We start from the raw sequence: 87,561 nt of genomic DNA on the forward strand, positions 1-87,561 counted from the left end.
GTGTTGGCTAAAATGGGTCGGCCGGGATTGGTCAATCTCGGCCGACTATATTTGGCTAAATTATTCCGACGCTAACATCGATATGGTATGTGCTTCATGGCGGCTACCTCCTTTTAGCCGCCGCTTTTAACAGTGATACCGCGTCATTTCATTAGAAGATAAAAAGAAACGGCGGCTTTGGTTTTTCAAAGCTGCTGCGGAAATCAAAGAACGACAAGCAACAGTTCTGATTTTGCTCCAATATGGTTATTGGGGGCACAAATTAAATCAAAAAAGAGCCGATAACAGCAGTATTTCAAACTGCATATTATCGGCTCTGCGTCTGTGCGTCTGGCTCTTTTAATTAAATTATTTTTGTTGTTTTTTGGCTTTATTATATGTATTAGCTAACTGTCCACAAGCTGCTTTAATCTTTCTACCATGAGAAACTCTCATGGTAACTTCAAGTCCTGTTTGCTCTAATTGATGTTTGAACGCAACCATTTCTTGTTTTTGTGGTGCTCTAATTTTTGAATTACTCGTCGGGTTGTATTGCAGCACGTTAATCATAACATTTTTGCCCTTAAACCATTTTGCAAGTTGCCTTATATCTGAGGAACGGTCATTTATACCTGGTAAAAGCAAATACGCAAATACCACTTTTCGATTATGCCTTTGTGAATAGGACAATGCTTGCTTAACAACATCTTCAATAGCGTACATGTGCATATGAGGAATGATGCAGTTTCTCGCAGCCTGTGTTGCTGCATGTAAAGATATTGTCAACTGATTTTTTAGATGTTCTTCGCGCAATTTTTTTAATTGATTAACTGGACCAACTGTTGATACGGTAATGCCGTCGGTTGGAAAGTTAAGTCCATTTCTATCTCGAAGAATATGGATTGCTGCAATCAAGTTGTCGTAATTGAATAAAGGTTCTCCCATTCCCATAAAAACGATACGATTTACTTTTTGACGTATCAATATGACCTGTTGCACAATTTCAGATGGTGTTAGATTACGAACGAAACCATTGCGTCCGGACTCACAAAAAATACAGCCAACAGAACAACCAACTTGCGTACTTACGCAAACAGTCCCACCATCTCGCCGTTTAATAAAAACCGTTTCGATATACCTGTTGTCTTTCAATTCATAAACATACTTTTCAGTATCGCTACTTTTATAGACTTTTTTTGTTGATATTGATAGATTTTTTTGTGAAATGGCTGTTTATACAATTCCGCATATAAGGCTCTTGCTTTATCCTCTCCAATTACTTCCGACATTTCTTTGTAAGTAAATCCGTATGGGTCATTCAATATTTCCGTAAGTGTACTTTTAGGTAAGTGTTTCATTTAATATCCTTCCTTTTTCAGAGTTTTTGATTATGATATCTTATTTTTCAACATCAATGATATGTGTTAATTTACATTTAGGGCAGAAAAGAGGAAAATTTCTTAATACCGTATTATAAAATACTTGAACCCTCGTCTTTCCGTTACAAATTGGACATTTTATCCAATATTTTTCAAGCATAATATTTCTCCTTTTGTGCAAAAAAATACAGGTCAATTCTCAACATGAGCATTGACCTGCATTTATACATATAACACTACAACAAAATTAAGGTTTGGAAAGGGTGCGCTTTGCAAGCTCCCGCATATCCGCGTCCATGTAGGGCAGCGCGGCGTTGACATTCTCAATCAAAGCCCGCTTGCCGCCCTCGTTGTAAATGCTCAAAAGGTTTGTTTCTTCAACAGTCAGTCTAATCATGCTCATACCTCCATATCGTGATTTTTTGTTTTTGCCGCCGCCTTTTTCGGGGCGGTCTTTGCCTTGTCTGCTTTAAGCTGCGCCCGGATAGAGGGGCGGGGCTTCCTTATCTCCCTGTCCCGGTTCTCCCCCTTGTCAATCAGCGCATACGTCCCATGTCTGCCCTCGATTTTGGAAAAGGAAAGGGTCTTGTAGGGCAGCATGGAGAAAAGGCGGTCAGTGTCCTTTGTGGCTGCAAGCCGCATGAACGCCGGGGAAAGCTCTGCCATGAAATGGGTCTTGTTCGGGCTGTTCGGCTCGTAATGCCGCTTCATTTCCCGCACAATGCGCCGCGCTTCCGTTTCAATCAGCCCGTCCCGCAAAGCGGCAATATGCGCCTTGAAATCCCCCGGCGAAAGCTGCTCCCGGCTGCGCCGTTCTTCCTGTAAGAGCGATTGCAGCGCGTCCGGGTCGTTGGGTACGGCTTCAAAGCGTTCAAATTTCCCAAGCTGCGGGTCTGGGGTTCCGTCAAAATATCTCCCGGCTTCCTGTACCCTTTCCCCATGCTCATAAATCAGCTTCACCGTATCGGCGGGCAGCTCCTTTTCCTTGACGCGCTCATAATGTTTAGAGTAGTCCAGTTCGTACAGATTGCCCTTGATTTTCCCGCGCTCCTTTCCCGTCAGCTCGATTGCATAGGCAAGAACGCGGTCGCTTGTCTGCTCCATGTAGAAACGCCATGTGTTGTGGGGCGCGGTGTCTTTGAGGAAAACGTCGCGCTCCCGGAAACAGTGCGTCCCGGACGGGCGGCAGAACCACAAAAGTGTTTTGTCCTCCCTGTGGGGGCTTGCCGCCGCCTTTGCGATAATCTCTTTGTCAATGTCTAAGTCGCTCTGGTAAAAGCCTGTGTTCTGCTTCATAATCGCTTCAAGGGAAGCAAACAAATCCATGTTTTCAAATTTGCTCTGTTCCGGCATGGGTCAGCTCCTTTCCAAGTCCTGTGACTTCTGCTTTGCGTTTTTCTTCTGTGCCTTTTCCTTGTCGGCTCTAAGCTGCGCCCGGATAGAGGGTTTCTTTTCCGGCTTCGCTCCCTTGCCGCGCTCCTTGTCGGCTTTGACAGCGTTAGCCAGGTCAACAAGGGAAATCTGCTCGCCCGCCTTTACCTTTGCTTCCAGTTCGTCAACGGTGGGGGTGTTGTTGATGATACCGTCAATCATGTTCCCGTTCTGCTCTGTGGTCTGCTCGGCGGTTTTCAAGGGATTGTCCCGCTGCGCCTGTTCTGCGGCAACGGCAAACGCCCGCGTCCCATTCCCCATAATCAGATACTTTCCGTCGTCCGACTGGTGGTGAAAGCCATATCCGGCGGCTTCTATCTGCTCCCGGCTCATGGCGGTCACATGGAAAGTCCCCCTCGGTGTCTTGACAGTTTCGCCCGTTTCCAAGTCGTCCGGGGTAAGCTGCTTTTGCTCCTGTAAAAACTCCGGCACTTCCCGAAAACCTACACTGTCAACGAAATGCGCCGCGTCCTGTCCGTCCTGATGAAGCACTACCACGTCGGAAACGGAAAGGCTGTGTCCCTTAAAATCTTTGGGGTGGTCGATATTGAAACAGGTGTAAATATCTTCAAGGGAAGTTTCCGGCGCAAGGGGCGCGGAATAGACAAGCTCATAGTTCGCCCTGTCAACCACATTTCCCGCCGCCTGCAGGCGGTCGTATGGCTCAAAGCGGAAATCCCTTGTTTCGTCCCCGCCCTTTATCTGGTAAATGGAAAAGGTGTCTTTGTCCTGTCCGGCGGTCTGCGCCGTTTCCTGTGCCTTTGCGTAAAGCTGCTTCACGTCGCCCTCGGTCAGCTCGCCGCTTTTGAGCTGCCCCATAAGCTCGCGGCATTTCTCCGGCGTTCCCGTATAAAGCACGTCGCCCATTTTCGCCCGCCCGTTCTCCTGTGTCACATAGGCTTGCAAGAGGTAGCTGTTTTCCCGGCTGTCGCTGTAAGGGTTCCGGCGCACTCTGTAAATCGTTTCCGGGGTAAAGGCTTCTTTCGGGGCTGCGCCCGCTTTTTCCTGTGCGCCGGATTTTCCCGGTGCGGCTGCTTCCGGATCCGGCTTCTCCGGCGCGGCTTCCTGTCCCTCTCTGGTGGGCTGCTCCTGTCCGGCGGTCTGCTCCTTGTCCTGTGCCTTTTGCAGCTCCGCTAAGTTCTCGTCTATGGAATTGATAATCTCGGCGGCTGCGCTGCGTATCGTTTCAAGGGAGCTTTTCAGCTCGGACAGTTCCCGCCCGCTGCTCCACCCGGCGACGTAGCCGAAAGAGTAGTCCGACGTGTCAAGCCCGTAATGTTGGCAGACGGTATAGGCGACGCTTTCCGCTTCGACTTCGCGGGTGCGGCGGTCTACGCGAGGCTGCTGCTCGTCCTTTGGCGCGTTGAGGTCAATATCGTGCAGCTTCGCATGGGCGATTTCGTGAATGGCGGTCTTTAAGGTCTGCAATTCGCTCATGCCCTCGTTGATAGCAATGCGCTTGTCCTCCAAGTGGTAGTAGCCATGAGAGCCGCCCACGATTTCCTCAAAGGCGATAGGAACGGGGGAAGTCTTTTCAAGGGCTGCGAAAAAATCCTTGTAGCGGTCAACGTCGCCCGTCAGCTCGTCCACCGCAATATCCGGCAGCTCCTTTCCCTCGGTCTGGGAAACGTCGAAAACAGACACTACCTTGTAGGCGGGTATGGTGATTTCCTTTTCCTCGGTGACGGGCTTTCCGTCCTTGCCGATAACGGGCTTCTGTGTGTGCGGGTCGATTTTTTGCATTTCCTGTTTGATTTTATAGGGTGACGGGGCAATGATTTTAATTCCCTTTTGCCCTTTCATCACGTTTCGCTCAAAGTTGTTCTTCCAAGCGGAAAATCCCGCCACAAGGGAAGCGTCCGGCTTCTGCATGGCGATAAGGACGGTGTTTCGGAAGCTGTAATTATGGAATTTTGACATGACTTTCAGATATTCCCGGTAACGTTCGCTGTCAAAGAGTTCCGCAATGCCCTGTTCCAGACGGTCGGTAATCTCTTTGAGCTTTTCGGCGGGCTTCTCGCTCGTCAGCACGATAGGGATAACCGGGCGCGGCTCCTGTGGCTGCTCTGCGGTCTGCGCGGTTCTCTGCCCCGGCGCGGCTGCGTCCATTTCTACCTTTTCCGGGTCGGGTCTTTCCGGCTGCGGGGGCTGCGGCGTTACCCGGTATTCCTCCGGCACGTCGCGCCCGTCGTACCATTCTGTAAAGGTGTTGCGGTTGTTGTAGATATAGCCCTTTTCGGTAAACATACCATCGTCGTTAATGGAAGCGTCCCGTCCGTATTCCTCATACATGAAATACTTTTTCGCTTCTTCGGGAAGCTCCGGTTCTTCCAGTTCATCAACCAGATAACGCCCGTATTCTTCTTCATTGTGGACGGACGGGTAAATCCAGTAGCAGTCAAGGTTTTGTGCAAGGTTGATGATGTCCTGTAAGCTGTCGGCATGGTCGCCGTATTCAATGGCTGCAATGAATTTCTCCCGGTCGTCGTCAAACTGCATTTCCAAGAGCTTCCCTAAATAGTTCAGCTCGTCGGGGTGGGAATACTCGCTTAAATGTTCCGTCAAGCCGGGAATAGGGGATTGAAATTCTGTGAAATGCCATTCCTCGTAATGCTTGAAGTCAATCCCGATACGGTCAAAGACTTCTTTCAGATGTTCGGCAGTCGTGGGGAACGTCACCCATTCGCCCGCGGGTCTGCCCTCGGTGTACTTCCCAAGATTGGAAAGATAGCCGCTTAAAATCGGTTCTGCCATTTGTTCGCTCCTTTCTTCGTTCATCATGCGGTGCATAAGCTCGTAATCTTCAATGCTCATGCTCCCGTCAAATACATAGGGGTTAAAATCCTCCTTTTGTTGTTTACAGGCTTTCGCCCGGTTTGAATGAATAGGGGTCGTGCGGCTCCTGTGGCGCAAGTGCGCCGCTTGCCATGTCATGGGCGACAAGGGAAGTGTAGTAGTTGCCGATTGTGGACGGGGCATTGAAAAGGGCTGCTTTCAGATATTGCTTGATGTTGCGGATTTTCGTGGTGTTCTCCCGCATACAGTCAAGCACAAAGCGGATATGCTCGCCGTCCAGTTTCATAAACTTTGACTTCACAAGCTCTGCCGGGTAGTCGTCCCCCGCAATCCGCACCCGCTTTCTGGCGGTGCATACCGTTTCAAGCATGAGGTCTACAATCTCGTCAAGCCTGTCCCCGTCAAATTTCATGTCCTGTTTGAGAATGTCGTAGTCGATATTGTCCTTGATGATTTCCCGGTATATCTCTACTGCGCTCTGTGCTGCCGCTTCCGTTCCTTTCCGTTCCGGCGGCGTAGCCGCTCCCCCGCAAGGTGAGGGGTTAGGGGAAAGGATAGGAATGGAATGGGTACTTGATAAATCTGTATTTGATTTTTCTTTTTTTGGTAAGTCAGTTCTTTGTATATCTTTATTTAATTGCGTTGGATTTTCCAACGTAGGTTTTTCCAATGTTGGTTTTCCCTGTGTTGGATTATCCAATGTTGGATTTTCCAATGTAGGTAAATCCGGCGTAGGCGGCTGCGGCTGCTCGAATATCACATAGTCCGCGCCCCGCAAGCGTCCTTTCTCGTCGCGCTCCCTTGAACGGACGATATACCCGGCGCGTTCAAGCTCCTGTATGGCTTCGCGGATAGCGTCTATCTTCTCCCGGTTGATAAAGGATAAGCCTTTCAAGGTGTAGTCCCAATCGTCGGGGAGTGACAGCATTTGCGACAAAAGCCCCTTTGCCTTTAGGGATAGCTCCTTGTTGCGTAGGTGGTGGTTGCTCATTACGGTGTAGCCCTTGTTTCGTTCCACCCGGAAAACTGCCATAGTAAATCACTCCTTTTGCTGTGGATTTGTTACGCAGTAGAAGCGCGGTTTCGGGGGATAAGGTATAAATCCCTTGCCGCGTCAGATACGCGCCCGGAAAGCCGCTTGTAGCAAGGCTTTTTCTGCCCCTACTGCGTAACAAAGGGCATGAAAAAAGCGGCGTTCCTGTTCTCCCATGTAGGGAGTGGGAAACGCCGCTTTTGCGTCGTATTCAGTTTTTAGTACAATACCCTGCTTGTCCATCGCTCGAAAAACCTTGATTTTCTGGTGTTTTCAAAAGTATCGTTATCTAACGTCAGCTTTAGGTGGCCCAGCGTTTGCCCCGTTTTGCTGGGGATGTCTGTCGTTCAGTGCTCTTACTGGCCAATCCAGTGTTGCGCATAGCTCTTAATGTCTTCGGTAAAACCGTCAAGGTCGTCAAGGGTGATCACGCTGTCGATAAGCAAATTGGCTATCTCGCGGTGCATTGTGCTGCGGCGAATGTCGTTTGCAATTACGCCTGAGGACAGCTTGTCTCTATTGAGGCGCTCTTCTAGTGCCCAAAATCTACTGGACGCTTCGCTGTCGCCGTTCAGCATCTCAACGTACTGGCCGATGAGCTTTTCCATATAACGTTCTTGCCATTGAGGAAGCATTTTCTTAAACAGCTTCCAGTCGCTTTCGGTTACGTCGCGCATATGTTCTCCGCTCGTCAAACGGGCTTTCCATTTGCCTTTCATTCTATTTGGTTTTCGCTCGCAGGTGCGGATGAGAGGCTCTCTTTAGCCTTCGAGATTGGGCTTGAATGGGTCGTATGCCACAAAACGGGCCTATCTACTACGTTTAATTGGATACCCTCAACCATGCCGGGAAAACGAAAAATAAAACCGCAGGTAGAAGGCCTGTCGATTTTCGAAAAAGGCGGTCATGGTTGGCCCCATCGAGTTAAACGTAGTAGATAGGCCCTTTTCGTGGCGGACCATCAAACGAACGCCGACGCTTGTGCTGTAGCCGCTCCGATCATTCGTAAGTTGCGGTGGAATAGTTCCTAAATTCGACTACTCAAGGCTAAAACCGGAACTATATCACCGCAACTTAGGAGGGAGGGGCGGGGGGTACTAGTTGGGTGCTGCCGTCGGGCTGGGATGGTTTAGGCTCGTTCGCGATGCTTCCATCGTTTACGGCACCAACGCATGAGTGCTTTTACGACCGGGATGGTGATGAGAATTACCCAGGCGGGATGGGGTTGCCCCAGACAGAGCCACATGTAGAGGAACCATGCCTCGGCACTGACCGAATAGACGACATCGATCAGCTTAGATAAGTGGCGTTGGTCGATAAAGTCGCCAAGCGCGTAATAGACGGGAATCAAAAAGACGAGGAAGAGTCCCGTAGCCCATGTGCCGTAGGCAATGCCGAGCACCAGGTAGGCGAGGGTGACGAGCGCGGGGAAGGGGAATTTGTTCCATGTACGTCCGACCTTGGTGTGGAAATGCTTGCCATGATGGTCGAGCTTGTCGTGTGCTTCCTTCCAGCTGGAAAACGTCTCGCCGTCGATGGTGACGGTGCCGTCGTCATTGGTATGCACGCTATGTCCATCGTCCTCAAGCGTATCGATATGCAATCCGCCTGGCCCCACATGGACCTCTTCGCCCTTGCGCTCGTTAGCCACATGGATGCCATTCCAGCCAACATGGACCTCTTCGCCTTTGTTGGGATCAATAACGTGGATGCCGCGCGTGAGGGAAATATCGACAAGTGGCTTATCGCTGTAACCAGAGTGCTCAGTAGAAGCCTCAGCCTCTTCAGCCTCATCTGAAGCTTTGGTGCCGGCGTCGCTGTCCTGTGCCTCATCATCAGCTTGCGAGTCGTCAGTGCTATCCACCGTCTCCCCATACAACAGCTCATCCAGCGACACGCCATACAGCGCGGCGAGCGCAATAAGGTTATCGGTATCGGGCGAGGACTCGCTGCGCTCCCATTTACTGACAGCCTGACGACTCACGCCCAGTTGGGCGGCAAGCGCCTCCTGAGAAAGCCCGGCAGCCTTGCGGCGATCAACGAGCCGCTGTGCCATCGCAAGATCCATGGTGGTTCCTTTCGTTTGATGGTCGAATCGAATGAGCCGAGTATGCTGAGAACAACCGGTAGCGACCACCATTTCTAGTTAGAATCTGCTCCAACCCTACCGCAACTACCGGTAGCAACCCCTAACGACCAGCCATTTCAGGACAAATGTCAGTGCAAGTAGCAGCCAAGAGCCCCCACTCAGTAAATTGCGGTGGAATAGCTTCTAGATTTAGCCATTTGCGGGCTAAGCAGGAACTATTTCACCGCAACTGAATTTCAGACCAGGCACCCGCAGCAAGAAGACGAATTGCCTCGGCGAGTATGTAAACGAAGGACCCTCCGACCCCGCCCGACGATTTCGATTGGCGACCTTTGACGGAGTCAAGGGAGGAGCCAAATCGAAATACGTCGGGCGGGGTCGGAGGGTCCGATGGGATGGATTTCGGCCGAGGCTATTCGTCGCCGAAGCTGATGCCCAACGCCTTGGCCTCGCGTACCAGGTCGCTCTGGGGATCGACATACTTGAGCTTGCCGGCGACCTCCTCGAGCGGCATGTGGCACATCTTGCCGTCGCGCAGGGCGATCATGTAGCCAAACTCGCCGCGTAGGCAGCCAAGTGCCGCCTCGACGCCGCACTGGGTCGCAAAGATGCGGTCCTGAGCGTCGGGTTGGCCGCCGCGTTGCGTGTGGCCGGGGATGGCGACGCGGGTCTCGCGACCAGTCTTGGCTTCGATCTCCTTGGCGATGTCGTAGACAATCGAGGGGCTCGTACGCTCGGCGAGCTTCTTCTTGTACTCCTTCTTGGACAGCGCCGCGTCCTCCTTGGAGATAGCGCCCTCGGCGACGGCTACAATCGTAAAGCGGCTGCCGGTCTCCATGCGATGTTCGATGGTCTTGATGACATTTTCCATGTCGTAAGGGATCTCTGGAATCAGGATGACGTCCGCGCCGCCCGCGACGCCGGCGTACAGCGGAATCCAGCCGACCTTGTGGCCCATGATCTCGATAACGAACACGCGGCCGTGGCTCGAAGCGGTGGTGTGAATGTCGTCGATGCACTTGGTGGCGACGTCGATGGCGCTCGTAAAGCCAAACGTCAGCTCGGTGCCCCAGGTGTCGTTATCGATGGTCTTGGGCAGGGCGATAACGTTGAGGCCCTCTTCGCGCAGGCGGTTGGCGGTCTTGGTGGAGCCGTTGCCGCCCAGCATAAACAGGCAGTCGAGCTGCAGCTTATGATAGGTGTGGACCATTGCGGGTACCTTCTCGACGCCATCGGCCTCGGGAATATCCAGACGCTTGAACGGCGTGCGGCTCGTGCCCAGGATGGTGCCGCCGCGGGTGAGGATGCCGCTAAAATCGGCGGGCGACATGACGCGGAACCTGCTGTAGATAAGGCCCTGGTAGCCGTCCTCAAAACCATAGATCTCGATAGGTTCTTCGCTATTGGTCATAAGCGTTTTGACAATGCCGCGCATGGTAGCGTTGAGCGCCTGGCAGTCGCCGCCACTGGTAAGAAGACCGATCCTGAGCATGATGAATCCTTCCGGGCAAGTTATAACATGCGCATAAGTTTACCCCCGCACACTGTTGATACGGGGGTAAAACGTGTTAGCTCAAGCGTATGGAAATGTAAGCAACGTCAGGGAACGTAAGGTCGACGGGCCTGGCTCCTTACAGTGCGAAGGCATCGACGTTGCCCCAGTGACGGCGCAGCGTGATGGCGGCAGCGGGCTCGGTATTGTCAAAGACGACCGACCACTGCGTGTTGCTGGTGATGTCTTCCGGATTGGGCTCTTGCGCCGCAGCGCGTAGGGCCTTCCAAGTGACTGCCTCGTCCTGAGCACCGACATGGGCGTCAAGGACATCGGCGATTGCGACGGCGCGCTCTTTACCATGGCCCAGCTCGCCATTCTTTTGGTTGGGCAGCACTTCGTCGCCATAGCAGGCGTAGAAGTTCGTAACCTGGCGTACAGGAGTCGCTTTGAAAGCACGGTCCGGATCGCGCGGATCCCACTCTACTACGCGCGCGTCACCGGCGGCGTCGTTGATAAAGAAGTGGTAATCGCGTCCTGCCATAGCGTGCATGTCGTAGGCGGAAAGCAGGTCGACAGCTTCTTGCGTGGTGGCGGCACGGTCGAGCACCAGGCGGATGGCGAGCGAGGTATTGATGGCGGGGCGTTGCGTGTCCTGGTCACAGGGCTTGGAATCCAGGGTGAGTACGGCAATGGACACGCCGCATTCGTTAACACCGTCGAGCTGGGCAAACGGGCCCATCAACGCCGCGGCGCGTCCGGTGATGGAGTCAAGCGGAGTGTTGGCGCCCAGGTTATTGAGGGCGGCAAACCCGATGGAAGCATAGCCACCGCGTGGGTGATTGCGCACCAGCAGCGCCGAGGTGTCGTCCTTAAAGTCGTAATTGCGACCGGTGCGCACGCGGCCTTCGGCATCTACGGCGACAAAAGCGCTGCAGGCAAACTGGGGCGCCTGGACATGTGCCGGCACACCGGGCAGCACCTGCGCCACCACGGCATCGATGTAGGCCTGGTCGTCGCGCACGCCAGCGGCGATGATGCGATCAAGATCGTAGTCGTAGGCGATGTCGATTGCGTACAGGTCATAGCCATCCGCGTAGCCGGTCAAGCGTTTGAGCGACGCGGTGGACTTGATTTGCTTGTGATAAACGATACCGGTGGCAGCGGCAAGGCCGACGGCGACTCCCGCGGCACCGCAGGTGATGGCAATGTTACGTGGCTTCATGACGGCTCCTCTCGTCCTGTTAGCGCAATTGTCGCAAAAGGAACGCGGGCATGATGGCTCAAGTTGGTGAGCGGCGCGGAATTAAGCACGGAATGAAGAGTGCGGCGCTGGCGTGGCGGGGTATGCTGGAGGGGACCATCAACCCAGCGAAAGGGGAGAGCATGACGGATCAGGAAACGCCCGAGCGCGCGCACGTGACGGCCGACGATATCGAGGCCGCCAACGACCTTATCGACTTTATCGAGGCATGCCCCAGCATGTTCCATACGGCGGCGACCATTATGGCCGAGCTCGACGAGGCGGGCTTTACCTACCTGCCCGAGAACGCGGCATGGGACATCGAGCCGGGCGGGCGTTATTACACGCAGCGCAACACCTCGAGCGTCGTTGCCTTTAAGGTGGGCGAGGACCTGGCTGCTACGTGGGGCGAGGACGGCGTTGCCGGCGACTATCATTTTCAGCTCACGGCGTCGCACAGCGACTCGCCGACGTTTAAGGTTAAGGCCGTGCCCGAGCTCGACGGCGCGGGCGAGACGCTGCGCCTGAACACCGAGGCCTACGGCGGCATGATCGACTACACCTGGTTCGACCGTCCGCTGGCACTCGCGGGCCGCGTGCTGGTACGCGAGGGCGACCGTATTGAGAGCCGCCTGCTTGCCACCGAGCGCGAGGTCGCTATTATCCCGAGCCTTGCCATCCACATGAACCGCGGCGTTAACGAGGGCTTTGCGCCTAATCGTGCTGTCGACCTGTGCCCGCTCATCAGCGCCGGTGAACTCAAGCAGGGAGATTTTGACGCTCTGATCGCCGACGAACTGGACGTTGAGCCCGAGCAGATCCTGGGTCGCGACCTGTTCCTGGTCAATCGTCAGGATGCGCGCATTTGGGGCTGGGCCGACGAGTTTATCTCGACGCCCAAGCTTGACGACCTGGCCTGCGCCTACACCTCGCTGCAGGCATTTTTGGGTGCTGAGAACGCGCGCGATATCTCGGTCTTCTGCTGCTTTGATAACGAGGAGGTTGGCTCCGAGACCAAGCAGGGAGCCATGTCGACGTTCTTGGCCGATGCGCTGCGCCGCATTAACGGATCGCTGGGCTTCGATGACGAGTCGTACCATCGCGCACTTGCCGCCTCGATGCTCGTGAGCTGCGATAATGCGCATGCCGTGCATCCCAACCACGCCGAGAAGTGCGATGTCCGCAACCAGGTGGTGCTCAACGGCGGCATCGTTATCAAGGAAGCCGCCAACCAGCACTACTGCACCGATGCCTTTAGCCGCGCGGTGTTCCAGGCTATTTGCGATGACGCCGACGTGCCCACGCAGGCCTTCGCCAACAAGAGTGATATGGCCGGCGGCTCCACCCTGGGCAACCTGTCTAACATGCAGGCGAGCATGCACGCCGTAGACGTGGGCCTGCCGCAGCTTGCCATGCACTCGAGCTACGAGACCGGCGGCGTGCGCGACGTGATGTACGCCATCCGCGCCCTCACCGCCTTCTACGAGCGCAACCTAACCATCAACGGCGCCGAAAGCGCGGAGCTCTAAAACCTGTCAAAAGAGGACAGGTTTACTTTGGCAGGTTTTATTTGGGCAAATGCCGCAATGCCAACAGCTGGACAGAATTGTTATGACACCGCAGGTTGAGCAAACGTCAGCGAGCGATGTCCAGAGCGAACAAGTTGGCATGAAAAAGGCAAGGCATAGACCTTCTGGTCATGCCTTGCCTTTTGAATGGCAAATTGTCGCTCTGGGCGGCGCGCAGCGTCGACCGGTCCGCCGTTCGTTAGAACGGCGGAACAAGATTAGTGCTCGATCCAGCAGCGCAGGGTCTCGCCTGCCTGCAGGTGACGCAGATTCTCCGCGGCAATGTCGACCACATTGTTGAGCGTGGCTGCCAGGTGGAACCAGCCGGAGACGTGTGGCGTGATGAGCATGTTGGGCGCATCCCACAGTGGACTTGTCTCAGGCAACGGTTCGGGGTCGGTGACGTCGACCGCGGCGCCGGCGAGATGTCCCGACTCCAGGGCGACAACCAAGTCGTCGGCGACCACAAGGTCGCCGCGGCCGCCGTTGGCAAAGAAAGCGCCCGGTTTCATCGCGGCGAAGAACTCGGCGTTCGCCAGGCCGCGGGTCTCGGGTGTGCTGGGCATAAAGGATGCGACGATGTCAGCCTCGGCCAGGCGCTCGGATAGGGCGTCCATGCCGTCCATGTCCTCAAACACAATGGGGTAGACGAGCGGGTGGCGCTTGATGCCGCGGACGTGCGCACCCATGTTGCGGCAGAGCGTGGCAAAGTGGCCGCCAATGTCGCCCGCGCCCAGCACCAGCACATTGGCGTTTTTGAGCGAGGTGACCGGCCCCAAATCCTCCCAGCGATGCTCGCGCTGCAGGTCCTGGTAGCCGGGCAGGCGCTTCATCATAGACAGCACCATGGCAAACATGTGCTCGCTCACGGCCTGGCCGTAGGCGCCTACCGAACAAGACAGTTTGGCGTCGGCCGGCACGGTGCCGGCGGCCAAGTAATCGTCATAGCCCGCGGTCTGCAGTTGCAGCAGCTGGAGATGCTTGCATGCTGTGAGCATGTCAGGGTCGATGTTGCCCAGGATCACGTCGGCGTTGGCGACCTGCTCACGCGTGACGGCATCGGCGCTCGTGTAGATAAAGTCCTCGCCCGGAGCGCTCGACTCAAGAATTGCGCGATGACGGTCGTTGACAGGCAACAAAACCAGGATGTTCACAAGCAGTCCTCTCCGCTCGACCTGCCAAAAAGGGACAGGTTAATTTTGGCAGGTTTTATCAGGCAAAACGCTCAAATAAAACGCCGGATGCAAGACGGGCGTGCCCGTCGGCATCCGGCGCATCCACAGCTACCAGCTGAGCAGCTCGTAACCGTCCTCGGTCACCACGAGCTGTACCTCGCACTGGGCCGAATCGCTGCCGTCCTTGGTGCGCACGCACCAGCCGTCACCCTTGCTGATCTTGATGTCGGGCGCTCCGGCGTTGACCATGGGCTCGATGGTAAAGACCATGCCCGGTACCATGATGGTGTCTACGTCGGGAGCCTCGGTGGTAAAGCCCACAAACGGGTCCTCGTGGAACTCCTTACCGATGCCGTGTCCGCCGTACTCGCGCACCACGCTAAAGCCGGCGTCCTCGACGGTCCTTTGCACGGCCTCGGCCATAACGGACAGCGGCAGCCATGGCTTGACGGCCGCCAGACCCGCCTCCACACTGGCGCGGGTGACGTCGACCAGGCGTTGACGCTCTGCCGAGACCTCGCCGATGCAGAACATGCGGCTCGAGTCGCTAAAGTAGCCGTCCAAGATCGTGGAGCAGTCGACGTTGATGATGTCGCCCTCGTGCAGCACATCCGCATCGCAGGGGATACCGTGGCAGACGACGTCGTTGATCGAGGTGCACACGCTTTTGGGGTAGCCCTCGTAGTTGAGGTCTGCCGGTGTGCCGCCGTGCTCGACGGTGTAATCGTAGATCATCTGGTCAATCTGGTTGGTAGTCATGCCTGCGGCGATGTGTTCGCCTACGTAATCGAGCACGCCCACGTTGATAGCGGCCGAGCGCTTGATGCCCTCGATATCGGCGGGCGTCTTGTAGAGCGTGCGGGGCAGAACCTCCCAGCCCTCTTCCCACAAGCGCTCGAGGCGCTCGTCGAAGGCGCTATGGCATTTCTTATATTTTTTGCCGCTGCCGCACCAGCAAGCGTCGTTGCGGCCAGGAACGGGTCCTTTGTCATACATGGCTAACTTCCTTTCATCCGCAGCTAGTATAGCCCACCCACGCGTCCATTAAAGTTGCGGTGATATAGTTCCGATTTAAGCGGTTTAACAGCATAAACAGGAACTATATCACCGCAACTGATGGAGTGGGATGGCGGACACTAGCTGCTGCGTGGTTTTGCTAGTAGCTCACCTGGCAGGGAATGCCGAGGGCGCGCACGCGTGCGGCGATCGTGTCGAGCACCTCGGGCGTTGCTTTGGCAAGGCCGTCGACCGGTGTCTCGCGCGCCACCGTGTAGATGGTCGCCTCCTGCGGACGAATGCGCTCGAGTGCCACGAGCCAGGGGGCAACGTACTCCTCGCCGGTGTTATCGATGAGCTTGCCCTGATACTCGCCGGTCAAAAAGATCGTCTGGATAATAACGTGACCGTCAAAGCTCGCGAACGTCTCGATTTGGTGCTCGACATCGTAGGGGCCAACAGGCTGGTCGAGCAGCTGGATAAACGCCGGGTCGACGGTATCGAGCTTAAGAATGTTGTCGTCGACAATCATGAGCGCGTCGTGCACCTGGGGGCGGTCGGCGCGCGTGCCGTTGGAGAGCACGGCGATCTTGGAGTTTGGGGCAAGCTCGTCGCGCAACGCGACGGCGCCGGCGATGGCCTGCGGAAACTCCGGTGCGGCAGTGGGCTCGCCGTTGCCTGCGAAGGTGATCACATCGGGGAGCTCGCCCTCGGCTGCCATCTCGCGCAGCTTTGCCTCGAGCGCGTCGAGTACCACGGCAGCTGTGTTGTACGGCTCATGACAGGGGCGCTCGGCGTTGAGGCCGTTTTCGCAGTAAATGCAGTCGAACGTGCAGATTTTGCCGCTGGCCGGCATCATGTTGACGCCGAGCGAGAGACCAAGGCGACGGCTGCGAACGGGCCCAAAGATGGGGCTGGCATTCAAAAACGTAGACATAGGCATATGCTCCTCAAGACAATTGTGCCTAAGCATAGCATCGGCTCCAAAGCAAGGTGCGGGCTCTTGCTTTACAAGTTTCGTTTTTTCACGTCGCTCATTATGCCGTGCCATGAAAAGCCTCGGGTCGGGTACAGTTAATCTGTTAACAAGGCGTAAGGCAATGCGGGTCCATCCAACCGCACTGACGTGCAACTGGATGAGCATTGATGATGGGGGCACAACATGGATTTTACGGTCGAGAATGCGGGCACCACGATTGCCTGTCGCGAATATGCCGGCCCGGATGTGTCGCCTGATGCTCCTGCCTTGGTGTGCGTGCACGGCGCTTGTGTCGACGGTACATTTTTCGACGGCATCGCTTGTGAGCTCAGCCGTAACTACCGCGTAATTGCCTACGACCGCCGCGGCTGCGGTGGCAGCAGCGATGCGGCAGACGGCAGCTATGATCTTGCCGCTCAGGCCGCCGACCTGCAAGCCGTGATCGAACACGTCGGCGCTCCGGCAAATGTGCTTGCGCACAGCGCCGGTACGTTGGTGGCGCTGGAGCTTCTTCGTACCGAACCCCATCTCGTCGCCCGTGCGATTCTGCATGAGCCGGCTGTGTCGGCCGAAGGCGTCGGCATGGGCGCAGCTCCGGTTTTGCTCGATATGATTGCGGCTGGAAAGGTTTCAAGGGCGCTCCGGCTTTTCTTGGGAGCCCTCGGCGACTTGGACCCCGAGGCTCCTGGGACGACCGAAGCGGAAGTCAAACATGCCCTGCGCAATGGTCGTTGCTTTATGGCCAATGAATACGGAACAAATATGACATATGCTCCCGACTGGGAGCGCGCCCGCGCGTCAAAGGCGGTGTCGGCCGTGTTTTTGGGCGAGCTTTCGGTCGATACGCCCCGCGAGGCTGGCACACGAGCGGCTGCCGAATATCTCGATTGCCCCCTCGTGGCGATCCCGGGCGCGCATAACGGTTTGCGCGATCGCCCCGTTACGGCGGCAAACGCCGTTCGCGATGTCTTGGAGCGTTAGCACGCTCGATGACCTGCGGGGAGAGGGGTCGTTAGCGTTTCGTCATTGTTAACGAATGCGCTCATAACCGCGCGCCCGCGGCTCCATTACCGCCGCTTGCCAGGTCAGAAAAATGTAACGATAATCGCGCGTTTGCCTTCAGCTGCTAGATGTTACCCTTGTACCAATTGATATGCACCGTTGCCGTGCGTAACGATAGAAAGGGCCCCATATGCTCAATAATCACGAGGTCAATCTAACCGACGAGGAGGCTGCCGCCGAGGTCGCCCGCGTCGCGAAGACCTACCCCGTGGTGCGTTTGCTGTCGGCCGATCAGATTAAGAGCGAGCCTAACTGCCTGCTCGCCGGCAATCGGTGCCCTTGTCTGCGTCAGTCGAGTCTTGAGGCCTTGGCAGATTCCGATGAGGTGTCGGAGCAACTGCTCAACGATGGTGTTGAGTACCGCGCCCGCCTACGCCCTCTGAAGGTCGAGGGCGAGCCTCACGTCTTGCTGATGGTGCGTCCGATCGATGAACAAGAGGCTGCAGAAGAGGACCTTGTCTACACCGACGTGCTGACGAGTGTGCGCAATCGCCGATATTACGAGGAAAAGCTCCGTAGCGCCCGCATGAATGCCGGCGTTGCGGTGATCGACCTTGATGATTTTAGGGTCTTCAACGATACGTGTGGCCGCCATGCCGGCGACCTTGCGCTCGGTGCTGTGGCGACAGCCATACGCAGCGGAATTCGTTCGACTGACGAGCTTGTACGCTATGGCTGCGATAAGTTTGTAGTCGTCATGCCCAATATTCCCTCCGATGACTTCACCCGTCGCCTGCATCAGGTGTCCGATGCCGTTCATGCCACGATTGTTCCGGGCCATGAGTACGTGAGCTTGACGGCATGTGTTGGTGGCGTTCGCATTCATGGCGAGACGGTCGATGAGGGAGTTGGCCGCGCTGTCCAGTTATTGAGCCGCGCTAAGGCAAAAGCCGGTACGGTCGTGACCGATGCCGATTCCATCGAAGCCTTCCAAAGCGAAAAGCCTTTGGTGCTTATTGTCGATGACTCCGACATGAACCGAGCCATTCTCAACGAGATGCTCAAGGACGAGTATTGCATCCTCGAGGCCGACAACGGTCGTACGGCGCTCGATATGGTCGACCGCTATGGCGATGAGTTGTCGCTCGTGCTGCTGGATATTGTCATGCCGGGCATAAGCGGCTTTGAGGTGCTGGCCGATCTGTCGCGCCGATCGGGTATCGACAATCTGCCTTTCATCATGATCTCGAGCGAAGATTCCGATGATATGGTTCTGCGCGCGTACGAGCTGGGCGCCTCGGACTATATCAACCGCCCGTTTGACTCCCGTGTCGTGCGCCGGCGTGTAAGCAACACTATCCGCCTATACGCCAAACAGCGCCGCCTGACGAGTTTGCTGTCCCAGCAGTACAACGAGCGCGTCAAGAACAGTCGCATGCTCATCGACATCATGGCCGGCGTCATGGAGCTTCGCAACGGCGAGAGCGGCAGGCACGTTACGAACATCGAGAAGCTGACCGAGCTGCTGCTTGACTGTCTGGTCCAGCGTAGCGACACTATCTCCCTCGACAATGAGGAGCGCTCCACGATTGCCCTGGCTTCGGCGCTGCACGATATTGGCAAGATGGCGATTGACGATGCGATCCTCAACAAACCCGGGCGCCTTACGCCCGAGGAGTTCGAGATTATGAAGACGCATACCACGATCGGCGCCGACATGTTGCTTGAGCTGGGTCGCCATCACGTCGGCAATGCGCTTATGGAATATGCGTACCAGATTGCGCGTTGGCATCACGAGCGCTGGGACGGCAAGGGTTATCCCGATGGCCTTAAGGGCGACGAGATTCCCATTGCCGCGCAGGTGGTCTCGGTGGCCGACGTGTATGATGCGCTGACGAGCGTGCGCGTGTACAAGGACGCTATCCCGCACAAGGAGGCGATCCAGATGATCCTGGACGGTAAGTGCGGCACCTTTAACCCGCTGTTGCTCGACTGCCTGCTCGAGGTGCAAGACCGTATTGCCGAGACGTTGGCACGCCCCGCCGACGTTGTCGCGTTTCCCACGATTTAGTTTGACCAAAGGAGTTTTAATCCATGATTTCCATGCGTGAGGCGTATGAGAAGATCGGCGCCAATTATGATGACGCGTGCGCTCGGCTGATGGGCGAGGAAATGCTTACCCGCTTTGCCCTCAAGTTTTTGGATGACGAGAGCATGGACAAGCTGGAGGCCGCCATGGCGGCGGGAGACGCCGAAGGTGCGTTTATGGCAGCGCACACGCTCAAGGGCGTGAGCCAGAACCTGGGATTCGATAATCTGTACGAGCCGGCGGTCGTGGTGACCGAGGCGCTGCGCGGCGCCGATGCCGTTGACGGCGCTCGCGAGGGGATGCATGCGCTGCAGCAGCAATATGCGGCTACGATGTCGGCCCTGCGCGAGACGGCCGAATAAGAGCTTGCGAGCCTTGGGCTGCGCGCCTGTCGCGTATAGGCAAAAGGGCGCCCCGTCGGACCATGTGGCCGGCGGGGCGCCCTTATCTGTTATGCGGTTCGCGAACTAGCGGGTCTGCTTTACCTTGGCCGCCGCCTCGACAAACGACTTCCACAGGTTAAAGTCGGTCTCGAGCGTCTGCCAGGTGTACTCGGGATGCCATTGCACACCCAGACAGAACGGCTGGCCTTCGACTTCGATGCACTCGGGAACGCCGTCGGTTGCCTTGGCGACCAAGCGCGTGCTCTTACCCAGACGATCGACGCAGCAGTGATGTGCGGAGTTGGTCTGGATCAGCCTGTGCCCGCCAACCGCGCGCTCCAGCAGCGAGCCCGGCACGACCTCGACAGGATGCACAGGGTCGTTGAGCACGTGGGTATGGCGCCACTGCGTGCGGCCCTCGCGCGCGCCCAGGCTCGGCACGTCCATGCACAGGGTGCCGCCGGTGGCGACGTTGAGCAGTTGCGTGCCGCGGCAGGTGGTAAAGAGCGGCTTTTTGGCACGGAGCACCTCGCTGACCAGCTTAAACTCAAAACTATCGCGGATCTCGCAGCAGAGGGTGGGGTCGTAGGGTCGATCATCGCCCCAACGTTTGGGATTGACATCGGGGCCGCCGGGAATGGCGATGCCGTCGGCGATATCGACGTAATGACGGATGACCTCAATGTCCTCGGTGATGGACATCTGCAGCGGCAGACCGCCGGCGGCAAGAATGGCGTCGACAAATACGCTCGCAATCTCCTCGTTGGGGGAGAGCGTCTCGCTCAAATAGGGCTTCGCTTCTTCCCAGCGTGGTGCTACCAGGATGAGCGGGCGGTCGGCGGGATCGACGTCGACGTGCGGAGTATAGGACGATGAGGTGCGGGTTCCGATCATGGGTGCGGCTTTCGAATCCGGGTGGACATGGCACAGGGGTGGCGCGGGACAAACGTTACTGATGAATTTGCCCGCGTGGCAATTGGGCTAGTGGCCCTTAATGGAGTTGAGGAAGTCCTGGGCGCGCTTGGTCTGGGGGTGGTCGAAGAACTCGTCGGGTGTGCCGGTTTCCACGATCTGGCCGTCGGCCATAAACACGACGCGGTCGGCCACGCGGCGGGCGAAGTTCATCTCGTGCGTGATGACGATCATCGTCATGCCCTGCTGGGCCAGACGGACCATGACCTCGAGCACCTCGTTGATCATCTCGGGGTCCAGCGCGCTCGTGGGCTCGTCAAAAAGCATGGCCTTGGGTTGCATGGCAAGCGAACGTGCGATGGCTACACGCTGTTGCTGGCCGCCCGAGAGCTGTGCGGGCACCTTATCGGCCTGCTCGGCAACGCCCACGCGGCCCAGCAGGTCCATGGCGCGCTCACGAGCTTCCTCCTTGGAGACGCCCAGCACATCGACCGGTCCCAGCATGACGTTCTGCAGTACGGTCATATGTGCAAACAGGTTGAACTGCTGAAATACCATGCCCAGCTCGGCACGCATGCGGGCAAGATCCTTGCCTTCCTGTGGCAGGGGCTCGCCCTCGATGAGGATCTCGCCTGAGTCGATGGTTTCCAGGCGATTGATGGTTCGGCACATGGTCGACTTGCCCGAGCCCGAGGGTCCGATCACAACGACGACCTCGCCGCGGTCGACCGACAGATTGATGTCGTTGAGGACGTGCAGATCGCCGTAGTGCTTATCGACGTGCCTGAGCTCGATCAGCGGCTGATTGCCGGTGGAAGAGGTGCTCTGTGCCATGGTGCTCGGCTCCTTATGACTCGAAATGGTAAAGCGTTAGCGGATGATGGTCGCGCCGGTCTTGTGCGAAACATAGACAGCGGCCTTGTTAATCGCGACGTTGATGAGGATGTAGATGACCGCGATCACCAGGTAGACCGATACGAGGGCGTCGTAGTTGGTAATGAGCACGCGGGCATTTTGCATGAGGTCGGGGTAGCTCACCACGTAGGCAACGGTGGTGTCCTTGACTACGACCACAAGCTGCGAAATTAATGACGGAATGATAAACCGAATAGCCTGCGGCAACACGATTTTAAAGGTGATTTTAGCTTTGGAGAGACCGAGTGCCTGGGCGGCCTCGACCTGGCCGCGCGGCACGGCGTTGACGCCGGCACGGAAGATCTCGGCAAGTACGCCAGCTGCAGCGAGCGCGACGGGAAGCGTGAGCATCCAAAACGACGGCAGCGCGATCTTGTACTGGGGCAGCACCAAAAAGAAGAAGTAGATGAACAGCAGGCTCGGTACGCCGCGGAAGAAATCGGTGAGCACGCGGCAGACCAGCTGCAGCGGCTTAATGTCGCTGGTGCGGCCGAGCATAAGGGCTAAGCCCAGCACCAGCGCGATGGCGCCAGCGGTGAGTGCGACTTTAACGGTGCCCTCAAAGCCGGCAAGCAGGAACTTCCAGGTGGTGAGGTGCGTAAAGAAATACCAATAGTGAACCGAAAGCTGGCCGGTCACATAAAAGCGCTGCAACACGAGGACGACAAGCGCGGCGACGGCAACAAGCGAGATGGCGGTGCCGATGCGAATCTTGGCGCGCATCTTGGGGCCGGGAGCCTCGTAGAGCGCATCGCGCATGGTGAGCGCGGAGGTGGAGTGCTTGCTCATCGGAGGATCCTCACCTTCTTATCGATGTAGTTGCCAATGTGGCTCACCACAAAGGCCGTGCCCAGGTAGCCGAGCGCCGAGATAAAGAACGCGGCGACGCCGCCGAGCGAGCGCGTGTTAATGTAGCTCACCACGCCGGTGAGCTCCTGCGGCTTAAGCGGCACCTGGCTGCCGAGCGCGGTGGTGAGCATGACGGCGATAAAGAGGTTGGTCATGGGCAGCACGCTCGAGCGCAGTGCCTGCGGAATCACGATCTTGGCGAGGATGCGATTGAAGCTCATGCCGAGTGAACGTGCGGCTTCCACCTGGCCGACGCCGACGGTGTTGATGCCGCTCATAAAGTTCTCGGAGCCAAAGGCCGAGCCCAAAAGGACCGTGGCGACGATAACGCAGGTGCGGTAGGGCAGGACGACCTTGAGCGGCGGCAGCGCATAGACGACGATGATGAGCAGTGCGATGCCTGGGATGTTACGGAAGACCTGGACATACAGGTCGCCAAAGACGCGCAGCGGCTTGAGCGGCGACACGCGCATCACGGTGACGGCGACGGCCAGCACCATGGCGATGGCAAACGACTCAAGCGTCATGCCCCAGGTTGCTAGCAGCGCGTCGATATAGTTCTGGCCATAGAGCGACCAGAGCTCGGAGAGACTCATGCGGACCTCCCGCCGATAAGGAAAGGGGCTCCCGTGTGTACGGAAGCCCCGACAACTCAGTGAGGAAACAGTTTACCGCAATAAAGCGCACCATGCGTTTCCGTATGGTTTCGTTGCGGTCGTTACCAGGCTCGCTGCCTAGGCGCCGATCTCGGGCAGCTCGGGAACATTGGTGTCGCCCGTACGGTCGCCGATGCAGATCTGCCACAGCTCGGTCCAGGTGCCATCATCCTCGATCTTCTTAAGGAAGTCGTTGACAAAGGCGACGCCGTCGGAATCGAGCGGCAGACCGATGCCATAGGGCTCCTTGCTGCCGAAGGGCTTGCCGGCGATCTTGTATTTACCGGGCTCGCGGACCAGGGCACTCTGCTGCATGTTGTTATCGATGACGTAGGCGTCAACGCGGCTCTGCTGGAGTGCCTGGCGGGCCTCCTCGTCGGTCTTGAACTCCTGTTGGCTGGCCTTGGGGGCGAACTCCTCCAGGATGGCGGGGCCGTTGGAGCCGGACTGGACGGCGACGTTCTTATCGGCCAGGTCGTCGACGCTCTTGATGTCGTCGTTGTCGGCGAGCACCAGGATGGCCTGCTGCGTGTAGTAGTAGGGGCCGGCGAAGGAGACGAGCTTCTTGCGTTCGTCAGTGATGGTGTAGGTGGCAAAGACAGCGTCGACCTGGCCGTTCTGCAGGACGGACTCGCGCGTATCCGAGGTCACCTGGGTGATCTCGACCTTGTTCTCGCCCAGAATGTAGTTGGACAGGAGCTGTGCGATACCGGCATCGAAGCCGCGGGTCTGATCGTCTTTCTCGTTGAGGAGGGAGAAGAGCGTGGAGGTCTGAACGCCACCGATCTTAAAGACGCCGGCGTCCTTGACGGCGGTCGCCCAGGCGCTGGCGGCGATGGCGTCGTCATCGGCCTTGGGGCCGTTGTCGACGAGCTTGTCGAATGCCTTGGCATCGAGCGTGGCGGAAACCTCGGTATCCTCGGAGCTCTTGGAAGAGCCGGCGGCGGAACCCTTGTCGGCCTCGGCGCTGGTGTCGGAGCAGCCGGCAAGACCAAGGCCGGCGACGGTTGCGAAGGTGGCGGCAACGAAGCCGCGGCGGTCGAGAACGACCTGCTGGGAGAGGTTCTTGCTCATGGTAGAACACCTTTCTCAATAAAATCCCTAGCGGTTGAGTAGAGTTATACCCTATCGCGCTCAAATGGGTCAACACGAAATAACTCAGAAACATACTTACCTTATGGGTTATTCTGCCTACCAAAAAGGGACAGGTCTATTTTGGCAGGTTTTATCTGGGCAAACGTCGATTATTACAGCTGAGATAGCGTTTTGAAAACCACCACAAAGGGGACAGGCACCTTTGTGGTGGATCTTGCAGATGTGGCGGCCTGCCTCGCTGTTTTGTCTCAATCTGTAACAGTTAGACGGGAATTCAGGCCCTAGATGTTACAGATCGAGATAATTGAGTTGGGAAAATAAAAACCTCCGCAGGGGTGCTTCCCTTGCGGAGGTTTTCTTACTCGTTGAGTAGCCTTACGGCTTCGGCGGCCATGTTCTCGATCGTCATGCCGTTCTGTGCGAGCAGCTCGTTGGGGTCGTAGCGGTCGGGGAAGCCCTTGGCGATGCCGAAGGTGCGCGTGCGCAACGGCGTGCATGCCAGATAGCATGCCACGCGCTCGCCCCAGCCGCCGTCCAAGATGCCGTCCTCGAGGGTGACGACAACGCGATGCTCGGCGGCAAGACTGTCGAGGAACTCGCGGTCGAGCTCGGTTGCGAAGCGCGGGTTGACGAGCGTGGCCTCGATGCCGTACTCGGCAGTCAGACGGTTTGCCACGCGCTCACCCAGCTCAAAGAAATCGCCAAGCGCGAGCACGGCAACGTCGCGGCCCTGACGCACCACGTTGTAGCGAACGGCGCTGTAGTCGGTGTCTTCGGCGGGCGCAAGGTCGGGGCGGCTTACCAGGCCGATGCCCGGTACGCGGATTGCCACGGGATGCTCGCGGTGGTCGAGCGACCAGCTCAGCATGGACAGATATTCCTCCATGCAGGCCGGCGCCAAGTAGTGCATGTTGGGAAGACCGCCCAGCATGGAAATATCAAAGAACGAAAGATGCGTCTCGGACGTGGTGCCAAAGATTGACGCACCAAACACCAAAATGGTTGCGGGGACGTCGTTGAGGCACAGGTCGTGCCACAGCTCGTCGTAGGCGCGCTGCAAAAACGTACCGTACACACCAAAGACTGGCTTGGCGCCCGAGCGCGCAAGCGCGGTGGCAAAGGTCACGGCGTGCTCCTCGGCAATGCCCACATCGACGAACTGTTTGCCGGCGGCAGCGCGAAGCTCGGGTGTAAAGCCCATGATGTAGGGCGTGGCGGCCGTGATGCCAACGACCTGTGGATCGCGCTCGATGGCGGCGCTGAGCGCCTCGCCCGTAATGTCAGCATAGGTGCGCGGCGCGGGCTCGCTCGGATGGCCCGGGCAAAGCTTGCGCCCAGTCGCCATGTCAAACGGACCCACGTGGTGCCAGCGTTCGGGGTCGCTCTGGGCCGGCTCAAAGCCCTTGCCCTTGGCGGTGGAGACGTGCAGCACGATGGGATGATCGATATTGCGCAGTTCCTGCAGCGCGTCGACCAGGGCCAACACGTCGTTGCCGGCGTCCAAATAACGGTAGTCGAGTCCCATCGCGCGGAAAACGTTGCGCTCACAGGTGCCGTTGCTGGTGCGCAGCTCGGCCAGATTGCGATAGAGGCCACCGTGGTTCTCGGCGATGGACTGGTCGTTATCGTTGACGATGATGATCAGGTTGCTGTCGAGTTCGGCGGCATTGTTGAAGCCCTCAAACGCCAAGCCGCCCGAAAGCGAGCCGTCGCCAATGATGGTGATGACGTTGTAGCTGTCGCCCGCCAGATCGCGGGCGTGTGCCAAGCCGCAGCCCAGGCTCACCGATGTGGAGGTGTGGCCCATGGCGAACAGGTCGTGCTCGGACTCGTCGGGATTGGCAAAGCCAGAAGCCTCGCCAAAACGTTCCGGATCGATATAGGTATACGCGCGCCCGGTCAGCGCCTTGTGGGCGTAGGTCTGGTGCGAAACGTCAAAGACAATCTTGTCGATAGGGGAGTTAAACACGCGATGAAGCGCAACCGTAAGCTCAACGACGCCCAGGTTGGGGGCAACGTGTCCGCCGACAGCGGCGGAGCTTTCGAGGATGGCGTGGCGAATCTCGCCGCAGAGCAGCGGAAGCTCGGCGCGGTCGAGAGCCTTGACGTCCTCGGGCGTTGTCGTTTGCGTAAGCAGCATCGTTGTGGGTTACTCCATGCGAATCGAGCGCCGGCGCTCCCTCGGCCGACACAATTGCACAAGACAGTCTCGCACATTTTGGCGTTTGATATGTGACGGCGGCGCGGTAATTCGACAACTGGTGGGGCAAAACGTTTTGTCCGATGCCATACTGATAGATTCGATGATGATTTTTTCAATACGTGCAGGCTGTGGCTTGCCGCCGTGAGCCGCTGGAGGGAGGCAGCATGTCCGATGCCGTTCGTGCCGAGAAAATCGCGCGCGAAGTAGACCATGCTGCCCGTCAACTGGCACAGGCGGGCCGTCTGGACCTGACGCGCGAGTTTATCCAACATGGCGATGTGACGGTCTATGCGCACGTGACTTCGGTAGCGCGGGCGAGCCTGTCCTTTGCCGAGCGCCTGGGCCGCGTCGGTGTTTCGGTCGACCGCGCCTCGTTGCTGCGCGGAGCCTTGTTACACGATTACTTTCTCTACGATTGGCACGACCCCGACCCGAGCCATCGACTGCACGGATTCCGGCATCCATTTTTTGCTCTGGCGCGTGCCGAGGAAGATTTTGAGCTGACGCCGCGCGAGCGGAATATTATCGTGCGGCATATGTTTCCGCTGGTGCCGGTGCCGCCGACGTGTCGCGAGGCGTGGATTGTGTGCCTGGCGGATAAATGGTGTGCTCTGCGTGAGACGGTCGCCGGCCGCCTGCCGCGCAAGGATGAGACGGACGATAGCGTGAGCAAAGCATCGAGTGAAAAGAGGAGAGGGTAGACGGTGGAAACCGCGATTGATATGGCGTTTGGCGGCGCGACGCTTGCCGCCTGCCCACTCTCGGCACTGGTGCTCTCGTTTGCCTTTTACGGGTTTTGCGGTTGGGTATGGGAGTCGACAGTATGCGCCATGCTCAATCACGGACGATTTGCCAACAGTGGCTTTTTGCTGGGGCCGTGTTGTCCTATCTATGGTGTGGGCGGCATTGCCTGCTGGCTGCTGTTGCGCGGGATTCCGGATGCCTCGAGCCAGTTTGTCGCTGCAGCGCTCGTTTGCAGCGTGATTGAGTACAGCGTAGGCGTGCTGTTGGAAAAAACAACGGGCGCTCGCTTTTGGGACTATTCGCACCTGCCGTTTAACCTGCACGGACGTATCTGCCTGTACTGGGCATGCGCGTTTGGCCTGGGTGCGCTGTGCATTTGCCGTTTAGTGGAGCCGGCATTGCTGGGGCTGCTTGGTCATCTGCCGGTGCTGATTGTGCGGCTGTCCTCCTTTATCGTCGCGGTCGCGATGATGGTCGACGCGGCGTGCTCGTTGGCCAGCTGGCGCCGCCTGTCGGATCAGCTGGAGCGTGTGCGCGCCGACCTTGCCGACCGCATCAACGAGTCGCTTGCTGATGCGTCCGACTCCATGCTCGAACGTATTCCCGATTCGGCGATCGACTCGGTGACACAGACGCATATCCGCAGTCGTGCCGTTAACGCGTGGCTGGCCGAGCTGGGCGACGCGACGCTCGATGCCCTGCGCGAGAAGGCTTCGATGCCGACGTTTATCGCGGACGGTGCTCGCGGCCTGGCGCTCGCTGCCCGTCGCGTGGCCGATGCCGCGCCGAGCATGCCGCGTCCGTCGCTCAGCCGTCGCCTTGCCGGTAAGCGCATGAGCCGTCCGGTGCCGAGCGTGTCACTCAGTCGTCGTGACCTGCGCTTCTTTAACGCCTTCCCGCGTCTGCGCATCAACCACTACGAAGGTGTCATCCGAGCAACTAATCTCCGCGACCGCGCCCACGAGCTGTTTCGGCGCTAGCCGGGACGGGGCGCTCGCGGCTCCCTTGCTCGCGTATTTCCCGTTCGTTTCTCGTCCGTTGCCGCGCCGTTTCCAAGATTGCGGTGCCGTTTCCATTCGACAACGCAGCGTTTAACAACGCCGTACCTGGTCTACACCAGTTGCCCCTCGGTCGCATCATGGGCGCCGACAACGTTCATGCGACCAAGGGGGAGCGAATGTACGATACGGGATCGACAACGTTTATGCTCATCTGTACCATGCTCGTGTTTTTAATGACACCGGGTCTGGCGTTTTTCTATGGCGGCCTGTCCAGGCGCAAAAATGTCATCAACACCATGCTTATGTGCTTTGGCGCCATTGGCCTGGTTGGTGTGCTGTGGATTGTTGCCGGCTGGTCGCTGGCCTACGGCGGCAACGGCTCTAGTCCGTTTATTGGGGGCTTTGACCAACTGCTGTGCCTGCCGGTGCTCAACCAGGTGCTTCAGGCGGCCGAGAGCAATGCTGCGGACGGTGCCGTCTACCCTCAGATCATCAACATCGCCTTCCAGATGGCATTTGCCATGATCACGGCCGCTATCGTCACGGGCAGTCTGGCCGGGCGCGTTAAGTTTGGTGCCATGACGGCATTCCTGGGCATTTGGCTGCTCGTGGTCTACGCGCCGCTCGCCCACATGGTGTGGGGCGGCGAGGGCTCCTTTATCGGTGACATCATCGGCGCGCTCGACTTTGCCGGCGGCGACGTGGTGCACATCTCGTCCGGTCTGACGGGCTTGATTCTCTGCCTGATGCTCGGCCGTCGTCGCGGTTTTGGCATGGTGAGCTATCGCCCGCATAACGTACCGTTTGTAGCGTTGGGCGCCGGCCTGCTTTGGTTTGGCTGGTTTGGCTTTAACGGCGGCAGCGAGTTCAAGGCCGACGCCGTGGCGGCGCTTGCCATCCTCAACACCGTGACGGCCAGCGCGGCGGGCATGGTCTCGTGGCTTGCCGTCGAGCGCGTACACACCGGTCGTCCCACGCTGGTGGGTGCCAGCACCGGTCTGGTCGCGGGCCTTGTGGTTGTCACGCCGGGCGCGGGCTTTGTCGAACCGTGGGCGGCGCTGGTCATGGGCCTGATCGTCTCGCCCGTCTGCTACCTGGCCATCAGCCATCTCAAGACCAAGTTTGGCTACGACGATGCACTCGACGCGTTTGGCTGCCACGGCATCGGCGGCATCTTGGGCGGCGTGCTCACGGGGCTGTTCTGCGTGCCGGAGCTCTCATGGACCGGTAAGGGCGGCCTGTTCTACACGGGCGACGTGTCGCTGCTCATCTCGCAGATTTTGGGCATTGTGGTGACGGTTGCTATTGTGCTGGTGCTCGATTTGGTGATCGCCGCAGTGGTCAAGGCGCTGTTCTACGGCAGCCTGCGTGTGGACGAGGCCGACGAGGCGCTGGGCCTGGATGCGAGTCAGCACGGCGAGAGCGCATATCCCTCCTTCTCGGGACTTGACTAGCGGCTTCCCCAGGCACCGCATCTTGGGTTTCAAACCGTCGCTTGCGTACAAAAGTACGCGGCGTTCCTCTTTCAATCCAATCTGCGGCATCTGGGAAACCCGCGTCTCATGTAAAGGGATACGTTGATTATTGAGAGGAATTCATTATGAAAAAGATCACGGCTATCGTGCGCCAGGAAAAGCTTGAGGTTCTTAAAGATGCGCTGTTTGCTGCTGATGTTCGCGGTATGACTATCAACCAGGTGCAGGGCTGCGGCGCGCAGCATGGCTGGAAGGAATACGTGCGCGGCAACGAGTTGCTTGTCAACACGATCCCTAAGGTGCAGTTCACGCTCATTTGCGCCGATGAGCATGTCGACGGAATTGTCGAGATTATCTGCAATGCTGCTCGCACCGGTGCCGTTGGAGACGGCAAGATCTGGGTCGAGCCGGTCGAGGAAGTTATCCGCATCCGCACCGGCGAACACGGCCCCGCCGCGGTGTAGAACAATCTTTCGCCTGACGGGCGTGCCTCTCTTGGGGTGCGCCCGTTCTCGTCTACAATATCGTGCAGACGAAGGAGAGGCATGCCCATGATCAAGATGTTTGCGAGTGACTTAGACGGAACGCTGCTGAATGCCCTACACGAGGCCGACGGAACCATCCGCCGCGCCATTCGCGAGCTGACCGAAGCCGGGCTGCATGTGGTTCCCGCGACCGGACGCTCGACGCTGCCGATCGGCGAGCATGGCTTCACAGGTCTGGCACTCGACGCCTGCTGCTCCAACGGATCCATCGTGCGCGACAGCCATGGTGAGGTGCTCAAGACCTGGACCATCGACCCGCAGGTTACCGAGGAGCTGCTCAAAGCGTTCCCGGACATTTGCTTCGACTGCTCCACGCCCGACGGCATGTTCTCGAGCGGTTCGTTCGAGATGCACCAGGCGGGCTTTAAAAAGGACAGTCCTATCAAGCGCATCGTGATGCGCGGCATGCGTGCACGTGGCGGGTATCACGAGGAACAGTATTTCGACCAGTCGATCGGTGACATCCTGCGTCATGACGTGTGCAAAATCAACTGCCGCGTGACCTCGCCCGAGCTGGAGCGCGACCTTAAGGCATATTTGGCTGAGCGATCGGACCGCGTGGTCAACGCGCCGTTCGATCCGGTGATGTTCGAGATCACGGACGTGGCGTGCAACAAGGGCGAGAGCGTGGCGTGGCTGGCGGGCTACTACGGTATTGCCGAGGACGAGGTCGCGGTCTACGGCGACGGCGGCAACGACATTGCCATGCTCAAACGCTTCCGCCACAGCTACGCGACCAAAAACGCAAGCGATGCCGCCAAGGCCGCCGCGAGCGCGACCATCGGCAGCTGCATGGTCCACGCCGTCCCCAAACACATGCTCGCCACCATGCACAAGCAAAATTCCCGCACCGTCATCGAATAATGTGACAAAGGGACAGCCCCTTTTTCACGAGAACCCTGCACCTTTGGCATGCGAACATATATTCGTATATATAACTAAGTTTTGATAGAATCGGTATCGTTGACGGCAGCTCCATGTGTCGGGCAGCGCCCTCCATCTGATGGGAGGTGATGCCCATGACCGATTTGATTGATTTCGTGAGACTTCTGACCGCTTTGGTCTCGTTCTTCACGGCACTTGTCGGCCTTTCCGAGGCACTCAAGCAGCGTTCGAAGCGCAACAGAAGGGGTCGCCGCCGCTAAGGCGTTGACCCCCTAATGCAAACAACGGCGCTGCCCAGCTTTCCAGAACTTGGGCTGCCGTCGACACTATTCTACCCACGAATGACATTTTGAACAATCGGCAATGCCGCTTCAAAAGCCAGGCACAACTGGCACAACCTAGGCGGTCGCTGAATGTGACAAAGGGACCGTCCCTTTGTCACAGCCCAAATATTGCCTTTACGTGTTGATGCACACGGTGTGCAATAATACTCGCACTGTGCAATAGCGCACAGGCTGAGTAACAAGGAGGACGCTTGTCCCAGCTCGAGAAATGCGATCGCCGGTCCCTTCGCTCGCAGCGTGCCCTTCGCCAGGCACTTGCTAGCGAGCTTGCCGAAAGCGGCGACCTTTCGCGCATTAATGTCGCGTCGCTCACCGAGCGCGCTGGCCTTACGCGTCGCACGTTCTATTCGCATTACCGCGATATCCCCGACTTTATCAATCAAATCGAGGACGGCTTGCTGGCCGAGATCCGTGAGCGCATTGAGCTCATCACCGCAGCTCAGCTGCCCGACCTCTATCACAACATCGATGATCTTGAGCCGGCACCCGGTTCGGTTGAGCTGCTGCGCTATCTTGCGGCCAATCGCGACCTTATCGGGGCCCTGCTGGGCCCGGGCGGCGACCCCGCCTTTATTAAAAAGATTATCGACACCGCGCGTGAGGCCGTGGTGCCTCGTGCGCAGACGGGCATTTTGGGCCTGGCGCTGGGTACATTCTTTGACTACTACGTTACCTACGTCGTGAGTGCCGAGGTCGGCCTGATTCAGCGCTGGTTTGAGCGTGGGCTCACCGAATCGCCCGAAGCCATGGCGCGCATTATGACGGTTATCGCCTTTGTGCGTCCCGGCGACCTATATGGCCAACCCATCGATATCAACGTGCCGGAATACGGCATGAAGCTATTGAACTTGCAGCTCGAGGACGCGGTCGACACCGCCGCAACCATCGAGTCCAACAACTAAGAGGAGAGACAGATGAGCAAACTCGTCGAGGGCATTAAGGACCGTATGGTCGCTGCCGCGCGTGAGGCCGCGCCCGCCGTGATGGACGCCGCGCAGAAGGCCGCGACCGCGGCTGCCGAGAAAGTTGCTGAGGCAGTTGCCGATGCCAAGAACGCGGCAGGGGGGACGTCCGTCGCTAACGAGCCCGCCACCGCCGCTGAGCCCGTAGCCGCCACTGCCGCCCACGCTCCCGAAGGCGCGGTCTTCAACCCCGAGGCCGCCCACGGCAACCTGCACTTGGGCATCGACGTGGGCTCCACCACCGTTAAGCTCGCCGTGCTCAACGACGATAACCAGATCGTCTACGCCAAGTACCAGCGCCACCACACCGACGTCCGTGCCTGCGCCCGTGATCTGTTCGAGGGCGCTGCGACCGTGCTGCCGACGGCCCAGATGACCTGCGCCATTACCGGCTCGGGTGGCCTGCTGCTGTCCCAGTGGCTCGACCTGGAGTTTGTCCAGGAGGTCATCGCCAGCAAGCGCGCCGTCGAGACCCTCATCCCGGCCACCGATGTCGCTATCGAGTTGGGCGGCGAGGACGCCAAGATCATCTACTTCGACAACGGCATCGAGCAGCGCATGAACGGCACCTGCGCCGGCGGCACGGGCGCCTTCATCGACCAGATGGCCACTCTGCTGCACACCGACGCCAGCGGCCTTAACGAACTCGCGGCCAACGCCACCACCATCTATCCCATCGCCAGCCGCTGCGGCGTTTTTGCCAAGACCGACGTGCAGCCGCTGCTCAACGAAGGCGCCCGTCCCGAGGACGTCGCCGCTTCCATCTTCCAGGCCGTCGTGACCCAGACCATCTCGGGTCTGGCGTGCGGCCGTCCCATCCGCGGTAACGTCGCCTTCTTGGGCGGCCCGCTGCAGTATCTCTCCGAGCTGCGCCATCGCTTCTACCTCACGCTCAACCTGGACGAGGAGCACCGCATTGTGCCCCAAAACGCCCACCTGTTTGTGGCGAGCGGCGCCGCCATGGCGCATGAGTCCAACAAGCTCAGCACGTTCCCGCAGCTCATCGAGGCTATCGATGCCCTGGGTGACACACAGGGTGCCGAGGTCGAGCGCCTGGATCCGCTCTTTGCCACCGACGAGGACTTCGCCGAGTTCAAAACCCGCCACGACACCGAGGTCGTCCCCAAGGGCAAGCTCGACGGCTACACCGGCCGCGTGTTCATCGGCATCGACGCCGGCTCCACCACCATGAAGGCCGCGCTCGTGGGCGAGGACGGCCAGCTGCTGCACACCTGGTACGGCAACAACAACGGTGACATCCTGGGCACGGCCAAGGTCATCATGGCCGATTTCTACAATCACATCCCTGCCGGCTGCACCATCGGCCACGTGACCACCACGGGCTACGGCGAGGCGCTGCTCATCGAGGCCCTCAAGGCCGACTCCGGCGAGATTGAGACCGTCGCGCACCTGCGCGGCGCCAAGGCATTCCTGCCCGGCGTCGAGTTCATTCTGGACATTGGCGGCCAGGACATGAAGTGCCTGCGCGTCAAGGACGGCGTTATTGAGCACATCATGCTCAACGAGGCCTGCTCGTCGGGTTGCGGTAGCTTTATCGAGAGCTTCGCCGTCTCTATGAACATGGACGTGCGCGCGTTCGCCAACGCCGCCATCCATGCCAAGGCCCCGGTCGACCTGGGCAGTCGCTGCACGGTCTTTATGAACTCGCGCGTCAAGCAGGCGCAAAAGGAAGGCGCCACGGTGGGCGACATTGCGGCCGGCCTGTCCTATTCCGTCATCAAGAATGCCCTGTTCAAAGTCATTAAGTTGCGCGATCCCAAGGAGATCGGCAGCCAGGTGATCGTCCAAGGCGGCACCTTTATGTCCGATGCCACGCTGCGCGCGTTTGAGCAGCTCACCGGCGTTCATGCCGTGCGTCCCGACATCGCCGGCTGCATGGGCGCCTACGGCGCGGCCCTGCTCGCTCGCGATCGCGCTGGCGCCGACGGCACCTCGACCATCCTCTCGGCTGAGGACATCGCGCACCTCACCGTGACGCAAAAGCATGTCCGCTGCGGCCGTTGCTCCAACAACTGCCAGCTTACCGTCAACGACTTTGGCGGTGGCAGGCGCTTCATTACCGGCAACCGCTGCGAGAAGGGCGCCGGCCACAAAAAGCAGAAGACCGAGGCCCCCAACCTCTTCAAAAAGAAAAACGAGCTGCTCTTTAACCGCGAGGTCCTGAGCCCCGACGAGGCCCCGCGCGGCACCGTCGGCATCCCGCGCGCGCTCAACATGTACGAGAACTACCCCTTCTGGCACGCGTTCTTTACGCGCCTGGGCTTTAGCGTGCAGCTGTCCGACCAGTCGAGCAAGAAGACCTACCAGGCGGGCATCGAGTCCATGCCGTCCGAGAGCGTGTGCTACCCGGCAAAGATGAGCCACGGCCACGTGATGAACCTTATCGACCGTGACGTCGACTTCATCTGGATGCCGTGCGTGCGTTGGGAGCGCAAGGAGGATCCGACGGCTGGCAACTGCTATAACTGCCCCATCGTCATGAGCTACCCCACGGCGCTGGCGCTCAATATCGACGAGATTCGCGAGCAGAACATCGAGTTCCTGTACCCGTTTGTGCCCTATCACGACAAGACCGAGCTCAAGCGCCGTCTGTACCAGGTGCTCGCCGTCGACCGCGTGGCCGATGCTGAGGCCGGTCGCGGTCGCGTGCGCGGTCCTAAAATCACGCGCTCCGAGGTCGATGCCGCCGTCAACGCTGCCTTTGAGGCCGATGCGCGCTTCCACGAGGACATCCAGACCATGGGCGAGGAGGCTCTTAAGTGGGTCGAGGACCACGGCGGCCACGGCATTGTGCTCGCCGGCCGTCCTTACCACAATGACCCCGAGATCAACCACGCCCTGCCTGAGCTTATCTCGAGCTTTGGCTTTGCGGTCTTTACCGAGGATTCGCTTGCGCATCTGATAAAGCCCGAGCGTCCGATTCGCGTCGTTGACCAGTGGATGTACCACAGCCGCCTGTACGCCGTCGCCCGCTTTGTGACGATGCGCAACGACCTGGACCTAATCCAGCTCAACTCCTTCGGCTGCGGTCTGGATGCTCTGACCACCGATCAGGTGCAGGAGATTCTGGAAGCCAGTGGCAAGATCTACACCGTGCTCAAGATCGACGAGGTGTCCAACCTGGGCGCCGCGCGCATCCGCATCCGCTCGCTCATGGCTGCGCTCAAGGACCAGGAGGCCGAGCGCCTGGCCGATGCCACGGCCGCGGGCGAGGCCTACGAGCAAGGCGATGCCGCGCCGGTGGCGCCCTCCACGGATGCCCCCGCGTTCGCGAGCCGCAAGTACACGTTCGAGGCGCAGCGTGAGAGCGCATCGACCGCGTGGCCCAAGGTGCCCTTTACCGAGCAGATGCGCGAGGAGGGCTATACCATCCTGTGCCCGCAGATGGCGCCGATCCACTTTGACCTGGTCAAAGAGGTGTTCCGTGGTGCTGGCTACAACTTGGAGCTGCTGCCCTCGACTGACCACGATGCCGTCGAGGCTGGCCTGCGCTACGTGAACAACGACATTTGCTATCCGTCGATCCTGGTGACGGGCCAGATTATGGAGGCCATCGAGAGCGGTCGGTACGACCTGTCCAAGACGGCTGTGGTCATCAGCCAGACCGGCGGCGGCTGCCGTGCCACCAACTACATCGCGCTCATCCGCAAGGCCCTGCGCGAGAGCGGCCACCCCGAGATCCCGGTGATCTCGCTTTCGGCCGTGGCGCTCGGCGAGGACAACCCCGGCTTTAAGATTACGCCGGCACTGCTTAAGCAGGCAGTCTACGCGGTGCTCTTTGGCGATGTGATGATGCAGATGCTCTACCGCTGCCGCCCGTACGAGGCAGCGCCCGGTGCCGCCAATGCGCTTTACGAGGAGTACATGGCGCGCGCCCGCAAGCTGGCGCCCAAGTTCAACCGCCACAACTACACCAAGCTGTGCCGCGAGGCCATCCGCGCGTTCGACACCATGCCGCTCGTGGGCGAGGGCACCAAGCCGCGCGTGGGCGTGGTCGGCGAGATCCTGGTCAAGTTCCATCCCACGGCTAACAACCATGTGGTCGACGTGATCGAGCGCGAGGGCTGCGAGGCCGTAGTACCGGGTCTGCTCGACTTCTTCCTGTACTCCATGAGCAACGCCGAGCTGCAGAAGGATGAGCTGGGTAGCTCTGCTACCACGCGCGCTGGTATGCAGGCGCTCATCAAACTCGTGGACTGGATGCGTACGCCGGTGGAGGAGATGCTCGAGAAGTCCCGCCGCTTCGAGGCGCCCGAGCGCATCGGCACCATGGCCGACAAGGCCCGCACGGTGCTTTCGGTGTGCAACAACATGGGCGAGGGCTGGCTGCTCACGGCCGAGATGCTCGACCTGATCGACCACGGCGCACCCAACATCATCTGCACGCAGCCCTTCGCGTGCCTGCCCAACCACGTGGTGGGCAAGGCCGTGATTAAGGAGCTGCGCCGCCAGCATCCCGAGAGCAACATCGTTGCGGTGGACTACGACCCCGGTGCATCCGAGGTCAACCAGCTCAACCGTATTAAGCTCATGATCAGTGTGGCAAAGGAGAATATGCGCGCCGGCAAGGGCTTTAAGCTTGAGAAGGTGGCGCCGCTCGCGATGGACGAGGTCACCGGCCAGATGCGTGCCCATGACGGCTGCGTGAGCTGCGGCTCGGTCGATGAGAGTGCCGTGGCGTCGGTCGCTGAGCGCCTGGGACGCGGTGTGAAGTAGCTAAATTATTCCGACGCTAACAGCGGCTTGCCGAAATAATGTGTGAGGCGCGGTGGCGGCCATCTGGCTGTCGCCGCGCCATCTTTCTCTGGCTTGGTCTGGGGCGGTGCTGACAATGAATGGTGCGGTCAGTGCTCGGCTCAACCCGCTGAGAAGGTGGGGCTGAGCCATTTATTTCGGAAGTGGGGCACAGGCTTGCGGGTGGTGAGTGGGTCACTGATTTGGCAAGAGTCTGTCAGGCCCTCGTTGTTTTCTCTCGGAATACTTCAAAAAACATGGGCTGACCCACGCTTCTGTTCTGGCGGAATACGTTGCTGTTTTGCATGGAATTAGCATGCCCGTCACATTCAGCTGGAAAGGTCTCCTCTTTCAGCGCTTTTTAAACATCGAGAGAGCTGGCGTGCCTCAAGTTGAATGCAGCTTATCGCGTGATGAGTTTGCGCTTGGGTATCGTTTGAATTTGAAACGCAGTAAAAAGGGATTGATATTCTGTCTTGTTCGTCTAGGCAAACGATTTTTGCTGGATAGCCTATCCTGAATTGAGACGCTTGCGAGGCTATGGTCAGAATAATCCCATGCTTATGAATCAGAAAATCGGACAAATTTTGCTGGTCTGCTAAGTTAATATTCTCGTAGGAAGGGGAAAGGCCCAGATGGTTAAATACTGAGTTTATTCTCTTTCGACAATATCGAATGTCACAGGTGTTTGCAATTGGATATCGAGCCACCGCGTTTAGATTTACCGTTGCGCGACTAGCTAATGGGTGACTGCTTTCAACTAAGAGGTTGACTTCGGCATTCAATAAAAAATGTGATTCAAAAAGATTGGTGTCTACTTGTCCAGCGACAATTGCAATGTCGATTTGTCTGTCAAGTAGAAGGGATAAACACGTTCCGCCGTCGTCATATCTGGAAACAGTAAACTTACCGCCCTTATACTTTTTCGAAAGCCTGTTCAGTGTGGGCTGGTTGAACCAGCTTGCGAGTATTGGTGCTAGTCCGACTGCAACGCGTGTCAAACGTGTCTGGGTTATTTTTATCTTTTCACGCGTGATTTGCGCATACGCTTGAATTCCCTCAACTGAAGCTAGTACATCTAATGCTATAGGAAGGATTTCCTCTCCATAGTTTGTTAGATGTAGAATACTGCCTCTTTTTTCGAACAGCTTCAGACCAAGTTCAGATTCCAATGCTCGAATGCCTTTTGAAACAGCTTGCGGCGAAACGCTTAATATAGTTGCTGCATCCGAGTAATTCTGATAATCAAATACCTTTATGAAATACTGCAGCTGAACAACATTCACCAGAATTTCCTTAGGTTGAATTTTTAATCAGTCTAAGTGTAAATTAAATAATGTTAAACAAGGCAAACAAATTGTTTCATCTAGTACAAAAAGTTATCAAACAGCTTTTGACTTTTTGACCAAAGTATAACTAGGCCTAGAACGAGAAAGGAGCCATTGTGGATTGGATACAGCCAACTCAAACACCTAACGATATTGCTTTGCTATCAAGTTGGTGTCCTTGTCAGGGCGCAAAATGTCAAGGGCGCTGTAATCCCTGGGGGATGTGTGCCGTGTACACGGGCGGGAATTGCCGCGCATTTCAACATTGCGGTATACACGTTAGCTAGGAGCTCCGATGGAATATATTCAAAAGCCAGTGAATACTCAGATGCCTGCTTCGTCTCGAGATATTTCTACGTGTGTGTCCTGTGCAGCACATATTTGTTGGAGTTATTCAGGGGGAGGACCGTGTGGCCTGAGGATCTGCATTACCAAATTTTGTGGCTGGAATTACTCCTAATGGCAGGTTGAAATATTGAAATATGCAACGGAGTAGAAATGAAACAGTCTCGCTTTAATGTAATCGATAAAGGGAATCAACCTACGCTGGCATATAACTCGTACTCTGGTGCAATCGTTGCGTTGGATGCAGAATACGAGAAGGGGCTTTTTGAGAATGGAGCTAATTACCCTTCGGAAATTGTCGATAATTTGACGGACGCGGGGTTGTTGGTTCCCGACGGACTTGACGAGATCGAACATTTAAAAGAGATATCGTTGGCCTGTCGCATGCAATCAAAATCACTTTCATTTACGATAGCCCCGACATTGAATTGTAACTTCAGATGTCCGTATTGTTATGAGAACGGCAAGCGTTATGGCTCAATGAGCGACCGATGCGTCGATCAGGTAATAAAGCATATCAATGGCATGGTTATAGACAATCAGGCGGAAAGTTTGCAGATTGCCTGGTATGGCGGCGAGCCTTTATTGGCGATTGAGACTGTGGAGAAGATTACGCGCGGAATCCGAAGCGATGAAATCTTATTTAACGCCAGTATGGTGACCAATGGCTATTTCTTAGATGGGAAAACGGCGGAGTTGCTTGCAAAAAATGGGGTTACGCACGTTCAGGTAACTGTCGATGGTCCGCCTGAGATACACAATCGAAGAAGATGTCTTCCTTCTGGCGGCGATACGTTCAACCGTATTATTGATAACGTAAAAAGGGCTAGTGCGTACTTTGATGTCATCTTAAGAGTCAATGTTGATCCGTCGAACGGTGATCAGATTGATCGTTTGGTTGATTCGCTTGATTGTAAAGGTCTTCGTAATAAAGTAAAACTATATTTAGCGGCAGTGGATGATATAAATGGGATGTGCGCTAACTCTCCATGCTATTCAGAGGATGAATTTGCTTCGATTGAAGCATCCTGTCTGTTTCGCTACAAAATGACAGGGTACATGGATCCATTTCTTCCAGGCTTTAATCCGACCATATGCGGAGCCGTCAATAAATATTCAGAAGTTATTGGACCAGACGGTTCCTTATATAAATGCTGGAATGAAATAGGATATTCCGACAGAAGCTATGGGAGCATCTTTGAAAATGTAACGAGTAGCGCATCCGAAGTTTCCATATGGAATGCTTACGACTTTTGTTCAGATTCAGAATGCCTTAACTGCTCACTTCTTCCTATGTGCATGGGTGGCTGTCCCTTCACCAGGCTGTATGAAAATAAGACAAGCTGTGTATCCGCAAGAAAGAACTGTATAAAAGTAATGAGGGCGGCCTATGATCTCAAGCATAAGAAGTGATGCGGATTCAACGGCGATCTTCGACTATCTGCCATATTTCAGACTTGGGTTTTCTTCCCAATTGCTTCTGGTTATAGCCTTTACGTTGTGCTTAATAATATCTGGAATGATGGCCTCTGTATCCCCGCTGCTCACGAGCGCTCTGGTTGATAATATATCTAAAAAAGCTCCTTATGGTGCTATTATGATTGACAGTGCGTTAATTGGTTTCGCGGCATTAATCGATATTGTTGTCAGCTATTTAAGCACCCTTCTTTCAATGCGGATAACGACCGTGGCTGCATTCTCGATTGCTCGAAAGAAAATCGATGAGCTCGTGCGGATGCCTTTTGAGTTGTTTTTTGAGCAGGAGTCTGCTGAAAAAACTCAACAGATTTGTTCAGATGCCAATACTGTGGCGTCCTTCGGATTGTCGATGCTCCAGACGGTACTCCTTGCGATTGTCCAGCTAGGTATCAGTTTATTTTTTCTCTATGGATGTTCCACAGCGCTCTTTTGGGTTTCCGTGACATTTTGCATCTTGTATGCAATTGCATATGCTTCATTTAAAAAACCGCTTTTTGTTTCAGGTCTGACCTTTAAGGAAGAGCAGTCCCTGTATTTCGGAAAAGTGGAGTCCCTACTTGCGCATCAGAGATTTTTGTATGTTAATGCGCTGTTCGAAAGAGCATTGAAATCCATAGATAGCTATTTTTCGTCTTTGCTGCACGCCGGAGTCGCCTATCAAAGTGTCATTTCGAAATTTCAGGCAACTGATTCCTTTGCTGCGGCTGCGTCCCAGGTGACCATTCTTTTGATTTCGGCTTTTTATGTAATGCATGGAAGCATGAGTGTAGGCCAACTTGTTGCTGTTTCGAGCTACATGGCTTTAATGCTATCTGCCGTGAGGTCAATCTACGGTATAGGTAGCAGCGCACAAGACTGCTTCTCATCGATATCCCGTCTAAATGCCTCTAAAATGCCTTCGGCTGCTGCTGGAGAGGAGCTCTTGGAGATCGATTACATCGAACTGCATAATTTCGGCTTTACATTAAATGGAAAGTGTCTCTACAGCAACTTGAATGTCAAGTTTGAAAAAGGAAAGCTCTATGCTCTTGTAGGGATTAATGGCTCGGGCAAAACGACCCTTGCGTACTTATTGATGGGTTGTTTCAATTCGGATTACGTTGGAACTATTTCCTACAACGGTAAGGCCCAAGAAGAAATCAACTGTGAGCTCCTTAGGCAGAAGCTAGTTTCGTTTGCTGAACAAACTCCGATATCAGTAAAGGATATTCTTTGCGATAGAAACTTTCCTTCTATCGAAAGGAAGAGGTGCGGAGGAATGTCTCCCGGGGAACTGGAACAACTGGAAATTAGACGGGTCTTAGAAAAGAAGGCAGACGTCTATTTATTCGATGAGCCAACAGCATCACTCGATATTGCTCATAAAGAAGCTCTGATAAAAGCTATGAAGGAAATGCGAAAGCACAAGATTGTCATTGCAATTACACACGATATGGACCTAATAGATGCTAGTGATGAGGTGGTAGAGCTTGGGAAAAGCGACTGAAATAATGCGCCTGGGGGCACGTTATCTACTGGGCACGATGGTTGCTAGCGTGCCGTGGGCTATTTGGGTTATTGCAAAAGGATCCCCCGCTTGGCTGTGCTCTACAGGGGCGCTCTTTTGTGCGTTGGTAGTCTATCTTTTTGCAACTCGGGGCGCTGTTTCTTGCGATAAGCCCAAACGGCGTGGGATTCTTTTGGGATGGCAGTTCATTTTCATCGTATTTATTATTATGGCCTTTATGCTCGATATAGGTGGAAAATCAATATCCAGATGGGTATTGGTCTGTTCGGTTTCAGTTTTGCATGAGCTGTTATTTAGGTACGTATTTTTATTTGAATACACAATCGTCGGAATAGTTCGGCCGTTTTGCATAAGGGCATTTATACAGTCGATGCTATGGTCATTGCTTCTCGTGACTCAACAGTGTTTAATCGGGGCACCCACAAATTACATCATTGCAATGATGGGGGGCTATCTTTGTTTGGGCCTTATTTTTGCGCTGCTCGTGCGAAAAACAGGGACAGTGTGTCCGTCTCTTTTAGCCATGATGTCTCTGGATTTTATCAACATCCTAGCTCTTTGAGTTACGGACAAAATCTTCAAAATCTTCAGGTGTTGGCACCATGGCAGATAAAGCCCGCACGGTGCTTTCGGTATGCAATAACATGGGCGAGGGCTGGCTGCTCACGGCCGAGATGCTCGACCTAATCGATCACGGTGCGCCCAACACCATCTGCACGCAGCCCTTCGCCTGCCTGCGATTCGGTTAGCGAGGATGCCGTGGCATCGGTCGCCGAGCGTCTGGGGGCGGCATTAAGAAGAAACATGCCTGCTTTAGGCTGGTATGAGAAAAACGGGTGGCAGCCATACCGGCTGCCACCCGTTTTTACTGGATATATGTTGCGTAATTGGCCTTGCCGGCACCTTTCGCGGACTCGGATTTCGGAAGTGCGGGGAAAAACTCCGAATTTCCGAGCACACGGCTCTTTTGCACCCTTGTGACCTGCGGTTTTGTTGCTAAAAAAGTCGGTCTGGTCGGCGGCGCTCAGTTTTTCACCGCACTTCCGAAAACCGCGGTCTCGCAATATGAAAAACGGCCTTCATAACTCTGGGTTAATGGATAAGTGTGGCCTTTCGCCGTATATCACTGTCCGTTTATGGAACCTATCTCCAACGAGTCGTAGCCAAATGGTTTAATGTTAGAAACACATAGTTGCCGGCGGGCCGCGGGTGACGTTTGCTTTGATATCGGAGGTACCAAGTATGTTTTGCACTCCGTTCAACAAGTATTGGTCTGGCTAACATGGGTCGCCGTGCTACTTCGATAACCCTTGCAGTGGTCTGCCTGGCTGTGCTCCTGGGCGCTACAGGGCTGTTTGCTATAAGCCGAGAAACGTCCTATATGCAGGAATGCGCTTCCGAAGGGTTTGCCATTGATGGTTACTATCGGGATGACAAAACGAGTCGGGAAACCCTGGCTTTTCTTGAGGAGGACAACTGTCGATGGCAGCTGGTCGATCAAGACGGAATCTGCACAGACGGGCAGTTTAAGCGTACGGATGACCCCAACATCCTGATATTAAAGAAGGAAAACGGCGAAGAATTCGGCACGATTCACGTTGCGTATATATCGCGCCGACGCAATCAGGGGCAGATTTACCTAATTAGAAATACTAAGGTGACCCGATTTTATCTGGTGAGCACCGATCCGGCGTTTACAGTGGAATCTGGCGATGTCGATGCGGACGTCTGATTCACGGCAATAAAACAGCGAGCGGGGCGCGAACGTGAACTACGTCCCGCTTTTTGCATGTGCCTGCGTCGCGTCTGAGCCTCGCCGCGACTTGCGCCTGTGCGCGAGAGCCATCCCATGCTCCGCATTACTCCACATCAAACTCCACGCGATCGAGCCCGGGCACATTGAGGTCGATGAGCTTGCGGGCGATACGGCGGTCGTGTGCCCCAAGCGCCTCGCTCGTTGTCACATGGGCGACAATCTCGCGCTCGACGATGCCTTCCTCGTCACCTTCGGTAGCCGAGGTCTCGACGGCGACGGTGTAATCCTTAAAGCCTGGCAGCACCGCTGCAAGCTCGCGCGTGGTTTCGGTCACGCCGTAGCCGTCCTGCACGCCGGCCTGCGCCGAGCCAATGGAACCCGCCGTCATAACGATGCAGGGGATGGCAAAGACTACCGTGCCCACAATGATGCGGCGGCGCACCTTGCGCGATAGCTCGTCGACCTCGGCGTTTTCTTCAGCAGTCACAATACCGTCGCCGTTCAGGTCGCGCTTGAGCGGCACGCGCAAAAGAAGCAGTACGGCTTCGGCGGCCAGTGCGATAAAGACCACGTTGATGCCAAACTCGTAGAGTGCCGAGAGGAACAGCGACCCGCTTGCGATGGCGATGCCATAGCCCGCCGCGCACAGGGGCGGCATGAGCGCGGTCGCCACAGCCACCCCGGCGATGAGCGTGGCGGGTTCCTGGTCGCGCGAGTTGCCCAGGCCACCCGCAAAGCCGCCCGCGAGCGCGACGGCAAGGTCCCACACAGTCGGTGTCGAATTGTCGATGATGGCGGCCGTGGTGGTGCCAAGGGGCGAGAGCTTAAAGTACAACGTGGACGTGACCAGGCAAAAGGCCATCTGCAGAGCCAAGCTCGCGACGGCCTCAAGGGTAATCTCGCGGTCGAGCGTGGCGATGCCGTATGCCATGGCAAGGACCGAACCCATGAGCGGGCAGATGAGCATGGCGCCTACAATGGCGATATCCGAGTCGATATCGAGGCCGATGCTCGCGATCAACATGGCAATGATCAAGATGCATAAGTGTGAGCCAGTCAGGCGCGCCCCGTTTACAAAGCGCTTGCGAATCACGTGATAGGGCGCGCGTCCCTCGCGAATGTTGAATGCCCGCTTTAGAAAGCGGCTTGCGTTCTCCATGGCCTCGCTGTGGGCGGGGCGGATGCCATGGCGCCGATGATGGCGCTCGCGCAGTCGCTTGAGCTGTTGTTTATCGAGTTCCATGTCCACCTCGTTCTGGCACGTGCCGCGTATCCCGCCCGTCGTCTTTACTCTACACCGCGTTGAGCGAGGTGTCAGACAGGGTTTGTTGACCTGGAAGTCAGGCCAATCGGCATGACAAAAAACGCCGTGAGGATCATAAGAGTCAAATAGACAAAAAAGCGCGGGGCCGGATGGTCTCCGACCCCGCGCTCTGCACGGGTGCGTTGTTATTGGGTTTAGCCCAGCAGGCTCAGGCCAACAGAGACAAACGCCAGGATAACGCCGACGATAGACTCGCCGCCCAGCAGGCCGCTGGCGACAACCAGGCCCTGCTCCTGGAAGGCGGCGTCCTTGGCGGCCTTCTCCTCGTCCGAAAGACCGGCCTCGGCGTCGCGGTGAGCGGCCCACTTGTCGTAGACGAGCTTAACGCAGGAGCCCAGGAAAGCCGTGAGCGACATATAGAACGGCAGGTACACGCCCAGGCCGATCATCATGGCCGGAATGCCGAGCCAGTACATGACGATGCCGGCGATAAAGCCGCCAACGAACCACGGCACGCTCGGGATGCCCGAGACCATGGTGGCGACGACGCTTGCCTGCGCGGCAACAAAGCTCTTGTCGGGGCCAAAGGCGTCCGGGCCATAGGCGGTGACGAGCGCGACCATGACGGCTGCGGCGACCAGGGCGCCCACGATGCCGCCGATGGCTTGGCCGATCCACTGCGCACGCGGGTTGGTGCCCAGCACGGCGCCGGCCTTAAAGTCGTTCATGACGTCGCCCGCAAGGCCGCACGCCACGGCTACGATGCCGGCGATAAAGAACAGCTTGACCTGAGCAATCTGTGCGAAGGCAGCCACGATGAGCATAACGATGAGGCCAAAGATCTCCATGGGGTCGATGCCCGTCTGGCCGCAGCTCTGTGCGCTCATGATGGTGGTGACAAAGGTGAACAGCGTCACGATGACGGCCGGAACGGGGCCAAGGTCAAGCACGATGGCGATGATCACGGCGATGGCGGCAGCGCCCAGGCCGATGATGCCGGCGTCGAGCTTAAGGGAGCCCGAGATGAGCGACTGCTCGTCGGTGTCGGTGGAGCTGTCGGCGGCGAGGCCGCGGACGATACCGGCGACCTGCGGCAAGATGTCCTTGAGGACGACGGCGACGCCAAAGCCCATCATGAGGCCCATACCCAGGGACTTGACGATGCCCTGTGCAGTCACAACGTCGAACAGGCCGGCAGCGGTGCCGCCCACGATGATGCCAAAGTTGCCTAACAGGGCGCCGGCAAACCAGAAAGCGACCGGGGCGAAGCCCACGAGGAAACCGACGGAGAGCAGCATGGGCGAGTTGTAGATGCCAAAGGTCACGCCGGGGATGTTGAGCGTGCACAGCATGCTGGGCACCACGCCCAGGGCGTCGCGCAGCACGCTATAGATGCCGGCGATGGCCATGGAACCAAAGAGCTGCTTGCCGGTTTTGCCGCCAGCCTCGGTCGCGCGCAAAGTCTGAGCTGCGGCGTTGCCGGTGGGGAACTCAAGCGCGGCGTCCACGATAAAGTGACGGTGGATGAGCGCGGTGGCCAGCAGGCCCAGGATGGTGCCGGCGAGTGCCACGATAAACATGTCGAGCCAGCTGATCTGGTCGGCATAACCCAGCATCCAGGCGCCCGGGATGGTAAACGCCAGGCCGCCGGCGACCATGGCGCCCGCAGACATGATGGTGTGGGTGACGTTGGCCTCGTTGAGGCTGGCGTTGCCCATGAGCTTCAGGAAGAACAGCGAGATGACGGCAGCGAAAATGATTGGCCAGGGGAGGGCGCCCATCTTGAGGGCCGTGTAGGCCGAGCTTGCCGTGATGATCACGCAGCCAAGGACGCCGATGACGACACCGCGCAGCGTGAGTTGCCCGCGCATCGAGGCGCGGTTCGAGGGATTGCTCATATTGAACTCCTTTGCGTATATCCGCTTCCCCCGGGAGCGCCGCTACGGATGCGGCGCGGGAAGTCGGGTTACCAAAGGCCGTCGCGTGAGCTCGCAAACGACCGCGCATCAGTATAGCCGCAACCTAGTCATTTTGGGATGACTGGTTTAGGTAGGCGATATACTGCTGGGCAGACGAAAGGAGCGCCGACGATGCTTAATGGGTGCGCATATATATTGACGGTCGACGTGGGTAACACGTTCATTCGCTTTGGCCTGTTTGCAGAGGATTCGGCCGCGGCGCAGGAATGCCCGCTTGCGACGTGCGAGATCACGACGCCATCGAGCATTACGGCCGACGAAGCGCGTATGCGTCTCGCTCAAGTCATGGCCGCGCTGGCGGCTGATGCGGGCATGCCCGGCGCGCTCGTGCCCACGGCGGCCGTGCTGAGCTGCGTGGTGCCGGCGCTCGAGCGCCCGTGGAAGGCGGCGCTTTCCCGTACCTGCACGGGGCGCGTGCTCACCGTGGGGCCGGGCCTCAAGACCGGCATGCCCGTGCACTACGACGACCCGGCCGAGATCGGCCCCGACCGCATCGCCGATGCCGTGGCGGCCCGTGCCGTCTACGGCTCTCCGTGCATCGTGATCGACCTGGGCACGACGACCAATATCGAGGTCATCGACGCGTGCGGTACCTTTGTGGGCGGCGTCATCGCGCCGGGTCTGGCGCTCGGCGCCCGCTCGCTCTCGGCCGCTGCGGCGCGTCTGCCGCAGGTCGAGCCTTCGGCGCCCACGCATGTGATCGGCCGCAACACGCGCGAGGCCATGCGCTCGGGCGTGGTCTTGGGCGAGGTAGCCCGCATCGACGGCATGCTCGACATGGTGCTCGCCGAGATGCGCGCGACCAAGGCCGCGGGGGAAGGCAACGTGCCCATCGTCATTACCGGCGACGATGCCGAGGCGCTTGCGGCGCTGGTCGGCCATAGCCTGACGGTCGACGATGCGCTGACGCTGCGGGGTCTCGCCGAGCTCTACCACATCAACCAAAAGCCCCGCCGCGTGTAAAAGTGAGGGCGCCGGTGGGACAAACGCCCCCACCTTTCACCTGCTACAATGGGTCAAACTATTGCGATTACGGAGGTGTCTGCCATGTCGGACGATCTTCATCAAACTTCGTCAGGCAAGCGCCTGGACGTCATTAGCTGGGACGAGTTCTTTATGAGCGTGGCCATCGCCGCGCAGCGCCGCAGCAAGGACCCCAACACGCAGGTGGGTGCGTGCATCGCCAACACCAACCACCGCATCCTTTCGGTGGGCTACAACGGTACACCCTCGGCACTCAACGACGACTTTTTTCCGTGGGGTACGAGCGACGACCCGCTGCAGGACAAGCACAACTACGTGGTCCATGCCGAGGCCAACGCCGTGCTCAACTACCGTGGCTCGCTCAAGGATCTCGAGGGTTCCACGGTCTACGTCACGCTGTTCCCGTGCCATGACTGCGCCAAGATCCTGGCGCAGGTGGGTGTGGGCGAGGTCGTCTACCTGGACAATAAGTATGCCGACACCGATGACGGCCGTATCAGCCGCCGCATTCTCGACTCCTGCGGCATCAGCTACCGCCAGGTCATCGTCGATGTCCAGATTGGTACCGGGGGACAGACTCGGCAGTAATATGCGTTGTCGCTATCTGACGACGAACACAGCCAAAAGAGCCCCGTCCCAAATTGACTACTCGTGAAAGTCGCGTCTGCGCGCATGGACGGCTCGTGAGCGGGTACATGGCTGTAGTAACATAGCTTCTGTCCGCGGGCGTGCCCGCGTTATTGTGAGAAAGGAGCCCCTGTGGCTGTTAACGAAGAGCTGCTTAAGAAGGTTCTTGAAGAGATTCGCCCCAACCTGCAGGCCGACGGCGGCGATATGGAGTATGTGGGCGTCGACGACGAGGGCGTTGTCAAGCTGGAGCTGCAGGGCGCCTGCGCCGGCTGCCCCATGAGCTCGCTAACCCTTTCCATGGGTATCGAGCGCATCCTGAAGGAGCATGTGCCCGGCGTTACCCGCGTTGAGCAGGTCAATGCTTCCGGCGAGGCCGAGGACCTGTACGACGAGTACGCGCCGTTCTAAGATGCGAAAGCTGCGGACGGTACGCTCCGCATAGACGTTACGCCCAGATATGCGGCTGCGAGCGCAAGGCCCGCGGCCGCATTTGTATGTAGGGAGCAGGGGATCGATATGCTCAACGACCTCTACCACATGCTTGACCCCGTCGCGATCTCGGCGGGTCCCATCACCATCTACTGGTACGGCCTGGCCTACGTGGTCGGCGCTCTGCTCACGGCGGTCGTTATGTACCGCACGCAGCGTCGTTGGGGCTTCGACATTACGATTGATGACCTGACGAGCGTCGTGGTCGGCGCGGTCTTTGGTCTCATCATCGGCGCGCGCCTGTTTTATGTCGTCTTTTACGGCGATGGCTACTATTGGACCCATCCGCTCGAAATCTTTGCCACCAACGAGGGAGGCATGAGCTTCCACGGCGGCCTGGTGGGCGGCATCTTGGGCGGCATCATCGTGTGCCGCATGTACAAGCTTGACGCCTGGACCGTCGCCGACCTTGCTGTGATCGGCGCCCCGCTGGCCCTGTGCCTGGGCCGTTGTGCCAATTTCGTCAACGGCGAGCTGTGGGGCAAACCGACTGATCTGCCTTGGGGTGTGGTCTTTGGCGGCACCGCGGGCGATATGCCGCGCCATCCCTCCCAGCTCTACGAGGCGTTTCTTGAGGGCGTCGTGCTCTTCTGTATTTTGCAGGTGCTCAGCCGCAAAAAGCCGCTGCTGCCCCAGGGTACGTTTATGGGCGTGTTCGTGATGGGGTACGGCATCGTCCGCTTTCTCGTTGAGTTTGTGCGCGTGCCCGATGCGCAGCTGGGCTATCTGCTGGGCGGCGTCATCACCATGGGTCAGCTGCTGAGTTTGCCGCTCGTGATCGCCGGTCTGGCGCTCATCATCTTCGCCCGACACCGCAATCGCCCCCAGCGCATCTACCTCGACGCCTAACCACCAAGACCACCGCAAAGGGGACAGGCGCCTTTGTGGTGGTCTTGCCGAGTTTGATAGGTTTCTAGAAAGGCTTTCGGACTGTGAAGGATTCCGACCTCTCCACAACGGCTGCGCGCGACGCTGCCCGCATCGTCTGGTTTAAGCGCTACCCCGCCAAGCAGACGCTCATCGCATTTTTGCTCGCGCTGTTGGCGACCACGGCGTTTTCCATCGATCCCGCCCCGGTGTCGAGCAACGCAGTCTTGGCGATTGACCCCAAAGCCTCGGGCATGCTGTACGTGTGCTACGAGGTGCTCCTCTCGTTTGCCGGCCATACCGACGCGGTCATGCTGCTTGCGCTTGCCTGCCTGCTCACGCTGCCGTTTCGCTACGTATTCTTTGGCCGCGGCGATGCTTGGCGTCCTTCGGTGATCCTTCCGTCGCTGTTCTTTGCCGTCTGCATGGTGTTTGGCCGTAGCTACGACCTCACCGATTCGGCCGAGATCGTGCTTGGCGACAAGGCACGCATCATTTGCGCCTGGATAGGCGGTGCGGGCTGGATGCTCTTGGCGGTCGTTGCCTTCTACCTTGCCTTTGAGTGTCTAGATTGGCTGAGCTCTCGGCGTATTCCGTTTTCCGAAGCGCACTTTGGCCGCGTATGGCGTATGGCTCACGCCGTGCTCTCGGTCCATCCCTTTGCCGGGCCCTTCCTGGTGCTTATGGTCGCCTGGGCGCCCACGCTCATCGCTTCGCTGCCCGGCCTTTTTATGGGAGATACGGGTGCGCAGATTCGCCAGTGGTTCAACTACCCCAACGGCACGAGTGACTACCTGCGTCTGCTCAATCCCAATGTGTTGCTCAACGGACATCACCCCGTGGTACACACGGCTATCATCGGTTCGTGCGTCCAGCTGGGGCTTTCACTGTTCAACAGCGCCAACGTAGGTCTTGCCATCTACACCTGCGCTCAGTTCGTCATTACGGCCGCCTGCATGGCCTATTCCATCTCGTCGCTGCGCAAGCTGGGCGTGAGCCTGCCGGTCCGCGGCGTGATCTTGCTGTTCTTTGTGTTTATGCCCATGTTCTCCAACTACGCGGCCCTGCTTACCAAAGATGTGCTGTTTGCCGACGCGTTTTTGGTGCTGTTGGTGCAGACCGTGAAGCTCGTGGCATGCGGCCTGCCCCGTCGCGATGCCAATGCCGAGCGTGCGGGCGAACAGAGGCCCGTGCTCTTTGCGCGCCACGACTGGCTGCTGCTCGCTCTGGGCGCCATGGGTTCCACGTTTCTGCGCAACGGCGGCCTGGTGTTTCCCCTGGCGGCATGCGTAATCGCGACGGCGTTTTGCGCATGGGACGCACATGTGGCTCGCCGTGCGGCCAAGCTGGCTGGTGCTGCGCCTTCGGGCGCCATCCCGCGTTTCCGCTGGGTGGGAGTTCTTGCGGTGCTTGCACTCTGCCTTGCCTCTAATATGTACTTCACCAAGGTCTTTATGCCGGCGCACGACATCACGCCTGGTTCCAAGCGCGAAATCCTCTCGATTCCGTTCCAGCAGACGGCTCGTTTCGTCCAAAAACACGACGGTCTCAACTCGGGCGTCAACCCCACGGTTAAGGAGGACGGCACCATCGTGGAGGCTCCTTGCGACGGCTTGGTGACCGACGAAGAGCGTGCCGTGATCGACCGTGTGCTCAAGTACGAGAATCTGGGCCGCCGCTACAACCCGGATAAGTCGGACGCCGTCAAAAATTGCTTTAACGAGTACGCCTTGCAGGAGGACATCAAGGCCTATTTTGAGGTGTGGGCCCAGATGTTCAAAAAGGATCCCGAGTGCTATATCTCGGCGCTCATCAATAACTACTACGGCTACTTTTATCCGAGTGCCCGCGATGCATGGGTCTACAGCACGGCGCGCAGTGCCGAGATTATGGCGAAGCCCGATAACCTCAAGTACTTCGACTTCCATCCGGTCGATAGCAAGGTTGTGCGCTGGTGCGACCACCTGATCAACCTGTATCGCGTGGCGGTGCAGCGCATTCCGTTTATCTCGCTCGCCATGAGCTCGGCCACCTATGTGTGGATCATGATCGCCGTGGTGGCCTATCTGCTACGTCGTCATTCGTGGCGCGGGCTGGCCATTTGGGTGCCGCTTTTGGGCGTGCTCGCCGTGTGCCTGATCGGTCCCTGCAACGGCTCGACCTACATGCGCTACCTGTACCCGGTCATCGCCTGCATGCCCTTTGCCATCGGCGCCACCATCACCCGCAGCGACCTCCTCTGGTCCTAAGTTTGGTGCAAAGGGGGCAGGTTACTTTGCACCAAGGGGTTGCATCATCACGTCGCCTTCATTTTGGGGTTTATCTCGCAGGCCAGTAGGTATATCATAACGACGTTTGTTTATATTGCCCGAGCATCTGCGCTGGGCTTTAGGTCGAAACCGATAGGAGACACGTATGTCCGGACACTCTAAGTGGGCCACAACCAAGCATCGTAAGGGCGCGCAGGACGCCAAGCGTTCCGCCCTCTTCTCCAAGCTGAGCCGCAACATCACCGTTGCTGCCCGTCTCGGCGGTGACCCGCTGCCCGAGAACAACGCCAGCCTCGCCGCTGCCGTTGCCAAGGCCAAGGCTCAGTCCATGCCTAAGGACAAGATCAAGTCCGCTATCGACAAGGCTTTTGGTTCGGGTGCTGACGCTGCCGTCTACGAGAACATCGTGTACGAGGGCTACGGTCCCGCCGGTGTCGCCGTCTACGTCGACTGCCTGACCGACAACCGCAACCGTACCGCCGCTGATGTCCGTTCCGCCTTCTCCCACGCTGGTGGCAACCTGGGCACCTCCGGCTCCGTCGCCTTCCAGTTTGAGCGCAAGGGCCAGATCGTCGTCGCCAAGGAGATTCTGGACGAGAACGCCAAGAAGGAGACCATGATCGCCAACGGTGCTGCCGGTGACGAGGATGAGTTCATGATGGCCATCGCCGAGGCCGGTGGCGAGGACTACGAGGACGCCGGCGAGGAGTGGATCGTCTGGACTACTGCCAACGAGGTCATGGCTGTCTCCAAGGCGCTCGAGGAGCAGGGCGTCCAGGTCAAGGGCTCCGAGACCACCATGGTCCCGACCACCCCGACCGAGGTCTCCGGCGCCGACGCCAAGAAGGTTCAGCGCCTCATCGACCGTCTTGAGGAGCTCGACGACGTCCAGGATGTTTACAGCACCATGGACATGACCGACGAGGTCATCGCTGCCCTCGAGGAGGAGTAGTGCCCGCACGGGTTAAGCCGTGCATATCTGGGCATAATGAAGCGAGCATGCAAGCCTCGTGGAATAGATGAGCCGGATCCGCGTGCGTAGAGCACCGGACCCGGCTCTTTTATAATGATGCGAACCGTTTTGCATTTCGAGAGCCGAGATTTGAAGGGAGCGCCGCGTGCGCGTACTCAAACGAGCCCTAGCGATCGTGTACCTTGCCGCTACCATCGTGGCGCTGGGTACGCTTGTCTGCCAGTTTTGGGGGCCGTATACGTATCGCTTTATGTTGCTGATGCGCGACCCCATGCCGCGCATTGTCGTGACGGCATGCGGCGGAGTTGTGGCGATCGGCGTGCTGGTAAGCTTCTTTCGCCTGATGTTTGCTCGTCGCGAGCCGTTCTGCGTGCATCCGGCGGGGGAGCGCAATATCGAGGTCACGCTCGCGGCGCTTTCTTCGTGTGCCAGGGCTGCTGCCGAGCGCGACGACCGCGTGATGATCGAGCATGTCGAGGCCCGCGTCCAAGGTTCCGACGATTCGCACGTCCGTTTTAAGGTCGAGGCTATCGCGCTTGACGATAAGGACGTGGCATCTTTGGCTACCGCGATGCAGCAGCGCATCGAGGAAGCTTGCGACACCATGCTCGGCACGCCGGGTACGACCGCGCGCGTCCGTTTTTTGCCGTCCAAGACTACCGTCCAGACCGTGGAGGTTTCCGGTGAGTGATACCAATCAAGATAAGACCGCTCGTACGCCGCGCCTGACGATTGACCAGAGCGCCACGCCGGCGAGCGAACCTGTTGATTCCAAAGCAGAGGCAACCGAGTTGCAAGACGCGGCAGCCGCGGATTTTGACGAGGCTATGGGTCTCATCAAGGGTACGGGCGCTGCCATCTGGAGCTATGCTGTGCGTCATCCCAACACCACGCTTGGCGCCGTCGCCGGCTTTATCCTCGCCGTGTTGGTGCTCACGTTGGGCCTGTGGGACACGCTCGTCATTGCATTCTTCGTGCTGATCGGCGCCGTGATCGGCCAAATTCGCGACGGCGAGAACGGGATCGTCAACTTCTTCGGCCGTCTGTTTAGCGGCCGCTAATATGTATTCGACTGTCGCATCCGCGGCAGGCATAAGGAGGAACCATGGCTTTTAATACGAAGGTCGATGTGGCCGATACCGAGCTCGAGGCAGACGAGACCGTCACCGCCGAGGCCGAGGACGTAACGCTCGAGGATGAGGCGCTCGTCGAGGCCGAGTCCGCCGATGATGCGGACGAGGATGATGAGGAAACAGACGAGTCCGAGGACTCGCTGACCTATTCCAACGGTGTGATCGAAAAGATCGTTGCTATGGCCACTCGCGAGGTTCCACACGTTCTGGGCATGAAGGGTAACCTCATGCATTTTGTGCAGGAGCAGTTTGGTGCCGAGAATCTGACCAAGGGCGTGACGGTCGAGGTCACCGATGACAATCGCGTGGTCGTCAACATCTCCGTCATCATCGAGTACGGCGCCTATGCGCCCGCGATCTTCGACGATGTCAAGGCACGTGTCACCGAGCGCCTTGCCGCGATGACCGGCCTTGAGGTGGCGGGTGTCAACCTGCGTATCGAGGACGTCATCACCCCCGAGGAGTACGAGCACCGCACCAGCCAGCACGAATAACCTTCCAAAAAGGGACAGGTTTGTTTTGGCAGGTTTTATCTGCGAAAACGTTAAACGGCCGACCGCGCAAGCAAAAGCGTGGCCGGCCGTTATTTGTATGCCCCCCGATGTAGGCATACCGCTCGTCTAACTAGGGGTTGCAATCGTCGCGTTCCGCGTTACCCTAATGGGCGCATTGTTTCCAAATTGTTAACGAGGGGTTGCCGTAATGGCTGACGAGCACGAAACAGAAAGCAAGGCATGGGCGATTGAGGCCGCCGCGGCAGAGGCGGCATCGCGTGCTGCCGAAGAGGTGCATCGTCCTCCCGTAGTGCCGATGGAGCGCGTGGTTGATCGCACCGATATCGAGCGCGGCGAGCGTGCCGGCCAAAAGCGCAGCCAGGAGCCGGGTTTCCCGCGCTTTTTTGCCGAGCTCAATCTGGGCCTGATTCTTACGGCCTTTGCCATCGTTGCGTTTAAAACCCCTAATCACTTTGCTTTTGGCGGCACCTCGGGCGTGTCGGTCATTCTGTCCACGCTGTTCCCGACCCTGCCCGTCGGCGTCTTTATGTGGATTATCAACGCGGTTCTCGTCGTTTTGGGCTTTATCTTTTTGGAGCGCAAGGCGATTCTTTGGAGTGTCTTCGCCTCGTTTGCGCTGTCCGCCTATGTTTCGCTGTTTGAGCTCTTTATTCCGACCGATGTCTCGATGACGGGCGATATGTGGCTCGACCTGTGCTTTGCCGTCATCTTGCCGGCGCTCGGCAGCGCTATTGTCTTTGACATCGGCGCCTCGACGGGTGGCACGGACATTCTTGCCATGATCCTCAAGCGCCGCACCACGCTCGAGATTGGCCGCGCCCTGCTGCTGGTCGATATCGGTATCGTGACCATCGCGGCCTTTTTGTATGGCCCGCGTGTCGGTCTGTATTGCGTGCTCGGCCTGTTTGCCAAGACGCTTGTGGTCGACAAGGCCATCGAGAGCATCCATCTTCGTAAGGTCTGCACGGTCATTTGCTCCGAACCCCTTAAGGTCGAGGAGTTTATCGTCAAGCATCTCAACCGCACAGCGACCATCAGTCGCGGCTACGGTGCCTTCTCGGGCAAGTGCGTGACGGTGATCATGAGCGTGCTGAGCCGTCGCGAGGCCGTGCAGCTGCGCCGCTATGCGCGCGAAGTCGATCCGGGTGCCTTTATCACGATTGTCGACAGCTCCGAGATCGTCGGCAAGGGCTTCCGCGGAACGAACTAGCGCAGACGTATTCAACGAACCGCCTGCTGGCGCCGTGTATCTTGCAAATCGGTCATCTTTGAGTATTTGATCCCACATTGGGTGATAATGATGCCAAAGACATCGTTTGCGATCCAGGTGATTCGCTCTAGATACGAAGGGATGATTTCGATGTTCTGTTCGCAGTGCGGCGCCCCCATGGGCGATAACGACAAGTTCTGCGGCGTGTGCGGTGCCCCTAATACCGAGGTTAAGGCCGCCGGTCCCGCTCCGCAAGCTCAACCTCAGCCGCAGGGTCAGCCGTTTGCCCAGCCGCAGCCGCAGCCGTTCGTTGCGCCCCAGCCGGCTATGAACGCGCCCAAGGGTTGCATGGCTCAGGCCTTCAACGACATGCTCAAGGTTCCCGGCGCCTTGGTTCGCGTATGCCAAATCGCCTTTTTGCCGGCGCTGATCTGCGTCGTGTCGGTGCTTGTGCTGTTTATCCCCGTTATCGGTGGCATTGCGGCGGCCATTGGCTTTTTGCTTGCGTACGTGGCAAGCGTGTGCGGTGCCGGCTTTGCTATCGAGTGGGGTCGTGACCTGTCGCTCAAGGATGATAACGGCATGGAGCGTCCGCTGTTGCGCTCGACCTCGTTTGGATTGGGCATTTTCTCGTCTGTCATTACGAACGTGCTCCGGCTCATAGCCATTATTCCGGTGATCGGTGTGGTGTTCTCGGTGCTTGAGAGCGCTGTGATCGGTGCCGTTGGCTCGTACTATTACTACGGTTCGAGCAGCCTCGAGGGTGCACTCATCGGGTCGATGGGTCTGCTTGTCTTTGCCATGATCGTGTCGGTGGTACTGGGCATCTTCTTTAAGATGTTTGGCGATGCCGCTGTGATGCACTTTGCAGTCGCCGGCCGCGTGGAGAGCGCGTTTTCGCTCGAGAAGGTTTGGAAGTCCTATAAGGCCAACCTGGGCAAGTTGTTCTGCGCATCGATTCTCCCCGAGTTTTTGACGGGCATTGTTTCCAATATCATCACTTGGATTTTCACCGCCATCTTTGGTTTTGTTGCCGCGCTGGGCATTAGCGGCTATGGCTACTACGGCTACTATTCTCGTCCTTCGGGTCTCGAGGCAATCATCACGGGCGGCGGCATCACGCTCATTCTGTTCTTGATGATTGTTGCCTTTGTCACGGTGTTCCTGACTGTGTTTGGCAAGATGCTCAAGTATCGCGCCGTTGGCTATTGGGCGGCACGCCATGCCAGCGAGTGGTCCGACGAGGATACCGACGACGTCCTGACGTTTGTGCTCCCGGGTGAGAAGAAGCCTGCTCCTGCGGGATTCAATCCCACGGCCGCCACTGGTGCTGCACCTGCTCCGGCACCTGCCCCTGCACCTGCCCCTGCACCCGCGCCTGCCCCTGCCCCGGCATCCGCGCCTGCACCTGCTCCGGCACCTGCCCCTGAACCCGTACCGGCGCCCGAGGCGACGCCTGCGGAACCCGATTGGAATGCCGTTGCCACGCCGGCGGATGAGCCGGGCGATAATCCTGCTGCCGAAAACAATCAAACCGAATAGTCGGTCGAGGCGCCCTGGGCAACTGAGTCCGGGGTGCCTTTTTCTACTGCGAAAGCAAGAAAATGCCTGGGAAAACGGTTGCAGCAAAATTTCTCGGAAATTGGCCAATGTTGCGCAACAACGTCGCGGCTATTGTTGAGGACATAGACGTGTTAGGTTTGAAGGCGTGCGACGCCTTAGGAAAAGGAGAAGTTGATGTTCTGTCCCACTTGCGGCTCTCCCATTTCGGATGATGCCAAATTCTGCCCTGTTTGCGGATCCGCCGTTGGTGCCGCTTCTGCCGCTGCGGCCCCGCAGCCCCAGCCCGCTCCGGCCCAGACTATTCAGCCCGCGCCCCAGCCTCAGCAGCAGTACACCGGTCAGCAGCAGTACACCGGTCAATACGCCCAACAGTCCGCATCCGCTCCGATGGACTATGGCCCCGTCAAGGCTGACCGCAGCCTGATCGGCTGGCTGCTGCTCTCTCTTGTGACCTGCGGTATCTATTCGTTCTACTTCCTGTATTGCTTGGCCCGCGACATCAATGTCATGTGCCAGGACGACGGCGATTCCACGCCGGGTCTGGCGGCATTCATCCTGCTGTCGTTTGTGACCTGCGGCTTCTACGCGTACTACTGGTATTACAAGATTGGCAACCGCCTGCAGGCCAACGCTCCTCGCTACGGCCTGGTGTTCCAGGAAAACGGCACCACCGTTCTTCTGTGGCAGATCATCGGCGTGCTGCTGTGCGGTCTTGGCCCCATCTTTGCCATGAACATCATCATCAATAATACCAATGCCATGGCAACGGCTTACAACATCCGTCTTGGCGCTCATGCCTAACAATAAGGGCGGCGTGAACAGCTCCCAGGGACATAAGGGCACGGCGGAGCTCCTTCGCCGCGCCCTTTCTTGCACCGGCGCGCTCTTTGTCGCCTGGCTCGCGCTCTACCTGCTCGACATCGGCTGCATTTTTCGATTGATGACGGGCATTCCTTGTCCGGGATGCGGTATGACGAGGGCGTGGCTGGCGGCGCTGCGCCTCGATTTTGCGGCGGCCTTTGCCTACCATCCGCTGTTTTGGGTGGTACCGATTGCGTTTGTGCTCGCGTTCGTGCGCGAGGAGGTGGCATCGAGCAAGCTAAAGCGTGGTATCGACATTGCGGTCGCCATGTTGTGCGTGCTGGTCGTCGCCGTATGGATCGTGCGCCTTATCAATCCGGCAGACGCGGGCCTGCTCTTTGGTGGTCACGCTCCCGCCGGAGTTCCCACCGATATCATCCACCTCGAACCCCCACGCTGGCTCTGCCATTTGGGGATGGGGTACAAATGGCAGAAATAGCGTTTGACAAATGAGCGGGGGCGGACGAGTCGAAACGTCCGCCCCCGCTTTGACATCGCGATGTGGCTATGACTGCGAGATGCCAGCGAATCGACTACTCGTCGTGCTTTCCCTCGCAGCGAGCGGCAGCCCGCGCATCGTGGATGCCCTTGATTGCGGCATGGCGGGCGGTGCGGGCATCGTGCATGGCGTCGCGAGCCTCGGCGGCCGTTGCCTTGGCAGAGCGCAGTTTGGCGGCCAAGTCGGGGTTGGTTTCGGCAACCGCGGCGATCGTGGGGCCGTCGAGCTCCTCTTGCGTGGGCTCGGCCAAAAAGTCGATGGCATACTGGGCGGCTACCATGGAACCCTTGGACAGTACCGACTCGTCGATCTTGTAAAAGCAGGAATGCTGGGCGTACGTGGCGCCAATCTTGGGGTTACGCGTACCTACAAAGGCGAGCACGCCCGGCACGCGGCGCAGGTACTCCGAAAAATCCTCGCCCGAGAGCGTGCCACGGTAATGGCCTTGACCGGTGGGGCCCAGGCACTTGATTACGGCCTGACGGCAGCGCTCGCTCGAAGCTGAGTCGTTTTCGACCTTGTAGTTGGCGATGGTGTAGTCGGTGAGCTCTGCCTCGGCGCCCAGAGCTGCTGCGGTATGCTCCACGATGCGTCGCATAAGCTCCGGCATTTCCTCGTGGGTCGAATCGCCGTAGGTGCGCACCGTGCCGGCGAGGTAGGCCGTGCCGGCGATAACGTTGCGCGCGGTGCCGCCGTGCAGCTCGCCGACGGTGATGACGGCCGGCTCGTAGGGGCTGATTTCGCGCGAGACGATGGTCTGCAGGGCGTTGACGATCTCGGCGGCAACCATGACAGCGTCGTGGCCGCGCTGGGGCATAGCGCCATGGCACGAGGTACCGCGGACATCGATGCGGAACCAGTCGGTATTGGCCATGCGCGGGCCAGGCTCGCAGCTTACGGTGCCGGCGTCGACCTCGCTCCAGATATGCGCGGCGTAGGCGCCATCGACGCCGTCGAGCACGCCCGTGCCGATCATGAGTTTGGCGCCCTGGCCGTTTTCCTCGCTGGGTTGGAAGACGATGCGGACCTCGCCGTGGATGTCGTCAGTCATATGACGCAGGATCTGCAGCGTGCCGAGCATCATGGCGATATGGCAGTCGTGGCCGCAGGCGTGCATGCAGCCCTCGTTGACGCTGGCGAACTCCTCGCCGGTCTGCTCGGTGACGGGCAGGGCATCGATATCCGCGCGCAGCAGGATGCGGCGGCGCGGCGTGCCGTCTTCGCGATAGGCGTCGGGCGCGGTGCCGCGAAGGGTCGCCACCAAGCCCGTCTTAAGGGGGCGCTCGTAGGGGATATTCATGGCGTCGAGCTGGTTGGCGATGTCAGAAGTCGTACGCTCTTCGACGAGGCTCAGCTCCGGGTGCTTATGGAAGTGCCGGCGCTGCTTAATGATGTAGGGCTCAAACTCGGCGGCGATATCTTGGATGGCCGCGGTGACGTCGTCTGCCGCGCGAACCTCGGTTGCCGCCATAATCTGCTGTGCCTTGGTCTTCGTCATGGTCGATTTGCTCCTTGCTGGGTTGATCGCAAAATCGTACAGGCTCTCTCCAGTATGCCACCTGCCGCTAGAGCTGGTAAAGTTGCCGTTTGCCGCTTGGGGTTTTGTTGCAAGGGCGGGGGAGTACACTCGGGGGTGTTGAATTTCCTGCCAGAGATGGGGATGCCCATGCAACATATCGATCGGATCATCCGCTCCAAGAACGTTTTTACCGCCCAAGACGGCATCGATACCGCCCGCGAGTTGGCGATCGCCATCGCAGGCGACCGTATCGTCGCAGCCGGTGCGCCCGATGACGTGATCGCCGCCGCTCCCGCCGCCACGCTGGTTATCGACTACGGCGAGCAGTTTGTCTGCCCCGGTTTCCATGACGCTCATCTGCACTTCTTCCATACCTCGGTCGGTTCCTCGCCGTACATGCTCATGGACATGGGCACGTCCGAGGCGGCGCTGGTGCAACATGCGCTCGAGTTTTCCCAGGACCTGCCCGACGACGCTTGGGTTGTAACGCAGGGCTGGCGCGACTACCGTTGGGACCCGCCCGAGCATCCTACCAAGGCGTCGCTCGATGCAGCATTCCCCGATCGTCCCTGCGTCATGTACTCGGGCGACGGCCACACGCTGTGGCTCAACAGCCGCGCACTCGATGCACTCGGCGTCACGCGCGACAGCGAGCCACCGGCGGGCGGCAGCTACGACAAGGACGCAAACGGCGAGCTCACGGGCATTGCGCACGAAGCGGCTGCCATGCAGCTGCTGCCGCGCTGCCTTGAGTGGCTGGGCGAAGATCGCATCGCAAGCGCCTACGCCGATCAAATGAGGCGCATGGCCGAGCAGGGTATTACCTCGATCTGCGATATGTCGCTCATGCCCATGCCGGGCTGCGATTTTATCCGCGACGATGTCTACGACAAACTGCAGACGGCCGGCAAGCTGGGCATTCGTGCCCATCTGTTCCCCACGCTGCTGGATGACCAGTCGCGTCTAGAAGAGCTGCAGGTACGTTACGCGAACAACGCACTGCTTTCGGCGCCGGGTTTTAAGCAGTTCTTCGACGGCGTGTCGAGCGAACACACGGCATATCTCACCGAGCCCTATACCAATCCGCGCTTCCCGGGCGACCAGGGCCGTCTGACGGTCCCGGCTGAGCGCATGCGCAAGCTGGTTCTGGCGGCCGCGGAGCGAGGCCACACCGTGCGCATCCACGTCATTGGTGACGGTGCGATTCATGCCGCGCTGGATATCTTCGAGGAGGCCGCCGACCTGTACGGCCTGCCCCAGCGCGGCCATAATACGCTCGAGCACCTGGAGAACCTTCTGCCCGAGGACATCGACCGCCTACGCAAACTCAACGTGGTTGCTTCGAGCCAGCCCTGCCACATTACGCTCGACCCGGGTGGACCGGAGCGCGATCTGGGCTTGGAGCGCAGCCGCATCATGTGGCCGTTTGCGACCTATAAGCAGCGCGGCATTCGCCAAGCCTTCGGTACTGACAGCCCTATCACGCCCGTTACCAGCATGAACGTGCTCTACACGGCTATCACGCGCCAGGACCCCAAAAGCCACTGGCCCGAGGGCGGCTGGTTGCCGAGCGAGCGCATCGATGCAGCAACGGCCCTGCGCAACTACACCCTGGGCAGCGCCTATGCAGCGGGCGACGAGCAAAACCTCGGCAGCTTGGAGCCGGGCAAGTATGCCGACCTGGTAGTCCTGGACCAAAACCCGCTCGCCGTTGACCCCCAAGAGCTCCAAGCCACCAAGGTTCAGGCCACCTACCTGGCAGGTAACTTAATCTACGAGCGCTAGCCTCATACCCCACTTATAAGGGGCACGTTTCAGCAACGTGCCCCTTTCTTATTCGCACCATCTGCATCGCCATTTTGCTGCACCGACTTTTATGAATGCCGGGACCGAATTAGTTAACCTGGCTCCCGTGTGGCTCCGGAGGGGCGGGGCATAAGGTTTATCGCGAGTTCCGCACGAGCCGAAGGCCACTTAATGTGGCCTTCGTGCGAGCAGGACTGCCCGAGCAGGAAACCTTATGCCCCGCCCCTCCGGAGCCACACGGGAGCCACCGCTAAGTTATCCACCGGCATTCAGAAAATCTAAGTGCCAAAAAATAAGATTTTTTGACTCTGTGTTGTATAACCCGTCATTCGTGGGTACCATTCAACGCGTACGCAAACAAAAAGGGTTAACCCGCGCGGCATGACCGCGCGGCCCACAAAGGAGGAAACAAGCATGTCGTCTTTGAAGCCGCTTGCAGATCGCGTCCTGGTCAAGCCCGACGAGGCCGAGCAGAAGACCGCCTCTGGTCTGTACATCGCCAGCAACGCTCAGGAGAAGCCGCAGCGCGGCACCATCGTTGCCGTGGGCGCCGGCAAGGTCAACGACAAGGGTGAGCGCATCCCCATGGACGTCAAGGTTGGCGACGTTGTCATCTACGGTAAGTTCGGTGGCAACGAGGTCAAGGTCGACGGCGAGAAGTATCTGCTGATGCGCGCCGACGACATCTACGCCGTCGTCGAGGCCTAATCTCACCAGGCTCTCTGATTCGTCTTTGAACGCGGTCGCCGCATAGGACTCGGAAGCGGCGACGCGAGTCACATTTCTTTTGGAGGATTACTCACCATGGCAAAGAACATTACGTTCAACACCGATGCCCGCGCTAAGCTCGCCAAGGGCGTCAACACTCTGGCCGACGCCGTTACCGTCACCATGGGTCCCAAGGGCCGCTACGTCGCCCTGCAGCGCACGTTCGGCGCTCCGACTATCACCAACGACGGCGTTTCCGTCGCCAAGGAGATTGAGCTCGAGGACAACATCGAGAACATGGGTGCCCAGCTGGTGAAGGAGGTTGCCACCAAGACCAACGACACCGTGGGTGACGGCACCACCACCGCAACCCTGCTCGCCCAGGCCATCGTCAACGACGGCCTGCGCAACGTCGCCGCTGGCGCCAACCCGCTGGCCATCCGTCGCGGCATCGACAAGGCCGTCAACGCCGCCGTCGCCGAGATGAAGAAGCAGGCCAAGCCGGTCGAGACCAAGGAGCAGATCGCTTCCGTCGGTACCATCTCCGCCGGTGACCCCGAGGTCGGCGAGAAGATCGCCGAGGCCATGGAGGTCGTGGGCAAGGACGGCGTCATCACCGTCGAGGATTCCCAGACGTTCGACATCACCATCGACACCGTCGAGGGCATGCAGTTCGACAAGGGCTATGTCTCCGCTTACTTCGTCACGGACAACGACCGCATGGAGGCCGTGATGAAGGATCCGTACATCCTCATCACCGACCAGAAGATCTCCAGCGTTCAGGACATCATGCCCGTTCTCGAGGCTGTCCAGCGCGCTGGCCGTGGCCTGCTCATCATCGCTGAGGACATCGACGGCGAGGCTCTGCCTACCCTGGTCCTCAACAAGATCCGTGGCGCCCTCAACGTCTGCGCCGTTAAGGCCCCGGGCTACGGCGATCGCCGCAAGCGCATCCTCGAGGACATCGCCGTCCTCACCGGTGGCCAGGCTGCCCTGGACGAGCTGGGCGTGAAGGTCGCTGACATTACCGCCGATATGCTCGGTACCGCTAAGTCCGTCACCATCTCCAAGGACAACACCGTCGTCGTCGGCGGCGCTGGCTCCAAGGAGGCCATCGACGCTCGTATCGCTCAGATCAAGGGTGAGATGGAGAACACCACCTCTGACTTCGACCGTGAGAAGCTCCAGGAGCGCCTGGCCAAGCTCTCCGGTGGCGTTGCCGTCATCAAGGTCGGCGCTGCTACCGAGTCCGAGCTCAAGGAGATCAAGCATCGCGTCGAGGACGCCCTGCAGGCTACCCGCGCTGCTGTCGAGGAGGGCATCGTCGCCGGTGGCGGCGTCGCCTTCATGGACGCTGCTCCTGCGCTCGACGCCGTTGAGCTTGACGACCCCGAGGAGAAGATCGGCGTCGATATCGTCAAGAAGGCTCTGACCGCTCCGGTCGCTACCATCGCCAAGAACGCTGGCTTTGAGGGCGCTGTCGTGGTCGACAAGGTTGCCGAGCTGCCTGCCGGCCAGGGTCTCAACTCTGCCAACGGCGAGTGGGGCGACATGATCGAGATGGGCGTCCTCGACCCCGTCAAGGTCAGCCGCGTCACCCTGCAGAACGCTGCTTCTGTCGCCAGCCTGATCCTCATCACCGAGGCCACCGTCTCCGATGTGCCCAAAAACACTCAGCTTGAGGACGCTATCGCTGCTGCTACCGCTGGTCAGCAGGGCGGCGGTATGTACTAAGGCCGACAAGGTCTAGAACTCCCACCGGGAATCCGGGGGCGGGACGGGGACTTCTCTCCGGAACGTCCTCGGACATGCAAAGAGGCTCCGCATCGCGCTTCGCGCTGCGGAGCCTCTTTGCGTCCTGCGGAATATTCCGGAGAGAAGTCCCCGTCCCGCCCCCGGATTCCCTGCGTTTACGGCCTTGAGGTCGGCGGGCGGAGAAGGATGTGGTCGATAGGGATACGTGTCCCCTTCGCTGTTTCGCGCTTTGCGCGAAAGGCGCGTTACTTTGGGATGGGTGGGGAACGTGGTTGTTTTGGCAACTGATCTCCGCCACAAATTACCCTTGGCATACTTGCGCGAAAGCCTACTGGTGCTACACTTGCAATTGCTGTTTCAGGGCGGGGTGAAATTCCCCACTGGCGGTAAATCGGGCGGTGCCAAAGGGGTACCGTGGCGCAGGTAAAGTGCCTGCGACCGAGCCGATGAGTCCGCGACCCGTGTGTGCGTTGGTTCGCATGCCGGCTGAACTGGTGAGATCCCAGTACCAACGGTTAGAGTCCGGATGAAAGAGGCAGGTGATCTTATGTCTGAACAGTCGCAGCATATCCATTTTGAGAACACGAATAGGTGGAGCACCAAACAGCTCGTTACCATGGCGCTGATGTGCGCCTTGGGCGCCCTGTTTATGTATGTGCAGCTGCCCATCCTTCCTTCGGCGCCGTTTTTGACGTATGACCCGTCGCTGGTGCCGGCGATGGTGTGTGGATTTGCGTATGGCCCTGGTGCCGGCACAGCTGTTGCCGCTATGGCGATCGTTATCCATGCGCTTACCACGGGCGATTGGGTCGGTGCGCTTATGAACTTGGTTGCCACGCTGGGCTATATTCTGCCTGCGGCTATCGTCTATCAGAAGATGCACACCTACAAGGGTGCCGTGATTGGCCTGGTGCTCGGCGTCATTGCCGCTACAGCGCTGTCTATGGTCGCAAACCTTACTATTGGCGTATGGTTCTGGTATGGCTCGGCCGATGTGATTCTGCCGCTCATGCTTCCCGCTGTTTTGCCGTTTAACCTCATCAAGACTGTGCTTAACTCGGTACTCACGCTGGCGGTGTACAAGGCGGTCTCTAATCTCATCACGCCCAAGAAGGACCAGGTCAAAGGCCGCGCATGATTGAGTGTCGGGGCGTTTCCTTTAGCTATGACGGTGCCGTGCCGGCGCTCGACGGCGTCGATCTAAACATCGAGGACGGCGAGTTTTTCTGCATCCTCGGTGGTAATGGGTCGGGCAAGTCGACGTTTGCCAAGCATCTGAATGCACTGTTGCAGCCCGATGCGGGCACGGTGCGTATCAACGGTATGGATGCGTCCGACCTCGAGCTGGTCTATGACATTCGTTCGACCGCGGGCATGGTATTCCAGAATCCCGATGATCAGCTGGTGGCAACGCTTGTCGAAGATGACGTTGCGTTCGGTCCCGAAAACCTTGGCGTGCCATCGGCGCAAATTGCGCAGCGCGTACGCGAGGCGCTGAAGGGCGTGGGCCTGGTGGGCTTTGAGCGCCACGAGACCCATGCGCTTTCGGGTGGTCAAAAGCAACGCGTGGCGCTTGCCGGCGTGCTCGCCATGGAGCCGCGCGTGCTCATTTTGGATGAGGCCTCCTCGATGCTCGATCCGCGCGGACGCAAGGGTCTTATGAAAGCGTGCCGCGCACTTCACGATCGTGGCATGACTATCGTGATGATTACGCACTTTATGGAGGAGGCCGCCGAGGCCGATCGTGTCGCGGTGTTTCGGGCGGGGCACGTTGCCATGCTCGGTACGCCCGAGGAAATCTTGACGCGGGCGGATGAGCTTGCGCAGCTCAACCTGGATATGCCGGCGTCGTGCTGCCTAGGTAGGGCACTTCGTGCGAAGGGCGTGCCCGTTTGCGCGCAGGTGCGTGAGGCGGATATGGTCGCCGAGATTGCGCAGGCTTATGCCGAGCGGAGTGGGGCAGGCACCGCGGGGCAGTCTTCCGCATCCCAGTTGGAAATCGCTGACGGCACTGTTCCGGTAGACAACGAGGGCAACGCGTCGGAGCCCGTCATAGAGCTATCCCATGTTTCGTACAGTTATTCGCTCAGTCCGCGCGAGCGCCGCCGCTGGCATAAGCGCTCGGCCACTGCGGGCAAATCGAGCAAACAGGCTCTCTGGGGAAACGACCCCAGCAGTCCGTGGGCACTGCGCGATGTATCGCTGACGGTGCGTCGCGGCGAGTTCCTGGGCTTGGCAGGTCATACTGGTTCGGGTAAGTCGACGCTGGTCCAGCATCTCAACGGTTTGATTCGCCCCCAGGAGGGATCCGTTCGCGCGCTGGGGCTCGATCTGTCAAACAAGAAAGACGCCGCCGCGGTTAAGGCCAAGGTCGGCGTGGTGTTTCAATATCCTGAGCGTCAGCTGTTTGCCGAAACCGTGGCGCAGGACGTGGCGTTTGGTCCGCACAACCTTGGCTTGCCGCAAGATGAAGTCGACCGTCGTGTCGAGTCATCGCTCTCGCGCGTGGGCCTCGACCTTTCCACGGTCGGCGACAAGAGTCCCTTTGAGCTTTCGGGCGGTCAGCAACGGCGTGTGGCATTCGCCGGCGTGCTCGCCATGGAGCCCGAAGTCCTGGTGCTCGATGAACCCATGGCGGGGCTCGATCCGGCTGCGCGCAGGGATTTCCTAGGGCTCATCGGTCGACTCCATCGCGAGGGCCTGACCGTTGTCATGGTTTCGCACAGCATGGATGACCTGGCCAATTGCTGCGACCGTATCGTCGTAATGAACGAAGGTGCGGTGTTTGCCGAGGGAACCCCCGCGCAGGTGTTTGCGCATGCCGATGAGCTCAAGTCGATCGGCTTGGGCGTTCCCGCCGCCCAGCGTATGGCGCTGGCGCTTACGGAGGCGGGCGTGCCGCTGCGTCGCGGCGGGCTCTATACGGTTGAGTCGCTGGCAGACGAGTTGGTGGACCTGCTAATCGGTCGCTCGGGCGGTTCTTCTAACGTCTCGGACATTGCTAAATCCAAGACGGTCGCGCGAGAGGAGGGCTGCTGATGGAGGCGTTTTCGTTTGGCAGCTACTATCCCGGCGATAGTGCAATCCACCGCCTGGACCCGCGAACCAAGTTGCTCTTGGGCTTTGTGTTTCTGATCACGACGCTCACGGTCAGTGGCTTCCGCGGACTGGCCCCGGTCGCAATTTTCGTTGTGCTGACCTATGCCGTGTCTCGGGTGCCGGTTCGTCGCGTTCTGTCGTCGATGGCGCCGCTGCTGGCAATCGTCGTCGTGGTCGCGGTGCTCAACTTGTTTACCGATCAGAGTGGGCGCATCCTGTGGCAGCTCGGCTTTCTGCAGATAAGCGAGGGCTCACTGCGTTCTGCCGCCTTTATGGCGTGTCGCCTGACGTTGATGATGGCCGGTATGAGCGCCATTACACTCACCACGCCGACGCTCGACCTCACCGCGGGCTTTGAGCGCCTGCTCGCGCCGCTTGCGCGTGTGGGACTTCCTACGCACGAGCTCGGCATGATCATGGGTATCGCGCTACGCTTTATGCCGCAGTTTGCCACTGAGATGAAGCAGACGGCCGATGCACAGGCAAGCCGCGGTGCGCGCGTGACGGGCGGTCCGCTCGGTGGCGTACGCATGCTCGGCAGTGTGGCGATCCCGCTGTTCACCGGCGTGTTCCGCCATGCCGAGACGCTGTCTGCTGCCATGGATGCACGCTGCTATCATGGCGAGCAGGGCCGCACGCGCCTGCATGCGCTTACGTTTGGCCGCGGCGATGCGTTGGCGGCGGTGGTGACGGCGTTGCTGCTCATCTGCGTCATCGTCATCAACCTTCAACTTGTTTAGGCGCGATTCGAGCGCAAGAAAGGGGTCCCTATGACCGACAACGACCGCACGGCTCAGCTTGAGCGCGCCTGTTCGTATCTCAGGCGCATTCCGGCGTGGTATCTGGCCACGACCGATGTGGCCGACGGACATCAGCCCCGCGTGAGACCGTTTTCGTTTGCCATGGTCGATGACGGTAAGTTGTGGTTTTGCACATCGCGCGACAAGGATGTGTGGGCGGAGCTGAGTGCGAATCCCAAGTTTGAGCTCTCGGGCTGGAAGCCGGGGGAATGTTGGATCGTATTGACCGGCGAAGCCGCACTTGAGGACGACGCAGTTGCGAGCGACAAGGTGCGTCAAGCGGGCTTTAAGCACATGGTGGGCATTGGCGAGGAACACGAGAGTGCCAACGACGGCCGCCTTGCTTTCTTTTCGGTCCGCAATATTGCCGCGCGCTTCTGTGATATCGACGGCAGCGAGGAGCGCCTGGAGCTCTAGCTCGCACAAACCAGGTTCCCAAACTAACTAGTACAGGAGGAAACGTGGACGGATTGAATACGGTGTTGGAGTATCTGACGTCGGTGCCGGCATGGTATTTGGCGACGAGCGTTGACGGACAGCCTCATGTGCGTCCGTTTTCGTTTGCGCAGATCCAGGATGGCAAGCTGTGGTTTGTAACAGCGCGCACCAAAGATGTGTGGCAAGAGCTGCTGCAAAACCAGCGCTTTGAGGCCACGAGTTGGTGGCCGGGCCATGGCTGGCTTATCTTGCGCGGGCGTGCCGGCTTGGATGACCGGGCTTTAGACGAAATGCGCGAAGCCGGGTGGAAGCATCTAGAGCACCTGGGCGAGCACTATGAGGGGCCTAACGACCCCACGCTCGTCTTCTTTAGCGTCGAGGATCCCGAGGCTTTTATCTGCAATCACGACGAATGGGTGCCGGTCGAGCTCTAGCCGGCTGGCTCATCCTAACAACTTGGTTTTCGCATGGGCGGGCCCCGTATTGCCCGGTGCCGTTAGGAGCGCCGGTCAATACGGGGCCCGCTCCATTTGTCAATTCCTTCAAGCGAATGTGTCGGGAATGTTTCAATGCATGAATATGCAAGCCATTTACGTATTCATGCATCTTTTGGTGCTAAAGTTTCAACCCACTTCATAACGGCCGCTGCGAAATGCGCATCGGTGCATAAATCGCAGACAAGGAGTCTGATATGTCTTTGAAGGTTGGAATCGTCGGCGCGGCTGGATATGCCGGAGCCGAGCTCATTCGCCTCGTGCTCGGTCATCCCGAGTTTGAACTTGTTGCCATTACGTCCAACGCCGATGCCGGCCAGCCGCTGTCCGCGGTGTATCCGAGCTTTGCTGGCGTGAGCGATCTGGTTTTCACCACGCATGACGCCCCCGAGCTTAAATCCTGCGACGCCGTCTTCTTGGCCGTGCCGCACACGGCTGCCATGGCACAGGTGCCCGCACTGCTTGCATCTGGCGTGTCCTGCTTCGATCTTTCGGCCGATTACCGTCTGAGCGACGCGTCTGTCTTTGAGGCATGGTATGCCGTCGAGCACACGAGCCCCGAGTTGCTCAAGACCCGCGCTTTCGGCCTGCCCGAGCTGTTCTGCCAGGACTTGGAGACCGCCGCATCCGATTATGCCGCCGGAAAGCCCGTGTTGGTCGCCTGCGCCGGCTGCTATCCCACCGCAACGAGCCTTGCAGCCGCTCCTGCCGTGCGTGCGGGCTGGGTGGCCGAGAGCGGTCCCGTGATCGTTGACGCTATCAGCGGCGTGACGGGTGCCGGCAAGTCCTGTAACGCCCGCACCCATTTTTGCAGCGCGGACGAGAACCTGGAAGCCTATGGCGTGGGCAAGCATCGTCATACGCCCGAGATCGAGCAGATACTCGGCCTGGCCGACCGCATCGTCTTCACCCCGCACTTGGCACCGCTCAAGCGCGGCCTGCTTTCCACGGTGACGATGCCGCTCGCGCCGCAGGCTCTCGACGCGCTGGTTCTTGAGGATGTCGTCGACCATTACAAGAAGTTTTACGCCGGTCGCACCTTTGTGCGCGTGCTCGATGCCGGCCAGCAGCCCAAGACGGCTTCGGTCGTCGGTACCAATGCCGCCCAGATTGGCCTTGCGCTCAACAAGCGTGCAGGCGTGCTGGTGGCGACGGGCGCCATCGACAATTTGTGCAAGGGTGCTGCGGGCCAGGCGGTCCAGTGCGCCAACATCGTTTTTGGCTTTGACGAGCGACGAGGCTTGCTCACAGTGGCGTGCCCGGTGTAGCACATTCGATTGTTAGCGATTTGGTAGTCGGGTATCGAGTTGGGCGCCACTTTTAAGCTGGTCTAGTAGTTGCGACCGGTATGGCGTGCCAGCCGATGCCCGCTTTTTTATTTGATATAGGGAGTCGTAGGGACGATGAATACCGACCTGATTGATATTAAGATACGCGCCGTCGAGGGTGGCGTTACGGCGGCAGCTGGCTTTAAGGCCGCAGGCATCCATGCGGGATTCCGGAAGAATCCCGAGCGCTTGGACTATGCGCTCGTCGTGCCCGATAAGCCCTGTCCCGGCGCCGGCGTGTTTACGACCAACCGCTTTTGCGCGGCGCCCGTGCAGGTGAGCCGTGTCAACCTGGGCGGTGCGGACAAGGGCTATGGCATCATCGCCGGCGTTTCAATCAACTCCGGCAACGCGAACGCTGCCACGGGCGAGACCGGCCTAGCCTGCGCGCGCGAGACGTGCAACATCGCCTCGCAGGTTATTGGCTGCGAGCCCCAGCAGATCCTGGTTGCCTCGACGGGTGTGATCGGACAGATTTTGCCGATCGACACGTTTGAGGCAGCCGTCCCGTCCGCCTACGAGGCGCTCTCTGCCCATGGCGGTGCCGATGCGGCCCGTGCCATCATGACGACCGATACGCATTCCAAGGAGTATGCCGTTCGCTATCGCAGCGAGGCTGCGGGCCATGCGGGCAACGCTTATACGGTGGGCGGTATGTGCAAGGGCTCGGGCATGATCATGCCCAACATGGCCACCATGATCGCAGTTATCACCACCGATGCCCCCGTCGAGCCTGCGGCACTTCATGCCCTGCTGCTCTCGACCGTCAAGCAGACCTTTAACAAGGTAACGGTCGATTCCGACACCTCGACCAACGACACCTGCATCATGCTTGCCTCCGGCGCCGCTGCCGCAGATGCCGAGCCTATCGTCGAGGGCTCCGATGCCTTTGACGAGTTGGCATTTGCCGTGCACGAGGTGTGCGAGAGCCTGGCGCGCAATATCGCCGCCGATGGTGAGGGCGCATCCAAGCTTGTTACGGTCAACGTTACCGGAGCCGCCAACGACGAGGAAGCTGATATCGCCGCCCGTGCCGTCGCCAACTCGCCGCTCGTTAAGACCTGCATCGCCGGCCACGACTGCAACTGGGGCCGTGTTGCTATGGCGCTTGGCAAGTGCGGCGTGAAGTTTAATCAGGAAGACGTTTCCATCGACATGATGGGCATGCCTGTCTGTCGCGACGGTCTGACTGTTCCCTTTGACGAGGACGAGGCTCTACGACGTTTCGAGGCGCCCGAGATCGTGATCTCGGCCGACCTGGGCGCAGGCGACGCGGCAACGACTGTGTGGACCTGCGACCTCACGCATGAATACATCTCCATCAACGGCGACTACCGTTCCTAGATTCCAGGCATGCTGCGCATCTTGCCGCGATTGCGGACGGCGGAGTACGGCGCGATAACGATACGAAAGACGAGGCAGATTATGAAATTCGCACGCGATTGTCGTTCGAGCGAATCCAACGAAGCAACCGCGCAGCTGCTGTTCGAAGCGCTGCCGTGGATTAAGAACCTGACCGGCAAGACGGTTGTTATCAAATATGGCGGAGCCGCCATGGTTGATGAGCAGCTGCGCCGCGACGTGATGAGCGACATCGTTTTGCTCAAGATCATCGGTATGCGTCCCGTCATCGTGCACGGCGGCGGCAAGGCTATCAACGAGGCGCTCAGCCACTACGACATCCCCGTCGAGTTTAAGAACGGCCAGCGCGTGACTACGCCTGCCACCATGGACATCGTGCGCGAGGTACTGGGCGGCAAGGTCAATCAGGAGCTGGTCGCGGCGCTCAACCACCACGGCAACCTGGCCGTGGGCGTGTCCGGCAGCGACGCCGGCACCCTTATCGCCGAGCCACTCGACCCAGAGCTCGGCCGCGTAGGCAAGGTCACGCACGTCAACACCGACTATATCGAGCGCCTGCTCGATAGCGAGTACATCCCCGTCATCGCTACCGTCGCGGCGGGGGAGGACGGCGGTTTCTTCAACATCAACGCCGACACCGCCGCCGGTGCCGTTGCCACGGCGCTCCACGCGCATAAGGCGATCTTTTTGACCGATGTCGATGGCCTGTACAAGGACTTTAGCGACAAGGACTCGCTTATCTCCAACCTAACGCTCGACGAGGTTAACGAAATGCTCTACGGCGGCGAGGTCGATAAGGGCATGATTCCCAAGCTGCGTGCGGCCGTCGATGCGCTTACCGGCGGCGTATTTCGTGCCCACATCATTAACGGTACTACGCCGCATTCGCTGCTCCTGGAGCTGCTGACCGATGCCGGCGTCGGCACCGTGATCCATTCCACCGAGACGGCTTACGAGTTCGATACGCATCCGCATCCGCTTTCGACGTTTGCTGCGCGTCTGACCGAGAACCTTGACGAGGTCGAGAAGCTTCAGACGGTCTAGCTGACCCTCAGCCGCCCCATTCCTGCACCCATAGCCCCGCGCCGTCTGGCGCCCAACGAAAGGCATCTCATGTCACTTGCAGCTCAGCAATCGCTTGAATCCCATTACATTATGCATACCTTTGGCCGCTCTCCGGTCGAGTTTGTCGAGGGTCACGGCATGAAGCTCACCGGCGACGATGGCCGTGAGTACCTCGACTTTCTTGCCGGCATCGGCGTGTGCAGCCTAGGTCATGGCGACCCGGCTGTGCTCTCGGCGCTCGAGGCACAGACCAAAAAGCTCATGCATGTCTCCAATTACTTCTACATTGAGCAGCGCGGACAGGTCGCGGCGCTGCTGTCCAAGCTTGCTAACGACGACGTAGATGGTGCGCGCGTGCTTGCCGATGCCATTGCCGCCGGCGATGAGACCACGGCAGCTGCTCTTGGTGCCCCGGCTGCGGATGAGCAGGTTTGGGAGACCTTCTTTGCCAACTCTGGCGCCGAGGCCAACGAGGGCTCGATGAAGCTCGCGCGCCTGTACGCCAAGCGTGCCGGTAATGGCGGCAACACCATCGTGTGCATGCGCGGCGGCTTCCACGGCCGTACGCTCGAGACCATTGCCGCCACCATGCAGGATTGGCTGCAGGACAGCTTCCGCCCGCTGCCGGGTGGCTTTGTGGCCTGCACGCCCAACGATGTGGATGAGCTGCGTGCGATCTTTAAGCAGCTGGGGAGCGAAATTTGTGCCGTGATGCTCGAGCCGATCCAGGGTGAGAGCGGTGTGCATCCCATGACCGAGGAGTTTATGGCTACGGCGCGCGACCTGGCACACGAAGTGGGCGCCGTGCTTATCGCCGACGAGGTCCAGTGCGGCATCTTCCGCTCCGGCAAGCCGTTTGCGTTCCAGACCTATGGCGTGGAGCCCGACATCATGAGCCTTGCCAAGGGCATTGCTGATGGCGTGCCCATGGGTGCCGTCGTGGCGAAGAAGGAGATTGCCGACGTGTTTAAGCCGGGCGACCACGGCTCGACCTTTGGCGGTAGCTGCTTGGCCATCGCGGCGTGTGCCGCGACGCTCTCCGCGCTTGTGCGTGGCGATTATGCCGAGCATGCTGCCAAGGTGGGTGCCTATATGGAGGCAAAGCTCGCCAAGCTGCCGCACGTGACCGAGGTACGTGGTCGCGGCTTGATGCTCGGCTGTGATTTGGATGATGCCGCGGGCGACGCGCATGGTGTTGTTGCCCGCGCGCTGGCCGCCGGTGCCGTGATCAACGCTACGGGTGCGCATACGCTGCGTTTCCTGCCGCCACTCGTCTGCGAGGAAGCCGACGTGGACAGTCTGATCGAGATCCTGTCGGGTGTTTTGGGCTAACGCGGCGCAATAACTCAATTTGGACCGAGTTCCGGACTGCGGACGTGCCCTATGCGGCATGATTCAGCGGTCTGGAGCCCGTTTTGCCTTAGATTTGCTAAGGCAGGGAGACCTGCTGGTCAAAAAACATCAAATATGAGTACTGTTACCGATTTGGTAGCAGCAATTTTGGACTAATAAGGCCAGATGGCAAGTCGAAATGGCGATGAATACACGATTTTGATCTGACTGTTAGTCCTTATAATGGACATATGTTGCGTAACCTAAGCAAACACTATCTGTTTATATGTTGCAAGCAAAGTAGCAGTACTCATTTTTGCCATTATTTGGCCACGGCCTTTGTGACAGACGTGCTGGCGGGTTCGAATCCCATGCGCTGGGCCCAAAAAAGAAAGGCTCCCATTGCTGGGAGCCTATCAAATCAGTGGTGGGCGATGAGGGATGTCCGCGTGCGGCTCCGCCGCCCGCATCCGCTTCGTCGCTTCGCTCCTCGCGTGCTGCGCTGGAAAACGCTTCGCGTTTCCTCAGCTCCGCACCCTTGCGGGTTCGAATCCCATGAAATGGGCCCAAACAAAAACGGTCCCCTTTCGAGGACCGTTTCCAATTCAATGGTGGGCGATGAGGGATTCGAACCCCCAGCCTTGTGCGTGTAAAGCACCTGCGCTAACCGTTGCGCCAATCGCCCGTGCGGAGAGAGTATAGCAAAACAATCGCCTCATTCACCTCATATCCATTAAAGGTAACTCGCGCGTGTCACAGCGGAGCTGATTCAGTTGAGATTGCCTGAACATTCCGCCCCTCTTTACGCCCTCGGGTATACTCAAAAGCTACTGATTCGATTTGATGCCCAGCAACAGCAGAGGGGATAGTATATGTGCGGTTTTGTCGGTTTTGTCGGTGGGACGGATAACCAATCCGAGGTGCTCACCAAGATGATGGACCGCATCGTCCATCGCGGTCCCGACATGGGCGGTCAGTTTATCGACGGCCGCGTTGCCCTCGGCTTCCGCCGCCTGTCGATCCTCGACCTGACCGAGGCCGGCGCCCAACCTATGGCCAACGAGGACGGTAGCGTCGTCATTGTCTTCAACGGTGAGATCTACAACTTCCAAGAACTCCGTTCCGAGCTCGAAGCCAAGGGCTACAAGTTCCATTGCGGCGCCGACACCGAGAGCCTCCTGCACGGCTACGAGGAGTGGGGCGAGGCCGTCCTCGATCGCCTGCGCGGTATGTACGCCTTCGTCATCTGGGACAAAAAGAAGAACAAGCTTTTTGGCGCCCGCGACATCTTTGGCATCAAGCCGCTTTACTACTATCCCATGGCCGATGCGGGCGACGGCGCTCCGGGCGTGCTCTTTGGTTCCGAGATCAAGAGCTTCCTGGACTACCCGCACTTCCACAAGGCGGTCAACAAAAAGGCCCTGCGTCCGTACATGACGCTGCAGTATTCGGCAACCGAGGAGACCTTCTTCGAGGGTGTCTACAAGCTGCCGCCGGCGCACTACTTTACCGCCGATATCCCGACCGGCAAGATGAACATCGAGCGCTACTGGGATTGCGATTACTCTGCCGTCGAGAAGCCATTCGAAGAGTATGTCGATGAGTTGGACGAGGTCGTGCACGAGAGCGTCGAGGCCCATCGCATCGCCGACGTCAAGGTCGCGTCGTTCCTCTCCGGTGGCGTCGACTCCAGCTACATCGCCGCTTGCCTCATGCCCGACAAGACCTTCTCGGTGGGCTTTGACTACAAGAACTTCAACGAGACCAACTACGCCAAGGAGCTTTCCGATAAGCTCGGCGTCGAAAACGTTCGCAAGATGATTACCGCCGACGAGTTCTTCGGTGCGCTCGAGGACATCCAGTATCACATGGACGAGCCGCAGTCCAACCTGTCTTCCGTGCCGCTGTGGTTCTTGGCCGAGATGGCCCGCAAGGACGTCACCGTGGTGCTTTCGGGTGAAGGCGCCGACGAACTCTTTGGCGGCTACGCCTACTACGAGGATACGGTCCCGGTGCGCAAGTACAAAAAGATGGTACCGCTGCCCATCCGTCGCGCGCTCGGTAACCTGGCGCTGCATATGCCGTACTTCAAGGGACATAACTTCCTGGTCAAGGGTGCCGAGATCCCCGAGAAGTCGTTCCTGGGACAGGCTCTGGTATGGCCGGAGCGCGAGGTCGACGGCGTGCTCAAGCCCGAGTACAACACCGGCGACGGCGCCTTCGAGCTCGCTGCACCCATCTACGCACGCGTGAAGGGTCAGCCCGAACTGGTCAAGAAGCAGTACCTGGACATGAACATGTGGCTCCCGGGCGACATTCTGCTCAAGGCCGACAAGATGTGCATGGCACACTCGCTGGAGCTGCGCGTGCCCTTCCTGGACCGCAAAGTCATGGAGTTCGCCGAGCACATTCCCGACCGCTACCGCATCAACGAGAACGGCAACAAACAGGTACTCCGCCACGCTGCCAACAAGTCGCTGCCCGATGAGTGGGCCACCCGTCCCAAGGTGGGCTTCCCGGTGCCGATTGTCTACTGGCTGCGCGAGCAAAAGTGGTACGACTATGTCAAGGAGTACTTCACCGCGCCGTGGGCAAGTGAGTTCTTCAATACCGACGAACTCATGCACCTGCTCGATCTGCACTTTGCGGGCAAGGGCGATTTCCAGCGCAAGATCTATACGCCGCTCGTGTTCCTAGTGTGGTACAAGCGCTTCTTTATCGACGAGGGCCAGCCTTCTGTTCAGGCTGCCTAGTCTCGGCCTACGAATGCCTGCGCGTAACGGCTCCTCCGGGAGCCGTTTTTGCGCGAGCACGTTTCAGTTACTATGAAAACCGTCCCTGCCAAATGGCTGAGAAAGGTGAAAGATGCACCATTCGGATTCCGCGACCGTGACCACGGTCGATACGCTTGCCAAGCTGCTCGATGTGTGCGGCGAGCTGCGCGCATCAGAGCAGGTTGACGAGCGTGCCGTGACCGGTTGCTCGTTTGATTCGCGCGCGGTCTCGGCAGGTGACGTGTTCTTCTGTAAAGGTGCTGCCTTTAAGCCCGCGTTTTTGAGCATGGCGCTCGATGCGGGCGCCGTCGCATTTGTGTGCGAGGAGTCGCTGGTCGAGTCTCTGGAGCCGCTGGCGAAGGAGAGCGGTGCTGCGATGCTGGTTGTTGATAGTGTTCGCACGGCCATGGCCCTGTTGCCGCCGGAGGTCTACGACCGTCCCGACCACGACGTCAAGATCGTGGGCATCACCGGCACCAAGGGAAAGACCACGGCCGCTTTTATGCTCCAGTCGATTATCAAAGCGGCGGGCGAGTCCTGCGGCATGATCGGCTCGGTGAGTACCGACGATGGTATCGAGTGCTACGAGAGCACCAATACTACGCCCGAGGCCCCCGAGGTTTGGCGCCATATCGCCAACTGCCGCACGTCCGGTCGCCAGTCCATGGTCATGGAGGTCTCGAGCCAGGCGCTCAAGTACCAACGCGTCGAGAATCTGCCGTTTGACGTGGCGTGCTTCCTCAACATCGGCCGCGACCACATCTCGCCGATCGAACACCCCACGTTTGAGGATTATTTTGAGAGCAAGCTCAGGATTTTTGACCAGGCAAAGACCGCCGTGGTGAATCTGGGCACCGAAGAGGTCGACCGTGTGCTGGAGGCAGCGTCGACGGCCGAGCGCTTGGTGACCGTTGGCGTCGAGCATCCCGAGGCAAGCCTGTGGGCGAGCGACGTACGCATGGTCGGCTTTAACATCGAGTTTAACCTGCACGGCATGAGCGCCGACGAGTCCGAGGCGGGGGAGAAGATCCTGCTGGGTATCGCGGGAGACTTTAACGTGGAGAACGCGCTGGTCGCTATCGCCGCTGCGCGCGAGATCGGCATCGGTATCGATGCCATCAAGAAGGGCCTCTCCAAACTGCGTGTGCCGGGCCGTATGGAGGTCGTGGAGTCGAAGGACGGTCGCGTGATCTGCGTCGTCGACTATGCGCACAACCAGCTTTCGTTCCGTTCGCTTTTCTCGTCGGTCAAGCGCGCGTTTCCCGCTAGCCCCGTCATTGCGCTGTTTGGCGCTGCCGGCGGCAAGGCGCAGGAGCGCCGCGAGCAGCTTCCGCGCGAGGCCGCACCGTATTCCGACCTGATGATCTTTGCCAACGAGGATCCAGCTCACGAGGACCCGATGAAGGTCTGTCGCGAGCTTGCCGAGCATGTTCCCGACGATACGCCGAACAAGATCATCCTCGACCGCGAAGCCGCTGTGCATGCGGCGTTCAAGGCGGCGCGCGAGGAGTACGTCAACCCCGATGCTCCCACCATTGTCTTGCTGCTGGCAAAGGGTGACGAGGAGCTCATGCACGTGGGCGACGAGTTCGTGCCCATCGAGAGCGACCTTTCGCTGGCCAATCGCCTGATCGATGTTACCCAGTTTGACTAATGAACCATGATGGCGGCGGCGCCCTGAGTGCGCTGTCGCCATAAGCGTGTTCCCTCAATCAAAACATGCCGTCCAAGTCCAAACCCTTCTACGTAAACGGAGTAACCATGTCCCACAACACCCTGCCGACCGTTGCCGAGCTTTCGGGCGAGATGCGCGAGCGCTTGGCCAAGGTCAAGTACGTCTTTACCGACCTGGATGCCACGATGCTCGCGCCCGGCTCGTGCGTGCTGCGCGACAACGACGGCAACCCCTCGACCAAACTCGTCGAGGCTGTCGTGGCGCTCGCTCGCGCTGGTATTCAGGTGGTTCCCACCTCGGGCCGCAACCGTACCATGATCCACGAGGACGCGCGTGTGCTCGGTCTCAACTCCTACATCGGCGAGATGGGCGGCCTGGTCATGTACGACCTCAAAGCCAACGATTGGGAGTATCTGACCGGCGACATGCCCTACGACTCCTCTTGCGGCCTCACGCCGCACCAGGTGATCGAGCAGACCGGCGTGTGCGAGAAGATCCTCGCCCGCTGGCCGCACAAGATCGAGTATCACAACGACATGTCGACCGGCTACAAATACCGTGAGGTCACCGTCGGCATGCGCGGCGATGTGCCCGACGATGAGGTTCAGGCCATCCTGGACGAGGCCGGCTGCGGTCTGATCTGGGCTTGCAACGGTCACCTGACGCATCTGTCCAAGCCGACGACGCTCGAGCTTGATCGCGTCGAGGACGGTCGCGCATTCAACATCAACCCCGCAGGCCTCAACAAAGGCGTCGCCATTGCGCGCTTCTGCGAGCACCTAGGGATCGAGCGCGAGGAGACGTTGGCGCTCGGCGATTCCGAGTCCGACTTCTACATGGCCGATCACGTGGGCACGTTCTGCCTGGTCGAGAATGGCCTGACGAGCGCCGGCGCGCCCGAGTTCCTGGCTGCTTGCGAGAACGCTTTCGTTACGCGCGGCAAAATTGTCGATGGTTGGGCGGCGACGGCAGAGCTGCTGGTCGCGGCGCGTTCGTAGCGCGGCGTCGCCGCACTTGGACATGTCTTTTTGAGAGAGACTGGTGAGGTAATGTCCGATATCGAGAATCCGACAGGTGACACGCGCCCGATTGGCGTGTTCGATTCTGGTTTGGGCGGTCTGACGGTTGCGCGCGCCATCGCGACGGCGCTGCCGCACGAGTCCGTCTACTACTTTGGCGACACCAAGCGCTGCCCCTACGGCACGCGCACCGAGGATGAGGTGCGCTCGTTTGCGTTGCAGGCGGGTCGTTGGCTTTCGAAGCACGACGTCAAGATTATGGTCATCGCCTGCAACACGGCGACCGCTGCGGCCTTGCGTCTGGCCCAGCAGGTGCTCGACGTTCCCGTGATCGGCGTGATCGCGCCGGGTGCCCGTGCAGCAATCAACAGCACGCGTACGCGTCGCGTGGGCGTGCTCGCTACCAACCTCACCATCCGCTCGGGCGCCTACACGCGCGCCATTCAGGATCTAGATGCCGGTGTCGATGTATACGGCTGTCCTGCCTCGAGCTTTGTCGAGGTTGTCGAACACGAGCTCGCCTCGGGTGCACATCTGCAGGAACAGTGGCTTGAGAACGAGGACATCTTCGATACGCCCGCCGTGCGTGCGCTGGTGGGTGCCACGGTTGAGCCGCTGCGCGACCACGGTATCGATACCGTGGTGCTCGGCTGTACGCATTTCCCGCTGTTGGTGGGACCTATCCGCCATGCGCTGGGGCCTGGGGTGCGCGTCGTGAGTTCCGCCGAGGAGACCACGCGCGAGCTGACCGATATTCTCACGCGCCGCGAGCAGCTGGCGGGCGACGCCGCCGAGCCGCAGCATCGTTTTGCCACGACGGCCGATAACATTGCCGAGTTTGCGGTGGCGGGTAGCTTTATCTTTGGTCAGCCGCTCAAGAGCATCGAACATATCGATATCGATGAGCTGAAATAGATGTAAGGCAGCCGCCAAAGCCTTCGCCACATCTTTTGCCGAAAGGAAATTTCTATGGAGTACATGCAGGTCAACCGCGCCAACGGTCGCGCCGCCAACGAGTTGCGCCCCGTTAAGCTCACCCGTGGCGTCATGAAGCACGCCCACGGCTCGTGTTTGGCCGAGTTCGGCGACACGCGCGTGCTGTGCGCCGCCACTATCGAGGAGGGCGTGCCGGGCTGGCGCAAGGGCGCCAAGGCCGGTTGGGTAACGGCGGAGTACGCCATGCTGCCGGCATCGACCGGCAAGCGCTGCAAGCGCGAGCATGCCAACCGCAAGGGCCGCTCCATGGAGATCGAACGCCTCATCGGTCGCAGCCTGCGTACCATCGTCAATATGAAGGCACTTGGCGAGTACACCGTTACCGTCGACTGCGATGTGATCCAGGCCGATGGCGGCACACGCACGGCGAGCATTACCGGCGCCTGGGTGGCGCTGCACGACGCCCTTGCCATGTGGGTCGAGGCGGGTAAGCTCGAGCGCATCCCGCTCACGGGCCAGGTCGCCGCGATTTCCATGGGCGTTGTCGACGGCAACACTCTGCTCGACCTAGATTATTCCGAGGACAGCCATGCCGAGGTCGACATGAACCTCGTCGCCACCGACACCGGCGAGATGATCGAGCTCCAGGGCACCGGCGAGCAGGCGCCCTTTGACCGCAAACGCCTCAACGCCCTGCTCGACCTGGGCGACAAGGGTATCGCCGAGCTCATCGAGCTTCAGCGCCAAGCCATCGCCTAACCTGCCAAAAGGGACAGGTTTATTTTGGTAGGTTTTATCTGCTGAAATGCTGCGTTGAAAGGTCCGATCGCCTGAGAGGGGAGAGGTCAAGTGCCCAAACGCCCCTCACGCGGCTTGCTATAGAGACAAGGAGGCCAGTCATGGCACTTGAGAAGATTGACATCGACACCCTCGACCCGGCGGCGACCATCGTCGTGGCAACGGGCAACGCCCACAAGCTCACCGAGATCGAGGCCATTTTGGGCAAGGTCATGCCCGAGGTGCGCTTTGTGGCGCTCGGCCAGCTGGGTGATTTTGAGGATCCCGAGGAAAACGGCACGACGTTTTTGGAGAACGCCATCATCAAGGCCCAAGCCGCGGTTGAGGAGACGGGCCTTATGGCCATTGCCGACGATTCGGGCTTGGTCGTTGATGCCCTGGACGGCGAGCCGGGCGTGTATAGCGCGCGCTATGCGGGCGTGCATGGCGACGATGCCGCCAACAACGCCAAGCTGCTCGTTAACTTGGAAGGCGTGGCAGACGAGGATCGCACCGCGCGTTTTATGAGTGTCGTCGCGCTCATCGACACGGATGGTCTGGTCACCTATGGTGAGGGCGCCTGCGAGGGCGTTATCGCGCACGAGGGCCGCGGCGATCACGGCTTTGGCTACGACCCGCTGTTCCTGCCGGTCGACACGCCGGGCAAGACCATGGCCGAGCTGACGGCGGACGAGAAGAACGCCATCAGCCATCGATTCCATGCGCTCGAGCACCTATCCGCCAAACTGACGGGCGAGGAGTAGGCCGTGCGTGCGGTGGTGCAGCGCGTACTCAACGCCGGCGTGACGGTCGACGGCGAGTGCGTGGGCCGCATTGGACGCGGCTACCTGGTGCTGCTGGGTGTGGGCCATGGCGATACGCGTGCCGAGGCCGATAAGCTGTGGGGCAAGCTCCGCGGGCTGCGCATCAACGAGGACGAGAACGGCAAGACCAACTTGGCGCTTGCCGATGTCGACGGTGAGGTACTCGTGGTGTCGCAGTTCACGCTGTTCGCTGACTGCCGCCACGGTCGCCGCCCATCGTTTACGGATGCCGGCGCGCCCGATGTTGCCAACGAGCTCTACGAGTACTTCCTGACGCTCGTTCGCCAAGATGTCGAACACGTGGCGCACGGCATTTTTGGCGCCGATATGAAAGTCGACTTGGTCAACGACGGCCCATTCACCATCGTCTTGGACACCGATAACCTTTAGGTTACGCGGTTTTACCAAACCGCGTAACAACTGGTCATGCGAGATTGTCGTCTGGTACGTATTCGAGACCGGGCTTTTTTAGCTACTTGCGTATGGCCACAACAGGGTGCTATAGTATTAGAGTTTTGTCTATCTTAGGGGTATTATCCCCTTTTTGAATTGCACCTTCTGGAGGCCCTGTTCATGGAAGAGATGGAAGTCAATCACGTCGACGACATCCACGAGAAGCTGACCGATATGGTGGGCGATCGCGTCAAGGTTAAGGCCAACATGGGCCGTACCCGCGTCGTCGAGCGCATGGGCACCATCAAGAGCGTCCACCCGGCCGTCTTCATTGTCGAGGTTGACGAGCGTCGTGGCCGCAAGTCGCGTCAGTCCTACCAGTATATCGATGTGCTCACCGGTCAGGTCGAGCTGTTCGACCCCGAGAGCGGCGAGCATATCTTTACCCCGCTCGGCAATCAGCTCGAGGAGCATTAACGGTGACCGATCGGTCCCTGACTCTTTCCGCGCCGGCAAAGATTAACCTCTACCTGGGGGTTCATACCGAGCGCGATGACCGCGGCTACCACAGGGTCGATTCCCTGATGGCGGCCGTCGGTCTTTCCGATACCGTGACGGTCACGCCGGCGCAGGCGCTGACCGTCCAGACGGTTCCGGCATCAGATTTTCCCATGCAAAAGAATACGGCGTATCGGGTTGCGGTTGCTATGGCCGAGCATTATGGTCGCGAGGCAAACATCTGCGTGACGATTGAGAAGCGCATTCCATTGTGCGCCGGCTTGGGCGGCCCCTCGACGGATGCGGCCGCGGTCATTGTCGCCTTGGCAGAGCTCTGGGGCATTGATCGCACCGACCCAGCGCTCGACGATATTGCGCGGGGCATTGGTGCTGACGTCCCGTTCTTTTTGCACGCGAGTCCTGCGTTCTACGTAGGTGGGGGAGACGTGCTGGCAACTGAGTACCCCGCGCTGCCCGCGACGCCCGTCGTGCTGGTCAAGCCGCGCGAGGCAAGCGTTTCGACAATTGAAGCCTATCGACGTTTTGACGAGGCCCCGGTGCCTGCGGACAAGCCCGGCGCGATAGCTTCTGCCTTGCGTGCTGGTGATGCCGAGACGGCATATGCACTCATCCATAACAATCTGGGTGTCATTTCCGCACAGATGGAGTCGCAGATTCAAACGGTCCTCGACTGGCTGCGTAAACAGGACGGAACCGTTGCTGTAGATGTGTGCGGATCGGGTGCCTGCTCGTTTGCCATTTGCGACACCGCTGCCACGGTCGAAAGGCTTGCCGATGCTGCCCAGCAAAATGGCTGGTGGGCCTGCGCGACTGAGTTTATTCCCAACACGGTTCAAATCGACGCGCCAAAGAAATAAAAATTTCTCTAGCACGCGGCGAAAATCTTTGTTACTATAGTCGAGCTAACGGGTTGTGGCTCAGTTTGGTAGAGCACTGCGTTCGGGACGCAGGGGTCGCTGGTTCAAATCCAGTCAACCCGACCAGAGCATGAGGAGGGACCGCTTCTTGCGGTCCCTTTTTTTAGCTATTGTTGTGATACCGCGATACCCGCGGTATACTCATTCGAGCTTGTCTCGCTGTATTGTGGAGGTCTACATGTTTGGACTGAGGGCTCCTGAGCTCATCATTATTCTCGTTGTTGTCCTGATTATCTTTGGGCCTAAGAACCTGCCGAAGCTCGGTAAGTCCCTCGGCTCTACCGTCAAGAATATCCGCGAGGGTATGGAGGGCGACGATAAGGGCGAAACCAAGCAGGCCGAGGACGTTGTGGTCGAGGAGTCCAAGGAGGACAAGGAGATCGCAGAGCTCGAGGCCAAGCTCGCTGCTGCCAAGCAAAAGAAGGCAGAGGACAGCGACGCGGACGCAGAGTAGTCCCATCCCTTTGGGGTGAGCACCTGACCGGCTTGCCCGCAGGCTAGCCGGTCTTTTTCGTTTTTGTTGACAGTTGATCGTTACATCATAGTTGGGGAGATATCCGTATGGACGCAAGCCAGATCGTACTGACCGCTGAGGGCCGCCAGAAGCTCGTCGAGGAGCTCGCTTGGCGTGAGGGCGATTACGCCAAGGAGATCGTCGAGGACATCAAGGAAGCCCGCGCGTTCGGCGACCTTTCGGAGAACTCCGAGTACGATGCCGCCAAGGACAAGCAGGCCCAGAATGCTGCTCGCATCGCCGAGATTCAGGCTATTCTCGCCAACGCCCAGGTTGCTGCCACCACGGGTGATCTGACCGTCTCCATCGGTTCCACCGTTTCGTTGATTGATCCCAACGGTGAGGTCATGGAGGTCACGCTTGTCGGTACCACCGAGACCAACTCGCTCGAGCACAAGATCTCCAACGAGTCTCCGGTCGGCCACGCCATCATTGGTCATGGCGAGGGCGACTCCGTCGAGGTCGTTACGCCTTCCGGCAAGACTCGCGTCTACACCATCGCCAAGATCGCACGCTAGACCACGGTCCCGCGTAAAGGTATGTTTTCGCTCCCTGGGACCGAATCCTGGGGAGCGTTTTAGTTTGAGGAGCTAACTATGGCAGAAAACCAGAACGCCGCCGATCAGGCATCGACGCTCAACGACGAGCGCGCCACTCGCCTGGCCAAGCGTGCCTCCCTGTTCGAGGCGGGCCAGAACCCGTATCCCGAGCACTCCGAGATTGAGGACTACGTCGTCGACATCGAGACTAAGTATGCCGAGCTCGCCGATGGCGAGGACACCGAGGACGTCGTGAAGATCGGCGGCCGTGTGGTCGCCAAGCGCGGTCAGGGCAAGATCATGTTCATCGTCGTGCGCGACGCGACCGGCGAGATCCAGCTGTTCTGCCGTATCAACGATATGGACGAGGCCGCCTGGAACACGCTCAAGGCACTCGACCTGGGCGATATCCTGGGCGTGACCGGTGTAGTCGTGCGCACCAAGCGTGGCCAGCTTTCCGTTGCCCCCAAGAGCGCGACGCTGCTGTCCAAGGCCGTTCGCCCGCTGCCCGAGAAGTTCCACGGTCTCTCCGACAAGGAGACTCGCTATCGTCAGCGCTATGTCGACCTGATCGCCAACGACGACGTTCGCGAGACCTTCCGCAAGCGCTCGCAGATTCTCTCCACGTTCCGCCGCTTTATGGAGTCCGATGGCTACATGGAGGTTGAGACCCCCATCCTGCAGACCATCCAGGGCGGAGCTACTGCCAAGCCGTTCATCACGCACTTCAACGCGCTCGATCAGGAGTGCTACCTGCGTATCGCCACCGAGCTGCACCTCAAGCGCTGCATCGTCGGCGGCTTTGAGCGCGTGTTCGAAATCGGTCGTATCTTCCGCAACGAGGGCATGGACCTTACCCACAATCCCGAGTTCACCACGATGGAGGCCTACCGCGCCTTTTCCGATCTCGAGGGCATGAAGGCGCTCGCCCAGGGTGTCATTAAGGCCGCTAACAAGGCTATCGGCAACCCCGAGGTTATTGAGTACCAGGGCCAGACCATCGACCTGTCCGGTGAGTGGGCCAGCCGTCCCATGACCGACATCGTCTCCGACGTGCTCGGTAAGCAGGTCACCATCGACACGCCGGTTGAGGAGCTTGCTGCCGCCGCACGCGAGAAGGGCCTGGAGATCAAGCCCGAGTGGACCGCCGGCAAGATCATCGCCGAGATCTATGACGAGCTGGGCGAGGACACCATCGTCAACCCCACCTTCGTGTGCGATTACCCCATCGAGGTTAGCCCGCTTGCCAAGCGCTTTGAGGATGACCCGCGCCTGACCCATCGCTTTGAGCTGGTCATCGCCGGCCACGAGTACGCGAACGCGTTCTCCGAGCTCAACGACCCGGTCGACCAGGCCGAGCGCTTCGCTGCCCAGATGGCCGAGAAGGCCGGCGGTGACGACGAGGCCATGGAGTACGACGAGGATTACGTGCGCGCCCTCGAGTACGGTATGCCTCCCGCGGGCGGCATTGGCATCGGTATCGACCGCGTGGTCATGCTGCTCACCAACCAGGCTTCCATCCGCGACGTGCTGCTGTTCCCGCACATGAAGCCCGAGAAGGGTTTCCAGTCCGGTGCCGCTGCCGCCAAGGCTGCAGAGGCCGGCAACGCCGCGAGCCCATTCGTTAAGTCGCTTAAGCCCACGCTCGATTACTCCAAGATCGCCGTTGAGCCGCTGTTTGAGGAGTTCGTCGACTTTGATACCTTCTCCAAGAGCGATTTCCGCGCTGTGAAGGTCAAGGCATGCGAGGCCGTCAAGAAGTCCAAGAAGCTGCTGAACTTTACGCTCGACGACGGTACCGGTACCGACCGCACCATCCTCTCCGGTATTCACGCTTATTACGAGCCCGAGGACCTGGTCGGCAAGACCTTGCTCGCCATCACCAACCTGCCTCCGCGCAAGATGATGGGCATCCCCAGCTGCGGCATGCTCATCAGTGCCATCCACGAGGAGGATGGTGAGGAGCGCCTCAACCTGATCCAGCTCGACGCCTCCATCCCCGCCGGCGCAAAGATGTACTAACTAGTTACGCGGTTCTACGAACCGCGTAACGGCTCGACGCTGCGCGACGTCCAGGGCGACAATTTGTCATTCAAAAGGCAAGGCATGACCAGAAGGTCTATGCCTTGCCTTTTTCATGCCAACTTGTTCGCCCTGGACGTCGCTCGCTGTCCGTCCTCTACCTGCGGCGTTGCTCTGGCCGGCACTTAGGGACGTTCCTCTTGTGCCGGCACTTAGGGACGTTCCTCTTGTGCCGGCACTTAGGGACGTTCCTTTTAATATGAGCAGGACATTGTCAAGAGGCAAAATCGGGCCTGGCCCCAACGATATGGGGTCAGGC

The 87,561-nt window shown here is 58.8% G+C and carries 78 protein-coding genes, 2 tRNA genes and 1 riboswitch; of the genes, 55 read left to right on the forward strand and 25 right to left on the reverse strand.

The annotated features are described in order from the left end of the window. Positions 1–348: 348 nt before the first annotated feature. The 11 genes from AB5Z25_RS04940 to AB5Z25_RS04990 all read right to left on the reverse strand — a co-directional run bounded on the left by AB5Z25_RS04940 (position 349) and on the right by AB5Z25_RS04990 (position 11,424). The gene (locus AB5Z25_RS04940) at positions 349–1,131 is read right to left on the reverse strand and encodes a radical SAM protein (RefSeq protein WP_438265602.1); all 783 of its coding nucleotides are present in this window, start codon (positions 1,129–1,131) and stop codon (positions 349–351) included. A 246-nt stretch (positions 1,132–1,377) separates the two neighbouring features. Further along, on the reverse strand, positions 1,378–1,518 hold the full coding sequence (locus AB5Z25_RS04945; RefSeq protein WP_368134935.1) for a cysteine-rich KTR domain-containing protein: 141 nt from the start codon (positions 1,516–1,518) through the stop codon (positions 1,378–1,380). Between the two features lie 87 nt (positions 1,519–1,605). Then, positions 1,606–1,755 (reverse strand): transposon-transfer assisting family protein, encoded by a 150-nt coding sequence (locus tag AB5Z25_RS04950; RefSeq protein WP_438265603.1) that lies wholly within the window; start codon positions 1,753–1,755, stop codon positions 1,606–1,608. Positions 1,756–1,757: 2 nt separating this feature from the next. Then, entirely contained in the window at positions 1,758–2,711 is a 954-nt protein-coding gene (locus AB5Z25_RS04955; protein ID WP_002585090.1) for a hypothetical protein, read from the reverse strand. Between the two features lie 3 nt (positions 2,712–2,714). Beyond that, positions 2,715–5,543 carry an antirestriction protein ArdA gene (locus AB5Z25_RS04960; protein WP_438265604.1) on the reverse strand — a complete coding sequence of 943 codons (2,829 nt, stop codon included), beginning with the start codon at positions 5,541–5,543 and terminating at the stop codon, positions 2,715–2,717. A gap of 103 nt (positions 5,544–5,646) precedes the next feature. Beyond that, on the reverse strand, positions 5,647–6,618 hold the full coding sequence (locus AB5Z25_RS04965; protein ID WP_368134936.1) for a DUF6017 domain-containing protein: 972 nt from the start codon (positions 6,616–6,618) through the stop codon (positions 5,647–5,649). Positions 6,619–6,699: 81 nt separating this feature from the next. Then, positions 6,700–6,861, reverse strand: coding sequence for a hypothetical protein (locus AB5Z25_RS04970; protein ID WP_368134937.1), 162 nt, complete (start codon positions 6,859–6,861; stop codon positions 6,700–6,702). Between the two features lie 113 nt (positions 6,862–6,974). Further along, positions 6,975–7,295 carry a multidrug transporter gene (locus tag AB5Z25_RS04975; protein ID WP_195235102.1) on the reverse strand — a complete coding sequence of 107 codons (321 nt, stop codon included), beginning with the start codon at positions 7,293–7,295 and terminating at the stop codon, positions 6,975–6,977. A gap of 452 nt (positions 7,296–7,747) precedes the next feature. Then, on the reverse strand, positions 7,748–8,686 hold the full coding sequence (locus AB5Z25_RS04980; RefSeq protein ID WP_195235071.1) for a helix-turn-helix domain-containing protein: 939 nt from the start codon (positions 8,684–8,686) through the stop codon (positions 7,748–7,750). A 433-nt stretch (positions 8,687–9,119) separates the two neighbouring features. Then, complete coding sequence (locus AB5Z25_RS04985) at positions 9,120–10,199, reverse strand: 6-phosphofructokinase (protein ID WP_368134938.1); 1,080 nt, start codon at positions 10,197–10,199, stop codon at positions 9,120–9,122. Positions 10,200–10,338: 139 nt separating this feature from the next. Next, complete coding sequence (locus AB5Z25_RS04990) at positions 10,339–11,424, reverse strand: carcinine hydrolase/isopenicillin-N N-acyltransferase family protein (protein WP_368134939.1); 1,086 nt, start codon at positions 11,422–11,424, stop codon at positions 10,339–10,341. A gap of 161 nt (positions 11,425–11,585) precedes the next feature. On the opposite strand from AB5Z25_RS04990, the gene AB5Z25_RS04995 reads away from it, so the two are divergent. Further along, positions 11,586–12,971, forward strand: coding sequence for a M18 family aminopeptidase (locus tag AB5Z25_RS04995; RefSeq protein WP_368134940.1), 1,386 nt, complete (start codon positions 11,586–11,588; stop codon positions 12,969–12,971). A gap of 257 nt (positions 12,972–13,228) precedes the next feature. Here AB5Z25_RS04995 and AB5Z25_RS05000 read toward each other — a convergent pair whose 3' ends face one another. The 3 genes from AB5Z25_RS05000 to AB5Z25_RS05010 all read right to left on the reverse strand — a co-directional run bounded on the left by AB5Z25_RS05000 (position 13,229) and on the right by AB5Z25_RS05010 (position 16,118). Beyond that, positions 13,229–14,164, reverse strand: coding sequence for a D-2-hydroxyacid dehydrogenase (locus tag AB5Z25_RS05000; RefSeq protein ID WP_368134941.1), 936 nt, complete (start codon positions 14,162–14,164; stop codon positions 13,229–13,231). Between the two features lie 129 nt (positions 14,165–14,293). Further along, positions 14,294–15,181 carry a type I methionyl aminopeptidase gene (gene map / locus AB5Z25_RS05005; RefSeq protein WP_368134942.1) on the reverse strand — a complete coding sequence of 296 codons (888 nt, stop codon included), beginning with the start codon at positions 15,179–15,181 and terminating at the stop codon, positions 14,294–14,296. A 160-nt stretch (positions 15,182–15,341) separates the two neighbouring features. Beyond that, a complete protein-coding gene (locus tag AB5Z25_RS05010; RefSeq protein WP_368134943.1) occupies positions 15,342–16,118 on the reverse strand; it encodes a radical SAM protein in 777 nt (258 codons plus the stop codon). Positions 16,119–16,343: 225 nt separating this feature from the next. Between AB5Z25_RS05010 and AB5Z25_RS05015 the strand changes: the two genes are divergently transcribed. The 3 genes from AB5Z25_RS05015 (at position 16,344) to AB5Z25_RS05025 (ending at position 19,613) form a co-directional block, all read left to right on the forward strand. After that, positions 16,344–17,141: an alpha/beta fold hydrolase gene (locus tag AB5Z25_RS05015; RefSeq protein ID WP_368134944.1), complete on the forward strand. Its 798-nt coding sequence runs from the start codon at positions 16,344–16,346 to the stop codon at positions 17,139–17,141. 211 nt (positions 17,142–17,352) lie between these two features. Then, positions 17,353–19,233 (forward strand): diguanylate cyclase, encoded by a 1,881-nt coding sequence (locus tag AB5Z25_RS05020; protein WP_368134945.1) that lies wholly within the window; start codon positions 17,353–17,355, stop codon positions 19,231–19,233. Between the two features lie 23 nt (positions 19,234–19,256). After that, complete coding sequence (locus tag AB5Z25_RS05025) at positions 19,257–19,613, forward strand: Hpt domain-containing protein (protein WP_368134946.1); 357 nt, start codon at positions 19,257–19,259, stop codon at positions 19,611–19,613. A 105-nt stretch (positions 19,614–19,718) separates the two neighbouring features. On the opposite strand, the gene AB5Z25_RS05030 is transcribed toward AB5Z25_RS05025, so the two are convergent. The 6 genes from AB5Z25_RS05030 to AB5Z25_RS05055 form a co-directional block, all read right to left on the reverse strand. Then, positions 19,719–20,528 (reverse strand): gamma-glutamyl-gamma-aminobutyrate hydrolase family protein, encoded by an 810-nt coding sequence (locus AB5Z25_RS05030; protein WP_195445710.1) that lies wholly within the window; start codon positions 20,526–20,528, stop codon positions 19,719–19,721. An 87-nt stretch (positions 20,529–20,615) separates the two neighbouring features. Then, positions 20,616–21,380 carry an amino acid ABC transporter ATP-binding protein gene (locus AB5Z25_RS05035; protein WP_196032117.1) on the reverse strand — a complete coding sequence of 255 codons (765 nt, stop codon included), beginning with the start codon at positions 21,378–21,380 and terminating at the stop codon, positions 20,616–20,618. Between the two features lie 36 nt (positions 21,381–21,416). Then, positions 21,417–22,250 (reverse strand): amino acid ABC transporter permease, encoded by an 834-nt coding sequence (locus AB5Z25_RS05040; RefSeq protein WP_022094658.1) that lies wholly within the window; start codon positions 22,248–22,250, stop codon positions 21,417–21,419. Continuing rightward, positions 22,247–22,906: an amino acid ABC transporter permease gene (locus AB5Z25_RS05045; protein ID WP_006234894.1), complete on the reverse strand. Its 660-nt coding sequence runs from the start codon at positions 22,904–22,906 to the stop codon at positions 22,247–22,249. The genes AB5Z25_RS05040 and AB5Z25_RS05045 overlap by 4 nt, the downstream gene beginning before the upstream one ends. A 138-nt stretch (positions 22,907–23,044) precedes the next feature. Then, positions 23,045–24,040: a glutamate ABC transporter substrate-binding protein gene (locus AB5Z25_RS05050; RefSeq protein WP_368134947.1), complete on the reverse strand. Its 996-nt coding sequence runs from the start codon at positions 24,038–24,040 to the stop codon at positions 23,045–23,047. 379 nt (positions 24,041–24,419) lie between these two features. Continuing rightward, positions 24,420–26,201 (reverse strand): 1-deoxy-D-xylulose-5-phosphate synthase, encoded by a 1,782-nt coding sequence (locus AB5Z25_RS05055; protein ID WP_368134948.1) that lies wholly within the window; start codon positions 26,199–26,201, stop codon positions 24,420–24,422. A gap of 227 nt (positions 26,202–26,428) precedes the next feature. On the opposite strand from AB5Z25_RS05055, the gene AB5Z25_RS05060 reads away from it, so the two are divergent. From AB5Z25_RS05060 to AB5Z25_RS05095, 8 genes are all read left to right on the forward strand, one after another. Further along, the gene (locus AB5Z25_RS05060) at positions 26,429–26,965 is read left to right on the forward strand and encodes an HD domain-containing protein (protein ID WP_055286820.1); all 537 of its coding nucleotides are present in this window, start codon (positions 26,429–26,431) and stop codon (positions 26,963–26,965) included. Positions 26,966–26,968: 3 nt separating this feature from the next. Next, the gene (locus AB5Z25_RS05065) at positions 26,969–27,988 is read left to right on the forward strand and encodes a putative ABC transporter permease (protein WP_368134949.1); all 1,020 of its coding nucleotides are present in this window, start codon (positions 26,969–26,971) and stop codon (positions 27,986–27,988) included. A 197-nt stretch (positions 27,989–28,185) separates the two neighbouring features. Further along, positions 28,186–29,463 carry an ammonium transporter gene (locus AB5Z25_RS05070; RefSeq protein ID WP_368134950.1) on the forward strand — a complete coding sequence of 426 codons (1,278 nt, stop codon included), beginning with the start codon at positions 28,186–28,188 and terminating at the stop codon, positions 29,461–29,463. A gap of 146 nt (positions 29,464–29,609) precedes the next feature. Further along, positions 29,610–29,948, forward strand: coding sequence for a P-II family nitrogen regulator (locus AB5Z25_RS05075; RefSeq protein WP_089572298.1), 339 nt, complete (start codon positions 29,610–29,612; stop codon positions 29,946–29,948). Between the two features lie 87 nt (positions 29,949–30,035). After that, positions 30,036–30,893 carry an HAD-IIB family hydrolase gene (locus AB5Z25_RS05080; protein ID WP_349074667.1) on the forward strand — a complete coding sequence of 286 codons (858 nt, stop codon included), beginning with the start codon at positions 30,036–30,038 and terminating at the stop codon, positions 30,891–30,893. A 155-nt stretch (positions 30,894–31,048) separates the two neighbouring features. Further along, on the forward strand, positions 31,049–31,174 hold the full coding sequence (locus AB5Z25_RS05085; protein ID WP_022094649.1) for a hypothetical protein: 126 nt from the start codon (positions 31,049–31,051) through the stop codon (positions 31,172–31,174). Between the two features lie 275 nt (positions 31,175–31,449). Then, positions 31,450–32,160, forward strand: a complete 711-nt coding sequence (locus AB5Z25_RS05090; RefSeq protein ID WP_368134951.1) for a TetR/AcrR family transcriptional regulator — start codon at positions 31,450–31,452, stop codon at positions 32,158–32,160. Between the two features lie 12 nt (positions 32,161–32,172). Next, entirely contained in the window at positions 32,173–36,957 is a 4,785-nt protein-coding gene (locus AB5Z25_RS05095) for an acyl-CoA dehydratase activase-related protein (protein WP_368134952.1), read from the forward strand. 347 nt (positions 36,958–37,304) lie between these two features. On the opposite strand, the gene AB5Z25_RS05100 is transcribed toward AB5Z25_RS05095, so the two are convergent. Then, positions 37,305–38,261 (reverse strand): LysR family transcriptional regulator, encoded by a 957-nt coding sequence (locus AB5Z25_RS05100; RefSeq protein WP_368134953.1) that lies wholly within the window; start codon positions 38,259–38,261, stop codon positions 37,305–37,307. A gap of 540 nt (positions 38,262–38,801) precedes the next feature. On the opposite strand from AB5Z25_RS05100, the gene AB5Z25_RS05105 reads away from it, so the two are divergent. The 5 genes from AB5Z25_RS05105 to AB5Z25_RS05125 all read left to right on the forward strand — a co-directional run bounded on the left by AB5Z25_RS05105 (position 38,802) and on the right by AB5Z25_RS05125 (position 43,366). After that, positions 38,802–40,061 (forward strand): radical SAM/SPASM domain-containing protein, encoded by a 1,260-nt coding sequence (locus AB5Z25_RS05105; RefSeq protein WP_368134954.1) that lies wholly within the window; start codon positions 38,802–38,804, stop codon positions 40,059–40,061. Next, entirely contained in the window at positions 40,039–41,613 is a 1,575-nt protein-coding gene (locus AB5Z25_RS05110) for an ATP-binding cassette domain-containing protein (RefSeq protein ID WP_368134955.1), read from the forward strand. Before AB5Z25_RS05105 ends, AB5Z25_RS05110 begins: the two co-directional genes overlap by 23 nt. Beyond that, complete coding sequence (locus tag AB5Z25_RS05115; RefSeq protein WP_368134956.1) at positions 41,597–42,196, forward strand: type II CAAX prenyl endopeptidase Rce1 family protein; 600 nt, start codon at positions 41,597–41,599, stop codon at positions 42,194–42,196. Before AB5Z25_RS05110 ends, AB5Z25_RS05115 begins: the two co-directional genes overlap by 17 nt. 40 nt (positions 42,197–42,236) lie before the next feature. Next, complete coding sequence (locus AB5Z25_RS05120; protein ID WP_368134957.1) at positions 42,237–42,383, forward strand: hypothetical protein; 147 nt, start codon at positions 42,237–42,239, stop codon at positions 42,381–42,383. A 632-nt stretch (positions 42,384–43,015) separates the two neighbouring features. Next, positions 43,016–43,366 (forward strand): hypothetical protein, encoded by a 351-nt coding sequence (locus AB5Z25_RS05125; RefSeq protein WP_040358975.1) that lies wholly within the window; start codon positions 43,016–43,018, stop codon positions 43,364–43,366. Positions 43,367–43,493: 127 nt separating this feature from the next. Here AB5Z25_RS05125 and AB5Z25_RS05130 read toward each other — a convergent pair whose 3' ends face one another. Both AB5Z25_RS05130 and AB5Z25_RS05135 read right to left on the reverse strand, forming a co-directional pair. Continuing rightward, on the reverse strand, positions 43,494–44,633 hold the full coding sequence (locus AB5Z25_RS05130) for a DUF389 domain-containing protein (RefSeq protein WP_368134958.1): 1,140 nt from the start codon (positions 44,631–44,633) through the stop codon (positions 43,494–43,496). A gap of 215 nt (positions 44,634–44,848) precedes the next feature. Then, positions 44,849–46,552, reverse strand: a complete 1,704-nt coding sequence (locus AB5Z25_RS05135) for an OPT/YSL family transporter (RefSeq protein WP_368134959.1) — start codon at positions 46,550–46,552, stop codon at positions 44,849–44,851. 192 nt (positions 46,553–46,744) lie between these two features. Between AB5Z25_RS05135 and AB5Z25_RS05140 the strand changes: the two genes are divergently transcribed. The 13 genes from AB5Z25_RS05140 to AB5Z25_RS05200 all read left to right on the forward strand — a co-directional run bounded on the left by AB5Z25_RS05140 (position 46,745) and on the right by AB5Z25_RS05200 (position 58,567). Next, positions 46,745–47,596, forward strand: coding sequence for a type III pantothenate kinase (locus tag AB5Z25_RS05140; RefSeq protein WP_368134960.1), 852 nt, complete (start codon positions 46,745–46,747; stop codon positions 47,594–47,596). A gap of 84 nt (positions 47,597–47,680) precedes the next feature. After that, positions 47,681–48,205 carry a deoxycytidylate deaminase gene (locus AB5Z25_RS05145; RefSeq protein WP_368134961.1) on the forward strand — a complete coding sequence of 175 codons (525 nt, stop codon included), beginning with the start codon at positions 47,681–47,683 and terminating at the stop codon, positions 48,203–48,205. Between the two features lie 171 nt (positions 48,206–48,376). Beyond that, positions 48,377–48,655, forward strand: coding sequence for a NifU family protein (locus AB5Z25_RS05150; protein ID WP_035137589.1), 279 nt, complete (start codon positions 48,377–48,379; stop codon positions 48,653–48,655). Between the two features lie 108 nt (positions 48,656–48,763). Next, positions 48,764–49,585, forward strand: a complete 822-nt coding sequence (gene lgt, locus AB5Z25_RS05155) for a prolipoprotein diacylglyceryl transferase (RefSeq protein WP_117584123.1) — start codon at positions 48,764–48,766, stop codon at positions 49,583–49,585. 83 nt (positions 49,586–49,668) lie between these two features. After that, on the forward strand, positions 49,669–51,852 hold the full coding sequence (locus AB5Z25_RS05160; RefSeq protein ID WP_368134962.1) for a DUF6020 family protein: 2,184 nt from the start codon (positions 49,669–49,671) through the stop codon (positions 51,850–51,852). A gap of 166 nt (positions 51,853–52,018) precedes the next feature. Then, the gene (locus AB5Z25_RS05165; protein ID WP_006234926.1) at positions 52,019–52,825 is read left to right on the forward strand and encodes a YebC/PmpR family DNA-binding transcriptional regulator; all 807 of its coding nucleotides are present in this window, start codon (positions 52,019–52,021) and stop codon (positions 52,823–52,825) included. A 166-nt stretch (positions 52,826–52,991) separates the two neighbouring features. Then, a complete protein-coding gene (locus AB5Z25_RS05170) occupies positions 52,992–53,537 on the forward strand; it encodes an Asp23/Gls24 family envelope stress response protein (protein WP_196022448.1) in 546 nt (181 codons plus the stop codon). Then, positions 53,530–53,907 (forward strand): DUF2273 domain-containing protein, encoded by a 378-nt coding sequence (locus AB5Z25_RS05175; RefSeq protein WP_040358983.1) that lies wholly within the window; start codon positions 53,530–53,532, stop codon positions 53,905–53,907. The genes AB5Z25_RS05170 and AB5Z25_RS05175 overlap by 8 nt, the downstream gene beginning before the upstream one ends. Positions 53,908–53,951: 44 nt before the next feature. Next, on the forward strand, positions 53,952–54,473 hold the full coding sequence (locus tag AB5Z25_RS05180; protein ID WP_055286786.1) for an Asp23/Gls24 family envelope stress response protein: 522 nt from the start codon (positions 53,952–53,954) through the stop codon (positions 54,471–54,473). Between the two features lie 208 nt (positions 54,474–54,681). Further along, positions 54,682–55,704 carry a YitT family protein gene (locus AB5Z25_RS05185; RefSeq protein ID WP_117821081.1) on the forward strand — a complete coding sequence of 341 codons (1,023 nt, stop codon included), beginning with the start codon at positions 54,682–54,684 and terminating at the stop codon, positions 55,702–55,704. A 150-nt stretch (positions 55,705–55,854) separates the two neighbouring features. Next, a complete protein-coding gene (locus tag AB5Z25_RS05190; RefSeq protein ID WP_368134963.1) occupies positions 55,855–57,246 on the forward strand; it encodes a zinc-ribbon domain-containing protein in 1,392 nt (463 codons plus the stop codon). Between the two features lie 195 nt (positions 57,247–57,441). Further along, positions 57,442–58,068: a DUF4234 domain-containing protein gene (locus AB5Z25_RS05195; protein ID WP_368134964.1), complete on the forward strand. Its 627-nt coding sequence runs from the start codon at positions 57,442–57,444 to the stop codon at positions 58,066–58,068. A gap of 13 nt (positions 58,069–58,081) precedes the next feature. Then, on the forward strand, positions 58,082–58,567 hold the full coding sequence (locus AB5Z25_RS05200) for a DUF2752 domain-containing protein (RefSeq protein ID WP_368134965.1): 486 nt from the start codon (positions 58,082–58,084) through the stop codon (positions 58,565–58,567). A 94-nt stretch (positions 58,568–58,661) separates the two neighbouring features. On the opposite strand, the gene AB5Z25_RS05205 is transcribed toward AB5Z25_RS05200, so the two are convergent. Next, positions 58,662–60,125 carry a M20 family metallopeptidase gene (locus tag AB5Z25_RS05205; protein WP_368134966.1) on the reverse strand — a complete coding sequence of 488 codons (1,464 nt, stop codon included), beginning with the start codon at positions 60,123–60,125 and terminating at the stop codon, positions 58,662–58,664. A gap of 162 nt (positions 60,126–60,287) precedes the next feature. On the opposite strand from AB5Z25_RS05205, the gene AB5Z25_RS05210 reads away from it, so the two are divergent. From AB5Z25_RS05210 to AB5Z25_RS05265, 12 genes are all read left to right on the forward strand, one after another. Continuing rightward, the gene (locus AB5Z25_RS05210) at positions 60,288–61,931 is read left to right on the forward strand and encodes an amidohydrolase (RefSeq protein ID WP_368134967.1); all 1,644 of its coding nucleotides are present in this window, start codon (positions 60,288–60,290) and stop codon (positions 61,929–61,931) included. A 435-nt stretch (positions 61,932–62,366) separates the two neighbouring features. After that, positions 62,367–62,660, forward strand: a complete 294-nt coding sequence (gene groES, locus AB5Z25_RS05215; protein ID WP_022094351.1) for a co-chaperone GroES — start codon at positions 62,367–62,369, stop codon at positions 62,658–62,660. Positions 62,661–62,756: 96 nt separating this feature from the next. Next, a complete protein-coding gene (gene groL, locus AB5Z25_RS05220) occupies positions 62,757–64,394 on the forward strand; it encodes a chaperonin GroEL (protein ID WP_022094352.1) in 1,638 nt (545 codons plus the stop codon). A 370-nt stretch (positions 64,395–64,764) separates the two neighbouring features. Continuing rightward, positions 64,765–64,957, forward strand: a riboswitch (FMN riboswitch). Positions 64,958–64,962: 5 nt separating this feature from the next. Further along, a complete protein-coding gene (locus AB5Z25_RS05225) occupies positions 64,963–65,553 on the forward strand; it encodes an ECF transporter S component (protein WP_229030478.1) in 591 nt (196 codons plus the stop codon). Continuing rightward, a complete protein-coding gene (locus AB5Z25_RS05230; RefSeq protein WP_195247151.1) occupies positions 65,550–67,454 on the forward strand; it encodes an energy-coupling factor transporter ATPase in 1,905 nt (634 codons plus the stop codon). The genes AB5Z25_RS05225 and AB5Z25_RS05230 overlap by 4 nt, the downstream gene beginning before the upstream one ends. Next, entirely contained in the window at positions 67,454–68,254 is an 801-nt protein-coding gene (locus AB5Z25_RS05235; RefSeq protein WP_368134968.1) for an energy-coupling factor transporter transmembrane component T family protein, read from the forward strand. The genes AB5Z25_RS05230 and AB5Z25_RS05235 overlap by 1 nt, the downstream gene beginning before the upstream one ends. Before the next feature lie 30 nt (positions 68,255–68,284). Beyond that, complete coding sequence (locus AB5Z25_RS05240) at positions 68,285–68,731, forward strand: pyridoxamine 5'-phosphate oxidase family protein (RefSeq protein WP_117648255.1); 447 nt, start codon at positions 68,285–68,287, stop codon at positions 68,729–68,731. 44 nt (positions 68,732–68,775) lie between these two features. Beyond that, positions 68,776–69,186 (forward strand): pyridoxamine 5'-phosphate oxidase family protein, encoded by a 411-nt coding sequence (locus AB5Z25_RS05245; RefSeq protein ID WP_117745769.1) that lies wholly within the window; start codon positions 68,776–68,778, stop codon positions 69,184–69,186. Positions 69,187–69,443: 257 nt separating this feature from the next. Further along, positions 69,444–70,514: an N-acetyl-gamma-glutamyl-phosphate reductase gene (gene argC / locus AB5Z25_RS05250; protein WP_271730225.1), complete on the forward strand. Its 1,071-nt coding sequence runs from the start codon at positions 69,444–69,446 to the stop codon at positions 70,512–70,514. A gap of 135 nt (positions 70,515–70,649) precedes the next feature. Then, a complete protein-coding gene (gene argJ, locus AB5Z25_RS05255; protein ID WP_195247155.1) occupies positions 70,650–71,918 on the forward strand; it encodes a bifunctional glutamate N-acetyltransferase/amino-acid acetyltransferase ArgJ in 1,269 nt (422 codons plus the stop codon). 81 nt (positions 71,919–71,999) lie between these two features. Further along, a complete protein-coding gene (argB, locus tag AB5Z25_RS05260) occupies positions 72,000–72,980 on the forward strand; it encodes an acetylglutamate kinase (protein WP_368134969.1) in 981 nt (326 codons plus the stop codon). A gap of 69 nt (positions 72,981–73,049) precedes the next feature. After that, positions 73,050–74,333: an aminotransferase class III-fold pyridoxal phosphate-dependent enzyme gene (locus AB5Z25_RS05265; protein ID WP_368134970.1), complete on the forward strand. Its 1,284-nt coding sequence runs from the start codon at positions 73,050–73,052 to the stop codon at positions 74,331–74,333. A gap of 609 nt (positions 74,334–74,942) precedes the next feature. Here the strand turns inward: AB5Z25_RS05265 and AB5Z25_RS05270 are convergent. Continuing rightward, positions 74,943–75,018: transfer RNA gene (locus AB5Z25_RS05270), tRNA-Val, on the reverse strand. 187 nt (positions 75,019–75,205) lie between these two features. Between AB5Z25_RS05270 and asnB the strand changes: the two genes are divergently transcribed. From asnB to lysS, 13 genes are all read left to right on the forward strand, one after another. Further along, on the forward strand, positions 75,206–77,086 hold the full coding sequence (gene asnB / locus AB5Z25_RS05275; protein WP_368134971.1) for an asparagine synthase (glutamine-hydrolyzing): 1,881 nt from the start codon (positions 75,206–75,208) through the stop codon (positions 77,084–77,086). A gap of 112 nt (positions 77,087–77,198) precedes the next feature. After that, positions 77,199–78,761: a Mur ligase family protein gene (locus AB5Z25_RS05280; protein WP_368134972.1), complete on the forward strand. Its 1,563-nt coding sequence runs from the start codon at positions 77,199–77,201 to the stop codon at positions 78,759–78,761. 107 nt (positions 78,762–78,868) lie between these two features. Continuing rightward, positions 78,869–79,780 (forward strand): HAD family hydrolase, encoded by a 912-nt coding sequence (locus tag AB5Z25_RS05285; RefSeq protein ID WP_055309432.1) that lies wholly within the window; start codon positions 78,869–78,871, stop codon positions 79,778–79,780. A gap of 51 nt (positions 79,781–79,831) precedes the next feature. Then, on the forward strand, positions 79,832–80,716 hold the full coding sequence (murI, locus tag AB5Z25_RS05290) for a glutamate racemase (RefSeq protein ID WP_117716881.1): 885 nt from the start codon (positions 79,832–79,834) through the stop codon (positions 80,714–80,716). A 54-nt stretch (positions 80,717–80,770) separates the two neighbouring features. Next, positions 80,771–81,496, forward strand: coding sequence for a ribonuclease PH (rph, locus tag AB5Z25_RS05295; RefSeq protein ID WP_368134973.1), 726 nt, complete (start codon positions 80,771–80,773; stop codon positions 81,494–81,496). Positions 81,497–81,636: 140 nt separating this feature from the next. Further along, positions 81,637–82,278, forward strand: coding sequence for an RdgB/HAM1 family non-canonical purine NTP pyrophosphatase (gene rdgB / locus AB5Z25_RS05300; RefSeq protein WP_022094898.1), 642 nt, complete (start codon positions 81,637–81,639; stop codon positions 82,276–82,278). Between the two features lie 3 nt (positions 82,279–82,281). Then, positions 82,282–82,728 (forward strand): D-aminoacyl-tRNA deacylase, encoded by a 447-nt coding sequence (gene dtd / locus AB5Z25_RS05305; protein ID WP_055286755.1) that lies wholly within the window; start codon positions 82,282–82,284, stop codon positions 82,726–82,728. 183 nt (positions 82,729–82,911) lie between these two features. Next, the gene (locus tag AB5Z25_RS05310; protein WP_006234957.1) at positions 82,912–83,208 is read left to right on the forward strand and encodes a Veg family protein; all 297 of its coding nucleotides are present in this window, start codon (positions 82,912–82,914) and stop codon (positions 83,206–83,208) included. 2 nt (positions 83,209–83,210) lie between these two features. Next, positions 83,211–84,107, forward strand: a complete 897-nt coding sequence (ispE, locus tag AB5Z25_RS05315) for a 4-(cytidine 5'-diphospho)-2-C-methyl-D-erythritol kinase (RefSeq protein ID WP_271730202.1) — start codon at positions 83,211–83,213, stop codon at positions 84,105–84,107. A 49-nt stretch (positions 84,108–84,156) separates the two neighbouring features. Then, positions 84,157–84,233, forward strand: a tRNA-Pro gene (locus tag AB5Z25_RS05320). Between the two features lie 112 nt (positions 84,234–84,345). Beyond that, positions 84,346–84,621 (forward strand): twin-arginine translocase TatA/TatE family subunit, encoded by a 276-nt coding sequence (tatA, locus tag AB5Z25_RS05325; protein ID WP_152073393.1) that lies wholly within the window; start codon positions 84,346–84,348, stop codon positions 84,619–84,621. A 107-nt stretch (positions 84,622–84,728) separates the two neighbouring features. Beyond that, positions 84,729–85,199: a transcription elongation factor GreA gene (greA, locus tag AB5Z25_RS05330; protein WP_006234960.1), complete on the forward strand. Its 471-nt coding sequence runs from the start codon at positions 84,729–84,731 to the stop codon at positions 85,197–85,199. Positions 85,200–85,277: 78 nt separating this feature from the next. Next, a complete protein-coding gene (gene lysS, locus AB5Z25_RS05335) occupies positions 85,278–87,242 on the forward strand; it encodes a lysine--tRNA ligase (protein WP_368134974.1) in 1,965 nt (654 codons plus the stop codon). The last annotated feature ends 319 nt before the right edge of the window (positions 87,243–87,561 follow it).

The sequence above is a fragment of the Collinsella aerofaciens genome, assembly GCF_040910325.1.
In the GTDB taxonomy this organism is placed as follows: domain Bacteria; phylum Actinomycetota; class Coriobacteriia; order Coriobacteriales; family Coriobacteriaceae; genus Collinsella; species Collinsella aerofaciens_BL.

Bases quoted from the DNA above. Each gene is read 5' to 3' on its own strand.
- tatA (WP_152073393.1), top strand. From the start codon at position 84,346: ATGTTTGGACTGAGGGCTCCTGAGCTCATCATTATTCTCGTTGTTGTC.
- AB5Z25_RS05235 (WP_368134968.1), top strand. From the start codon at position 67,454: ATGGAGGCGTTTTCGTTTGGCAGCTACTATCCCGGCGATAGTGCAATC.
- AB5Z25_RS05125 (WP_040358975.1), top strand. From the start codon at position 43,016: ATGCAGGAATGCGCTTCCGAAGGGTTTGCCATTGATGGTTACTATCGG.
- AB5Z25_RS05060 (WP_055286820.1), top strand. From the start codon at position 26,429: ATGTCCGATGCCGTTCGTGCCGAGAAAATCGCGCGCGAAGTAGACCAT.
- AB5Z25_RS04970 (WP_368134937.1), bottom strand. From the start codon at position 6,861: ATGGACAAGCAGGGTATTGTACTAAAAACTGAATACGACGCAAAAGCG.
- AB5Z25_RS05240 (WP_117648255.1), top strand. From the start codon at position 68,285: ATGACCGACAACGACCGCACGGCTCAGCTTGAGCGCGCCTGTTCGTAT.
- AB5Z25_RS05010 (WP_368134943.1), bottom strand. From the start codon at position 16,118: ATGTCTACGTTTTTGAATGCCAGCCCCATCTTTGGGCCCGTTCGCAGC.
- asnB (WP_368134971.1), top strand. From the start codon at position 75,206: ATGTGCGGTTTTGTCGGTTTTGTCGGTGGGACGGATAACCAATCCGAG.
- AB5Z25_RS05035 (WP_196032117.1), bottom strand. From the start codon at position 21,380: ATGGCACAGAGCACCTCTTCCACCGGCAATCAGCCGCTGATCGAGCTC.
- AB5Z25_RS04945 (WP_368134935.1), bottom strand. From the start codon at position 1,518: ATGCTTGAAAAATATTGGATAAAATGTCCAATTTGTAACGGAAAGACG.
- argB (WP_368134969.1), top strand. From the start codon at position 72,000: ATGAAATTCGCACGCGATTGTCGTTCGAGCGAATCCAACGAAGCAACC.
- lysS (WP_368134974.1), top strand. From the start codon at position 85,278: ATGGCAGAAAACCAGAACGCCGCCGATCAGGCATCGACGCTCAACGAC.
- AB5Z25_RS05210 (WP_368134967.1), top strand. From the start codon at position 60,288: ATGCCCATGCAACATATCGATCGGATCATCCGCTCCAAGAACGTTTTT.
- AB5Z25_RS04950 (WP_438265603.1), bottom strand. From the start codon at position 1,755: ATGATTAGACTGACTGTTGAAGAAACAAACCTTTTGAGCATTTACAAC.
- AB5Z25_RS05310 (WP_006234957.1), top strand. From the start codon at position 82,912: ATGGAAGAGATGGAAGTCAATCACGTCGACGACATCCACGAGAAGCTG.
- AB5Z25_RS05180 (WP_055286786.1), top strand. From the start codon at position 53,952: ATGGCTTTTAATACGAAGGTCGATGTGGCCGATACCGAGCTCGAGGCA.
- AB5Z25_RS05135 (WP_368134959.1), bottom strand. From the start codon at position 46,552: ATGAGCAATCCCTCGAACCGCGCCTCGATGCGCGGGCAACTCACGCTG.
- AB5Z25_RS04960 (WP_438265604.1), bottom strand. From the start codon at position 5,543: ATGGCAGAACCGATTTTAAGCGGCTATCTTTCCAATCTTGGGAAGTAC.
- AB5Z25_RS05190 (WP_368134963.1), top strand. From the start codon at position 55,855: ATGTTCTGTTCGCAGTGCGGCGCCCCCATGGGCGATAACGACAAGTTC.
- AB5Z25_RS05020 (WP_368134945.1), top strand. From the start codon at position 17,353: ATGCTCAATAATCACGAGGTCAATCTAACCGACGAGGAGGCTGCCGCC.
- AB5Z25_RS05085 (WP_022094649.1), top strand. From the start codon at position 31,049: ATGACCGATTTGATTGATTTCGTGAGACTTCTGACCGCTTTGGTCTCG.
- AB5Z25_RS04990 (WP_368134939.1), bottom strand. From the start codon at position 11,424: ATGAAGCCACGTAACATTGCCATCACCTGCGGTGCCGCGGGAGTCGCC.
- AB5Z25_RS05045 (WP_006234894.1), bottom strand. From the start codon at position 22,906: ATGAGTCTCTCCGAGCTCTGGTCGCTCTATGGCCAGAACTATATCGAC.
- AB5Z25_RS05230 (WP_195247151.1), top strand. From the start codon at position 65,550: ATGATTGAGTGTCGGGGCGTTTCCTTTAGCTATGACGGTGCCGTGCCG.
- argC (WP_271730225.1), top strand. From the start codon at position 69,444: ATGTCTTTGAAGGTTGGAATCGTCGGCGCGGCTGGATATGCCGGAGCC.
- argJ (WP_195247155.1), top strand. From the start codon at position 70,650: ATGAATACCGACCTGATTGATATTAAGATACGCGCCGTCGAGGGTGGC.
- AB5Z25_RS05285 (WP_055309432.1), top strand. From the start codon at position 78,869: ATGTCCCACAACACCCTGCCGACCGTTGCCGAGCTTTCGGGCGAGATG.
- AB5Z25_RS05030 (WP_195445710.1), bottom strand. From the start codon at position 20,528: ATGATCGGAACCCGCACCTCATCGTCCTATACTCCGCACGTCGACGTC.
- AB5Z25_RS05075 (WP_089572298.1), top strand. From the start codon at position 29,610: ATGAAAAAGATCACGGCTATCGTGCGCCAGGAAAAGCTTGAGGTTCTT.
- map (WP_368134942.1), bottom strand. From the start codon at position 15,181: ATGTATGACAAAGGACCCGTTCCTGGCCGCAACGACGCTTGCTGGTGC.
- AB5Z25_RS04975 (WP_195235102.1), bottom strand. From the start codon at position 7,295: ATGCGCGACGTAACCGAAAGCGACTGGAAGCTGTTTAAGAAAATGCTT.
- AB5Z25_RS05120 (WP_368134957.1), top strand. From the start codon at position 42,237: ATGGCAGATAAAGCCCGCACGGTGCTTTCGGTATGCAATAACATGGGC.
- AB5Z25_RS05015 (WP_368134944.1), top strand. From the start codon at position 16,344: ATGGATTTTACGGTCGAGAATGCGGGCACCACGATTGCCTGTCGCGAA.
- AB5Z25_RS05205 (WP_368134966.1), bottom strand. From the start codon at position 60,125: ATGACGAAGACCAAGGCACAGCAGATTATGGCGGCAACCGAGGTTCGC.
- AB5Z25_RS05185 (WP_117821081.1), top strand. From the start codon at position 54,682: ATGGCTGACGAGCACGAAACAGAAAGCAAGGCATGGGCGATTGAGGCC.
- groL (WP_022094352.1), top strand. From the start codon at position 62,757: ATGGCAAAGAACATTACGTTCAACACCGATGCCCGCGCTAAGCTCGCC.
- AB5Z25_RS05025 (WP_368134946.1), top strand. From the start codon at position 19,257: ATGATTTCCATGCGTGAGGCGTATGAGAAGATCGGCGCCAATTATGAT.
- AB5Z25_RS05050 (WP_368134947.1), bottom strand. From the start codon at position 24,040: ATGAGCAAGAACCTCTCCCAGCAGGTCGTTCTCGACCGCCGCGGCTTC.
- AB5Z25_RS05280 (WP_368134972.1), top strand. From the start codon at position 77,199: ATGCACCATTCGGATTCCGCGACCGTGACCACGGTCGATACGCTTGCC.
- AB5Z25_RS05055 (WP_368134948.1), bottom strand. From the start codon at position 26,201: ATGCTGCTTACGCAAACGACAACGCCCGAGGACGTCAAGGCTCTCGAC.
- rph (WP_368134973.1), top strand. From the start codon at position 80,771: ATGGAGTACATGCAGGTCAACCGCGCCAACGGTCGCGCCGCCAACGAG.
- AB5Z25_RS04955 (WP_002585090.1), bottom strand. From the start codon at position 2,711: ATGCCGGAACAGAGCAAATTTGAAAACATGGATTTGTTTGCTTCCCTT.
- greA (WP_006234960.1), top strand. From the start codon at position 84,729: ATGGACGCAAGCCAGATCGTACTGACCGCTGAGGGCCGCCAGAAGCTC.
- AB5Z25_RS04965 (WP_368134936.1), bottom strand. From the start codon at position 6,618: ATGGCAGTTTTCCGGGTGGAACGAAACAAGGGCTACACCGTAATGAGC.
- AB5Z25_RS05040 (WP_022094658.1), bottom strand. From the start codon at position 22,250: ATGAGCAAGCACTCCACCTCCGCGCTCACCATGCGCGATGCGCTCTAC.
- AB5Z25_RS05110 (WP_368134955.1), top strand. From the start codon at position 40,039: ATGATCTCAAGCATAAGAAGTGATGCGGATTCAACGGCGATCTTCGAC.
- AB5Z25_RS05165 (WP_006234926.1), top strand. From the start codon at position 52,019: ATGTCCGGACACTCTAAGTGGGCCACAACCAAGCATCGTAAGGGCGCG.
- AB5Z25_RS05265 (WP_368134970.1), top strand. From the start codon at position 73,050: ATGTCACTTGCAGCTCAGCAATCGCTTGAATCCCATTACATTATGCAT.
- lgt (WP_117584123.1), top strand. From the start codon at position 48,764: ATGCTCAACGACCTCTACCACATGCTTGACCCCGTCGCGATCTCGGCG.
- AB5Z25_RS05070 (WP_368134950.1), top strand. From the start codon at position 28,186: ATGTACGATACGGGATCGACAACGTTTATGCTCATCTGTACCATGCTC.
- AB5Z25_RS04995 (WP_368134940.1), top strand. From the start codon at position 11,586: ATGACGGATCAGGAAACGCCCGAGCGCGCGCACGTGACGGCCGACGAT.
- AB5Z25_RS05080 (WP_349074667.1), top strand. From the start codon at position 30,036: ATGATCAAGATGTTTGCGAGTGACTTAGACGGAACGCTGCTGAATGCC.
- AB5Z25_RS05145 (WP_368134961.1), top strand. From the start codon at position 47,681: ATGTCGGACGATCTTCATCAAACTTCGTCAGGCAAGCGCCTGGACGTC.
- rdgB (WP_022094898.1), top strand. From the start codon at position 81,637: ATGGCACTTGAGAAGATTGACATCGACACCCTCGACCCGGCGGCGACC.
- AB5Z25_RS04985 (WP_368134938.1), bottom strand. From the start codon at position 10,199: ATGCTCAGGATCGGTCTTCTTACCAGTGGCGGCGACTGCCAGGCGCTC.
- AB5Z25_RS05095 (WP_368134952.1), top strand. From the start codon at position 32,173: ATGAGCAAACTCGTCGAGGGCATTAAGGACCGTATGGTCGCTGCCGCG.
- AB5Z25_RS05225 (WP_229030478.1), top strand. From the start codon at position 64,963: ATGTCTGAACAGTCGCAGCATATCCATTTTGAGAACACGAATAGGTGG.
- AB5Z25_RS04980 (WP_195235071.1), bottom strand. From the start codon at position 8,686: ATGGATCTTGCGATGGCACAGCGGCTCGTTGATCGCCGCAAGGCTGCC.
- groES (WP_022094351.1), top strand. From the start codon at position 62,367: ATGTCGTCTTTGAAGCCGCTTGCAGATCGCGTCCTGGTCAAGCCCGAC.
- AB5Z25_RS05130 (WP_368134958.1), bottom strand. From the start codon at position 44,633: ATGGAACTCGATAAACAACAGCTCAAGCGACTGCGCGAGCGCCATCAT.
- AB5Z25_RS05105 (WP_368134954.1), top strand. From the start codon at position 38,802: ATGAAACAGTCTCGCTTTAATGTAATCGATAAAGGGAATCAACCTACG.
- AB5Z25_RS05140 (WP_368134960.1), top strand. From the start codon at position 46,745: ATGCTTAATGGGTGCGCATATATATTGACGGTCGACGTGGGTAACACG.
- murI (WP_117716881.1), top strand. From the start codon at position 79,832: ATGTCCGATATCGAGAATCCGACAGGTGACACGCGCCCGATTGGCGTG.
- AB5Z25_RS05195 (WP_368134964.1), top strand. From the start codon at position 57,442: ATGTTCTGTCCCACTTGCGGCTCTCCCATTTCGGATGATGCCAAATTC.